At 49.2% G+C, this 115,343-nt stretch carries 105 protein-coding genes, 2 tRNA genes and 6 pseudogenes (1 of these 113 running past the window's edge); 68 read left to right on the top strand and 45 right to left on the bottom strand.

The window, feature by feature from the left end; translation table 11 throughout:
* Nucleotides 1–1,952: the 3' portion of a M16 family metallopeptidase gene (locus BSZ32_RS14815; RefSeq protein ID WP_105044136.1), read on the top strand. It extends 559 nt beyond the left edge of the window; only the last 1,952 of its 2,511 coding nucleotides appear in the window; the start codon falls outside the window, past its left edge; it ends in the stop codon at nucleotides 1,950–1,952.
* A 272-nt stretch (nucleotides 1,953–2,224) separates the two neighbouring features.
* On the opposite strand, the gene BSZ32_RS14810 is transcribed toward BSZ32_RS14815, so the two are convergent.
* The 6 genes from BSZ32_RS14810 to BSZ32_RS14785 form a co-directional block, all read right to left on the bottom strand.
* On the bottom strand, nucleotides 2,225–2,752 hold the full coding sequence (locus BSZ32_RS14810) for an ATP:cob(I)alamin adenosyltransferase (RefSeq protein WP_105044135.1): 528 nt from the start codon (nucleotides 2,750–2,752) through the stop codon (nucleotides 2,225–2,227).
* 94 nt (nucleotides 2,753–2,846) lie between these two features.
* Nucleotides 2,847–3,146, bottom strand: coding sequence for a Dabb family protein (locus BSZ32_RS14805; RefSeq protein ID WP_105044134.1), 300 nt, complete (start codon nucleotides 3,144–3,146; stop codon nucleotides 2,847–2,849).
* A 71-nt stretch (nucleotides 3,147–3,217) separates the two neighbouring features.
* Nucleotides 3,218–3,856: a rhomboid family intramembrane serine protease gene (locus BSZ32_RS14800; protein ID WP_105044133.1), complete on the bottom strand. Its 639-nt coding sequence runs from the start codon at nucleotides 3,854–3,856 to the stop codon at nucleotides 3,218–3,220.
* 63 nt (nucleotides 3,857–3,919) lie between these two features.
* The gene (locus tag BSZ32_RS14795) at nucleotides 3,920–4,483 is read right to left on the bottom strand and encodes an NADH-quinone oxidoreductase subunit C (RefSeq protein ID WP_105044132.1); all 564 of its coding nucleotides are present in this window, start codon (nucleotides 4,481–4,483) and stop codon (nucleotides 3,920–3,922) included.
* Nucleotides 4,484–4,486: 3 nt separating this feature from the next.
* Nucleotides 4,487–5,023 carry an NADH-quinone oxidoreductase subunit NuoB gene (gene nuoB, locus BSZ32_RS14790; protein WP_105044131.1) on the bottom strand — a complete coding sequence of 179 codons (537 nt, stop codon included), beginning with the start codon at nucleotides 5,021–5,023 and terminating at the stop codon, nucleotides 4,487–4,489.
* A 60-nt stretch (nucleotides 5,024–5,083) separates the two neighbouring features.
* A complete protein-coding gene (locus tag BSZ32_RS14785; protein ID WP_105044130.1) occupies nucleotides 5,084–5,578 on the bottom strand; it encodes an arsenate reductase/protein-tyrosine-phosphatase family protein in 495 nt (164 codons plus the stop codon).
* 194 nt (nucleotides 5,579–5,772) lie between these two features.
* Here BSZ32_RS14785 and BSZ32_RS14780 point away from each other — a divergent pair, with 194 nt between their 5' ends.
* Both BSZ32_RS14780 and ald read left to right on the top strand, forming a co-directional pair.
* Nucleotides 5,773–7,992: a hypothetical protein gene (locus BSZ32_RS14780; RefSeq protein ID WP_165788877.1), complete on the top strand. Its 2,220-nt coding sequence runs from the start codon at nucleotides 5,773–5,775 to the stop codon at nucleotides 7,990–7,992.
* A 312-nt stretch (nucleotides 7,993–8,304) separates the two neighbouring features.
* Nucleotides 8,305–9,417: an alanine dehydrogenase gene (gene ald / locus BSZ32_RS14775; protein ID WP_105044128.1), complete on the top strand. Its 1,113-nt coding sequence runs from the start codon at nucleotides 8,305–8,307 to the stop codon at nucleotides 9,415–9,417.
* 161 nt (nucleotides 9,418–9,578) lie between these two features.
* Here the strand turns inward: ald and BSZ32_RS14770 are convergent.
* The 5 genes from BSZ32_RS14770 to BSZ32_RS14750 all read right to left on the bottom strand — a co-directional run bounded on the left by BSZ32_RS14770 (nucleotide 9,579) and on the right by BSZ32_RS14750 (nucleotide 13,195).
* Nucleotides 9,579–9,654: transfer RNA gene (locus BSZ32_RS14770), tRNA-Thr, on the bottom strand.
* A 76-nt stretch (nucleotides 9,655–9,730) separates the two neighbouring features.
* A tRNA-Thr gene (locus tag BSZ32_RS14765) sits at nucleotides 9,731–9,806 on the bottom strand.
* Nucleotides 9,807–10,002: 196 nt separating this feature from the next.
* Nucleotides 10,003–11,928, bottom strand: coding sequence for a sensor histidine kinase (locus tag BSZ32_RS14760; protein ID WP_105044127.1), 1,926 nt, complete (start codon nucleotides 11,926–11,928; stop codon nucleotides 10,003–10,005).
* Between the two features lie 11 nt (nucleotides 11,929–11,939).
* On the bottom strand, nucleotides 11,940–12,596 hold the full coding sequence (locus BSZ32_RS14755; RefSeq protein ID WP_206018871.1) for a response regulator transcription factor: 657 nt from the start codon (nucleotides 12,594–12,596) through the stop codon (nucleotides 11,940–11,942).
* 161 nt (nucleotides 12,597–12,757) lie between these two features.
* Nucleotides 12,758–13,195 carry a GRP family sugar transporter gene (locus BSZ32_RS14750; RefSeq protein ID WP_105044126.1) on the bottom strand — a complete coding sequence of 146 codons (438 nt, stop codon included), beginning with the start codon at nucleotides 13,193–13,195 and terminating at the stop codon, nucleotides 12,758–12,760.
* Between the two features lie 140 nt (nucleotides 13,196–13,335).
* Between BSZ32_RS14750 and BSZ32_RS14745 the strand changes: the two genes are divergently transcribed.
* A complete protein-coding gene (locus BSZ32_RS14745) occupies nucleotides 13,336–13,890 on the top strand; it encodes an HdeD family acid-resistance protein (RefSeq protein WP_105044125.1) in 555 nt (184 codons plus the stop codon).
* 71 nt (nucleotides 13,891–13,961) lie between these two features.
* On the opposite strand, the gene BSZ32_RS14740 is transcribed toward BSZ32_RS14745, so the two are convergent.
* Entirely contained in the window at nucleotides 13,962–14,576 is a 615-nt protein-coding gene (locus tag BSZ32_RS14740; protein ID WP_105044124.1) for a TetR/AcrR family transcriptional regulator, read from the bottom strand.
* Between the two features lie 215 nt (nucleotides 14,577–14,791).
* Here BSZ32_RS14740 and BSZ32_RS14735 point away from each other — a divergent pair, with 215 nt between their 5' ends.
* The 5 genes from BSZ32_RS14735 to BSZ32_RS14715 all read left to right on the top strand — a co-directional run bounded on the left by BSZ32_RS14735 (nucleotide 14,792) and on the right by BSZ32_RS14715 (nucleotide 17,956).
* Nucleotides 14,792–15,577, top strand: coding sequence for a DUF3108 domain-containing protein (locus tag BSZ32_RS14735; protein WP_105044123.1), 786 nt, complete (start codon nucleotides 14,792–14,794; stop codon nucleotides 15,575–15,577).
* A gap of 42 nt (nucleotides 15,578–15,619) precedes the next feature.
* Nucleotides 15,620–16,216, top strand: coding sequence for a guanylate kinase (gene gmk / locus BSZ32_RS14730; RefSeq protein WP_105044122.1), 597 nt, complete (start codon nucleotides 15,620–15,622; stop codon nucleotides 16,214–16,216).
* Nucleotides 16,217–16,320: 104 nt separating this feature from the next.
* On the top strand, nucleotides 16,321–16,983 hold the full coding sequence (locus BSZ32_RS14725; RefSeq protein ID WP_105044121.1) for a L,D-transpeptidase: 663 nt from the start codon (nucleotides 16,321–16,323) through the stop codon (nucleotides 16,981–16,983).
* A 63-nt stretch (nucleotides 16,984–17,046) separates the two neighbouring features.
* The gene (locus BSZ32_RS14720; protein WP_105044120.1) at nucleotides 17,047–17,586 is read left to right on the top strand and encodes a hypothetical protein; all 540 of its coding nucleotides are present in this window, start codon (nucleotides 17,047–17,049) and stop codon (nucleotides 17,584–17,586) included.
* Nucleotides 17,587–17,605: 19 nt separating this feature from the next.
* Nucleotides 17,606–17,956 carry a ribonuclease III domain-containing protein gene (locus BSZ32_RS14715; protein ID WP_105044119.1) on the top strand — a complete coding sequence of 117 codons (351 nt, stop codon included), beginning with the start codon at nucleotides 17,606–17,608 and terminating at the stop codon, nucleotides 17,954–17,956.
* 167 nt (nucleotides 17,957–18,123) lie between these two features.
* On the opposite strand, the gene hrpB is transcribed toward BSZ32_RS14715, so the two are convergent.
* Together hrpB and BSZ32_RS14705 are read right to left on the bottom strand one after the other, a co-directional pair.
* Nucleotides 18,124–20,664: an ATP-dependent helicase HrpB gene (hrpB, locus tag BSZ32_RS14710; protein ID WP_105044118.1), complete on the bottom strand. Its 2,541-nt coding sequence runs from the start codon at nucleotides 20,662–20,664 to the stop codon at nucleotides 18,124–18,126.
* Nucleotides 20,665–21,426: an AraC family transcriptional regulator gene (locus BSZ32_RS14705; RefSeq protein WP_105044117.1), complete on the bottom strand. Its 762-nt coding sequence runs from the start codon at nucleotides 21,424–21,426 to the stop codon at nucleotides 20,665–20,667. It lies immediately after the preceding gene.
* Between the two features lie 224 nt (nucleotides 21,427–21,650).
* On the opposite strand from BSZ32_RS14705, the gene BSZ32_RS14700 reads away from it, so the two are divergent.
* From BSZ32_RS14700 to BSZ32_RS14525, 35 genes and pseudogenes are all read left to right on the top strand, one after another.
* Nucleotides 21,651–23,237: an MFS transporter gene (locus BSZ32_RS14700; protein WP_105044116.1), complete on the top strand. Its 1,587-nt coding sequence runs from the start codon at nucleotides 21,651–21,653 to the stop codon at nucleotides 23,235–23,237.
* 24 nt (nucleotides 23,238–23,261) lie between these two features.
* On the top strand, nucleotides 23,262–24,779 hold the full coding sequence (locus BSZ32_RS14695; RefSeq protein ID WP_105044115.1) for a xylulokinase: 1,518 nt from the start codon (nucleotides 23,262–23,264) through the stop codon (nucleotides 24,777–24,779).
* Nucleotides 24,780–24,857: 78 nt separating this feature from the next.
* The gene (locus BSZ32_RS14690) at nucleotides 24,858–25,892 is read left to right on the top strand and encodes a sugar phosphate isomerase/epimerase family protein (RefSeq protein WP_105044114.1); all 1,035 of its coding nucleotides are present in this window, start codon (nucleotides 24,858–24,860) and stop codon (nucleotides 25,890–25,892) included.
* A 45-nt stretch (nucleotides 25,893–25,937) separates the two neighbouring features.
* Nucleotides 25,938–27,092, top strand: coding sequence for a Gfo/Idh/MocA family protein (locus BSZ32_RS14685; RefSeq protein WP_105044113.1), 1,155 nt, complete (start codon nucleotides 25,938–25,940; stop codon nucleotides 27,090–27,092).
* 181 nt (nucleotides 27,093–27,273) lie between these two features.
* Nucleotides 27,274–28,407 carry a saccharopine dehydrogenase family protein gene (locus BSZ32_RS14680; RefSeq protein WP_105044112.1) on the top strand — a complete coding sequence of 378 codons (1,134 nt, stop codon included), beginning with the start codon at nucleotides 27,274–27,276 and terminating at the stop codon, nucleotides 28,405–28,407.
* A gap of 104 nt (nucleotides 28,408–28,511) precedes the next feature.
* Nucleotides 28,512–29,948 (top strand): L-piperidine-6-carboxylate dehydrogenase, encoded by a 1,437-nt coding sequence (gene amaB / locus BSZ32_RS14675; RefSeq protein ID WP_343125954.1) that lies wholly within the window; start codon nucleotides 28,512–28,514, stop codon nucleotides 29,946–29,948.
* A 156-nt stretch (nucleotides 29,949–30,104) separates the two neighbouring features.
* Complete coding sequence (gene hisG / locus BSZ32_RS14670) at nucleotides 30,105–30,980, top strand: ATP phosphoribosyltransferase (protein WP_105044867.1); 876 nt, start codon at nucleotides 30,105–30,107, stop codon at nucleotides 30,978–30,980.
* Between the two features lie 652 nt (nucleotides 30,981–31,632).
* A complete protein-coding gene (trpC, locus tag BSZ32_RS14660; RefSeq protein WP_240610650.1) occupies nucleotides 31,633–32,439 on the top strand; it encodes an indole-3-glycerol phosphate synthase TrpC in 807 nt (268 codons plus the stop codon).
* Nucleotides 32,440–32,462: 23 nt separating this feature from the next.
* Entirely contained in the window at nucleotides 32,463–33,596 is a 1,134-nt protein-coding gene (gene thiH, locus BSZ32_RS14655; RefSeq protein WP_105044109.1) for a 2-iminoacetate synthase ThiH, read from the top strand.
* Between the two features lie 67 nt (nucleotides 33,597–33,663).
* On the top strand, nucleotides 33,664–33,864 hold the full coding sequence (gene thiS / locus BSZ32_RS14650) for a sulfur carrier protein ThiS (protein WP_105044108.1): 201 nt from the start codon (nucleotides 33,664–33,666) through the stop codon (nucleotides 33,862–33,864).
* Nucleotides 33,865–33,968: 104 nt separating this feature from the next.
* Nucleotides 33,969–35,216, top strand: a complete 1,248-nt coding sequence (gene rsmB, locus BSZ32_RS14645; protein ID WP_105044107.1) for a 16S rRNA (cytosine(967)-C(5))-methyltransferase RsmB — start codon at nucleotides 33,969–33,971, stop codon at nucleotides 35,214–35,216.
* Between the two features lie 147 nt (nucleotides 35,217–35,363).
* Nucleotides 35,364–37,031: a SurA N-terminal domain-containing protein gene (locus tag BSZ32_RS14640; RefSeq protein ID WP_165788876.1), complete on the top strand. Its 1,668-nt coding sequence runs from the start codon at nucleotides 35,364–35,366 to the stop codon at nucleotides 37,029–37,031.
* A gap of 78 nt (nucleotides 37,032–37,109) precedes the next feature.
* Nucleotides 37,110–37,451 carry a hypothetical protein gene (locus BSZ32_RS14635; RefSeq protein ID WP_105044105.1) on the top strand — a complete coding sequence of 114 codons (342 nt, stop codon included), beginning with the start codon at nucleotides 37,110–37,112 and terminating at the stop codon, nucleotides 37,449–37,451.
* Between the two features lie 32 nt (nucleotides 37,452–37,483).
* Complete coding sequence (metG, locus tag BSZ32_RS14630) at nucleotides 37,484–39,058, top strand: methionine--tRNA ligase (RefSeq protein ID WP_105044104.1); 1,575 nt, start codon at nucleotides 37,484–37,486, stop codon at nucleotides 39,056–39,058.
* Nucleotides 39,059–39,094: 36 nt separating this feature from the next.
* Nucleotides 39,095–39,844 carry an inositol monophosphatase family protein gene (locus BSZ32_RS14625; protein WP_105044103.1) on the top strand — a complete coding sequence of 250 codons (750 nt, stop codon included), beginning with the start codon at nucleotides 39,095–39,097 and terminating at the stop codon, nucleotides 39,842–39,844.
* A gap of 12 nt (nucleotides 39,845–39,856) precedes the next feature.
* Nucleotides 39,857–40,324, top strand: coding sequence for a hypothetical protein (locus tag BSZ32_RS14620; RefSeq protein ID WP_105044102.1), 468 nt, complete (start codon nucleotides 39,857–39,859; stop codon nucleotides 40,322–40,324).
* Complete coding sequence (locus tag BSZ32_RS14615; RefSeq protein ID WP_105044101.1) at nucleotides 40,308–40,631, top strand: DUF3817 domain-containing protein; 324 nt, start codon at nucleotides 40,308–40,310, stop codon at nucleotides 40,629–40,631. The genes BSZ32_RS14620 and BSZ32_RS14615 overlap by 17 nt, the downstream gene beginning before the upstream one ends.
* A gap of 55 nt (nucleotides 40,632–40,686) precedes the next feature.
* A complete protein-coding gene (locus BSZ32_RS14610; protein ID WP_105044100.1) occupies nucleotides 40,687–40,953 on the top strand; it encodes a DUF1844 domain-containing protein in 267 nt (88 codons plus the stop codon).
* A 109-nt stretch (nucleotides 40,954–41,062) separates the two neighbouring features.
* Nucleotides 41,063–41,778: pseudogene (gene kdsA, locus BSZ32_RS20415) on the top strand (3-deoxy-8-phosphooctulonate synthase).
* 20 nt (nucleotides 41,779–41,798) lie between these two features.
* The gene (locus BSZ32_RS14600) at nucleotides 41,799–43,178 is read left to right on the top strand and encodes a hypothetical protein (protein ID WP_105044099.1); all 1,380 of its coding nucleotides are present in this window, start codon (nucleotides 41,799–41,801) and stop codon (nucleotides 43,176–43,178) included.
* A gap of 19 nt (nucleotides 43,179–43,197) precedes the next feature.
* Nucleotides 43,198–43,998, top strand: a complete 801-nt coding sequence (lptB, locus tag BSZ32_RS14595) for an LPS export ABC transporter ATP-binding protein (RefSeq protein ID WP_105044098.1) — start codon at nucleotides 43,198–43,200, stop codon at nucleotides 43,996–43,998.
* 64 nt (nucleotides 43,999–44,062) lie between these two features.
* Nucleotides 44,063–44,647: a ribosome hibernation-promoting factor, HPF/YfiA family gene (gene hpf / locus BSZ32_RS14590; RefSeq protein WP_105044097.1), complete on the top strand. Its 585-nt coding sequence runs from the start codon at nucleotides 44,063–44,065 to the stop codon at nucleotides 44,645–44,647.
* A 237-nt stretch (nucleotides 44,648–44,884) separates the two neighbouring features.
* The gene (locus BSZ32_RS14585) at nucleotides 44,885–45,181 is read left to right on the top strand and encodes a hypothetical protein (protein ID WP_105044096.1); all 297 of its coding nucleotides are present in this window, start codon (nucleotides 44,885–44,887) and stop codon (nucleotides 45,179–45,181) included.
* 232 nt (nucleotides 45,182–45,413) lie between these two features.
* Complete coding sequence (nuoD, locus tag BSZ32_RS14580) at nucleotides 45,414–46,676, top strand: NADH dehydrogenase (quinone) subunit D (protein WP_105044865.1); 1,263 nt, start codon at nucleotides 45,414–45,416, stop codon at nucleotides 46,674–46,676.
* Between the two features lie 29 nt (nucleotides 46,677–46,705).
* Nucleotides 46,706–47,272, top strand: a complete 567-nt coding sequence (locus tag BSZ32_RS14575) for an NADH-quinone oxidoreductase subunit NuoE family protein (RefSeq protein WP_105044095.1) — start codon at nucleotides 46,706–46,708, stop codon at nucleotides 47,270–47,272.
* Between the two features lie 44 nt (nucleotides 47,273–47,316).
* Complete coding sequence (gene nuoF, locus BSZ32_RS14570) at nucleotides 47,317–48,711, top strand: NADH-quinone oxidoreductase subunit NuoF (RefSeq protein ID WP_105044094.1); 1,395 nt, start codon at nucleotides 47,317–47,319, stop codon at nucleotides 48,709–48,711.
* Between the two features lie 37 nt (nucleotides 48,712–48,748).
* The gene (locus tag BSZ32_RS14565) at nucleotides 48,749–50,497 is read left to right on the top strand and encodes an NADH-quinone oxidoreductase subunit G (RefSeq protein WP_105044093.1); all 1,749 of its coding nucleotides are present in this window, start codon (nucleotides 48,749–48,751) and stop codon (nucleotides 50,495–50,497) included.
* Nucleotides 50,498–50,546: 49 nt separating this feature from the next.
* Nucleotides 50,547–50,981, top strand: a complete 435-nt coding sequence (locus BSZ32_RS14560) for a GxxExxY protein (RefSeq protein ID WP_105044092.1) — start codon at nucleotides 50,547–50,549, stop codon at nucleotides 50,979–50,981.
* Nucleotides 50,982–51,008: 27 nt separating this feature from the next.
* Nucleotides 51,009–52,286, top strand: coding sequence for a complex I subunit 1/NuoH family protein (locus BSZ32_RS14555; protein WP_105044091.1), 1,278 nt, complete (start codon nucleotides 51,009–51,011; stop codon nucleotides 52,284–52,286).
* Nucleotides 52,287–52,328: 42 nt separating this feature from the next.
* Entirely contained in the window at nucleotides 52,329–52,898 is a 570-nt protein-coding gene (locus BSZ32_RS14550; protein WP_105044090.1) for a NuoI/complex I 23 kDa subunit family protein, read from the top strand.
* A gap of 32 nt (nucleotides 52,899–52,930) precedes the next feature.
* A complete protein-coding gene (locus tag BSZ32_RS14545) occupies nucleotides 52,931–53,512 on the top strand; it encodes an NADH-quinone oxidoreductase subunit J family protein (protein WP_105044089.1) in 582 nt (193 codons plus the stop codon).
* A 60-nt stretch (nucleotides 53,513–53,572) separates the two neighbouring features.
* Complete coding sequence (nuoK, locus tag BSZ32_RS14540) at nucleotides 53,573–53,896, top strand: NADH-quinone oxidoreductase subunit NuoK (RefSeq protein ID WP_105044088.1); 324 nt, start codon at nucleotides 53,573–53,575, stop codon at nucleotides 53,894–53,896.
* Nucleotides 53,897–53,915: 19 nt separating this feature from the next.
* Nucleotides 53,916–55,715: an NADH-quinone oxidoreductase subunit L gene (nuoL, locus tag BSZ32_RS14535; RefSeq protein WP_105044087.1), complete on the top strand. Its 1,800-nt coding sequence runs from the start codon at nucleotides 53,916–53,918 to the stop codon at nucleotides 55,713–55,715.
* A gap of 28 nt (nucleotides 55,716–55,743) precedes the next feature.
* The gene (locus tag BSZ32_RS14530) at nucleotides 55,744–57,189 is read left to right on the top strand and encodes a complex I subunit 4 family protein (protein ID WP_105044086.1); all 1,446 of its coding nucleotides are present in this window, start codon (nucleotides 55,744–55,746) and stop codon (nucleotides 57,187–57,189) included.
* A gap of 22 nt (nucleotides 57,190–57,211) precedes the next feature.
* Nucleotides 57,212–58,639 carry an NADH-quinone oxidoreductase subunit N gene (locus tag BSZ32_RS14525; protein ID WP_105044085.1) on the top strand — a complete coding sequence of 476 codons (1,428 nt, stop codon included), beginning with the start codon at nucleotides 57,212–57,214 and terminating at the stop codon, nucleotides 58,637–58,639.
* A gap of 14 nt (nucleotides 58,640–58,653) precedes the next feature.
* On the opposite strand, the gene BSZ32_RS14520 is transcribed toward BSZ32_RS14525, so the two are convergent.
* The 3 genes from BSZ32_RS14520 to BSZ32_RS14510 form a co-directional block, all read right to left on the bottom strand.
* Nucleotides 58,654–60,573, bottom strand: a complete 1,920-nt coding sequence (locus tag BSZ32_RS14520) for a protein kinase domain-containing protein (RefSeq protein ID WP_240610729.1) — start codon at nucleotides 60,571–60,573, stop codon at nucleotides 58,654–58,656.
* A 182-nt stretch (nucleotides 60,574–60,755) separates the two neighbouring features.
* Complete coding sequence (locus BSZ32_RS14515; protein ID WP_105044083.1) at nucleotides 60,756–62,417, bottom strand: protein kinase domain-containing protein; 1,662 nt, start codon at nucleotides 62,415–62,417, stop codon at nucleotides 60,756–60,758.
* A 136-nt stretch (nucleotides 62,418–62,553) separates the two neighbouring features.
* Nucleotides 62,554–62,967, bottom strand: coding sequence for a hypothetical protein (locus tag BSZ32_RS14510; RefSeq protein WP_105044082.1), 414 nt, complete (start codon nucleotides 62,965–62,967; stop codon nucleotides 62,554–62,556).
* A 191-nt stretch (nucleotides 62,968–63,158) separates the two neighbouring features.
* Here BSZ32_RS14510 and BSZ32_RS14505 point away from each other — a divergent pair, with 191 nt between their 5' ends.
* Together BSZ32_RS14505 and BSZ32_RS14500 are read left to right on the top strand one after the other, a co-directional pair.
* Nucleotides 63,159–63,842: a succinate dehydrogenase cytochrome b subunit gene (locus tag BSZ32_RS14505; RefSeq protein WP_165788875.1), complete on the top strand. Its 684-nt coding sequence runs from the start codon at nucleotides 63,159–63,161 to the stop codon at nucleotides 63,840–63,842.
* Between the two features lie 36 nt (nucleotides 63,843–63,878).
* Nucleotides 63,879–65,849, top strand: a complete 1,971-nt coding sequence (locus BSZ32_RS14500) for a fumarate reductase/succinate dehydrogenase flavoprotein subunit (RefSeq protein ID WP_105044080.1) — start codon at nucleotides 63,879–63,881, stop codon at nucleotides 65,847–65,849.
* Nucleotides 65,850–67,028: 1,179 nt separating this feature from the next.
* Here the strand turns inward: BSZ32_RS14500 and BSZ32_RS14495 are convergent.
* Entirely contained in the window at nucleotides 67,029–67,469 is a 441-nt protein-coding gene (locus BSZ32_RS14495) for a sulfatase-like hydrolase/transferase (RefSeq protein ID WP_165788874.1), read from the bottom strand.
* Nucleotides 67,470–67,891: 422 nt separating this feature from the next.
* Here BSZ32_RS14495 and BSZ32_RS14490 point away from each other — a divergent pair, with 422 nt between their 5' ends.
* The 5 genes from BSZ32_RS14490 (at nucleotide 67,892) to BSZ32_RS14470 (ending at nucleotide 70,349) form a co-directional block, all read left to right on the top strand.
* Nucleotides 67,892–68,290 (top strand): hypothetical protein, encoded by a 399-nt coding sequence (locus tag BSZ32_RS14490; protein WP_129589779.1) that lies wholly within the window; start codon nucleotides 67,892–67,894, stop codon nucleotides 68,288–68,290.
* A 78-nt stretch (nucleotides 68,291–68,368) separates the two neighbouring features.
* The gene (locus BSZ32_RS14485) at nucleotides 68,369–68,893 is read left to right on the top strand and encodes a hypothetical protein (protein ID WP_129589778.1); all 525 of its coding nucleotides are present in this window, start codon (nucleotides 68,369–68,371) and stop codon (nucleotides 68,891–68,893) included.
* 74 nt (nucleotides 68,894–68,967) lie between these two features.
* The gene (locus BSZ32_RS14480) at nucleotides 68,968–69,420 is read left to right on the top strand and encodes a sulfatase-like hydrolase/transferase (protein ID WP_105044076.1); all 453 of its coding nucleotides are present in this window, start codon (nucleotides 68,968–68,970) and stop codon (nucleotides 69,418–69,420) included.
* On the top strand, nucleotides 69,405–69,689 hold the full coding sequence (locus tag BSZ32_RS14475; protein WP_105044075.1) for a hypothetical protein: 285 nt from the start codon (nucleotides 69,405–69,407) through the stop codon (nucleotides 69,687–69,689). Before BSZ32_RS14480 ends, BSZ32_RS14475 begins: the two co-directional genes overlap by 16 nt.
* Nucleotides 69,690–70,349, top strand: a complete 660-nt coding sequence (locus BSZ32_RS14470) for a sulfatase-like hydrolase/transferase (RefSeq protein ID WP_105044074.1) — start codon at nucleotides 69,690–69,692, stop codon at nucleotides 70,347–70,349.
* A gap of 501 nt (nucleotides 70,350–70,850) precedes the next feature.
* Here the strand turns inward: BSZ32_RS14470 and BSZ32_RS14460 are convergent.
* The 6 genes and pseudogenes from BSZ32_RS14460 to BSZ32_RS14435 all read right to left on the bottom strand — a co-directional run bounded on the left by BSZ32_RS14460 (nucleotide 70,851) and on the right by BSZ32_RS14435 (nucleotide 75,119).
* A complete protein-coding gene (locus tag BSZ32_RS14460; protein ID WP_105044073.1) occupies nucleotides 70,851–71,717 on the bottom strand; it encodes a ThuA domain-containing protein in 867 nt (288 codons plus the stop codon).
* Between the two features lie 108 nt (nucleotides 71,718–71,825).
* Nucleotides 71,826–72,041, bottom strand: coding sequence for a hypothetical protein (locus BSZ32_RS14455; protein WP_105044072.1), 216 nt, complete (start codon nucleotides 72,039–72,041; stop codon nucleotides 71,826–71,828).
* Nucleotides 72,042–72,053: 12 nt separating this feature from the next.
* On the bottom strand, nucleotides 72,054–72,512 hold the full coding sequence (locus tag BSZ32_RS14450) for a sulfatase-like hydrolase/transferase (protein WP_105044071.1): 459 nt from the start codon (nucleotides 72,510–72,512) through the stop codon (nucleotides 72,054–72,056).
* A gap of 15 nt (nucleotides 72,513–72,527) precedes the next feature.
* Nucleotides 72,528–72,878, bottom strand: a complete 351-nt coding sequence (locus tag BSZ32_RS14445) for a sulfatase-like hydrolase/transferase (protein WP_165788873.1) — start codon at nucleotides 72,876–72,878, stop codon at nucleotides 72,528–72,530.
* 46 nt (nucleotides 72,879–72,924) lie between these two features.
* Nucleotides 72,925–73,374 carry a sulfatase-like hydrolase/transferase gene (locus BSZ32_RS14440; RefSeq protein ID WP_105044069.1) on the bottom strand — a complete coding sequence of 150 codons (450 nt, stop codon included), beginning with the start codon at nucleotides 73,372–73,374 and terminating at the stop codon, nucleotides 72,925–72,927.
* A gap of 161 nt (nucleotides 73,375–73,535) precedes the next feature.
* Nucleotides 73,536–75,119 (bottom strand): annotated as a pseudogene (locus BSZ32_RS14435) (arylsulfatase).
* A 430-nt stretch (nucleotides 75,120–75,549) separates the two neighbouring features.
* Between BSZ32_RS14435 and BSZ32_RS14430 the strand changes: the two are divergent.
* The gene (locus BSZ32_RS14430) at nucleotides 75,550–76,155 is read left to right on the top strand and encodes a 3-keto-disaccharide hydrolase (protein WP_165788872.1); all 606 of its coding nucleotides are present in this window, start codon (nucleotides 75,550–75,552) and stop codon (nucleotides 76,153–76,155) included.
* A gap of 178 nt (nucleotides 76,156–76,333) precedes the next feature.
* On the opposite strand, the gene BSZ32_RS14425 is transcribed toward BSZ32_RS14430, so the two are convergent.
* The 11 genes from BSZ32_RS14425 to cysS form a co-directional block, all read right to left on the bottom strand.
* Nucleotides 76,334–76,600 carry a hypothetical protein gene (locus BSZ32_RS14425; protein ID WP_165788871.1) on the bottom strand — a complete coding sequence of 89 codons (267 nt, stop codon included), beginning with the start codon at nucleotides 76,598–76,600 and terminating at the stop codon, nucleotides 76,334–76,336.
* A gap of 60 nt (nucleotides 76,601–76,660) precedes the next feature.
* Complete coding sequence (locus BSZ32_RS18995) at nucleotides 76,661–76,804, bottom strand: hypothetical protein (protein ID WP_165788870.1); 144 nt, start codon at nucleotides 76,802–76,804, stop codon at nucleotides 76,661–76,663.
* 395 nt (nucleotides 76,805–77,199) lie between these two features.
* Nucleotides 77,200–77,610 carry a sulfatase-like hydrolase/transferase gene (locus tag BSZ32_RS14420; RefSeq protein WP_276308441.1) on the bottom strand — a complete coding sequence of 137 codons (411 nt, stop codon included), beginning with the start codon at nucleotides 77,608–77,610 and terminating at the stop codon, nucleotides 77,200–77,202.
* 174 nt (nucleotides 77,611–77,784) lie between these two features.
* Nucleotides 77,785–78,378: a c-type cytochrome gene (locus tag BSZ32_RS14415; RefSeq protein WP_105044065.1), complete on the bottom strand. Its 594-nt coding sequence runs from the start codon at nucleotides 78,376–78,378 to the stop codon at nucleotides 77,785–77,787.
* A 253-nt stretch (nucleotides 78,379–78,631) separates the two neighbouring features.
* A complete protein-coding gene (locus BSZ32_RS14410) occupies nucleotides 78,632–79,405 on the bottom strand; it encodes a glycosyl hydrolase (RefSeq protein ID WP_105044064.1) in 774 nt (257 codons plus the stop codon).
* A gap of 226 nt (nucleotides 79,406–79,631) precedes the next feature.
* Nucleotides 79,632–80,141: an amidohydrolase family protein gene (locus tag BSZ32_RS14405; protein ID WP_338066259.1), complete on the bottom strand. Its 510-nt coding sequence runs from the start codon at nucleotides 80,139–80,141 to the stop codon at nucleotides 79,632–79,634.
* A gap of 241 nt (nucleotides 80,142–80,382) precedes the next feature.
* Nucleotides 80,383–80,838 (bottom strand): sialate O-acetylesterase, encoded by a 456-nt coding sequence (locus BSZ32_RS20250; RefSeq protein ID WP_105044062.1) that lies wholly within the window; start codon nucleotides 80,836–80,838, stop codon nucleotides 80,383–80,385.
* Nucleotides 80,839–81,129: a sialate O-acetylesterase gene (locus BSZ32_RS20245; protein ID WP_165788869.1), complete on the bottom strand. Its 291-nt coding sequence runs from the start codon at nucleotides 81,127–81,129 to the stop codon at nucleotides 80,839–80,841.
* A 285-nt stretch (nucleotides 81,130–81,414) separates the two neighbouring features.
* On the bottom strand, nucleotides 81,415–81,555 hold the full coding sequence (locus BSZ32_RS14390; RefSeq protein WP_129589777.1) for a PEP-CTERM sorting domain-containing protein: 141 nt from the start codon (nucleotides 81,553–81,555) through the stop codon (nucleotides 81,415–81,417).
* A gap of 588 nt (nucleotides 81,556–82,143) precedes the next feature.
* Nucleotides 82,144–83,133, bottom strand: a complete 990-nt coding sequence (gene hemB / locus BSZ32_RS14385; RefSeq protein WP_105044059.1) for a porphobilinogen synthase — start codon at nucleotides 83,131–83,133, stop codon at nucleotides 82,144–82,146.
* Nucleotides 83,134–83,145: 12 nt separating this feature from the next.
* Nucleotides 83,146–84,555, bottom strand: a complete 1,410-nt coding sequence (cysS, locus tag BSZ32_RS14380; RefSeq protein WP_105044863.1) for a cysteine--tRNA ligase — start codon at nucleotides 84,553–84,555, stop codon at nucleotides 83,146–83,148.
* 78 nt (nucleotides 84,556–84,633) lie between these two features.
* Between cysS and BSZ32_RS18990 the strand changes: the two genes are divergently transcribed.
* The 3 genes from BSZ32_RS18990 to BSZ32_RS14370 are packed head-to-tail and all read left to right on the top strand — an operon-like array spanning nucleotide 84,634 to nucleotide 88,907.
* Complete coding sequence (locus BSZ32_RS18990; RefSeq protein WP_165788868.1) at nucleotides 84,634–84,783, top strand: hypothetical protein; 150 nt, start codon at nucleotides 84,634–84,636, stop codon at nucleotides 84,781–84,783.
* Between the two features lie 55 nt (nucleotides 84,784–84,838).
* Entirely contained in the window at nucleotides 84,839–87,025 is a 2,187-nt protein-coding gene (locus BSZ32_RS14375; RefSeq protein ID WP_105044058.1) for a bifunctional alpha,alpha-trehalose-phosphate synthase (UDP-forming)/trehalose-phosphatase, read from the top strand.
* Nucleotides 87,026–87,062: 37 nt separating this feature from the next.
* Nucleotides 87,063–88,907, top strand: a complete 1,845-nt coding sequence (locus tag BSZ32_RS14370) for a glycoside hydrolase family 15 protein (protein WP_105044057.1) — start codon at nucleotides 87,063–87,065, stop codon at nucleotides 88,905–88,907.
* Nucleotides 88,908–89,140: 233 nt separating this feature from the next.
* Here the strand turns inward: BSZ32_RS14370 and BSZ32_RS14365 are convergent, their stop codons facing one another.
* The 10 genes and pseudogenes from BSZ32_RS14365 to BSZ32_RS14320 all read right to left on the bottom strand — a co-directional run bounded on the left by BSZ32_RS14365 (nucleotide 89,141) and on the right by BSZ32_RS14320 (nucleotide 99,977).
* Nucleotides 89,141–89,449 (bottom strand): FtsB/FtsL family cell division protein, encoded by a 309-nt coding sequence (locus tag BSZ32_RS14365; protein ID WP_165788867.1) that lies wholly within the window; start codon nucleotides 89,447–89,449, stop codon nucleotides 89,141–89,143.
* A gap of 165 nt (nucleotides 89,450–89,614) precedes the next feature.
* A complete protein-coding gene (gene eno, locus BSZ32_RS14360) occupies nucleotides 89,615–90,898 on the bottom strand; it encodes a phosphopyruvate hydratase (protein WP_105044055.1) in 1,284 nt (427 codons plus the stop codon).
* 123 nt (nucleotides 90,899–91,021) lie between these two features.
* Nucleotides 91,022–92,833, bottom strand: a complete 1,812-nt coding sequence (locus BSZ32_RS14355) for a GreA/GreB family elongation factor (RefSeq protein ID WP_105044054.1) — start codon at nucleotides 92,831–92,833, stop codon at nucleotides 91,022–91,024.
* A gap of 284 nt (nucleotides 92,834–93,117) precedes the next feature.
* The gene (def, locus tag BSZ32_RS14350) at nucleotides 93,118–93,696 is read right to left on the bottom strand and encodes a peptide deformylase (RefSeq protein ID WP_240610647.1); all 579 of its coding nucleotides are present in this window, start codon (nucleotides 93,694–93,696) and stop codon (nucleotides 93,118–93,120) included.
* A complete protein-coding gene (locus BSZ32_RS14345) occupies nucleotides 93,693–94,115 on the bottom strand; it encodes a biopolymer transporter ExbD (RefSeq protein WP_105044053.1) in 423 nt (140 codons plus the stop codon). The genes def and BSZ32_RS14345 overlap by 4 nt, the downstream gene beginning before the upstream one ends.
* Before the next feature lie 17 nt (nucleotides 94,116–94,132).
* Nucleotides 94,133–94,804 (bottom strand): MotA/TolQ/ExbB proton channel family protein, encoded by a 672-nt coding sequence (locus BSZ32_RS14340; protein WP_105044052.1) that lies wholly within the window; start codon nucleotides 94,802–94,804, stop codon nucleotides 94,133–94,135.
* A 17-nt stretch (nucleotides 94,805–94,821) separates the two neighbouring features.
* Nucleotides 94,822–96,030 carry a hypothetical protein gene (locus BSZ32_RS14335; RefSeq protein ID WP_105044051.1) on the bottom strand — a complete coding sequence of 403 codons (1,209 nt, stop codon included), beginning with the start codon at nucleotides 96,028–96,030 and terminating at the stop codon, nucleotides 94,822–94,824.
* 81 nt (nucleotides 96,031–96,111) lie between these two features.
* Entirely contained in the window at nucleotides 96,112–96,738 is a 627-nt protein-coding gene (locus tag BSZ32_RS14330; protein ID WP_105044050.1) for a LysE family translocator, read from the bottom strand.
* Between the two features lie 26 nt (nucleotides 96,739–96,764).
* Nucleotides 96,765–97,107: pseudogene (locus BSZ32_RS20410) on the bottom strand (tRNA-binding protein).
* Between the two features lie 155 nt (nucleotides 97,108–97,262).
* On the bottom strand, nucleotides 97,263–99,977 hold the full coding sequence (locus tag BSZ32_RS14320; protein WP_276308469.1) for a helicase-related protein: 2,715 nt from the start codon (nucleotides 99,975–99,977) through the stop codon (nucleotides 97,263–97,265).
* A 604-nt stretch (nucleotides 99,978–100,581) separates the two neighbouring features.
* Here BSZ32_RS14320 and BSZ32_RS14315 point away from each other — a divergent pair.
* From BSZ32_RS14315 to BSZ32_RS14260, 13 genes and pseudogenes are all read left to right on the top strand, one after another.
* Nucleotides 100,582–101,157, top strand: coding sequence for a hypothetical protein (locus tag BSZ32_RS14315; RefSeq protein ID WP_105044048.1), 576 nt, complete (start codon nucleotides 100,582–100,584; stop codon nucleotides 101,155–101,157).
* A 77-nt stretch (nucleotides 101,158–101,234) separates the two neighbouring features.
* Entirely contained in the window at nucleotides 101,235–102,908 is a 1,674-nt protein-coding gene (locus BSZ32_RS14310) for a type I restriction-modification system subunit M (RefSeq protein WP_105044047.1), read from the top strand.
* On the top strand, nucleotides 102,898–103,953 hold the full coding sequence (locus BSZ32_RS14305) for a virulence RhuM family protein (protein WP_105044046.1): 1,056 nt from the start codon (nucleotides 102,898–102,900) through the stop codon (nucleotides 103,951–103,953). Before BSZ32_RS14310 ends, BSZ32_RS14305 begins: the two co-directional genes overlap by 11 nt.
* 70 nt (nucleotides 103,954–104,023) lie before the next feature.
* Nucleotides 104,024–104,146 (top strand): annotated as a pseudogene (locus BSZ32_RS20405) (SAM-dependent DNA methyltransferase); the annotation flags it as partial.
* 185 nt (nucleotides 104,147–104,331) lie between these two features.
* Nucleotides 104,332–104,627: pseudogene (locus BSZ32_RS20400) on the top strand (restriction endonuclease subunit S); the annotation flags it as partial.
* Nucleotides 104,628–104,669: 42 nt separating this feature from the next.
* Nucleotides 104,670–105,377 carry a restriction endonuclease subunit S gene (locus BSZ32_RS19455; RefSeq protein WP_105044044.1) on the top strand — a complete coding sequence of 236 codons (708 nt, stop codon included), beginning with the start codon at nucleotides 104,670–104,672 and terminating at the stop codon, nucleotides 105,375–105,377.
* 53 nt (nucleotides 105,378–105,430) lie between these two features.
* On the top strand, nucleotides 105,431–105,580 hold the full coding sequence (locus tag BSZ32_RS18980) for a restriction endonuclease subunit S (protein ID WP_165788866.1): 150 nt from the start codon (nucleotides 105,431–105,433) through the stop codon (nucleotides 105,578–105,580).
* The gene (locus tag BSZ32_RS14285) at nucleotides 105,577–106,392 is read left to right on the top strand and encodes an abortive infection family protein (protein WP_105044043.1); all 816 of its coding nucleotides are present in this window, start codon (nucleotides 105,577–105,579) and stop codon (nucleotides 106,390–106,392) included. The genes BSZ32_RS18980 and BSZ32_RS14285 overlap by 4 nt, the downstream gene beginning before the upstream one ends.
* The gene (locus BSZ32_RS14280; RefSeq protein WP_105044042.1) at nucleotides 106,379–107,359 is read left to right on the top strand and encodes a DUF3644 domain-containing protein; all 981 of its coding nucleotides are present in this window, start codon (nucleotides 106,379–106,381) and stop codon (nucleotides 107,357–107,359) included. The genes BSZ32_RS14285 and BSZ32_RS14280 overlap by 14 nt, the downstream gene beginning before the upstream one ends.
* Nucleotides 107,356–107,658, top strand: a pseudogene (locus BSZ32_RS20635) (hypothetical protein); the annotation flags it as partial. The gene BSZ32_RS14280 and the pseudogene BSZ32_RS20635, both read left to right, overlap by 4 nt.
* Before the next feature lie 443 nt (nucleotides 107,659–108,101).
* Nucleotides 108,102–109,202: a protein adenylyltransferase Fic gene (gene fic / locus BSZ32_RS14270; RefSeq protein WP_105044040.1), complete on the top strand. Its 1,101-nt coding sequence runs from the start codon at nucleotides 108,102–108,104 to the stop codon at nucleotides 109,200–109,202.
* Nucleotides 109,203–109,217: 15 nt separating this feature from the next.
* Nucleotides 109,218–113,219 (top strand): type I restriction enzyme endonuclease domain-containing protein, encoded by a 4,002-nt coding sequence (locus BSZ32_RS19450; protein WP_105044039.1) that lies wholly within the window; start codon nucleotides 109,218–109,220, stop codon nucleotides 113,217–113,219.
* A gap of 115 nt (nucleotides 113,220–113,334) precedes the next feature.
* Nucleotides 113,335–114,513, top strand: coding sequence for a linear amide C-N hydrolase (locus tag BSZ32_RS14260; RefSeq protein WP_206018866.1), 1,179 nt, complete (start codon nucleotides 113,335–113,337; stop codon nucleotides 114,511–114,513).
* Nucleotides 114,514–115,343 lie beyond the last annotated feature (830 nt).

Here is a 115,343-nt window from a genome sequence, read left to right as displayed (position 1 = left end):
CTGAAAATTGTTTCCTTTCGATCTCAGGCGACTTTGATCCGGAAGAAATGTTAGAGACTCTCAATACTCTCGTCGGTGACATCCCCCGCAGCTTCACCCAGCAAGCAACTCCAGAAGTAGAGCCTCCACAATTAGGTAAACGAGTCGAACGAAACAACTTCGCAGTCCCTGCCAGTAAGCTCACACTAGCTTGGCAAGTACCGGGCCTCACTCACCCAGATGCCGCAGCTCTCGAACTACTTTCTACTATCCTTGGTGGTGGCCATTCATCCCGCCTCTACCAAAGCATTCGGGAGCAAAAAGGCCTTTGTCTTCACATCGCCTCATGGGCATGGATCACCCAGCAGCCCGTCGGTCTATTCAGCGTCAGTGCTGAAGTTCCCACTGAGCAAAGAGACGCGTTAGAGGTCGCCATCATCAAAGAAATAGAGACCCTCTGCACTTCTCAGTTAGTCGAAGAATTAGAGAAGGCTAAACGCATGTGTCTGGTTTCCCAGTTCAAGACGCTAACCTCAGCATCTGGCAGAGCATCCGACCTCGCAAGTAATTGGCATGAAGCCAACAACCTCAACTTCACCAAAGACTTCATCACTGCTGTCGACTCCGTCAGCGTAGCCGACATCCGTCGCGTCTGTGAAAAATACTTGCTCGATCATTCTAAGCTCACCGTCACCTCACTGGACCCAGAGGAAACAAAAGCAAAGCAATCTACTCAAAAGAAACAGCAAAGCAAAAATGAGATTGTTAGCCACACCCTGAGCAATGGATTGGAGCTTCACCTTAGAGCCTCGCCTCGCCTACCAATGGTCTCCATCCAAGGAGCAACCCTAGCTGGTCTAACAAGTGAAACGCCCGCTACAGCTGGCATTTCCACTCTGCTTTCCACTCTCCTCACCAAAGGAACCACCTCACGCACTGGCGCAGAAATAGCAAACCAGTTAGAATGCCTCGGTGCTGGTTTAGCTGCCAGTTCTGGAAACAACACTGCGGCCATCTCAGCCAGTTGTCTTAGTCAAGACCTCGGCACAGTCCTGGAACTACTTGGTGACTGCTATGCTAATCCATCATTCAACAGCGACATTATTGAATTCGAGAAAAAGACCCAGATCAACGACTTGTTAGAGCAAGATGAAGACCCAGTCTCTCTCGCATTCCGTAGCATGCGTTCCTCACTGTTTGCTGGTGAAGGCTATGGCATCAACCGACTGGGCTCACAGGAATCGCTCGCCGGACTCGACCGACTCAGCCTCAGTTCCCATCATTCCCTCTACTACACTGCGCAGAACACAAAACTTGCCATCTTCGGCGATATTGACATCGATCAAACCATCGAACTCGCAGAGAAACACCTCTCACAGATTCGTCGTGGTGAAGGTCTAGCCACGCCTACTCAAACGCTCGGAAGCCCAGAGGAAATCAACCTCAAGCTCGATAAGCAACAGGCTATTCTCACCCTCGGCTACGCAGCTGCGTCCATCCACTCAGATGACATCCACGCTCTCGATCTACTCCACGCGTGGTGCTCGGACATGGCTGGTCCCCTCTTCACCCGTATCCGCGAAGAATTAGGACTCGCCTACTACTGCAGTGCCACCCAGTTCCACGGCCACGACACCGGACTCTTTGGGTTCTATCTAGGAACTTCACCAGACCAGTTAGAGCTAGCACGCACCGAACTCCTCAAAACCATCGCCGACATTTCTAACAATGGAATTGATGCCAAGACGCTAGACTCGGTCAAGAACTCATGGCTCTCCAGTCAGGCCCTCGCCAATCAATCAAACAGCAGCATGGCCCGTCTCTGCGCTATCGACACAGCTCTAGGATTCAGCCCAACACACCACCGCACCATCGCCGCTAAAATCAAAGCAGTCACCCCCGAAGACATCCTCGCAGCAGCGCAGAAATATTTCGGTAAACAGACACCAACCATCGTTACAGTCACCCCGTAATGAAAAAAGCGACTGTGCGGCTGGATCATTAGCCGTGCAGCCAGTCGTTCATTTTTGCTCAGAATTTCAGTGAGAAATTTTCTGAACGGTAGTGCTGGAGTGCTGAGTATTCTCCTCTCGCATTTTATGTGATGCCACCAAACAGCCAATTCCTAGAATCGCTACGAAGCTAACAATAATCCAATCTGTTGGTAATTTAATCACAAGTTATATACTGCAAACTTCCTGCGATCTTTCAAGAAATCGACCTCGATGTTAGGTGCCCCTAATTCCTACTCAGCCTCACGCTCACGTGCGAGCAGCCAGAGTACATCGGATAAGCGATTGAGAAATTTTCGAGCTATGCCAAGCCCTTCATCCTCGATCTCCCAGCTGGTGAGTTCGGAGCGTCGGCTGGTAGTACGCGCCACATCGAGGTAGGCACCTGAGAGTGCCCCCGCTTTCCCTGGCCGTGACCAACCTCGGAAACGATGACCCTTCTTAGTCTCTAACTCATGGACGATTTCGTCTAACCACTCGACATCATCGAGCTCGATTCCTTGGTACCCCTTTTCGGTATATTTCTGGTGGTCGTCTTCACGGGTAGCCACGACTCCCATCAGGCCGACAAGCCTCTTTTGAATACCATCGATGCACTCAGACATGTCATCGGATATTTCAGAAGCACGAACCACACCGAGCTGGGCATTGAGTTCATCGACAGCGCCGCAGCAACGGACGCGAGGATGGGTCTTTGGTACACGTTTACCAAATAACAGGTCGGTTGTTCCCTCGTCGCCGCGTCTGGTGCTGATGCTCATGCCGACACACTAACAAGCAATCCGAAGAATGCAAAAAAAATGGCGCAGCTGAGTTAACAACCACGCCAAAAAGTAAAAGTGATACTTACGCCCCTTACTCGACATCCATGATGCGGACGCTTTCCCAGAGGTGCTTATAACCATCGACGAAGACATCGTGTTCTGGGTGCACTTGGTAGGCATCGTGCTTTTCTACGGAATCAAATGTCAGATAAATCGAGTAATCGAAACTCTTGTCAGTGGCAGGTCGCACAGGAGTGGCTGCTGATTTACCCCAACCGCCAGAGGCGATGTTAGGGACTAGACAAACAGCACCGAGTGCTTTCTCAAACGCGGCGAGAGTTTCAGCATTCTTATGCTCTTCTTTAAGCCAAAAATAGACGTGGTGTTGCATAGCTCACTTTTCGAACGGATCTAGACTTTAGCCAAGAAGAAAATCAGACATAACTATTCAAGCGGTAGCTTTTAGCAATTTTCATATTTTTCGCGGTATGTTCTTCCTAAGTACATCCCAGCAATGCCTCCACCAAGATGGCAGGCATGCGCTACGTGGAAAATGGACTCCCCCATCATGCTCGCAGCATGAATTCCAAGCCCAGAAAGCACGGGGATTCCCAGAGCTGGATCGGTCAGCGTCAGAATGGCTTCACTGAGGAGGAAGCCGAGTCCAAGATGTTTGGCGCGTATCCTCAGTGGCCGCATGACTCGATAAGGTTCGATAGTTGTTAGACACAATAACATTCCCATTATCCCACCAGAAACACCGACCAGCAAACTCGACGGATCGCTCTCCACTCGGCAACTCAAAGCGAGCTGAAAGACTCCTCCGGTAAGCACTCCTATGGCTAAAACGAGCATCGCCTTCTTAGCTCCTACAATGCTCTGTAGCTTCCCACCTAACACCCACAATAAAACAGCATTGACGATGAGGTGGTAGGCATTGCCGTGGAGCAAGGCGTAGCTGAGGAACTGCCATATTTTTCCAGCTTCGACACCCTCCGGACTCAATCCGAATTGGTCGTACCACCAGCTATTAGCAATGACTCCCCCCGTGGCTGCGACCAGCACATAGATTAATACAAGTAGATAACTGAGGGACTTCATCACAAAAAAATCCGAGTTCCCATTTGCTGGAGAACTCGGACTCTAAATTCTTTTTAAGGAGTCCTAGCTCTCCCCTTTAGCCCTTGGCTCGCGGGCTACTGTATCGGTAGCGGTGGAACTGGTGACGAATGGACCACCTTCCATTGGAGCTACGCCAGTGAATGCCACATCAGGCATCTCAGTCGGCTTACCCGCTAGAGGGAATTCCTTGCGCAATGGGTGGTAAGGATAACCTTCCCACATGAGAATGCGTTTGAGGTTTGGGTGATCGGTAAACTTGATACCCATCATGTCGTACACTTCACGTTCGTGCCAATCGGCAGTTTTCCAAATATCAACAACACTTTGGACATCTTCGTCTTCAGCCACGGGTGCTTTCACACGGAGGTGTTGGGAGTCATCGACAGATGCCAGTTCGTACACCATCTCAAATCGAGGGTGGACCGACTCGTGGTCTACACTGCAGATATCGAGAAGGAAGTCGAATCCAAGTTGCTCTTTGCAGTGCAGCATCACATCGTGCAGAGCACTGAGCTCTACTAGGACTGTGTGCTCACCGCGAAATTCTTTCTTGCCTAGAATCTTCTCACCAAAGGCGGACTCTAATTTTGTTACAAATGGACTCATCTCTTAAACTTGTTCAGGTTCAGGCATTCTCTTGAGATCCATAGTGGATTCTTCTTTATCGATCTTATCCTGCAGCTTCATCAATCCTTCGATCAAAGCTTCTGGACGTGGTGGGCAACCTGAAATGTAGACATCCACTGGGATCAATTTATCAATACCTTGGAGAGTTGCGTAGCTACGGTACATGCCACCTGAAGAGGCACATGCGCCCATCGCTATACACCATTTTGGCTCAGGCATCTGGTCCCAGATACGTTTGACAGCCAAGGCCATTTTATAAGTCACTGTGCCTGCCACAATCATGACGTCTGCCTGACGTGGGGAAAAGCGCATCACCTCTGCACCGAAGCGAGAAATGTCATAGCGAGACGAGGCCGTCGCCATCAACTCGATCGCGCAGCATGCTAAGCCCATTGGCATAGGCCAAAGTGAGTTTTTTCGCATCCAGTTGATCGCTGCGTCAAGCTGGGTGAATGTAACATTGCCTTCGATCTTTGAATCGTAGGCGTAATTTGTGCTGTTAGGATCTGGAGAAGCCATAGGAACTATTTGATTCGAGCGCCACTCTAGTATTCGGTACTACAGCGACAAGATAAATGTTTAGGAATTGGTCGATTCTGTAGATTCTTCGTTTTCAATGAAATCTATTAGGGAGGGAATTGCGTGTTCAAACACCTCGCCAACTTGTTGGTAGGCTTTCACTCCCATACCAATAGGATCGGGCACGTCCATTCCCCCTTCTCCATTGATTTCTAGGAAGTCACAAACTAGGTAGCACCGATCTGCAAAGTCTGGGAAACTGCGAGTCAAGGTGTAGAGGTGAGACTCCGTCATCGCGAAAACATGGGTCGCCCCCTCCAGCATTTCCTTTGTCACAGAACGACTTCTGAAATCATTTAGCGTGGCCTCCCGCCGCTTTAGCTCATCTGCAGTTTCAGGGCTGATCCGATCCCCATCATAGGCTGCCACTCCAGCAGAGCCGAGCGACATCAATAAGGCATTATCTTTAGTAGCCTTACGAAAAATCCCTTCAGCCATAGGGCTGCGGCAAGTATTGCCGGTGCAGACGAAGAGAACGCGTTTTTCTGAATCCATGGGCAGAAACTCACAGCTCACCGCCAACAATTCAAGCTGGAATTTCGCCGTAGTTCAGCCCCTCACTCTGATAATTATCATACGACACCGGCTAGCTGCCTCATTCAGCAAATCAATCCCCTTTGTATTAGCACGAGTCAGAGTGACTCAGTTAGCACTTGCCTCTAGGCAAGGACTACAGAATGTTCCTTAGTATGAATCAAAGCTTCCGACCGAAACTCGTCAATCTCACCATGAGAGACGGGCAACAATCCACGCTCGATGCCGCTGACTGGCTGTTCGAGTCGTACAACTACGCCAAGCTCATAGCGGCCTCTCGCAAGGCGGGCTTCCACGGCGCGGAAGTCTCAGGTGGTCAAAGCTTTCAGATCGCGATCAATCGCGGTTATAATCCCTTTATTGTTCTCGGAGCTCTAAGCCACGGCTTAGTAAAGGCTGAGGAAAATGAAGGCTTCGAACTGCAAATGCTTTTCCGCGGCGCCAACGCACTTGGATTTCGCCACTATGATAAGGACATCATCGAAATCACGCTCAAAGAATTCATCAAGCACGGGATTACAAAGATCCGATTTTTTGATGCCCTCAACGACATTAAGAATCTAGCACTCCCAAATTCCATTAAGAACTCTAAAGGAGTGACCTTAGAGGGAGCCATTTGTTTCACGCATTATCCTGAATCACCAGAGCGCTACACCGATGGCTATTTCTGCTGCTACGCTGAAGCCCTGATCGATGCCGGATACAATGCTATAGCGATCAAAGACATGTCTGGTCAGCTCACAGCCGAGCGGGTTTCCACTTTGATCCCCGCCTTGCTTGCTATACTTAATGCCAAGGGTATTCCGCTCAGTCTACACTGCCACTCTACCAATGAGGAAAGCTCTAAGAACACCATTCAAAAAGCTATCAGCTACGGCATTCACGCTATCGAGACTGTAGAGGGTGTACTCTCAGGTGGCTCAGCCCACCACGCGCTTTCTACTATCGCACCAGAGCTCATTGCTGACCGAGCAGCCTACAACCATCTCACTCAAAAAACTGCTCAACTATGGGGAAATAAACCCGTTCGTAGAGACCAAGACATTCAGCAGGATCTCAAAGAACAACTCTGCGCCGCGGGTGTCCCAGGAGGAGCGATGCCTTTTGTGATACGCGACCTCAAGCAACAAGAAGCAGCGATCCGAGCCAAATATTTAGCCTCTCGTAAAAGCTCTGCGTCCTCGAACACGGCTGAGAATGTTGACCAATTTTCTGACATCGTGAGCGTCTTCATCCAAGAGCTAAAACGCGTCTGTACAGATGCGGGCTTACCTCTCCTCGTCACCCCCACCGCTGATATTTGCTGCAAACAGGCCATCATGAACTTAGCAATGGGGAGTTCTCCCTACTCAGACTCATTAGCAGACCGCTACCTCAACCGTAGTGGCCAGCCAAACCCCGATTCACGTTTCGCCAAGCTCATTCTCGGCTACTACGGTGAGCTTAAGAGCTACGATGAGCAGGGCAGCGTCTACCGAGCGACAGAGGAGGTGACTAAATTCTTCGAAGCGAACAATACTCTCCAGCTCAAAGCAATCGAAACCCATCCATCCCAGAGCCCTGGTGGAGACGACCTCCAGGTCGCTCAACATGCAGCTTGGCAGCTCATTCAAAAGATGGGGGCCAATGCTCTGTCATTTGCCAGTTTTGACCAACTGACTATTCTCTATGCGCAGAAGCCCACGACTGGACTTCAGACCGATGACCCAATTGCAAGGGCTGTAGAATCCTATTCTAGGCGCTCAGAAAATGCTAAAATCGACGGCCGTGGTCGCACCTTCCCCGACTACGAGACGCTGATGGGCCCGATTCTGAACTGCCTCGGAGCTATGTTCGCTCTCAATCCCAAGCTCGAACCCAGTGAAATCCCAAACTTCCAGCTGCAAGAGCTCGGAACGAACCTCTGCAACAGGCTCTTTGACATCTATGTGGACCTCCCGATCTGGGCAAATGTCACAGTCCTCACCAACCACCTTTCCAAACTTTTGTCTTCATCTCACACCTCAGAGGAATTGAAAATTGCTGTGCGCCACGTGAGTGACACGCTAACTGCTCTTGACCTCCGCCCACGTAGGCAAGAAAAGGAAAACCTTGGCGAAGCTCTCAAAGCATTCAAAGACCTAACGATCACAGAGCTTTTCAACAGTCTCGCCCTCATCAACAGCTTCATCAACGACGTTGCTAAATATGCTACCAACCCGAAAGCATACGCCGAGCGACGCCTCAGCATGTCTGACATCAGCAAGCTCTCTAAGCCGGCTGGACCTACTCAGCAGCTGAGTGCCTGGGAAGCTCACATTCAGCAAAGTCTCACTGGTAAATACCTCCGTCTTGAAGCGGACTTCGCTCGCCGCTCCGAAATCTGGAAGGTATAAATATTTCGCCGCGCATTCCTCTTTAGGACTGCCCCAGTAACTCACTTTGTTGGTGCCCTAAACTCTCAAAACCTGCCAACTGGCAGGTTTTTTCGTTAATATTCTCGCCGCTATCATCCATTGTTTTTTCTAACCTCAGATGGCTCATTGTTGCCAAATCATGATTCCGTATTCAATCGCCTATGAGCGGATAAATGACTAAATCAATAGCTTTTGACGGCTTTTATCTATAGCATTATAATTTCAACTAACACCCCCGTCTTAAGCTTGCCTAAATTGAAGGGTCAACAACTAACATGCTATGACAAACCTATGAACATCGGCATCCCTAAAGAAATAAAAAACCAAGAGCATCGCGTTTCCATGATCCCAGCATCTGTAAAGGACCTAGTGAAGCGCGGCCATACTGTTTACGTTCAACAAGGTGCTGGTGCCGGTGCTAGCTACACTGACGAGCAATACATCGCCTGTGGAGCCATCATTCTCGATACAACTGAAGAGGTTTTTGCCCAATCAACTCTGATCGTGAAAGTGAAAGAACCTCAGGCATCAGAGGTAGCAATGCTCACTGATCAACACATCCTTTTCACCTATCTTCATCTGGCAGCAGACAAGTCTCTCACAGAGTCGCTGGTGGCCTCAGGTTGCACTGCTATTGCCTATGAAACTATCGAAGTAAATGGACATCTACCCCTGTTAGAACCGATGTCTGAGATCGCTGGACGCATGTCAGCTATTGTGGGTAGCTACCACTTAGCTAGGCATAAAAACGGCCGGGGCACCCTACTCGGCGGTGTTCCTGGTGTTGCTCCAGGACGCGTGGTTGTCATTGGCGGGGGCACTGCAGGTGTCAATGCTGCGCGTGTGGCTAAGGGCATTGGAGCCGATGTAACGATTCTAGAAGTAGATTTTAACCGTATGCGCTTCCTCGACATCACGATGGAAGGCACACACACCATTTACTCGACAGAGGCAAACCTCAGCGAGCTACTACCAAGGGTAGATCTCGTCATCGGCGCGGTACTCGTTCCCGGAGCCGCGGCACCGAAGCTCATTACTAGAGAGATGCTCAAGCTCATGCAACCTGGCAGCGTGTTTGTCGACATTGCTGTAGATCAAGGCGGCTGTGCCGAAACCACACGCGCCACCACCCATGAAAACCCAACATACATCGATGAAGGAGTAGTCCACTACTGTGTGGCAAACATGCCTGGAGCTTACTCACGTACCGCAACCCAAGCACTCAATAACGTCACACACAACTGGACCGCTCTCATAGCCGAGAACGGTGTTGCTAACGCAGTTAGCAAACGCCCAGAGCTCATCAATGGCATCAACTGCACTAATGGCCAGCTCACTTATGAAGCTGTAGCTAGCGCTCATGGACTCCCCCTATCATCAGCTACTGACAACTTAACAACTTAACGTCGCACATGATTAATAGCTAGGTATAAAAAACGACAGCTGCCTCTTTTGATGCACTCAGTGGTATTACCATTGGTGTCGAGTTCGGCTACGTCATCTCGATTACCGACACTCCCTAGACACAACAAATCCCTGATTCCTAGAGGAATTCAGGGACTGAATGGAGCCGGATATCAGACTCGAACTGATGACCTGATGATTACAAATCAACTGCTCTACCAACTGAGCTAATCCGGCTTTTTTTAAACCTTGCGGTTCAATTATTCATACTGTTTTACGATTTGGTCTCCTCTTTCTCTTGGCAAAGAAAGGATGGAGCCGAATATCAGACTCGAACTGATGACCTGATGATTACAAATCAACTGCTCTACCAACTGAGCTAATTCGGCTTGTGACCTTATCGTATGCTGCCTTGCGGCTGCGGGCGGAGTATGTTTAAAAATTGATTGGGCGCAAGTTCTTTTTTAGCGAAAATTTTTCTTTTTTATTCTGCGATCAAGATAGACGGTTCGCGCCTAAAACTAAGCTAGATCACTCGATCCAGTAAGTCGTTTAAACAGAGAATAAGGATAGCCGATACTCTGGCTATTTCAGCTCTGCTGGAACTTTGAGTACAAAACAGGCACCTTGCTCTACTTTCTCGTAAAAGAGGTCCCCTTTCATGGCTCGGGCAAGCCTACGGCAGAGAGCTAGTCCTAGACCCACACCAGGCTTGGTGCTGGCGGCTTGCTCTGCGGTTTTATGGAATGGCTTGAAAAGCCTACCGCGCTCCCGTCTAGAGACGCCACATCCTTGATCGCACACCGCGATTCGTAGATTGTTTTTCTGAAACTCAGCGATCAGGAGAATGACCTTGCCACCGTCGCAGGCATACTTTGCTGCATTATCGACGAGATTGAATAGGATTTGCTCGATGGCTGTGGTGTTGAGTTTGAGCTTCCTTTCAGAATCAAACTCCGTCACCTGCACTTGTAATTCCATATCAGCTTCCTTTGCGCGTATTTCCAATCTTTCAGAAACTCTCTCGAGCAAGGCTCCCAAACTGAGGTCCTCAGATTTCTTGACCGCCGCTCCGCCGCGCTCGATACGGGAATACGCCAGCACGTTTTCAACCAGGTGAGTCAACCGCTCAGACTCGGTTCTTAATGTCTCTAAATATTTTTGCTTGGTGGCGGGCTCCTTGACTAGCCCTGAACTCAGCATGTCACTATACAAACGGAACGTAGTGAGAGGTGTGCGTAGTTCGTGGGTAACTGAGGAGACAAATGCCGTACGTCTTTCGCTCATTTTAATCACCCCACGGAGCGTGAAGAAGCCAGCTGCCAAGGCGAAACCAACACCTAACCATGCTAGGCCGATAGGACCGTCGATGACATCGCGTAAATTCACAGCAACCGAGCTCAAAGTGCTTTCTTGGGGAATCAGAATGAAGGGAAGTTTGAGCATCACATTCTCAGCAGTGTTTTCACTCACTTGATCCAAGTAAGGTTCCAGCTTCGCCGTCGGGAAAAGGTCTGAGACTTCATCGAGTAATTGTTTGGTGATTTCTTGCTTCTTTAGCCAAATCCCTTGAAGCTTCTCACTGCCGAGAACTCTCACACGACGCACTAACACAAGCTCATCATCGAGCCAAACAGGAGTGAAGGCTGTCATCTCAGGGGTCGAATCTCGCGCGTTGAGAGTTTTGGCGTCTTTTACCTCGAGTGGGTTCGCATTCCATTGGCTATAGTTCGATACATTATCGGCATATCGCGCTACCGCCTTTTGGCGCTTATTCTTTTCAGCCTTCGAGATCTTCTGCTGAACCTCTGGGTCATTCTTGTAACCCACGACCTTGCTATTCTTTTTCTTACTCGGGGCCTGTTTATTCAAAGAAGACAAGGAGAAGTCGTTGTCGTCCTTTTGAGCCAGCACCTCAACCTGAACCAAGGAATCTTTGGCTAAAGCAGCTGGGAATGACAGAACGTGGCTGCTCATGCAGGCCAAATCTAAGTTTGATACAGACCCGCTCTTAGCATTACCGACTGGTGCAGCTAGGATCTCGTTGAGTTTTTCTAGCTTCTTCGAGTAGAGCTTATTAGCGGACGGGTCCACGCTATTCCCTAGCAGAAATTCTTCTTGGTAGACTTGGGGTGACTGGACCTGTGGTTCCTTTTGCTGGAGGTTCACACCCCAATAGACATTCGTGTAGGAAGGAGCATTGGAATATATCCCAGTCACAGGTACGGTCGTAACCGACTGACTTTGCACCACATCTCTGTAGTCTTTAGTAAAGAGCTCTTCAGCGGGGCGAGCGTCTTCCGCTCCTACAATTGAAGCGGCCAATGAATCGAGCCGCCACATGGCCAATCGTACCCTTTCCTCTAGATATGCATCTGCCCCTTGCTGCACATCTTCGTTGCTTTGCTCAACCAAGCGTAAGGTCACTACTGACATCGCCGAGAGAACAACAGCTGCACATACAAATGCCACAAGCCAAATAAGCCAAATAAGCCATATTCTATTTCCCATAATAGTTCTCTCTAATCAATCCTATACCCTTGGCCTCGAACCGTCTGTACCACAGTCTGATCCACATCTCCTAACTTTCCTCGTAGATGTGCCACATGCATATCTATCGTCCTGGTCGAGAGCCCCTTGGGATCGAGTTCCCACACTTGCCGCAAAATTTCCTCTCTTGAGATCGCACGGCCTTTATTCGCCACTAAGTAGGCCATCAGACTAGTCTCTCGTTCAGAGAGTTCTTGGAGTGTTCCTGAGTTCTCTAGCTTCACTTCACGTCGATCGAAATCCACCACTTCATGACAATAGCAATACTTATCAATGCTGGCAGCTCGTTCGGTTGACCTCCTCAGCACGGCATCCACCCGAGCCAATAGCTCGCGAAGACTGAAAGGTTTCACCACATAATCATCTGCACCCATCGTGAGACCTTTGACGCGATCAGCTTCTTCTCCACGTGCTGAGAGTATGATCACTGGCTGCCCAGGAAGCTTTTTTTTGAGTGCCTCTAGGACTTCAAAACCACTGTGATGTGGCATCACTAAGTCGAGCAATAAGAGTTGGTATTGCCGCTCTAGAGCACACTGCATCACCTCGCGTCCATCACGCGCAGCTATCCACCTGGTATCCAGACAGAGTAAGAGCGTCCACCACCCCTTGCCGCACGGCATTGTCATCTTCTGCTACGAGTATTGTTGGAATCATATCTACTATTTAGTGTAGGACATTCCACAGGATGCTGTGTAAATTGCATGTAAAGTGAGCCGAACCATCAACAGATGAAATGTGCAGCACAGATACCTTTAACTGATTCTTAGGATTCCTTCAACAGTTCAAATTACGAGGACACTAGTACTCCGCCCAGAATGATCATGATTGTTCCAAAGCCCAATTTGACGAGATCAGCATCTTTCCATTCTGAAAAAATAAATAAGGCACCCACCACGGCAACCAGCGTGTTCATATTGTACAGTGGCGCCAGTACTGACAAGCGGGCCCCATACTTACTAATGGCAATAGCCACTAACAGTATTCCTAAGCCCCAGAACGCACCTAAAGCGATCGCCGGCGCAACCGATGCCGTAGAAAATTGCTGCTCGGAATTATACATACAGAGCACCACTCCCACGCACAGCACACCGATTCCTATACTCACCAAGTATGCGCCAGTGCTAATGCCATGCTGATTACTCCACTTTTGGCAGATACCTGAAATACCAAATAAAAGGGCTGGGACGATACCACCAATGAGAACGCCTAGTTGTGCCTGAGTCATACTCGCTGCAATAGCGTTGATGCACAGTTTCTACAAGACCTAGTAATGATATCCAACCTAGGCGAGATAAAAGGAATCTTGACCGCGGATAGCTACCAGACCATTCTACATCGTCTAACAATAGTTACTACTTATTACTTATGCATACTCCAATTGTCGATTTACTCTCCAAGGGCTGGTGGCTCTTGTTCCTCCGCGGTCTAGCAGCTCTCATTTTTGCAATTCTCGCTTTTACTGCGCCAGGAATGACCATTGCTTTCCTCATTATGTACTGGGCTATCTATATCTTGTTTGATGGAGTTTTCTCTCTCGCTGCATCCTTCAAGGGTGGCTCGCCATCTCCACGCTGGTGGATGATTCTTTCTGGGCTGCTAAGCGTGGCTGCTGGAGCCTACTGTATTATTTTTCCAAACATCGTTGCCGCCACCTTCATCCTCATTCTTGGCTGGATGTGTATTTTCAAAGGAGCTTTTGAATTGATTGGTGGACTCACCGCAAAAAGCGGCTGGTTCATCATCGCCGGCATTCTTTCCATCCTGTTCGGAGCTTGGTGCCTCAGTGATCCAGCCACAGTCGCAAAGTTGATCGTCAAGCTCGTTGCCGCATTCGCATTCATAGCTGGCAGTGTACTCATCATACTCTCACTCAAACTCCGCAAACACAGCAAGAGCCCCCCTAAGACAATCGACGTCTAATACACTCATTCATCTCCAGTAAAAAGCGTTCACCTCACAGTGAACGCCTTTTTTAAACTTTAAAAACTCGGCTAACTGCTGAAGCCGCAGAGAACAAATTGTACGAGTTCGCGGAAGTCTTTTTCTCTATCTGGAATTGGATTCTTGCCAGCAATTTTATTAGCGAGTACTGCGAATGATTGGAAATGCAGAGCCGCTCCAATACAGAAAAGTAAACGTTGGAGAATCTCTTCATGGCTAAGGTGACTAATCTTGGTCGAGATAATCAACACGTACTTCTGAAAAACTTCTCCGAACAATGCTAACACTGAGTTTGGAACATCGTAGTCTCGCTCAATAAGGTAACGCGCTGCTAGACGAGCCAAAATATCTACGTTACTTCCGTGTTCCTCAGGAAACATCACAGGCCGTATATAACTCTCTAAAATTTGCTTCAAGGTCACTTCATTGACTCCTCCAGAATCCGTCACAACCCCCTCAAGTAGGTCAACTCTTTGCTGGTTTGCTGGATTCAGCACCTTTTTCACCACCTCCTGAATCAATCCGTCTTTGCTGCCAAAGTGATAGCTCACTGATGCTAAATTCACCCCAGCCTCATTAGTTACATCACGAACCGAAACATCTTCAAAACCTCTTTCGCTGAAAAGTTTCCATGCCGATGCTAGTATTTGATCTCTGGTGCTCATATTTAGTTAGAAGATTAGCGTTCTCTCCCTAATTTGCAACATCTTAAACAAACGCTTAACAACAAACACCATTAATGTTAGTAATCAGCTCTATTTCTTGTGTTGTGTTGCCATAGAGAGGTAATTTCTTTAGTCAAAATTAGTACAACATGTTTTGAATCTCGCAATCGATTTCCTTGAAATTTAAAATTATGATTTTAGACTAACCTATTCCGATGATCCAGTTTCTCACATTCTTCTTTATGATTTCAGTGGTGCATGCAAGTTGGCATACTGACATCAGCCCCTATCTAGCAGGTAAAAGTAGCCCATTCACCCCCGAAAAACTTGAATATAAAATGAGCTGGAATGGGGCGATCAAGTCGGGGAAACTCACCATTGAATTTGGCAAGAAAGACAAACGCTACCCGAAGGTCTTCCTTAGCCACGCCTATGGCCGATCAACTGGACCGGCCTACGCTCTCTTCCCCTACACTTTCACCTTTACCTCATTTGCCAAACTAAGTGACCACCGTCCGCTAGTGTTTGTTGCCACTGAAAAGGACAACAAGGAAGAGGTTGCCACCAAAAGCAGCTATAAACGACCAGGTATCCACTACAACTCCACCACCACACTTCATAAATCCAAGAAAGTCATCCCCCGTAGCCATCAATTTGCAGCCAAAGCGATTCACGATCCGCTCACTGCGATGCTAGCAATCCGTAGGCAGCCACTCACTAAGGGCTCTATAGTACAGCTCTGCTGTCATCCTTTTGCAAGCCCCTACCTCATCAAAGTCACAGTTCTAGGACGAGAAAAGCACCTTGGCCACGATTGCATCAAACTAGATATTCAAATCCAAAAAATCGACAAAAAGACAGGCAAACTACTGACGTACAAAAAACTAAAGCAAGCAACCATGTGGATCACAGATGATGGTCAGCGGATTCCAGTGGAGTTGCGCTCCAAGGTCTTCATTGGTGACGTGCGGGCAACCTTGACAAAGCGCAGCCCACTCTAAATAACACTTGAAGAATGAGCCATCCTCCTATGATCTAACCACATGTCAGCTCGTACAGGCATCCTCTACTTAGTTTCTGGCCCATCAGGGTCCGGAAAAACCACCCTCTGTCGCCGCCTTTCTAACGAAGACGAGGCTAGCTATGCTATATCCTGCACCACGCGCAAGCCGCGACCTGGTGAAGAGAATGGCAAAGACTACTTCTTTCTCAGCATACCTGAGTTCCAGAACAAAATTGCCACAGGCGAGTTACTCGAGCACGCTGAGGTGCATGGCAACTTTTACGGCACCCTACTTTCGGAAGTTCTCAACAAACTAGAAGCCGGCGTCGATGTCGTCATGGACATTGATGTCCAAGGCGCGGCTCTCGTTAGAGAGAGTAAACACCCCATCATCCAGCACTCATTGGTCGACATTTTCATTATGCCACCTAATGCTGAAGAACTCAGGAAACGTCTCACGGGACGCGGCACGGATAGCCAAGAGATCATCGAAACTCGCATGAGGAATTCCCTCGATGAAATGGAACACTGGCCGAAGTATTCTTTCCGCATTGTATCAGGATCTCACGAAGAGGATTACATATTCTTTAAGGCCTTGCTCCACGGTGAACGTCTACGTATTAGCCGCCACATATAAAATGATACTCGCACTCGCCTCTGGTACTTGATCCGATCACACTTGATTTTTCTTCCCTCAATACCTTAAATAATTAATAACTCTCTCCACAATTACTCAACGTAATGAAAAAAAACCTCTATATTCTCCAAGTTTTAGCACTACTTCTAGTCCCCGTGCTATTCTCCAGCTGTAGTTCAGGTATAGCTCCTAAGCCCAATCCTAAGCAGACCGCGTCGATCAAAGGCGTGCACGTGAATCCATACAAAGAAGGAACCTACGCTCACTTCACGGCTTCATCTAGCTATCCAAAAACCTATGGTATCTACCGTAATGAGGCGTTGATCTCATCTACTAATGGTAGCAATGCCAAAGTCATTGTTGACCGTGGTTTACAGCGTGGGCTTTTACTCAATAATGGCCAAGTCGCCATGGACTACCCAGTTTCTACTGGCAACAGAAACTTCCCAACTCCTGCAGGAAAGTACGAAGTTCTTAAGAAAAAGAGATCCGAGAAACGTTCTAACCTTTATGGGAAAATTTATGATATCGACGGAAATGTTGTAAAAACAAATGCTGATTCATCCAAAGACGCCATACCTGAAGGAGGACGATTTGAAGGTGCACTAATGTCTTACTGGATGAGGATCAGTTGGGATGGCGTCGGCATGCACAAAGGTAAAGTCCCTCGCTACCCGGCATCTCACGGATGTATCCGGACTTACTATAAAGCTGTCGACACAGTGTACTCGAAGGTCGCTGTAGGAACTCCAGTGGTCGTACGCTAGTCGGCTTCACCGCGATAATTTCACACAGAAGCCACAGTCACCCGCTGTGGCTTTTTCCGATAAATGATCAAGCACTTCCTCCTACTTACCTTTGCTCTATTGAGTTGCTGTGCGCCGATCCATCCACGAAAGCAACAAGCATGGACGCAGCAGCTCGAATCTGAGATAGCAGAGTTAGGCGCCTACAACTGGATTCTTGTCACTGAATCAGCCTACCCAGCACCCGGCCGGCCAGAAGCCCACACCGTCACCTCCCCCTACAAACTTCCGCAAACACTCGACTATGTACTTCAGACAATCGAGAGTTCAGGCCACATTCGGCCACGCATTTATCTCACCCTAGAATTCGATGAGCTCAGTGATTCCTACGCTCCGGGCATTGAAAACCACCGCGTCCAACTCACTAAGTCTCTCAACGAACGTGCGACTCAAAGCCTCTCAGCTCGCTCGCTAGAATCTACATTGCGCTGCTCAAAAAATGGAAACCGCATACTGGTGGTGAAATCTCAGACAGCTCTGCCATACACGAGTATTTACATCGAGCTTGAAAGCGGCTACTGGGATGGCGAATCAGAAACCGCTCTTCGAAATAAAGAGCGCTAACACGCATATTACGACGACCATGGCAGCACCTAAAAAAAAAGATCCAGTAATCGCTAAAGAACGAGCAGAAGCATGGACTGGAGACGCAGTACTCGCGCTCTACGTCCGCGAGTGGATCCTTCGTGAATTTGCAGTCATGGACGGCGAGATGTTCGTTCGTTTCACCTCTAATGACTTCCTTAGCTGCGCTGGTAACCCGACATCTGTGGAAGCCAAAATCGGCAGAGTTTATGCCGAGGACGGACTGCAAGCAGGCTTTGATTGGATCGAGAGGGAACTCTACCCAAAGTTTCTTCTCGCAGAAAAGGAATACCAACGCCGCCAACAAACTCAGATCCCACGAAGATTGCGCAAGTACGGGAAGAAGTAGGGCAATTGCTGAATGCTGAATGCTGAATTTTTATTGGAGCACTCCCCAGTCAACCACAAAGCTCTGAGAACTCGGGGGCACTCCGAGGTTACCGATACACTACTTCACTAGGAATCAGGAAAGGCTCAGAAATTATTAATTGTTAATTATTAATTGGAGCGCAGCGACTACAACTCCCATTTATGTTTTGGATAGCGGCCAGCGAGATCTTTTTTCATCTGGGCAAAGCCAGACTCCCAGAATCCTGCGAGATCCTGAGTCATTTGCCAAGTCCGTTGGTTCGGAGCACACACATGCACCAGCACCTTCATCTTACCATCGGCAACGCTTGGGGTCTGCTTGACACCAAAGAGCCGCTGCACCTGTAAGGCCATCGTCGGTGGTTTTCCTAGCTCGTATTTGAGCTTTACCTCTCGCCCATTACTCAGCTTGATTCGTTCTGGAGCATAATGATCGAGCGCTGATTTTTGCGGCGCAGATAGCCACGACCTTAAAGCTGGCATCACTTCACGGTCTTTAATATCTTTATACCCCAGCGCGCCTTCGCAAATTTGCTCAAAAGCGATTGCTTTATCTTCTTCATCAAATCCTGGCAGTTCAAGTTCGGGCATCCATTCCTTTAAACTCAGCAGCCGGGCAATCCATTGCTCGACCCCTGCGTCCCATTTTTTCAGTTTAAGTTCCCCATTGGCCACACGTTCCGCAAGCAACTGAGCAGCCACCTCGGCATCTGGCTCGCCTCCATCTTTGCTGGTAATCACTAAATCACGGAACCTTTGCTCGCTACGGTTGACCACTCTGCGAATCGTTTCATCAAAATAGGCATGCGCACCATCGATAAAATCATTCGGAAAAAAGCTCCTCAAATCGTCGAGCGAAATACTGACGCAGCGATTGAGGTAGAGTTGGACATCTTTGCCGCCAACCTCGGTCATATCAGTCACGACAAATGCTCCAGCATTTCTGACAACGCTGGATTCATCTATCTTCCCCTTGCGTTTCCCCACTAATCTACATGCCAAATTCCCCTTACCAATGCGCACCGCGATCTGGTCACTAAAGGCTGCAAGCATTGCCTGGCTCACGGCTTGCGCATTTTTCTCAAAATCGATCTCCCCCAAATTCCAACCAGCCCTTTTGCATTGTTGTTGGATCTGCTTCATCGCCTGTGACACCTCCCGAGCACCTTTGGCTAACACTCCTATGTTTTGACACCTTCGAGGGTCAAATTGCATTTGTTGTGCCGATTGAAATGCCCGCCATTCACCCGCAAAATCCGAGAGGTCGTCCTCATACAAGAACGCTTTCTTCCCGTCGCCATTGCGCGCAAACACTCCCTCCCCTTGCACACAGGCAGCGATGAATACAGCCTCTGCCAAACAGCCTCCACTCTGGGCGGCAATCAAAAGTCGAGCGTAGCGTGGGTGCATCCGCATCCTCGCCATTTGCTGACCAATCGCAGAAAGCTCACCACCCGAATCCGCCGCAGAGAGTTCCTCAAGTAAAGTCTCTGCGTGCTCGATTAGCGACAACTTAGGACACTCTAACCAACGAAACTCCTGAACATTCAGTACTCCGCGGCCTTTCAACTGCAACACAGTCTCAGACAAATCTGTGCGCTGAACCTCGGGTAACTCAAAGGCAGCTCTGCGGCCATGGTCAGCCTCGCTCCAGAGCCTCACACAATGACCAGGTCCGGTACGACCAGCCCGGCCGGCGCGTTGCTCAGCTGCTGCCCGCGAAATTTTCTGCACCATCAAGGTGTCGAGGCCTCGGACGGGATCGTATTCAGAAATCCGAGCTACCCCAGAATCCACCACCGCGCGTACTCCATCGATCGTCAGCGAGGTTTCGGCCACATTGGTCGATACGATCACCCGCCGCCTATCACTATTTCCTAAAACTGCTAGATCCTGATTCTCTGGACTCAATGCCGAGTAAAGCGGACACACTTGTAGTGACCGGCTCCAACCTGAACGCTCGATCAACTCCACCGTGCGACGAATTTCGTACACGCCTGGTAAAAAAACTAAGATGTGGCCGGCGGTATCATTCTCAACCAGATCTTTGACTGCGCTAACACATTTATCCCAAATCATCGACTCACGACGCGCCCCGCCTCGGCTCTGCACCTGCGCTCCTTTATAAGAAATATCCACCGGATAACTGCGGCCTGAAGCTTCAATCTGCACACAGTTCTCGCCAAGATACTCAGCAAGTCCAGCCAACTCTAAGGTCGCAGACATCACGATTAACTTGAGGCTCTGGTTCTTTTGCTCCTGCCACTCTAGGCAAAGAGCTAAAGATAAATCGCTGGCCAAACGACGCTCGTGAAATTCATCAAAAATCACCGCACCCACGTCCTCCATCGATCCACTTTCTAACCAAGTTGCTAGAACTCCATCTGTGACATAAACAATTCGGGTGTCCCGCCCCATCTGTCGATCAAAGCGAACCACATGCCCCACTTCTCCACCCACTCGTCCATTGCGTAAACTCGCCACCCGACGAGCCAGCATCCGAGCCGCAATCCTGCGGGGCTGCACTACGACGATCAATCCATCAACCAGGCCGCTATCGAGCAACATCTGCGGCACGGCCGTCGATTTACCTGAGCCAGTCGGAGCTTTAAGCAAGGCCCTAGCCGTTGTAGCTCCCGCCATCGCACCGAGCAATTCCTGCTCGATTTTATAAACTGGTAAATTCATCTAACCTTTACGGTAATTGCGTCGGTAATCCGTTGGGCTCATCTTCATGACTTTACGGAAACCACGGGTGAAGTTGGCATGGTCAGAATACCCCACGCTCGCGCCCACTTCCTTCACACTCATATTAGTACCGACCAGTCGCTCACAAGCAGTCGAGATCTTGGCTTGGATAATAAATTGTTTCGGGGTGGTGTTCATGTTCGCTTTAAACAAACGCTCTAGACTTGAGACTGAGACCCCTGCTGCTTGAGCTACATCCACCACCTTGATCTCCTTATCCACGTTTTTATAGATAGTTCCCACAATTGTTGCCATGTCACGCTGCTGACTCGGCACTGGAAGTCCTTCGTCCATCCCCACTCGACGGCTAATGCCCGCAGTCCCGACCATTACTCCAGCTCTATTTCTCAATGGCACCTTGCTAGTAGCTCGCCATTCCACTCCACCATTGATCGCAACCACTAGTTCTACCTTATTCCACTGCGGTTCACCACTCGCCATCACTTGACGATCATCCTCCATGTAGACTCTCGCCAGTTCACTCGGCAACAAATCTGCATCAGTTTTTCCTAAAACATCGTCTGCGTTCTTTTCGCACAGGAAAGCATCGTTAAAGAAGAGAAACTCTCCATCCACGTTTTTTAACCAAAACATCACGTCCGGCATTGCTTGAAAGAGCACTGGTGAGATCTGCCCAGGTATCAGAGAATCAAGGAACTCTGCTACCTGATTTCCATCAAATGAGCTTTTTGTAGTATTCACTAACTGACGATTTATCACAATCCGACCTATGAGTCGAACGCTTTAAGATCCACATGACGTAGTTATTTCTCAATAAATTGAAAGAACTGTCATGAAAATCCCCTACAAATCATGACAGAAAAAAACAAGATGCTAGACACCCGTCTAACTTCCCACTATTAGCTTCATACGCTCGATTGAAACATCTACTCACTCGAGCAAAACAAAACATACTATCGTAAATAATGGACAAAACACTATCAAACAAGGAACGCTCGATTATCTTTTGGGGTAGCTTCCTCGCTCTTATGGCCGCCGGCGTAGGCTTTGGCATTCGCGTGATGAGCATCGGCATCTGGCAAACAGAATTCAACATCAGCGGTGCTGAAGCTGGTGGACTCTTTGGAGCTTCACTCTGGCCTATTGCTGTTGGCATGATTCTCTTCAGCCTCGTTGTAGATAAAATCGGCTACAAATCATCAATGATGATAGCTTTCGCTGCACTCGCTGGATCTAGTATCTGGTCTATTTATGCGAAGGACCTCGGCACACTTACTCTTGCTTTCCTACTTTGTGGCTTCGGTCATGGTGTGGTAGAAGCATGCATAAACCCTCTTTGTGCGACGATGTACAAGGATCAGAAATCAAAGATGCTCAACATCCTTCACGCTTCATGGCCTGCAGGTATTGCGGTAGGAGCAACCATCTTCCTCCTCTTAGGAACTGGCGAGGCGCCGGTCCTTGCATGGCGCCAAATGTTCTGGTTCATGATCATCCCAGTCATTGCATTTGGTGTGATGTTCCTCATCTCTCATCATTACCCGAAGGATGAGCGCGTCGAAGCTAACGTCAGCTACGTAGACATGTTCAAAGAATTCGGTGGTTTAGGAATTTTCCTCGCAACCACGTTCCTTTTTTATGAACTCGTTGGTCAGATGATCAACTACGGCCTCATCGAAACTAGTGACGCTCTCGGACCAAACCGCATTTACACCTCTGTTATTGTTGGTGCTGCAGCTGGCCTCATTTCAGGTTTCGCTCTCAAATCAGCAGGAAAGGTTCTATTCTTCATCCTCTGTCTCATCATGATCCCACTCGCAACGGCTGAGATCGCGACTGACGGCTGGATTCAAAAACTTATGAAGCCAGTACTCGCTGAAGAATACGGCTTTGACTCAGGTTGGGCGATTGTTATGTCCTCACTCATCATGATGACATTGCGCTTTTTCGCCGGTGTTCCACTTCGTTTCATGTCACCACCTGCGCTACTTCTTCTCAGCTCGGTCTTCTCAATTGCGGGTCTACTCCTACTCTCAGAAGTTTCCGGCATCATGATCTTCATCGCATTCATCTTTTACGGAGTCGGCCAGACATTCTACTGGCCAACCGTTCTCGGTTTCACCGCCGAGCAATTCCCTAAAGGCGGAGCCATGACGCTCAACACAGTATCAGCCATGGGTCTACTCACAGTGGGAATTTTCGGTATGCCATTCCTCGGTGCCGTTGCCGATAACTTCAATGCTGAAATCGTGAAGCAGGAGAAGCCTCAAGTCTATGAGGTCCAGAAATCTCCAGCAAACTTCTTCTTCTGGAAGTACGAAAAAGTCGACATAGCTGGTGTTCAGAAAGATCTTAACTTCCCAGAGAAAGCTGCTGACCAAACTGCTGATCAACAAGCCTTCACTAAGAAAGTGGATCAAAACGGACGTAAAGTTCTCAAGGTTGCAGCTTATCTCCCAGCGATTATGGGAGTTGCATTCTTAATCATGATCTTCTTCTACAAGTCACGTGGTGGTTACAAGCCAGTCGTGCTTGAATCCTCTTGGGAATAATCCCAGCATGGTGTAAACCCCTCTATGCATCTAGGTCTCGATTGCTCAACGCAAAGTCTCTCCGCCATCATTATTGATGTGAGTAGTGGAGAGGCTCTTTACGAGACATCTATCAACTTCGAGGCTGACTTGCCTCACTATCAAACGAGTCACGGCTTTGTCCGCGGGACAAAGCCTGACGAGTTTTTCTCTAACCCCATCATGTGGGTTGAGGCGCTCGACCTCCTCTTCACACGCATGCAGCAAGACGGCGCACCGCTGAGTTCGGTTGCCACCATTTGCGGTTCAGCCCAACAGCATGCCACAGTTTATCTCAACGAGCACTTTGAGAGAACCCTTGAAACACTCTCGCCTAACATCCCGCTAGCCGAGCAACTCTCTGACGTATTCACCCGTCCAGTTTGCCCTGTTTGGTTAGATTCTTCCACCCACCAGGACAGCAAGGAAATCACCGCAGCTATCGGCAGCGCACGCAAGGTGACTAAACGCACAGGCTCAGCAGTGATTGAGCGATTCTCAGCGGCGCAAATCCGCAAGCACGCCAAGCAATTTCCTTACCACTGGCAAGAGACTGACACCGTCCACCTCGCCTCCTCATTCTTATGCTCGATCCTTATAGGCAAGTCCGCAGCCATCGACTTTGCCGATGGCGCAGGGATGAACCTGATGCACATCAACAAGCTAAAGTGGGATAAGAAAATGGCAGAAGCCACGGCCCCTGGAACCCTAGAACGGCTCCCCGAACTTCGCCGCACAACCCAGATTGCTGGCACCATAGCACCCTACTTCAGCAGTAAATTCGGCATGAATTCAACAACACGCTGCACCCACTGGACTGGAGACAATCCAGCCAGTCTCATAGGCATGGGCGTGATCCGCAAAGGGACTTGGGTCATTTCCTTAGGAACCTCCTACACACTTTTTTCTGCCGTCGACACTCCCTTCCTCGACCCACAAGGCTACGGCCACATTTTTGGAAATCCGGTGGGCGGGTACATGTCACTTTCATGTTTCAAAAATGGCGCGCTCGCCTGTGTCGCACTCAAAAACAAACTAGGCATTTCCTGGGAAGAATTTGACGCTGAGCTCCTAACTAAACGCAGCGTAAAGAGCCCAGTATCTCTGCCATTTTTTGACACCGAGATCACCCCCCACGCATCCGCGGTAGATCAGTCTCAGTCAACCCCCTCCTCGCTGATCGATGGCCAGTTTCTCAACATGCGCCTCCACAGTCTCTGGCACGGAGAATTCCCCGAAACCATCCTTGCCACAGGTGGCATTTCTCAAAGTGATGGCGTCTGCCAGACGATTGCTAACATTTTCCAACGCCCAGTCCAAAGACTCGCTTCTCACGGATCCGCCTCACTGGGGTCTGCATTGATAGCGGCTACCGCCGATGGCTATGATATTGACACGCTGATCGAGCAATTTTGCCAACCGATCGAGGGCTCCACCATCGAGCCTGACCCAGCCTCTGAAGTGATATACCAAGCACTTGGGGAAAAGTTCACAGACAAACTCTGCCAACACACCAGAAAGTAGATATCTGTGCTGATTTTCCTCGATTCCCCGCGAGTATCTCTCTAATTATATCGATCAGAATTTCACAAAAAAATCACTATGCGTAACGTTACATTATTCACTGGCCAGTGGGCTGACATCCCCTCTGAAGAACTCTTCCCGAAAGTTAAAGAAATGGGCTACGACGGCGTCGAGCTCGGCTGCTGGGGCGACCATTTCGATGTCCAAAAAGCACTCAACGAAGAGGGCTACTGCGAAGCTAAATGGGCTCAGATAGAAAAAGCTGGCCTCACCTGCTTCGCCATCTCAGCCCACCTTGTAGGTCAGGCAGTCTGCGACCTCATCGACGAGCGCCACAAAGCCATCCTCCCACCCCATGTTTGGGGCGACGGAGAGCCAGAAGGCGTACGCCAACGCGCGGCTCAGGAAATGATCGACACAGCTAAGGCAGCACGCAAATTTTTCGACCTCAAGCCAGGTGGCTCACCGGAGAAAGTAGTCGTCAACGGCTTCACTGGTTCCTCTATCTGGCACGCACTCTACGCATTCCCGCCGACATCTCAGGAATACCTGCAAAAAGGCTTCGATGACTTCGGAACACGCTTCAAAGCCATCATGGATGCATTCGCCGAAGTGGATGTCTACTTCGCCCTTGAGGTCCACCCAACGGAGATTGCATTCGACATCGCCTCCGCTGAGCGCGCGCTCGAAGCACTCGATCACCACCCACGTTTCGGCTTCAACTACGATCCATCCCACCTCGCCTACCAAGGTGTCGACTACGTAAAATTCATCTACAACTTCTCTGATCGCATCTTCCATTGCCACATGAAAGACGTGTGGTTCAACCACGGAGACGGCACAGTGGGTGTATTCGGCGGTCACACAGACTTCCTCGACCCTCGCCGCCAGTGGGACTTCCGCTCAGTCGGCCGTGGCGACGTCAACTTTGAGGAAATCATCGTTGCCCTCAATGACATCCAATACCAAGGACCGCTTTCCGTAGAATGGGAAGACGGCCGTATGGATCGCTTCCACGGAGCGACCGAATCCTGCGAGTACGTTCGCAAGTTAGACTTCCCACGGAACACCAACCTCAACTTCGACGGAGCATTCGACAACGACGCTCAGTAGCAGTCAACTTCGCACTTTTCACTTCACACTTATCACTCAAATAATATGGCTAAAGTAAGAATGGGCATGATCGGCGGAGGTCAAGGGGCCTTCATCGGCGCAGTCCACCGCATCGCAGCTGCGATCGACCAGCAAATTGAACTCGTCTGCGGAGCATTCTCTTCGGACCCACAACGCTCCAAGGACTCAGGTGCTGACTTCTATCTTCCAGCGGATCGCTGCTACGGCACATTTGCTGAAATGATGGATAAGGAAGCGGCACTCCCCGCTGACCAACGGATGCAGTTCGTCGCAATCGTCACACCTAACCACGTCCACTTCCCCGCTGCTAAGGCAGCACTCGAAGCTGGCTTCCACGTTCTCTGCGACAAGCCAGCTACTCTTGATCTCGCTGAGTCAAAGGAACTCAAAACCATCATCGAAAAGTCAGGCAAACTCTTCGGCCTCACCCACACCTACACTGGCTACCCAATGGTCAAGCAGGCGCGCCACATGGTCGCCAATGGTGACCTCGGTGAGATCCGCAAAGTTGTAGTGGAATACCCACAAGGCTGGCTGGCTGATGCGATCGACTCCGAAGGCCAAAAGCAAGCAGCATGGCGCACCGACCCGAAGAAGTCTGGCGCAGCCGGCTGCATGGGCGACATCGGAACCCACGCTGAAAACCTCGCTGAGGAAATCACAGGGCTACACGTTGACGAACTCGCTGCAGATCTCACAGCATTCGTCCCTGGGCGCAGACTCGACGACGACGGCAATGTGCTCCTTCGTTTCGTAGGCGGAGCCAAAGGCGTCCTCACCGCATCTCAGATTGCAGTTGGTGAAGAAAATAACCTCGCGATCAAGGTCTGGGGATCAGAAGGTGGACTCGAGTGGCACCAGAACGAGCCAAACACGCTGCTAATTAAATCAAAGACTGCTCCAATGCAAGTCTACCGCACTGGCAACGATTACAACTGCGACGCCGCAAAAGCTGCCACACGCACACCGGCAGCCCATCCAGAAGGCTACCTCGAAGCATTCGCTAACCTCTACCTCAACTTCGCCAACCACATCCGTGCGGTTGAAGCGGGTGAGACACCTAGTGAATTTGCTACAGACTACCCCAAGATTGACGATGGAATCCGCGGCATGGCATTTATCGAAGCCGTCGTAGAATCCAGCGCCAACAACGCTGCCTGGACCAAGTTCGACCTCTAAACGTCAATTTAGACCTCCTTTTCCAATGGTGTGGCTCAAACGAGTCACACCATTTTTTTGATCTACTCCACCGATTTCTTGCGGCAGAGACTGCGACAATTCAATCGACCAACCAATCAACAAAAGACGGTCTTTTACAGAAGGTTACACCATGCTACCATGAGGGTTCACCTTCATTTATATGCACAAGATTCTATTATTGGGCTGTGGAAAAATCGGCGGAGCAATCGCTAGAATACTAGCGGGCTCAGGTGATTATGCCTTAACACTAGCCGACCAGAGCAATGCTCGGCTCGAAGCTCTAGACTCGCTCGCCAACATTACGCGTTGCGTCAGCATTGATACCAACAACCAAGAATCCCTCCACTCCGCCATGCTAGGCTGTGATGCAGTCATCTGCGCTCTCAGCTATACCCATTGCCTTCAGGTTGCCCAATCTGCAATGGCCTGCGGTTTGAGTTACTTCGATCTCACTGAAGACATATCAGTGAGCCGAAAAATAAAACAACTCGCCGAATCGGCACAACAGGGTCAGGCCGTAATGCCCCAATGTGGACTCGCTCCTGGCTTCACAGCTATCATCGCGAATCACCTAGCCCAGCAAGTTGACCGAGTAGAAAACATCAACATCCGAGTGGGCGCCTTGCCAGTCTACCCGACTAACTCGCTCAGGTACAACCTCACATGGTCGACCGATGGACTCATCAATGAGTACTGCCAGCCCTGCCAGGCTTTACGTGACGGCGAATTAGTGGAGGACCGACCACTCACTGGCTTAGAGACGCTCTCGATTGACGGCACGCGCTACGAGGCATTCCACACCTCAGGCGGCATAGGAACTCTCTGCTCATCTCTTCAAGGAGCTGCCCGAAACATCAACTACAAAACCATCCGCTACCCAGGCCACCGTGACCTCGTTCGTTTCTTACTAGAAGAACTACAGCTAGCAAACCGTAGAGACTTGCTGCGTGAGATTTTAGAAAATGCCATTCCAACCACCCAGCAAGACCTCGTGCTCACCTTCTGCAACATCACTGGCTGGCGGGGTGACCAGTTCGTTCAAATCAGTGATGCCAGAAAAATCTATCACACGGAGTTAGACGGCTCTGCAGTTTCCGCCATCCAACTCACCACTGCCGCGAGCATCTGTGCTGCAGTCGATCTATTTTTTAGCAACCAGCTACCAAGCTCAGGCTTCATTCGCCAAGAAGACATCTTGTTAGACGACTTCCTCCACAACAGGTTTGGCTGCCATTTTGCCCTTGGTAACACCAAGGGAACCAAAGTCACCCAACCTACCTCAATCATAGAATAACCATCACCATGAGCAAGCTACTCCCCCCACAACTACAGGATCTAGGTCTGCGAACCATAAACCCAAGCGTTTTCGTCTCCAGCATCGAATCAAAAGATCTAGGAATGATCCATTCGGTGAATAGCCCGATTGATAACAAACCCGTAGCCCAGGTCCACCACGCCCCCACCGAATCCACCGAAGACACGATCGAGGCATCATGCAAGGCATTCAAACATTGGAGAAATGTCCCAGCCCCCATTCGCGGCCACCTTATCCAGGACTTCTCCCACCAACTCCGAGTGCACAAAAAAGCACTCGCTCAGTTGATCACCTTGGAAGTCGGAAAACTCCCCTCAGAAGCGGAAGGTGAAGTTCAAGAAATGATCGACATCTGCGAGTTTGCCGTCGGCCTAAGCCGTCAACTCCACGGGCTAACCATCGCTAGCGAGCGACCTGACCACCGATTGATGGAGCAATGGCACCCGCTTGGCCCAACAGCCATCATCACAGCCTTCAACTTCCCCGTCGCCGTCTGGGCGTGGAATGCAGCTCTCGCCCTCGTCTGTGGAAATTCCATCATCTGGAAACCATCGTGCAAAGCTCCACTCTGCGCTATCGCCTGCCAACACATACTCCAGTTGAGCATCAACAAATTCCCCGAAACTCCAGCAGCACTCAGTTCACTCATAATTGGCGACAGAGGGGTCGGCCACGCATTAGCGAGTTCTCCCCATATTCCACTGGTAAGCGCCACTGGCAGTGTCCCGATGGGTCGCTCAGTCGGCACAGTAGTGGCCCAAAGATTAGGCCGAAGCATACTAGAACTCGGCGGGAACAATGCAATGATTGTGACAGCCAACGCAAACATCGATTTGGCGGCCCGAGCCATTCTCTTCTCGGCGGTAGGAACCGCTGGCCAACGCTGCACTAGCTTGAGACGGCTCATCGTCCAGGACTCCGTAGCCTTTCGCCTACTCTCAATACTCAAGTCGGCCTATGCCACCCTCAACATAGGTGACCCGCGCGAACTCGATGTCCTCGTCGGCCCATTGATTGATGAAGCTGCAGTAGCAAACCACCACCAAGCGATTGACTCAGCCCTGCAACAAGGAGGGAAACTCATTACTCCCCTATCGCACACAGAAGCATTCCCAGATGGCCACTATGTCCAGCCAGTCATCATGGAAATGCCAGCAACAGCGCCTCTTCTCCAAGACGAGACATTTTCCCCCATTCTATATGTCCTCCGCTACACATCCTTAGACGATGCTATTCAACTGCATAATGCCGTACCCCAAGGCCTCGCCAGCAGCATTTTCACCGACAAACTCCAAGAAGCCGAGGTTTTCCTAAGCGCAACAGGATCGGACTGTGGGATTGCCAATGTAAACATCGGCACCAGTGGCGCGGAAATTGGTGGTGCTTTCGGCGGTGAAAAAGACACTGGGGGTGGCAGAGAGTCCGGCTCCGATTCATGGAAAAACTATATGCGCCGTGCGACAAACACCATCAACTTCGGTAATGATCTACCACTCGCACAGGGAGTTGAATTCTCCTAATTCCCTCCATTTTTAGGGACCGACAATCCCAATTTTAGACCACCAACTGAAATCACAAATCTCCGAGCGTCCGAGATTGTGAGAAAATTGAATAAAAATGCCTTGATTCTTACAGCCATGACGTTCATACAGCGCGTCCACAGCGTTTCTAAAGCCATGGCTAACAAACTTAAAATCGCACTACCTAAAGGATCTTTGCAAGGTCCAACACTAAAACTACTCGAGAAGGCAGGCTACAATGTCTACCTCTCTGATCGTGGTTTGCGCCCATCTTCTGACGACTCAGACATGGATATCTACATGATCCGTGCTCAAGAAATAGCTGGTTATATCGACTCAGGCTTCCTTGACTGTGGCATCACAGGTCTCGACTGGGCCTACGAAAACCGCGCCGACCTCGTCGACATGGCTGAACTCCCCTACTCACGCGCCACTACTCGCCCTACTAAATGGGTGCTCGCTGTCCCTGAAAACTCTCCAATCAAGACTGTCCAAGACCTCGAAGGTAAGCGCATCGCTACCGAAGGCGTAGGCATCACTGAGCGCTACCTCGAAGAAAAAGGTGTCACAGCTAACATCGAGTTCTCATGGGGAGCAACAGAAGTGAAAGTTCCTGATCTCGTAGACGCCATTGTCGACGTGACAGAAACTGGCAACTCTATTCGCGCTAACAACCTTCGCATCATAGACACACTCCTCACCTCATTCCCACACTTCTACTCCAGCAAAGGAGCATTCGAAGATGACTGGAAGCGCGGTAAGATGGAGCGGCTCGTTCTCATGCTCAAAGGTGCACTCGATGCACGCGACAAAGTAGGTCTCAAAATGAACCTGCCAGAAAAATTCTTGCAACAAGTCCTCGATACACTACCTTCGCTTCGCCGTCCTACCGTTTCTCAGCTTTCTGAAGATGGATGGGTAGCTGTGGAAACCGTGATTGAGGAGGCTGTGTCTCGCAAGATCATTCCAACACTTAAGGAATTGGGTGCAGAGGGCATCATTGAATATCCTCTCAACAAACTCATTCGTTAATCCAACTAACCATAAACACATATCATCATGGGCTGTCTAAAAAAACGCCGTAAGGCCAAAATCAACAAGCATAAGCGCTCCAAGCGCTCGAAGGCAAATCGTCACAAGAAGCGTCTTCGTTATAAGTCATAAGTGACCTATACGCTGGAAGAATTCCTTCCCAATAAAAAGCTCGTGAGTTCATTCTCACGAGCTTTTTTTTATGACCTCTGATGGCGACTCGACCACAACTCTGCTGAATTTCTCAACCGCGAAAAATGCGAAATTTGCGAAAGTGGTGTACGATGGTGCCTGCTGATTTAGGTGTTAAGATTTCCAGCACGGCGAAACCTGGGACGATGAAGCTTTTTTCACCACGAATCTCGCGAATGGGGACTCGACTTATGAAGCTGGTATAAGCTTATTTTACTGTCGGCCTAACTTGACCTCCCCTACTTTTCGTCACTTTCACGCCTTTGGTGGTCGCCCCGTTTCATAAGCCCAGCAACTATTAGTGCAATTCGTGAGATTCGTGGTGAAAACCGTTTCATCGTACACCACTTTCGTTCATTTCGCGTTTTTCGCGGCAGAGTGATTCCACCAGCTTCCATAAGGACGAGAATTTGTTGAAAATTGGATTTCCAATTCGCCTGCCCTCCTCTACATTCCGCGCGTGGACAAACTGACTGAAATCATAAATCACAAGCGGATCGAAATCGAGGCTGTGATCCCGCGTATGCAAAAGCTCAAAGCAGCGGCTCTAGAGCGCAACGAATTCCGTGGATTCCGCTCAGCTTTGGACCTAGGACCGGACAAGCTCAGCGTCATTGCTGAAGTAAAAAAAGCTTCGCCATCCGCTGGCATCATCGACCCGAATTTCGACCCCATCCGCCAGGCGCGGATGTACATCGATGGCGGAGCCAACTGCATGTCGATTCTGACAGATGAGAAATATTTCCAAGGCCATCTTTCTTACCTTGCTCGCATTTCGAAAGAATCTCCAATTCCCTGCCTCCGCAAAGACTTCATGGTACATGAAGTCCAGATCTACGAAGCCGTCGTTTCAGGTGCTGATGCCATCCTGCTGATTGTAGCAGGCCTCACCGATGAAGAACTAAAGAAGCTCTACGATATAGCCCGCACATTCCAGCTTGATGTCTTAGTCGAAGTCCACAACCTCTCAGAAATGGAGCGCGCGCTCGACCTCGGAGCCGACCTCATCGGTATCAATAACCGCAACCTCAAGACCTTCACCACCGACCTCGGAACCACCGAGAAGCTGATCGAGGAAGTCCCAGAAAATATCATTCTCGTTTCCGAGTCTGGCATCAAAACCCCAGCCGACGGCCAACGCGTCCTCAATGCTGGAGCCAATGCCATCCTCGTCGGCGAATCGCTCATGCGCGCCAACAACCCAGCCGAAGGCATCGAAGCCTACCTCGGACTTGTGGCCTCTGGCGAAGACGTGATCGAAGCTTAATTCATACTTCAAAAATAACTAAATTGTCCTTCGTCGATACATTCAACAAGCTCCCTGAGCAAAAGTCCGCACTTCTTCAAAAGTTCGAGCGCCTTATCGCGCCCACCTCGAACGAGCAACTCGAGGCCATGGCGGCTGAATCACAAATGCTCACACGCCGGAATTTTGGCAAGACGATGCGGCTATTCGCGCCTCTCTATGTCTCTAATGAATGCGTCAACAATTGTACCTATTGTGGATTTTCACGGGACAATCCGATTCTGCGTACCACCCTCACTATAGAGCAAGTAGTCACCGAGGCTCGCCACCTGCATGGACTCGGCTTCCGCAACATTTTGCTGGTCGCAGGCGAGCACCCGAAGTTCGTTTCCGACGGCTACCTGCAAGACTGTATCGATGCTATCAAGTCATTCATCCCGACAGTCGCGATTGAAGTCGGCCCAATGGAAGACCACCAGTACGCAGAAATAGTCGACCATGGCGGTGAAGGCCTCATCGTTTACCAAGAATCCTACGTCCGAGACGTCTACAGTAAACTCCACACAGCTGGACCAAAGAAGAATTTCGATTGGCGCCTAGAATGCCCCGAGCGCGCCTACGCTGGCGGCTTCCGCAGGATTGGCATCGGCGCACTTTTCGGCCTCGCCCCATGGCGCCAAGAGGCCGTCGCACTAGCAGCCCACCTCGAGTACCTTTATAGGCATTGCTGGAAGGCATCCTTCAGCGTCGCCTTCCCACGCATGCGTCCCTATGCTGGAAACTACCAATACGCACCAGATCCAGACCTCTTTCTAGACGATCGCGCATTCGTTCAGCTTACTGCAGCCTTCCGCATCTGCTTCCCACACGTCAACATCGTGCTCTCGACCCGCGAGCCAGCTAAGTTTCGCGACTCCATGTTAGGGCTCGGAGTCACGCACATGTCAGCTGGCTCACAAACCGAGCCCGGTGGCTATACTGGAGCCGGCCACGATGACCTCCACCTCACAATCAAGGGCCGTCGCGTAGAAATTAAAGAGCCAAAACCCTGCCAGAAGGCCACCGAGCAATTCACGATCGACGACAAGCGCAGCCCAGCCGAAATCGCCAAACACCTCCAAAGCAAAGGATACGAAACCGTCTGGAAAGACTGGGACGAAGCTATCCTCAATGCGTAAAAATTTACATTTTTCGCATTGAGGAATGAATAATTAACAATGAATAATTAACAATGAATAATTAACAATGAGAGTAATACTCAACGGAAATAGCCACCCGATGCCTGCGGACATCACTGTCACGGGCTTACTTATCTCACTAGGTTTAACTGACAAACCCGTTGTTGTGGAGCATAACAAGGTGGCACTCTTTCCTCGCGATTACGATTCCACAGTCCTTAAGGATGATGATTCCCTCGAAATCATCACCATCGCAGCCGGCGGCTAACACACCGAGTACGCACGTGCTCATTGGCAAAACCAAGCGAAAATCACCCTCCAAAACGAAATCGACCAACTCGAGTCTCATTCATATTTCACACACTTATATCCATGATCACCAATATCCGCCGCATGGCCGCAGAGGCCCTAGAAGAATGGGAAGACGGCTACATGTACGCCGAAACACTCGTCGATAACTCCGCCCGCGCCTACGAAATCTCCCGTGAAGACCGCAATCTCCTCAACGCCCTCATCATAGGTGTCGTACGTAATCAAAGACTACTAGATCACTGGATTGGTCAACTACGAGATGGCGAGATCGACATCCAGGTCCGCTGTCATCTCAGAGTGGGTCTCTTCCAGCTTCTCATCATGGGTCTACCCGACCATGCCGCGGTGAACGAGACTGTCAACTCTGCCCGCAAAGGCATCCGCGGACTAATCAATGCTTTACTCCGCCGCACCATCCGTGAACGCGACGAGATGTTAGCTGCTGTAGAGACCCTTGCCCCAGCTATCCGCTACTCTCATCCAGACTGGCTCGTCGATAGATGGAATGCGCAACACGGTGAAGAAAACACCCTCAAACTCCTCCAGTGGAACCAAGAGCCCTCACTCACCACCTTCAGACTCAACTCGCTCAAACCTGAGTCAGCAGACATCGTTGGCCCGACAGAAAGAGTCAAGGAACTCGAAGGTCACGATGGATTTTTCGTCTCTAACGGGCTACCTCCTAAAGACTGGATTGATGATGGCCTCATTTACATTCAAGATCCGGCAACTACTCGCTCAGTCACATTGTTAGACCCAAAAGCTGATGAGCTAGTGCTCGATGCCTGTGCAGCACCCGGCGGCAAAGCCACCCAGATCGCAGCTCTGATGGAAAATCGCGGCACCCTACTCTGCACGGACTCGAACGCCAAGCGCCTACCGCGCCTCCACCGCAACCTCACCCGCCTCGGTATCGATATAGCTGAAACCGAAGAGTTCGATTGGACGCAACCGGCTCCAGCAAAATGGCATAACCATTTCGATGCAATTCTCCTCGATGTGCCATGCTCTAACACCGGCGTACTGCGCAAGCGTGTCGACGCCCGCTGGCGCATGACTCCTGAGAGCATCACCGAGGTGAGCGCACTCCAGAAACTCATTCTCAGCAATGCCATTGCTTGCCTCAAACCTGGTGGCCGCATCGTCTATTCTACTTGTTCTATCGACAAGGAAGAAAACTCCGAGCTCATCGCAGCATTCGTAGCCGAGCACCCGAATATCAAGCTTGAGAAAGAAGAGGTCATCCACCCAGCCATTGACAATATCGACGGAGCTTACGCTGCCCTTTTAGTGAACACAGCTTCATAAAATAGCTCTCACTCGGCTCTATCACCCCCATCGCAATAAAAACCTCATTTCACAGTTGATGCTTGGGGTATCTCCCCCTAAAACCCCAACCGGCTTACTGTGCCCGATGAGGCACACAGCAACCTAACTGACAAAACGCCACAGATCATGATCGAAAACATGCGTAAATACACCGGCCTTATGGTCGTCGTCCTCGTCCTCCTCGCAGCTGGACTAATCCTCACCATGAAACCTGGCGGCTCCGGCGGTGGTGGAGCTGGTAATGAATTCATGCAAGTCAACGATGTTTCGCTTGACCAAAATGACTTCAGTAAAGCTGGCAAGAATACGATAAGCGCCGTCCAACGGCTCGCTCAGATGCAGAACTACAATGACTTTTTTAAGTTTAGAGAGTTCGTTGGCACACTGACGGGCAATGCTGCGTCAGAGACTCAAAGCCAGCTCAACTTCGTCACCAACCGCATTCTCCTCAAACAAGCGGCTGAAGAACTTGGTCTATACTCAGCTCCTGAGGTGGCTGAAAAGTACATCCAGGACAATATGTTCCAAGGACGTGATGGCTCCCATGATGCTAAACTCTACAGCAGCTATATCGAAAGCCTAGGCAGCCTTGGACTCAAACAGAAAGACTTTCAACAGCTTGTTGCCGAATACATGGTATTCGTTAAGACTCGCGACCTTATTGGCGGAGGTCTCACTCCTTCCAAGGTGAACACAATCGCTGAAGATAAACTCAACCGCCAAGACATTGGCATCAGCGTTGTCAGTTTCAAACTAGCTGACTTCGAGAAAGAGATCACTCCAACAGAAGACGAAATCAAAAGCTACTGGGAGACACACAAAGACAAATACAAAACCGAGCGCACACTCAAGCTAACGTACGTCCTAACCAACCTCGACACATCTGACGAGCCAAAGCGCCCGACTCCAGCGGCTGATGCAGATCCAGCTGCAGTCTCCAAGCAAAACCTTGAGTACCAAGAAAAGCTCGTTACATGGACGGAACAACGCAAGGGCCACACTAAGATCCTCACCAAAATATTCTCTGACTTCGTAGACCTAGTTCAAGACTCTGAAGGTAAAGATTTCGATAAAGCAGCAGCAGCGGCGAAAGAACAAGCCGGCGAAGATTTTTCCATCGTCAACACTGAAGCATTTACTATCACTAGCGTTCCAGAGCAACTCAAGAGCCTCACCCTGAAGAACTATCAAGCTGGCACACAGCTGATCGACCTCATTTTTGCAAAGAAGTTCAACGCTGAAGACGTTTATCACAACTTTGACAACTTCACAGTGGGACGCGACGGCAATGTTGCGATCCGCCTCGATGAAGACATCCAGCCACAGGTTAAGTCCTACGATGACGCTAAGGATCTGGCAAGCGCGGACCTCATCAGTAAGCTTGCTGGTGAAGCCATGACCAAAGCTGCTGAGGATGCTAAAGCGAAACTCACTGCGGCAGTTGCCGATTCAAAGTCATTTTCTGATGCGGCTAAAGAAGCTGAACTAACAGCAACTGAGATGGCTCCATTTAACGCAAGCACACCTCCAACTGAAGTAACAAACGCAGCGGACTTCTTCCGTATCGCCCAAATCACCGCCCCTAAAACAGTGGCAACTAAACTCTCTACTTCGGATGACTCAGCCACTATCATCTATGTTGCTACACGCACATTGACTTTGGAAGGTGACGAGGCACTCAAGGAAACTCAACTCGTCGAGCAAGCTGCCAACAGTCAAAAATACTGGACATTCAATGCATGGATCAATGGTCTCACCGAAAAGGCTGAGCTCAAGCTTCCTAACGTACAGTAGCCTCCACAAATTCACATTATCATTCTAACTCAGTCAGCCCGCCACACCAGCGGGCTGACTTGCTGAATACCACTAACAATGAGCGATACTCTCCAAGACACCTTCGACGATGCGACTGGCGACCTCGCTATCGGTGAGTTCGAAGCAGCTATCGTAGGCTACCGAAAGTGTGTGGCGCTAGATCCAGCATTCTTCAATGGCTGGCAAGCTCTCGGCATGGCGCTCATGAAAACCGGCGAGATCAAAGAAGCTATTGGCTGCGGCATCCAAGCCACCATCCTTCAGCCAAATGACCTGCTCGCCTGGACTGCGCTTTCACAGATGTACGTCCAAGACGAACAGATCGCTGAAGCTGAGCACGCCAAACAGAATGCCACCATCCTAGGCATCGGTGGCAGAGTCGACAAAACCCGCGACTAACAAATTTTCAATTTAAAATTACACATTTAGACATGTACTACATCACCACTGCTATCGACTACACCAATGGCACTCCACACATCGGACACGCCTACGAAAAAGTGTTAGCTGACGTCCTCAATCGCTACCGCAAGCAAAAGGGTGAAGAGTCCTACTTCCTAACAGGTGTCGATCAGCACGGCCAAAAAGTCCAACAGACCGCCGAGAAAGAAGGAGTCAATCCGAACACCTACGTCAAGCGTGTCACCAAAGGTTTCACCACAGCCTGGGACAAACTAGGTCTCGAGTTCGATGGCTGGGCTGAAACGACGAACCCACTCCACAAAGAGTGTGTCCAGCAGATCCTCCAAAAACTCTACGACGAAGGTCAGATTTATAAGAAACAATACAAAGGCTTCTATTCAATCCGCCAGGAACAATTCCTTACCGACAAAGAACGCAACGATGCCGGTGAGTTTGGACAAGAATGGGGACAGGTAGAAGAGCGCGACGAAGAGAACTATTACTTCCGCCTCACTGACCACGTCGAGTGGCTACGCCAGTTCGTAGAAACCAACGACGACTTCATCATCCCAGCATTCCGCAAAGCTGACGTGCTCAACGCGATCGAGCGAGCTGAAGACACCGACCTCTGTATTTCCCGGCCGAAAGAACGTCTCCGCTGGGGCATCGAACTCCCCTTCGATTCTGAGTTCGTCACCTTCGTTTGGTTCGACGCACTCATCAACTACATCTCCTTTGCTGGTTACAACAAATCAGAAGGCTCTGAACTACCTGAGTTCAATTCCCTTTGGCCAGCGAACCTACACATCATAGGCAAAGATATCCTCGTCCCCTCGCACTCCATCTACTGGCCATGTATGCTCAAGGCGATGGGATTCAGTGATGACGAAATGCCTACTCTCCTCGTCCACGGTTGGTGGAATATCAAATCTACCAGCGGTAGCGAAAAAATGTCCAAGTCCATCGGCAACGTCGTGGATCCAGTCAACCTCGTCGAACAATTCGGTCAAGACGCAGTGCGCTACTACTTAGTGCGCGACATCCACACTGGACGCGACTCCGACTACGACATCGAGCGCCTCCTCATGCTCTTCAACACCGAGCTGGCCAACAACCTCGGAAACCTCTGCAACCGCGCGCTCAATATGACCAAGCGCTACAGCGAGGGAGTCACCAAGGAATCTAGCTTCGACGATGAGTCGTGCAAGCAACTACGTGAATCACTCGACGGAGCGTTAGCAAGCTACAGCGAGCACATGGACAAGCATAACATCTCGTTTGCACTAGAAGCAGTCATCGGTTTCATCTCCGGCGCCAATGTCTTCGCTGAGCTTCATCAGCCGTGGACAATAGCTAAGGACCCAGCAAATGCTGAGCAAGTCCACGCAGTACTCAACCACATGCTAGAAGTGGTTGCAATAGCCTCCGTCCTGCTCAAGCCGATCATTCCAGAGGCCTGCGAGCGTATTCAAGCGCAGCTGAAAGCGCCATTCCTATCCGAGCTCAAATTTGGCGAACTCGAATGGGGCATCATCCCCCTCGGGCACGAGGTTGCAAAGCCAAAGCCAGTATTCCCACGCATTCAGCTGGAAAAAGCAGAATAATACGTTTACTACTCAAACTCCAACAACCACATCTTTATGAATTTCCTAGAAACCGCAGTCAAAGCAGCCAAAGCATCGGGTGTACTCCTAATGCAACACTTTGGCAGCGAACTCGATGTCGATGAAGCCAAGCACCACGATATCAAGTTAGCACTCGACCGTGAATCCCAAGATCTCATCACCAGTATTTTACTAGAGCAATTTCCTGACCATGCGATCTACGGAGAAGAAGGCTTAGCTGGCAACCAAGAGTCAGACTACCAGTGGATTGTTGACCCGATCGACGGCACCGTAAATTTCTTCTACGGCATCCCCCATTTCTGTATCTCCATCGCGCTTCGCCACAAGGGCGAGCTTATAGTTGGTGTCATCCTTGACCCACCAATGAATGATCTATGGACTGTAGAAAAAGGTGGGCCAGCATTACTCAACGGCAAGCCAATCAAGGCCTCACCGCGCACCAAGCTAGAAGAATCCATCCTCTTCGTCGGCTGCGGAAAAACTGAAGACTCGTTGGAAACTGGTCTCGCCCGATTCAAACGCGCTTCACTCCGCGCCCGGAAAATGCGCATGATGGGATCTGCGGCACTCGGCATGGCCTACATCGCTACTGGCAGGCTCGACGCCTACGTCGAGTCACGTATCTCGCTTTGGGATATTGCAGCCGGTCAACTTTTACTCGAAGCAGCTGGCGGCAAAACCACTCTCACTCAAGTAGAAGGCGAACCAGACGTCTGGAGCATCGTCGCTACAAACGGAAAAATCCCAATCGAAGAAATCCTCTAATCCTCAATCAATATGGCTAACAATAACTTCTTAGCATTTGGCTCACTGGCGCTCATCGGCATCTGCTCGTGCTCGTGCTCGTCCTTACTCGGCAAAGCCAACCTTGGAGAGGTGAAAGAAATCACATATTCTGTCGATCACCTCGCCACAGTCATCTCTGCTAGCTACGGTAAGACCTATCTACTCGAAGGCAATGTCTTGGCTCGCTATTCCGACTTTGATGTCGCGCGGATCCACTCCAGAGTCGTCAAAGATGACCACCTAGAAATGACACCTGCTAGCTATGACACCTTTGAAGTGAGAGACCGTACTGGCCGTGTCCACAGCACTCTCCAACTAACACCTGAGAACCAAGGAGACCTACTTCGTTTTAGAGTCAATGACCGCAACTACTTTATCAGTGGCGACACCCCTTCCAGCTCCATTCGCATCAACCTGCCTGCACACCACGTAGCCGAACACCATGTCACTCCTCACTAATTCCATCGGCAGGCTCCGCCTGATCAGCATCCTTGAGGCCTGCTCATTCCTTTATCTACTCTTCTGCTCAATCTACCTGAAGCGTATGCTGGGAGATGCCGAGGCAATCCGAACTCCCGGCATGATTCACGGCATCCTTTTTTGTATATATTGCGTCACACTCTATCAAGCAATGGGAACAGCAAAGTGGAGCATCACAAAAGCATTCCTCATTTTCCTAACATCCCTCATCCCCATCGTTCCCTTTTTTATAGAAGGATGGCTTAAGCGTGAACAAGTTCGCGCAAAAGGCACGCCAGCCACATAGATTTAGGTGGCAAGCCCTACATTTCTCTGTATTAATATTCAGCAATCGACCAATCATGTCAGACACTCAACAAGCAGACAGTCGCTTTAGCGACTTCATCCTTTTCCAGGCTCAAAATGCAGGCCTATTCTTAGGTCAGTTACCTCATCCAACTACTGGACAGCGCAGCGTAAACCTCAAAGCTGCAGGCTCTGTAATGAACTGCCTTGAAATGCTCGTCAACAAAACGGCAGGTAACCTCACCGACGTAGAATCTCAACTTCTCGATAAAGCTCTGGTAAACCTCCGCGCTCTTTACAAAGAAGCTGAAGACCTAGGCTAGGCTCTATCAACCTATTCTCTACATAAACACTTAACTAAACACACACGTGCAACAACCATTTTACATCCTCGGCCCCTGTGGACTCGAAAGCGAAGAATTCGCTTGGGACATGGCTCGCTCCCTTAAAGAAATTGCTGACCGACTTGGCATCAATTGGTATTTCAAGGCATCCTACGACAAAGCAAACCGTACATCTGGTGACGCATTCCGCGGCCCTGGTGTTAAAGAAGGCACACGCATACTAGGCGAAATCTCAAAAGAGCTCGGAGTTCCAGTCACCACTGACATCCACACTCCTGAACACGCCGTAATCGCAGCTGAGACTATTGATTTACTTCAAATCCCGGCATTCCTCTGCCGCCAGACCGACCTGCTAGAAGCATGCGCCAAGACTGGTCGCACCGTGAACATCAAGAAAGGACAGTTCCTCGCCCCTTGGGACACGGTAAACATTGCCAAAAAGATGCAAGGCTTTGGCTGCGATGACTTCTACCTAACAGAAAGAGGCGTCTCATTCGGCTACAACAACCTAGTAGCGACATGCGATCACTCTACTGGATGAAAGAAGAAGGCATCCGAGTAATTTTTGATGCCACTCACTCTGTCCAGCGCCCCGGTGGCCTAGGCGGCTCTACTGGTGGCGATGGCATCCTCGCTCCAGTTCTCGCACGTGCCGCAGTAGCTACAGGTGTTGATGGAGTCTTCATGGAAGTCCACTCCAATCCAGCAGAAGCTCTATCTGATGGCCCTAACCAGATCCCCCTCACAGAGATTGAAGGAGTACTCAAACGTCTCATAGCAGTGCACGAAGCGGCTCACGGCTAGGACCACAAAATTCTCTCGAAATGCGCAGCAGCCTTGTCAGCTTAACTTTACCCTTCGCCTTCATCGGAACAATCCCCGCTGCTATGGCTGAGAAAGAAGCACCGCGTACCCTGCCTGCCATGAAGATCCTTCCAGTGGGGAGTACCCTGCACGACCTACGTATCCCGCGATTTAATAAAGATTACGAAACAACCTCCGTACTCATTGCTAAACAAATGGATATCCTCGCTGCACACGAAGTGAAGGGCACCAATGTGGACATAACCGTCTATAAAGACAACCAGCCCCAAGCGACAACTCACCTCGACACTGCATTCTTTCAAGATGATTCAGGGATTATCCATTCTTTGGAGAATCTTACAATTTCTGGTGAGAGCTTTGATATTGCAGCACAAGGACTTATTCTCCACTGGGGAAATCGTACAGGTTTTTTACTAGGAAAAACCCAAACCTTGTTCTACCCTGATAGAGATAAAAAGATGATTTCTCCTGTTAGCAAACCTCTGAATAAAAAGTCACTCGCGGCAGTGAAACCTAAGCTAAAGCCTAAAGCATCACTCCCGTCAGTGAAACCTAAAGCATTAGCTACCGCCGTAGTTACCTTCCCGACCCTTCTCTCAGCAGAGGAACTCACGAACATTGATTCACTCGCTGCCAGCTCCACGCCTCAGATCCAACAAGTCGATCTCCAGGCGCGAAAGGATATCCAAAAAATGGAGCATGTGGCTGACTCTATCACGCAGAGCAAGAAAATCCTCCACTCACAACTTGTGACCACGATTGGAGTCGAGCTGACTCCTGCGTCCGCCGCTGTGCCTCTCATACCTAAACCTGAGAAAGTTCCAGTCACAGTCAATTGTGAAAAGGGAATGTACTTCGATGCGATATCAGGCACGATAGTGTATCAAAAAGACGTCGTCGTCATCCACCCAAAGTACAAGCTCACTTGTTCAGACGAACTCAAGATAATCCTCAAGGAAAAACCTAAATCTGACAAATCTGACAAATCTGACAAATCTGACAAATCTGCAAAACCTGACAAAAATGAAAAGTCAAAGGAGAAAAACTCAGAGCAGAAATCTGGTAACACAGTGACCCCTAACACTAAAAGCCTTGCTCGTTTTAGTGGATTAAGTAAAGCAATAGCTACAGGAAACGTCGTTATTAGATCAAAGGATAAAGACGGAAAACTCATCATCACCCATTCTGATATAGCCACCTACGATGGTGAAACTGGAATCATGATCCTCAGAGGCGACAAACCAACCGTACAACAAGGTGACACTATTGCTCGCATTCTCTCAGATACAGGCTATATTAAAATACTCCCTAACATGAGCGTTCGAATCGAAGGACGGCACGAGATTAAAGCAAATCTCAATGAGCTGCAAAACAACTAGCAGCAACTTTTCACAACCAATGCTAAGCGCAATCACTACTCCCCCTATCAACCAAGCTGGATGTAATCATCCCAGCCAACGCACAGGAAGAAGACTCCTACTCTGTGTAAAAGACCTGAAGAAAGTCTATGGCGGAAGAGCCGTAGTGGATGGTGTTAGCATGACTGTTGGAGACGGTGAAATTGTTGGACTCCTTGGTCCTAACGGCGCTGGCAAGACTACCACTTTCTACATGATCGCGGGACTTGTCCCACCCAACGCAGGGAGCGTCATCTTTAGCGGCAAAGACATCACCAGCCTCCCTATGCACAAACGAGCACGCATTGGCATGGGCTACCTCCCTCAGGAAGAGTCAATCTTCCGCAAGATGACAGTTCAGGAAAACCTCCTCGCGGTTCTTGAAACCCGCAAGAACCTCAACAGAAACGAGCGGAAGGAAAAAGCAGAACAACTCATGGAGCGCTTCCGCATCACCAAGCTACGCGACTCCTTGGCCCTTACTCTTTCCGGCGGTGAAAAACGACGTCTCACTATCGCCCGGTGCCTATGCACCAACCCCAAACTACTCATGCTGGATGAACCTTTTGCCGGTGTTGACCCAAAAGCCGTGGAAGCGATCCACACCATAGTCCGTGAACTTCGTGATAATGATGGACTATCCATTCTCATCACTGACCACCACGTCCGAGAAACTCTTAAAATCGTCGATCACGCCTATGTGATGGACGATGGTAAAGCCATTATCGAAGGAACTGCTGAACAAATAGCTAACGACCCATTAGCTAGGAAGCACTACCTCGGTGAAGACTTCACTCTCTAACCCGCCGAGACATGAGTCTCATCTTTCTAACAATTAGAACCCAAACGAAAGGAATAAAACAACGATGCAAATAAAGAACGTAAATCCACCTATCAATATCGTAGTACGTCACGAAACCATTACAGATGCCATTCGCGAATTCGTGAATAAGAAGATCGGCACTCTGCATCTCGACTACCCAAAGATCATGGAAGCACGTGTTGTGCTAGACGTCCAAAAGAATCGACACGTAGCTGAGATCATCCTCTTCTGCTCGAACCACATCACTATCGATGCCTCCACTGAAGGTCCCGATATGTACGCGGCAATCGATCAGACCATCTCAAAAATCGCACGTCGCATGCGCAAGCATAAGACAAGACTCCTCAAGAAGTATCGCATCAAACCTGAAGACACGATCAAGCACCTTGATGAAAAAGTCTTCGCCCATGACATCCTCGATACGCACCCAACTGAGGCAGAAATCGACCCAGAGCCAATGATCATCCACCGTGAAGGCATCAAGCTCAAAACTCTCTTCAAAGAAGAGGCTATTATGGAACTCGAACTCTCCGATAGACCGTTCTTGGTCTTCAACAATGCGCGTCGCAGCGCACTTCAAATTGTTTACCGTCGTGGAGATGGCGATTACGCAATCATTGAACCGTAAGCGACACTTGCGACCCAGACATTATCAAAGCCCACCTCATAATGATTTGGGCTTTTTCATCAAACGAGCCTTCTCTCACCGATAACTGAGAGAGTACAAACTAACAGATAACTTGACATACGTTTACTGGCAAAGTATTCACCCACAAATAGTTGACTATTGTCAGATTTGGCACTTTTTCTGCTGTTACTAGATTTAGCTCTAGTGAAGCTATCAACAACCTAAAACACACCCTCTATGGCTACTAAGAAGACTACCGTTACCACTAAAAAACTCGCAACAAAAACCGCGAAAAAAGCAGTTAAGAAGGCAACTAAAAAAGCTGGCGCTAAAAAGCTCACTAAAAAAGCAGCTAAAAAGACTGTCAAAAAGGTGAGCAAGGTCACACTGAAGCTCAATCTCAAAACCAAAACTGCGCCTACAGCTGAAGAGATTCAGCAAGCAGCTTACTTCAACTATGTTGAGCGCATTCAATCAGGTCTCTCTGGTTCACCTGAGCATGACTGGGCTAAGGCTGAGCAAGACCTCACATAAGAGCGGTTAGCACAAACTAACCTCTTCATTTCAAAAAGAGCTCCAATCGGAGCTCTTTTTTCTGCGTTATCCATTAACAATAAACACTTAAGCAAATATTGGGCAGCGATAAATATATACGATTCAATCCAGAATTTATCGCTCAACTATGTAAGCTTGTGAAATTTTTCACAATCGTCTTGAAAGACTGTCGATTTTCCTCCTTTTTATGAGTGGCGAAATACCATTCACGATGAGCAATACAAAGACCACAGATTTCGAAGCACCGGACAACGCAAGCAAGACAGCAGAGGCTGTCGCTAATTACAATGCGGAGACCGATGATATGATGGGTGAGAAGATGGTTCTCAACATGGGTCCATCCCACCCAGCCACTCACGGAGTGCTCAGGCTCATTTTAGAATTAGATGGTGAAGTCATCACCAATGCCATTCCAGACGTGGGCTTCCTCCACCGCGGTGATGAAAAGATTGCTGAGAACATGCAATACAACCAATTCATCCCCTACACTGACCGTCTCGACTACCTCGCGCCACTGGCAAACAATGTTGCATACGCCTGCGCTGTTGAGAAGCTCATGGGATGGGAACTCCCCCCACGGGGCCAGGCTATTCGTGTACTCTCATGTGAACTTGCCCGCATCTCCTCCCACATGCTGGGTGTTGGGGTCTGTGCGATGGACGTGGGAGCCATGACGGTCTTCCTCTACACTTTCACCGAGCGTGAAAAACTCTACAACCTCTTTGAGCAACTCACAGGTGCGCGCTTCACTACTTCCTACACTCGCGTAGGTGGTCAGATCCGTGACTTGCCAGAAGGCTTTGATAAAAGTGTGATCACCTTCCTCGATGAATGCGAAGAACAGATTGCGGAGATCGCAACATTGCTCGACAAGAATAAGATCTTCATGAAACGCATGTGCGATGTCGGAGTCATTTCCAAGCAAGACGCCATCGACTACGGCATCACTGGACCTAACCTACGTGCATCCGGTGTGGCTCGTGACCTACGTAAGGATAGCCCTTACCTTGGCTACGAAAAGTACGACTTTGATGTTCCAGTAGCGGAAGAAGGCGATTGTTATGCTCGCTACCAGATTCGTATGGAAGAGATGCGCCAGTCCATCAGAATCATCCGCCAGGTACTGGAGACTATGCCTGAAGGCCCAATCAACATCATTGACCCAAAGAGCACACTTCCAGATAAGGAGCGCGTGCTCATGTCTATGGAGGAACTCATCCACCACTTTATCGTCACCACTCAGGGCATCGATGCCCCGAAAGGCGAAGTTTACTTTGGCCACGAGAACCCGAAAGGCGAACTCGGATTTTACATTCACTCGAAAGGCGGCGGTGTCCCCCATCGTCTCAAGATTCGCTCCCCGTCATTCATCAATCTCTCGATCTGTTCTGAACTGCTAAAAGGAACGACGGTCTCCGACGTACCAGCCATCCTCGGCTCACTTGACTTCGTCATGGGTGAGTGTGACAGATAACCAATCTTAAATTTTTAGATCTTAAATCCATGTCCCAAGACATTCTCGAAAATTCCGTTACCTCACAGCCATCGTCTGGTGACAAAAACTTCAAGCCATTCGAAGCTAGTGCTGAGATCGAAGCACTGGCAGACGAGCGTATCGCCCACTACCCAGTGAGCAAACTCTCAGCTGTTTTACCTCTGCTGCATATTGTGCAACACCACTTTGGCTTCATTTCTAAGGAATCCATCACCTGGGTTGCTGAGAAGTTAGAGATTGAAAAAATCAAAGTTCTCTCAGTTGTTACATTCTATCCAGCATTTCGCCAGAGTGCTCCAGGGAAATTTCACTACCGAGTCTGCCGCACACTATCCTGTGCCATGGCAGGCTCCCACGAGCTAATGGATAAGATTTGTGAAATCACTAATATCGACCGCAGCAAACTTTCCCACCACCACCCGATCGTAGTTTCTCCCTGTGGTAATTACTCTGTAGAATTTGCAGAATGTCTTGCATCCTGTGGTAGTGCGCCAGCCTGCCTAGTCAACGACGACTTCCACGACAATGTCGGCCCAGAAAAAGCCCAAGCACTGATTGACCAATACTCAGTCTAGTAGACGATCCACTTCCTTTGACTCACTTTTCGCTGCACAACACCATGTCAGACATCAAATACCTTCCGGGCAAAGAGCCTCATCCATCCGAGCATCGCTTGATCTTTAAAAATATCGATCGCGAAGGCTGGGACACCAGCATCGACACCTACATCGCCGATGGTGGATATGAGCAGCTCAAAAAAGCAATCACGATGGAACCATCTGCCATCACCAACGAAGTGAAGGCATCAGGCCTACGCGGCCGTGGTGGAGCAGGCTTCCCGACTGGTGTGAAGTGGGGATTCATTCCACCTAACAACACAAAGCCAGTCTACCTCATCTGTAACGCTGACGAGTCCGAGCCTGGTACGTTCAAGGACCGCTACATCCTCCACCAAGATCCACACCAGTTGATCGAAGGCATGGTAATCTCAGCATTCGCTGTTGGAGCCAAGGTTGCATTCATCTACATCCGTGAGGAATTCCCAGAAGCCGCTCTCACTATCGAACGCGCTATTGAAGAAGCTCGAGCGAAGAGTTTAGTAGGAAAAGACATTTTAGGTTCAGGCTTCGACCTCGAAATCTGGGTACACCGTGGTGCTGCGGCCTATATTTGTGGAGAAGAAACTGGCCTCATCGAGTCACTCGAAGGCAAGCGTCCTTACCCTCGCATCAAGCCACCGTACTTCCCAGCGGCCCTTGGCCTCTACATGGCTCCGACCATCGTCAACAACGTCGAGTCACTTTGCCACGTCAAACACATCATCGAGATGGGTGGTGCGGAATACGCCAAACTCGGAGTCGAGCGCAACACAGGAACACGCATTCTTTGCGTTTCAGGCGATGTAAAAAACCCAGGTTACTACGAAGTCCAGGTCGGCAAGGTCACCATGGGCGAATTGCTCAATGACATTTGTGGTGGCCCCAAAGATGGACGCAGCTTCAAAGCGGTCATACCTGGCGGCTCATCTTCAAAAATTCTCCGCTGCGAAGAAGTATTTAAAATCGGCAAAGGCGAAGACGCTAAGGACCTAGCCTTCTGGGACATCCAGATGGACTTTGACACCCTCGCAGCCTGCGGAACCATGGCTGGTTCTGGTGGCGTAATAGTTCTTGATGACTCACGCAAGATGTCATGGGTGCTTAACAACATCAACCACTTCTACGCACACGAATCTTGTGGCCAGTGCACTCCTTGCCGTGAAGGCAATGGCTGGATGAAAAAAATCTCTGACCGCATCGTCAATGGACTCGCCGCCCCTGAAGACATTCAGACACTGGAAGATGTCGCTTACCAAATCGATGGGAAAACCATTTGCGCATTTGGCGAAGCGTCCTCATGGCCAGTCGAAGCCATCATCTCCAAATTCCGAGATGAACTAACCGCCGAGACATCCGAGGACAACCAACGCCTTTCAAAAGAACAGCTCCAACGCGAAGCTTATTTAACTAAGTAGAGATCTCCACTCTGCTAACTACTACCTATTTTCTGCCATGTCCGACACAGTAGACACACCAAAACTTCCTAAAGATCTCGCCGCTGAAAAAGGCCTCGTGAACGTCCAAATTGACGGCCACTGGATTCAGGTGCCTCGTGGCACCCGTATGATCGAAGCCTGTAGAATGGCTGAAGCACAAGTTCCTCATTATTGCTACCACCCGAAGCTTTCCTCACCAGGAAATTGCCGTATGTGTTTGGTGCAAATGGGTATGCCACCGAGACTCGCTCCTGGCGCTGAGCCTACTTTCAACGATGAAGGCTTCCAAGATATTGGTTGGATGCCTCGCCCAGTGATTGCTTGCGCCAATACTGTGGGAGAAAACATGGGTATCCGCACCCAAGGTGATCTAGTCAAAAAGACCCGTGAAGGTGTGATGGAGTTTCTCCTCATCAACCACCCACTCGATTGCCCAATCTGTGACCAAGCTGGTGAATGCTCCCTTCAGGAATTCTCAGTAGAACACGGACGTGGCCAGTCACGCTTTATCGATGACAAGGTAAAGAAGCCTAAGAATGTAGATATCGGACCACGCGTCAACCTCGACGACGAACGCTGCATTATGTGTTCTCGTTGTGTTCGCTTCATGGAGGAGGTCGCAGATGATCCTGTTCTAGGCTTCACTGAGCGCGGCACACACACCACACTCAGCTGTCATCCAGACCGTAAGTTAGATTCTAACTACGGAATGAACACCATCGATCTCTGCCCAGTCGGAGCTCTTACCTCTAAAGATTTCCGCTTCCAGATGCGTGTGTGGTTCCTCAAGGAAACCAATTCCATCGACACCAATTGCGCCACTGGCTGCAACACAACAATCTGGACTAGAGGCAACGAAATCTACCGAGTCACCCCACGTCTCAACAATGACGTAAACTCCGAGTGGATGCCAGACTCACACCGACTTGCTTTCCACGAAGTGCAAGGTGATGACCGTCTCACTGATCCGATGATCAAAGCTGACGGCACTCACGAGGTCACTAACTGGCAAATTGCCATCGAAGCAACCTCTGACGCGCTGAAGCAATTCGAAGGTTCTGAGATAGCCATCGTCGCATCTGCTCGTCAGACAAACGAAGAGCTCTTTCTCACTAAGACTCTTGCTGGCATAGTTGGCTCAAAAAGCATCAGCACAGTTCCCCGCATGGGTGAAGCAGATGGCAAACTCATCTCTGCCGACCGCAACCCTAACAGCAATGGAGCTAAACTCATCTTTGCACAAGACGACCCATCTTCAGGATTAGACACTATCAAAGTAGGCCTCAGCAACGGGTCGATCAAAGCAATCATCGCACTCGGCGAAGACCTCATTGATGATGCTGGATTTAGCCACGATGAACTCGCAGCTGCTGAACTCATAGTAAGCACTAACATCAAGGCCAATGCCACAGCTCAAGCCAGTGACATCGTCCTCCCTAGCTCAAGCTTCGCTGAGAAGCGCGGCACGATGGTCAACGTCACAGGCAGATTGCAGCGACTCAACCAAGCAGTCCAAGCTCCTGGCAATGCTCATGACGATTGGGAAATCCTCCGCGACATCATTCTCAACTACACTGGCGAAGCCAACGACATGTACATGCTCGAAGACATCGTCAAAGTAATCGCACAAACTATTCCAGCCTTTGAAGGTGTGACTTTATCCAAGATTGGCGACCAAGGAATCCAACTCCTCGAAACTGGCGTCACTATCCCTCTGCTAGAGAAAGAAAAGCAGCGCGTAGAAAACCGCGAGATCGTCGGATAACTTGCTTTTTTTTGACAGAATTAACAAAATTTACAGAATTTCCTTACTAATGGAACAAAACTCACAGAAACAAATATATGATCTAGCGGGTCAAGTCATCGGCTGCGCGATGGAAGTGCACCGTGAACTTGGCCACGGTTTCTGTGAATCTCTATACCATAAAGCGCTCATGATTGAACTAGAGGCGATGGGCTTCGAAGTACAATCAGAGCATAAAATTAAAGTTTTTTATAAAGATCATACTGTCGGTGACTTTTCAGCTGATCTATTCGTCAACAATACACTCATCCTTGAGCTAAAAGCAACAAGGGCACTAGACGATACCCATGAGGTCCAATTAGTAAACTACCTCACAGCTACGAATCAGCCTGAAGGGTTACTCATCAATTTCGGAGCTAACAGCCTACAATTTAAAAAGAAATTTAAGAACTACAAACCAAAGAAATCCTCCTTGGTTCGTCATACAGACATAGAATCAACATAATTTTGTAAATTCTGTCAAGAAATCATAATGGACATTCTCATACTCATACTCATCACCATGGTGAAAATCGTAGGTTTCACCTTCGTGCTCACCCTGCCTATCATTGCCTATTCGGTCTATGCTGAGCGTCGTTTTTCGGCGATCCTTCAAGACCGTGTTGGACCTAACCGCACAGGAATCCCTCTTACTCTCTTCGGGTTTAAAAAGGACATTCCGCTTCAAGGTCTTCTGCAGCCACTTGCCGATGGTTTGAAATTTATCCTTAAAGAAGATTTTACTCCGTCACACGTAAATAAGTTCTTCTTCTGGCTAGCCCCGGCACTGACAATGGTTCCGGCTTTGCTCACACTTGCAGTGATTCCATTTGGCTCAGAACTATTTGGTGAAAAGCTCGTTATCGCCGACGTCTCAGTCGGTCCACTTTTCATCTTCGCTATCGCATCGCTCTCCGTCTACGGCATCACCTTTGCTGGATGGGCATCGAACAATAAGTACTCCTTCTTCGGCGGTGTGCGATCTTGTGCGCAGATGATTTCCTACGAAATCGCTCTTGGCCTTTCCGTGATTCCAGTGCTGATGATCTTTGGTCAACTCAACCTCACTAATATCGTTGAATGGCAAGCCCAACACGGCTGGCTACTCTGCCCGATCACCTTCGGCGGCGAGAATGGCTTCGACTTCGGTTTCTATGAATTCGGCGGTCCACTAGGCATCCTCCTGTTGCTGCCTATTTTCCTCTCATTCTTCATCTTTACAGTCTCTATTTTTGCTGAGACAAACCGCATGCCCTTCGACCTTCCAGAGTGTGAAACTGAGCTCGTTGGTGGTTACCATACTGAGTATTCCTCCATGAAGTTCGCACTCTTCTTCCTAGGCGAATATGCAGCAATGATTGTGGGCTCAGCGCTCATCGTCACACTCTTCTTCGGTGGTTGGTCACTTGGCTTCGGTCTTGATGCTCTTCTCAAAGACGACACGGACAACTGGGTCGCCTATGCTGGACTCATTCACCTTGGTGCATTCCTTACTAAGGTGATAGCCTTCATCCTGTTCTTCATTCTCGTTCGCTGGACCGTTCCACGTTTCCGTTACGATCAGCTGATGAAGCTCGGTTGGGTTGTTTTCTTCGAACTCGCACTCATCAATATCCTCGTAGCAGCAGTCATCATGGCAGCACCTAACATGGTCGAACGTGGCGAAATAGGCGCTCTTATAGTTCTCATCATAGGCGTGATCGCCTTCTCCATAGCAATGTTCGTCATTGCTAAGTCACTCGACAAAAAGAAGGCTCCCCAGAGCCTCTAACTCCCTTTCAAAAATAACTTTCAACGATTAACAACCACCACAATGGCTGAAGTCAAAAAACTCAAACGTCCAGAACTTAACACTGGTGAAAAGCTCTACCTCATTGCTCTCGCCAAGGGAGCAATGGTAACTCTCAAGCACGCGGTCAAATCTGTGACTGGCAAATCACGCGGTGCTACCGGGCTCAATTCCTCAGGTCTCGGCATCACGATGCAGTTCCCTGAACAAAGGTGGGACGACTTCCTCCCTGAGTACTATCGCGGTGCACCAGCCCTCGTCACCGACGAGCAAGATCGCGAGCGCTGTGTTTCCTGCCAGCTTTGTGAATTTATCTGTCCACCTAAAGCCATCAAAATCATTCCCGCTGAGATCCCTGCTGATGATGAGTGGGCAAAAGTTGAGAAGCGTCCGAAGGAATTTGATATCGACATGACTCGCTGCATCTATTGCGGCATGTGTGAAGAAGTCTGCCCTGAGCAGGCAATCTACCTCCGCAAAGAATACCTTATCACAGGCACATCCCGAGAAGACATGGTACACAACAAAGCCAAACTTTACGAAATCGGCGGCAAGCGCGTCGGCCTCGTCAACAAATGGAATGAGCTTAAGTAACTGCATTCCTAATTTTTAACTCTTAATTAATCATGCCTACTCCACTCTTTTACCTCTTCGCCGTTATCATGCTCGCTGGCGGCATCGGCATTGTTGCAATGAGGAACCCAGTCGCTAGCGCTTTTTCGATGATTGTTTCATTCATCGGGCTCGCGGCACTCTTCGTCGGACTCAATGCTTACTTCGTCGGGATCCTCCAAATCCTCGTCTACACAGGCGCGGTGATGGTGCTCTTCCTGTTTATCATCATGCTTCTTGATCTAAAAAAAGAAGAAGATCGTGAGACTAAGACCCCAACTCTCCTAGCGGGTATAATCATCCCACTCTTGCTCGTGCTTCAACTCGTTGCAGTCTTCCAGACAAGCGACCTCGGTGACTTCAAACCGATTACCAAGGACTCACTCATCGCTGCTGAGGCACAGCTACCTAACGACATTCCTGCTGATAGCCAGATTCGCAAAGAGCTGAAACAAGGATCACTTCCTGATGTGAACCTGATCGGTCAGAAACTCTTCACGGAATACAACTTCCCGCTTCAGGTCATTGGTATTCTCCTACTCGTTGCCACGGTCGGCTGCGTCTCACTCTCCAAGAAGCTCATCCCAAAAGCGTAATCGGTTCGCCTGAACCGCACTTTTCCTAATAACGGATAACCAATAACCGCTAACGATTTTATGCCCACCGCATCACTCACCGAATACCTCTTCATTTCTGGCATCCTATTTTCTATAGGTCTCGCTGGTGTGATCATTCGCCGCAATATCATCGTCATCTTTATGTGTCTCGAGCTGATGCTCGCTGCCGCATCGCTGACACTCGTCGCATTCTCACGCGCCAACGAAGTTAAAGGTCTACCTGACTACGACGGCCAAATGTTTGTCTTCTTTGTCATCACCGTAGCCGCAGCCGAAGTCGCTGTGGGTCTCGCCATCATCGTCGCTCTCTACAGAGCACGCCAAACAGTCAACACAAAGGATCTCACCTCACTTCAGGGATAATTTCAAAGTAGTTTCTCGTATGCACCCATCACTCTTACTCATACTTCCGCTGGTCTCAGCCGTAGTGATCCACTTTTTTCTCCAGCAGAAAAGGGCATCCATTGCAGCTCTTGTAGGAACACTCGTTACAGCCGCAACTCTAGGTCTATCCTTGATGCTGCTTGGTAGCGAAAACTCCACCACTCTGTTCAACTGGATTCAAGTAGGCGACTTCAAGATCGATATCGGTCTCAAGCTCGACCAACTTTCTACAGGAATGATGATTGTCGTCTCGGGCATTGGCCTGTTAGTCCACGTGTTCTCGCTGGGCTATATGAAAGACGACGAAGCTAAAGCGCGCTACTTCGGAAACCTGTCGCTCTTCATGTTCTCCATGACTGGCATCGTCCTCGCCAGCAACTTCATCATGATGTTCATCTTCTGGGAGCTTGTGGGACTTTCCTCCTACTTACTCATTGGCCATTGGTATCAGAAGGACAGCGCAGCAGATGCGGCAAAGAAAGCCTTCCTCTCCAACCGTGTTGGTGACTTTGGTTTCCTCATTGGTATCCTCATGATCTGGGGCATCTCGGGCTCTGTGGTATTCGACGAAATGTCACTCACAGCAGGAACTCCATTTCTAGCAGCGGCAGTGCTCTTGGTATTCTGTGGAGCTATTGGTAAATCCGCCCAGCTTCCACTCCACGTCTGGCTTCCTGATGCGATGGAAGGACCAACTCCAGTGTCCGCCCTGATCCATGCCGCGACAATGGTGGCAGCGGGTGTCTACATGATGGCACGCTTCTTCTATTCCGTCGGTATCGACGTGATCCCAGAGTGTTCCGCAATGACGATCGCTTGGATAGGTGGCATCACTTCATTATTTGCCGCACTGATGGCAACTCAGCAGGACGACATCAAGAAGATCCTAGCCTACTCCACTCTTTCTCAACTTGGCTACATGGTCATGGCTGTTGGACTAGTTGACCCGAATGCTGGCATGTTCCACCTCTACACTCACGCTTGGTTCAAGGCTCTTCTCTTCCTCGGTTCTGGTGCAGTCATCTACGCTTGCCACCACGAGCAAAACATCTGGAAAATGGGTGGCCTGCTGAAGAAGATGCCAGTCACTGGCTGGACATTCATCATCGGTACCCTCTGCCTCACCGCCGTCCCAGGAACTTCTGGTTTCTTCTCGAAGGAAGGCATCCTCCATGCTGCCCATGATAAAAGCCACTTCCTCTTCGGTATCGCTGTCGTCGTTGCAGCTTTGACTACGTTCTACATGTTCCGCCTCATCTTCATTGCCTTCCTAGGTAAGGCTAAAAACAAGCACGCTGAGCACGCGAAAGAAGTACCACTCATCATGGGTGTCCCACTTATTCTACTGGCGGTGATGGCCCTTTTCTCACCATTTCTTGGGTCACTTATTCCAGCAGTCGATGGCTTCCACCCGCACATTGGTATTGAAATGAACCTTGTGACCGGTTGCTCAATTGGCGCATTCATCCTCGGACTAGCCGGAGCGATCGTTCTCTATAAAGAAAAGGAATCTGACCCACTTGCTGGCAATGCGGTGATGAAGGTCTTCCGCAACAAGTTCTACTTCGATGAATTCTACGCCAAGCTCATCAAGGTTTTCCAAGACCTCGTCGCAGCAGTCGTTCACTTCCTCGATGAATTTGTTATCAATGGCCTAGTCGTAGGCGGACTCACTCGACTCGCTCAGGGAACTGGCAACATCTTCCGTGCCAAAATGCAGACTGGTAGCCTACAAAACTACGCGTTCCTCTTTGGCGCAGGAATCATCCTCGTCATCTACCTCACAGTTTTTCTCTAATTCCTTCTAACTTCACCATTCTATCACCATGCTTTTAGCATTACTTCTCATCATCCCGCTTGCCGCGTCGATTGCGATACTCGCAGGAGCGCCCGCACGACTCACCACTCTCGGTGCTGCAGCTCTCAATCTTATCCTCGGATTGTTTGCCGCATGTTGCCCCGACTGTGCAGGCACTATCAGCTGGCTTGTTCTTGAATCACCAGCCATTCACTTCAGCCTCGGCCTCGATGGCATGAGCGCAGTGATGCTCGTGCTCTCAGTCATAGTCACACTCGCTGCTGCACTCAGTGGCTCATGCCCAGAAGGCAGAGAGAAACTTTGGTACTCTAGCATCTTGCTTATCGCAGCAGGAGCAATTGGAGCATTCATCTCCACTGACCTGTTCTTCTTCTACGCATTCCACGAGCTCGCACTCATCCCGACCTTCTTGATGATCGGCATCCTTGGCCGTGGCGGTAACGAGCGTAAAGCTGTCGCTTGGAAAACCACGGTTTACCTAGCCTTTGGATCCATCGTTCTTCTCGCTGGAATCATACTTGCTGGCACTCAACTAGAAAGTTTCTCGTTTGAACACCTCGCAGCTGTTGAGAACCACCAAAATGCTATCGCCCTTCTCTTGATCATCGGCTTTGGCACACTGGTCTCACTCTTCCCCTTCCATTCATGGGCAGCCCCAGCCTACGCCTCGGCTCCAGCTCCAATCGCCATGCTCCACGCCGGTGTGCTAAAAAAGTTTGGCCTCTACGGTTTACTCCGTGTCGGTCTCGCCGTTGCTCCAGAAGGAATGCAACACTGGCTCAACCTTCTTCTTGTACTACTCCTTTGTAACATTATCTGGGTTGGTTTCGTGACTATCAACCAGAAGAACCTCGCGAGTATGCTTGGTAATTCCTCAGTAATGCACATGGGTTACATCTTCCTCGCAATTGCGGCTGCGATTGCCTCTGGCGGAAATATTTTCACAGCCGACGGCGGACTCACTCTCGCAGCCTCTGCTGCAGTTCTTCTGATGTTTGCTCACGGTATCTCTATCGCCCTTTCCTTCTCACTTGCGGATAGAATCGAAGCGAAGACTGGCACGCTCGAGATGAACAAGCTCGGTGGTCTTGCTAAGACCGCTCCGAAACTCTGTTTCCTCTTCGGTCTTGTAGCGATGGCCTCCATCGGTCTTCCTGGCCTCGCTAACTTCGCCGGTGAAATCATGGTCTTCCTCTCTGGATTTGAAGGATGGACCAGCGACCAGGAACTCGGCCCCGTCCAGATAGCTACCATCATAGCTATCTGGGGAGTCGTGATGAGCGCCGTCTACATGCTCCGCGCTTTCCGTAACACCTTCCAAGGACCGCTCGAAGCAAAGTGTGAAAACGTCACCGACCTCAGTCTCCTAGAAAAAGCCCCAGCCATCCTACTCAGCCTCGTGCTACTCGCTGTCGGCCTCTACCCAAATGTCCTGCTCAACCTTCTCAAGTAGTTTTTAAAACCACACCACTTTCATGCAATACTACCTAGAATTCATCGTCGCGGGACTTGGTCTCGTACTCTTACTTTGGGAAGCCTTCGCGGCTCCTAAAAAGAAAGCCACACTTGCGATAGCTGGTGCAGCAGGACTCACAGTCGTTCTCTTAGCTCTGATCGGCACCTCATGCAGTTCATGTGCCAGCGAAACTCCCCAATGGATGGCTCGTTTTGTCAACAACGACAGCTACGCTCTTTTCTTCAAGGGATTTGCTCTTATTAGCACCATATTGGTCTTACTCATGAGCTTTGACTTCCAAAAGATCATCAACAAGTTCACCAGCCCAGATGGGTCCGACACCAATGCTGGCGAATTCTATTGCCTGCCAATCTTTGCCTGTGCCGGCCTGATGTGGATGGCATCTGCAACTGACCTCGTATCCATTTTCGTAGCTCTCGAGCTAGTCACCATCACCTTCTACGTGATGGTTGCCTTCATGCGACGCAATGTCGGCTCACTCGAAGCAGGTGTTAAATACCTCATCCTCGGCGCGCTCTCCACAGGCTTCCTAGTTTATGGTATTGCTTGGGTTTATGGAGCAACGGGAACTACTGAAATCGCCAAATTCGTCGATCTCGAATCCTCATCTGCTCTCCTCTTCGGTCTCGCGCTGATCATCATCTCACTAGGTTTCAAGGTCGGTGCTGCGCCGATGCAACTCTGGATTCCAGATGTTTACCAAGGTGCTCCGACTCCGATCACAGCATTCCTTTCTGTCGCCTCAAAAGCCGCTGGCTTTGGTGTAGCGATCACCATCTTGCGACCATTCCTCGCCTCCCCTGCGACTCAAGGATCAGTCGTCACTATTCTCGTAGTGATGGCTGCGGCAACCTTACTTTTCGGTAACCTCGCAGCACTATCGCAGACAAACTTCAAGCGACTCCTCGCCTATTCCTCCATCGCCCACGCGGGCTTCTTGCTCTTAGGTTTAGCGACTAGCGCGTTTGATTCAGTCCTCTTCTACCTTGCTACGTACCTGGTCATGACATTTGCAGCCTTCTTCGTACTCGCGCTCATCCGCAGTGAAGAAGACTCCGAAGAAATCAGCGCCCTCAATGGACTTGCAAAACGCAATCCTCTACTTGCTGGAGCACTAACCATCATCATGGCTTCCATGGCCGGTGTCCCACTCACTGCTGGATTCGTCGGTAAATTTAAAATCTTCGAAGCGGCTCTTAGTAACCTCGATAAAGTAAGCTGGCTTGTCATCGTCATCGCCTTCATCGGTGCTGCAGCAGGTTTTTACTACTACTTCAAAATCATCCGTGCAATCTACTGGAACACTAACGAAAACCAATCAGCCATCCAGCTCCCACTGATTACTAAAGTGTCAGTGATCGTGCTCACCATTGCGCTCTTGGTATTTGGAGTATTCCCACTACCAATCTTCAACCTGATAGGCTAACCCAGCCTAGTGGATCACAGATCTTTGAGGGTTTTCACTTTGCCTGAAAACGCTCTGAGACCAGTACCAGTCTCAGCCGAGAACTCTCGGATCTGAGACTTCTTTTTTACATCAATTACTGCTTCCTCAGGCTCCGCTAATTTTTCTACAACTGGAGTCGTCTCGACAACTAATACTGGAATAGGTGCTTCAGCTTCAACAAGCTTCTCAGCCTGTTTTTGTGTATTAAGATAAGCGTAACTGAGCCCATCGCTATTAGCTTGAGCCATGGAATGACGAAACTCTAAAGCCTTAGCCTCGCCATAGCCCATAATAACCATGCCCGTACAGCCAGCTATAACCATTATAGTACAGAGTGTAATACGTGTGTTTGGTCGGGTGACAGCATGATAGAGGTCACCAACCACCGGGATAACACTGAACCATTTTGCACCTTGCCGCATTTGATAGACTCTGGCTGCGGACAATCCGACTGCCAGGACTACAAACAGATAGAGGCCGACAATATAATGGCGAATATCTGAGTAAATAACACTGAGGATAATTGTGAGAATCATCGCAGCAAAAATTACCCACACCTCAGGGCCCAACCAAGCAATAGCCTCCTTCTTTAAAGTCTGCTCTACTTCTTCCTTTTCTGATTCATCTTCGAGTTTCGCAGCTTCCAACTTGGCAATTTCTTCTTGAGCTTGCTGCTTATTTGTCAGAAATGCAGCTTTGGTTTCAGCACAACTTGCTGCGGTGACCCAATCACCGAGTAAGGCATGCCATACCAAAGTCGCTTCAGTCACCTTCTCTTGATGACAAAGTTTATTAAGCTGATCTAGACTGACTGGCCCCTTGATCTTGTCACCGATCGTAAAGTACCACTCAGCATCTTCAGGCAGTATCTGATCCTCACCTTTATCTATGGCTGATTTGGTATTCTTTGTTCCTGTATTTGGTACAGCAGGCCTCTCGCCAACTGGGGAGGAATGCGAAAAACTATTACTTAAGAATATTGATGCTTTTTTTGGGAGATCTAGATCTTTGCCGACAGCGAGTGACTCCACAGAGATATTGCGTATAAGACGGCTGTTCATTCCTTCCAATATCAATGTCGTGGGTAAGGTCATCTCTACTTCCTCCTGTTGTGACAACTCAATCGCCACAAGCTCCGACAATGCCTTCTTACAGCTCTCAACCCGTTCAGATAAGTCTTTACCTAGTAATGAATCTAACCAGAAACACAGAGCTGGACTAATATCTGGGCGATACTGCGCTACTGAAACATAATTTCCTGTGATATGTGAAGCCATCACCTGGACTGAAGAGTCCCCTTGAAATGGATATACCCCAACTAGCAAATAATAGAGCACACAGCCTAAAGCATACAGATCAGTCTGGGGGGTAGGTTGACCACCATCAAACAACTCTGGGGCCATCACGTAGATCGAGCCCAGCAGCTTGGTCGTCGTTCCTTTCTCCCCGGGTGGCGGCGACATCCCAAAATCATAAATTTTGGCTTCGTAATGGTCCTCAGAGGCGAGACAAAGCATGATATTCTCAGGCTTAATGTCACAATGCAGCACCCCTGCCGCATGGGCTGATGCTAATGCCTGCAATATCTGACCAGCAACATTTTTAAAGTCACTCATCTGGAGCAAATGCCGCTTCACTAATTTGTCTAATGAAACCCCCTGTAGAAGCTCCATCACGATATCATCGCAATCAGTCTTCGAGCTGATGTCATAAATCGATACAATATTTGGATGCTGCATCGCAGCAAGCACACGAGCCTCCCTTAGAAGTTGTTCCCGCAGTTCATCCTCGCCTAATGATTTATCGAGTCGCTTGAGCGCGACTTCACGGTGCAGCATTGTATCATGGGCCTTATAAACGGACCCAAAGCCACCAGAACCTAAAGCTTCTAATATTGTATATCTCTCCTCCATGCTTATACGTGTTGCCATCTTGGTATTCTACCAGTGCGGGGGAATGGAGGGGAAATCAGCAGAATAATTGGAGGATACCCTACATTATGTCAAACTTCAAATCACCACAAAAACTTAAAAGATCGTTTAAAATACAAACCTCAGAGACCAAACCTAACAGATATAAGCAACTAGAAAATGTCTTATTGTTTATCGAGACCGAACCTAGCCAAACTAAATTGACTACCCTCACCGAAAAAGTCGATAGCACCGATCACAGAAGATGTAACAGCTCCTATCAATAGCATGCTGACACAAATGGTCACACGATGAGATTTCTTCTTAAATGCGTAAATAATGTCGCCAATGAATGGCAATACTAAGCATAAAACAAACCAACCAATACTCGCTTTAAACTGATGCACGCGAGCGTAGACCAGGCCAGTCAAAAAGAGAATGATACCATAGACTGCAAGAGCCTCCATTATCATACTTGGGCTAAAATAAATCCAAGCACCCACCGCTATTGCGCCAATCAATGCGATCACGAGATCGAGCCCAAACCATGCTTCAGGTGCGCTCGGCAGAATTCCTTCATCTTCCGTAGAAGCCTCATCGCCTGCATTCTCAGGGAAGAATGGCTTAAGTTCAGCGACACTAAATGCATGCACCCATTCTCCATAATGTGGGTGCCAGACCATACTACCAGCCTCGATTTTATCGTCTTCAACTAAACGGTAGAGTTGATCTAGAGAAACTGGCCCCTTCGCCGCATCACCCTTGGTGAAATACCATTCTGCTTTCTCTGGTAGCAATTTAGCTCTGGGTGAAAATGGATCTTCTAGATCCTCACCTGACTCCTCTAAAACTTGTTTCGCACTCTTAGATATACCAAGGCTATTAGTGATAGTATTGGTGAGAAAACGCGAGCCTCGCTGCGAGTCACTTTCACTTTCGAGAGCGAGCGAACGGCGAGTGAGCGTCCTGACAACACGACTATTTACCGACTCAAATTCCAAGTCGGTAGGAAGAGTGAACACTCCTAGTTTCTCGCTGAATTCAAACTTCAAAAGTTGCTCCAAAGCAGCCGTGCAACTATCAACACGCTGAGCTGGATCCACCTTAAGGAAACTCTCAATCCAGTCGCAAAATTCTATATCTAAGTCCGCCCGAATCTCTGAAATCGGCCTAAATTTCCCTTTCAAATGTGCCGCCATCACTTGCAAAGAACCAGCACCGACAAATGGGTAAGCCCCGGTAAGTAAGTAATAGAACAGACAACCTAAAGCATAGATGTCACTTTGTTCGGTTGGTTTCTTGCGGTCAAAAAGTTCGGGCGCCATCACATTGACAGATCCTACTAAAGTGAGATTATCACTAGGATCAGCATTGTCCATGGACTCTGAGATACCGAAATCAAAGATTTTTAGGTCATATTGATCCTCAGGGCTGAGACACAACATGACGTTTTCAGGCTTAATATCGCAGTGGAGAACCCCGGCCTTGTGCGATGCTGCTAGGCCGTGCAGTATCTGAGCTGCTATATGTTTGAAATCATTAGGCTGGAGCAAATGCCTTTTGACAAAGGTGCGAAGGGTGACGCCTACGATCAACTCCATCACAATTTCATCAAATTCCTTGTGGCTACTCACATCGTAAATGGCAACGATGTTCGGGTGCTGAAGCGTGGCAAGCACTCTAGCCTCATCCATCAATTTCGCTCGAACGGACTCCTGGCTCGCTCCTTTATTGAGTCGCTTGAGTGCAACATCTCGGTTGAGCTTTGAATCGTATGCTTTGTAAACGGATCCAAATCCTCCTGTGCCCAGTGTGCTCTTTAGCCTATATCGTTGCCCCGTCTTCATCCTAATCTATTCTTTAAACTACTATCGGAGTGGGCATCTATGCAAACAGGCATTCAAGACCAACAGAAGTCTATAAATTCTCACCCAGTCGACTGAGACTCTGTACTCCATTCACTCTGAAGGCATCAGGACTATTCTATTTCATAAGATCCTCTGGAGAATCCTTCCACATCAACAGGGCCTTTAAGATGTCTGTAATTCCTTTATTTCTATGAGCATCGCGCTGAACATCGATGGCAGCTTTGATCTCATTGCTCTCATTGCTCTCAGTTCCGATGGATTGATGCATCGCATCCAACTTGGCAGTCAGTTCATCATCTCCGAAAAGTAAACGCATTTTAGCGACCTGAGCGTACTCACGTAAATTATCGATTTTTTCCTTCAGAGCATTCCATTCGTCCCCTTGATCAACAGTCATTTTTTCTTCAAACTTCATGATACTGTCAGAGAGAGACTCATCCAGATCAATAAGCTGCTGAGCCCTAAGATCAGGACAGAGAGCAAGGTCATCACGTAACTCATCAGCGACAGACTTCAATTTAGTTTTCATAAGTCATAAACCTAACACAGCCGGTCCAATCTTCCATAAAAAAGCACTCTTATTAGACAATCATGAAGCATAATTGAATCCTTTGTGAGCAAGACTCATCAATAATTGTGCCTTTTTTCGTAAGCACTACTTGAAATATGTGCAATTTTCGACTACTACGCGTCAAGTTCTCTCACACAGACACTAATAAAATGAGCGCATCATCCTGTTCCTTATGCCACTTTTGGAGTTCCTCCATCGGCAAAAAATTCGTAGTGGCCGTCACAGGTCTCATTCTTGTCGGCTTCCTTGCAGGCCACCTTGGCGGTAACCTTCTCATCTACGTAGGCGCTGAGGCCTTCAACGAGTACGCTAAATTCCTTCACCACATGCTTCACGGTGCAGGTGTTTGGATCGCACGTATTGTGCTTCTCACATCACTCGTTCTACATGTAGTTGCGACTATCCAACTTACTATTGCGAACCGTGCATCTAAAGAGAAGCGCTATGAGTGCGACACCACAGTCAAGGCATCTAAAGCGTCCCGCATCATGATCTGGTCCGGCCTCACTATTCTTGCATTCGTCATTTTCCACATCCTCCACTACACAGTACGTATTGATTCAAAGCTTGCTGAATTAGGTAATAATGGTGACGCGTACTTAATGGTCATCGAAGGATTCAAGAGCATCCCTGTTAGCGCTTTCTACATCATAGCAATTTCGCTTCTTTGTAACCACCTCAGCCACGGTTTCTCCGCAATCTTCCAGACTCTCGGTCTCCGCACCAAGAAGAATGCTGGTATGATCGATTGCATAGCAAAAGCCTACACTCTCTTTATCTGGGTTGGCTTCGTTTCAATCCCAGTTGCAGTTCTCGCAGGCTGGATTTACTAGTACTCAACGCACCTCAACCTTTACAAATTTAAGATTATGTCATTAGACGCAAAAATTCCTGCAGGTCCGCTTGAGCAAAAGTGGTCCAAGCACAAGATGGACTCCAAGCTTATCAACCCAGCTAACAAGCGTAAATTCACCGTCATTGTGGTGGGTACTGGTCTTGCCGGTGGTGCAGCAGCTGCGACTCTTTCTGAGCTCGGTTATAAAGTAAAATCCTTCTGCTACCAAGATTCACCACGTCGTGCGCACTCAATTGCCGCACAGGGTGGTATCAACGCAGCTAAGAACTACCAGAACGACGGCGACTCAGTGTACCGTCTGTTCTACGATACTCTCAAAGGTGGTGACTTCCGTGCACGTGAAGCTAACGTTTATCGTCTCGCTGAAGTTTCTGATAACATCATCGACCAAGCGACTGCTCAAGGTGTTCCTTTCGCACGTGAATACGGTGGCCTTCTCGACAATCGTTCATTCGGTGGCGCGCAGGTTTCCCGCACATTCTATGCTCGTGGTCAGACTGGCCAGCAGCTCCTCATTGGTTGCTACCAAGCTCTCCAGAAAGAAGTCGCTAAAGGTGGTGTGGAAGTATTCTCACGTACTGAAATGATGGATCTCGTCATGGTTGACGGCCACGCCAAGGGCATCGTTGTACGTGACATGGTCACTGGCGAAGTCACCACTCACGCAGCGGACGCAGTTTGTCTCGCTACTGGCGGTTACGGCAACGTCTTCTTCCTCTCAACCAACGCAATGGGGTGTAACGTCATGGCTGCCTTCAAGGCACACAAGAAGGGCGCTTACTTCGCAAACCCGTGTTACACACAGATTCACCCAACATGCATCCCAGTAAGTGGCGACTACCAGTCCAAACTCACTCTCATGTCCGAGTCACTGCGTAACGACGGACGAATCTGGGTTCCTAAATCTAAAGAAGTCGCTAAAGCGCTGCGTGAAGGAAAGAAGCAAGCGAGTGACATCGCTGAAGAAGATCGTGATTACTACCTCGAGCGTAAGTACCCATCCTTTGGTAACTTATGTCCACGAGACATCGCATCGCGGGCCGCGAAAGAAGTATGTGACGACGGCTTAGGAGTTGCTCCTACAGGTCTTGGTGTTTACCTCGACTTCAAGGATGCGATAGCACGCCTCGGTGAAGATCTTGTTCGTGCTCGTTACGGCAATCTATTCCAGATGTATGAAAAGATCTCTGGTCAGAACCCATACAAGCAACCTATGCAGATTTTCCCTGCTGTTCACTACACAATGGGCGGCCTATGGGTGGATTACAACCTCATGTCTAACATCAAAGGACTCCACGTTCTTGGTGAGGCTAACTTCTCAGATCACGGAGCCAACCGCCTCGGAGCATCCGCTCTGATGCAGGGTCTAGCTGACGGCTACTTCGTACTTCCAACAACTATCGCTAACTACCTCGCCACTCAGAAGCCTGGCGCAGTCACTACTGACGCACCAGAGTTCGCAGAAGCACAAAAGGAAGTTACCAATCGCCTCGATAAACTCATGAACATCAAGGGCGACCGTACAGTGGATTCATTCCACCGTGAGCTTGGCCAAATCATGTGGGACTACTGCGGCATGGAGCGCACGAAAAAAGGCCTTGAGACAGCGCTCAAGCGCATCCCTGAAATCCGTGACGAATTCTACGCAAGTGTCCGGATCCCGGGTGGCACTAATGAAGTCAACCGTGAGCTTGAAAAGGCTGCACGTCTCGCTGACTACTTCGAGTTTGCTGAGCTTACTTGTTGTGATGCTCTCAACCGTGAAGAATCCTGTGGTGGTCACTTCCGTGGCGAGCACCAATTCACTGCTGAATCTCCAGAAGTTATCGCAGGCGTCACTCAAGCAGGTGAAGCACTCCGACACGACGACGAGTTCTCCTACGTTGCGGCCTGGGAATACAAGGGCTTCGGCAACCTCCCTGAGCTTCACAAAGAAGAGCTCAACTTCGAGTTCATCAAGCAGTCCGTCCGTTCTTACCAATAGAACGTAGAAGTGGCGTCCCGCCGCTTTATAGAAAGCTTTAAAAAGCTCAAAGAGGCTAGAAGCACGCTTCTACGAAAATTTCAAACCCCGCTCCGTTCATTCGGTGCGGGCTTTTTTGTCTTTGCTGTTGTTTCAGTCATCATCAACTGTTAGGAAATCCGTAAGTAGAACTTACCGATTCTCCCAACTGTCCACAAAACTAGTTTTACCACTACTTGTCCTATTCCTGAATGCTTGCGATAAAAACACCAATTCTCCAACTCGCTCTTCAAGCAAACGAGTTTTTGGCAAGTCTATAAAGGTTGGACTCTCTATCTTAAATCTGATGACGACTCTAAAGAGAACGACTATAGTCCGATTCTTCACGATGTTAGTCGTGCTAAATTCTCAAAGTTCGATGACTTTGTAGATCGTTTTAAAGAAACCTACTCGGACGCTACCACTGTAAGAGAAAACTTCTATGCCATCTTTAGCGACTACTCCGACATCAACCAAGTAGACCCGCAAAAGTGGTATCCTAAATACCTTAAGAACTTAGAGAAGTGGAGAGACACAGGAAAACACCCTGCCGCAGCCGAAATTGCAATTGCATTATTGCACAAAGACATCGCATGGTACCATTGCGGTGGCAGCTATGCTGAGACAGTGACAGATGAGGAATGGTAGAAATTTAGATCGAATATTAAACTGGCCCCAATGGCACTTAATTAAGCGGCTCTGCGAAATGCCCCCTTTAAGCGAAAGACGTATGGTTTGTTGGCAGAGATCTCCTGAAGGAAAGCTGCAGGTAAAAGAGAATTGAAAAGCAAAGCGAGAGCACTGAGGCCTTAAGCCTTAAGCAGTTCTCTTTCTTTTGATATTTGCTCTTGCAAGGAACGCTTCCTTGAACCAAAAAATGTCGTAGGAAGGCTGGGTAGAAAGTTTGTTTTGTTCACATATTTCAATACATTTCTACCCCGGTTTCCCTAACACTCAATTTCACGATTACGTGCCTTATTTAAGTGCCATTGGAATCGGAGAGTTAGTTAGATCACAGAAGGTCGGGAAGATATCAATCGTTTCTGTGATGGTGTTCGTTTGGTTTCAGGTTGGGTAACCTCGAGCATGGACGATCAGAGGGATGTGCCGCGATGATTCATACATGGTGTACTTGCACCAGTAGGTGTGGTCGCCTAGATTTCAGCCGTGATCGCCCCATAGGACAATGATGGTGTTTTCTTTAAGGCCTAGTCTATCGAGTTCGTTGAGAACCTTACCTACTTTAGCGTCGGTGTAACCAACACAGGCGTAATCGCAGCAGATCAAACGGCGTACTTTGTCGTCTGTGATCGGCCCTTTTTTAGGAATGTCTGAATAATTCCGCAGTTCACCCCAACCATAGTTGGCCTCTTTAGATGCATTTTTTGAGATCAAGCAGTTGCCAGGTAACTTCACCGACTCCTTAGGGTAGAGGTCCCAGTATTTTTTGGGGGCCGTGAATGGGAGATGAGGTTTAATAAATTTTACCGCGAGGAAATATGGATCATCGGCGGTTTTTGCGAGTACTTGCAGTTCCTCAATGGCTTGGGCGGTGATTTGGGTCGAACGCTGGTGAAGAGGCTGGCGCGTGATGCCCTGCAAGTCGGCACGGATGTGTATGCTTTGGAGAATAATACACTCTGCTCGGCCTAGTTTATCGATGTTTGGCTACTTGATGTGTGTGGCTCCATAGACGCCTAGCTCGGGCCTCAAATCATCGATTGCTATGAATAGGATGTTAGGTTTGCCTTTGGCTGAGGTGTTGCCGACGGTGATTGCCAGAAAAATACTGGTGATAAGAGCTCAGATCATGCAAAATAAATGATTTAGTAAACCAAAAGGGTCAATGACCATCTTATAGTCAATTGACTATCCTACATCGATGCCCATTCGGCTTGATCGTTCGTGCCACAATTTTCGGACATGTTGTTGAGGCTCATCCACGGTGATATTATTTCACCCTTTATTTCACACACAACTAAGTTTACAATGTTGAGTTGTTTCGTAGCGCTCTCAATTTCGTTTTGATCGGTATTACACTGTCGCCTCTGGCGCATTGCGCACCCGATTGGCGAGTCGACTTACTCCACTCGCAGGGAATCCCCACCACCCACGCTTCGTTGGAAAAAACCGCTTCGGAGGCCGTTACTGATGAAACAAAGTTGAATGAAGCTTATCAACAACTTGGATCGGCGAGTTACCAAGAGAGGGGGCACGCATACGAGTATTTCAAATCCAAAGGCAACTCCATCCTGGGATTTCTTAAATCAAAAGAACCGGCCGAAGACCCTGAGATCAGAATGCGGGCAAGTGAAATTCAGAAGCATCTAGAATCCAATGTTGCCAACCAACAAGACCTGATGGTTATCAACGCCGCAAAATCACTTCTCAAGTCGCCAAAAGACAAAAGCACAGGAGGATAATTTTACGAATGGTTCGGAACGAAATCTGCCGACTGCACCAAAGGCTACCGCCAGTTAGTGTATGAAGGCGCCAAGGATGTGAAACCCTTCATTGAGAATGGCCAATTGGTCATTCCGGGTAATCGGCAGGGTGATGCGGATCAGCGAATGATCCTCCATGCCAACACCTGGCCAGCCGCCAAGGAACTGCCCAAGCAAATCAGCGTCAGCTGCCTAGTGGGAAGCACCGGCGAAAGAGCGGGCACCTATCATCTGGGAATCACGATCGGTAAGATCAAAACCTTAATCCACCCGGGGTATCGAGGAGGAGGCTTCCGATTTGAACAAATCGGCACTCACATGAAATTCACTGAAAACATCAATATGGGCTACACTCCAGCGCCAAATAAGCTTCACTGCATCAAAGTGACGGCTCAGCACATGAAAAACAGTAAGGTGCAGCTCAAAGCCGTTGTGAGTTCACCAAACAACAAACCGTTTGAAACTTCCATTGAGCTCGACCAGGAGGACACCGGCGAATTCAATCAAATCAGCCTCGACCGCAGCGGCCGGTCTGGAGGCAATGTCTATTTCGACGACTTTCGGGTCCAACTCAACCCCTAGGTTTCAGATGGAACTCAAGGGGTGGATTAAAGAAACGACACCTAGTAAATAATATAAAACCTAACCATTAGGCTATGACACAAAAACCATCGATCACTCTGTTAACTGGTCTCGCTTGTTTGACCTTTTCGATCGCTGCGCAAGCCACACCCAAGCCTAACATTATTTTTATTCTCGCCGATGACATGGGGGTGGGGGATGTCTCTCACACCACGGGTAAAGCGGCGACGCCGAACCTGGATCGCTTAGCCAAAGAAGGCATGCGCTTTACCGATGCGCATACTTCCTCCTCGGTCTGTTCACCTACGCGTTATGGCATTATGACGGGGCGTTACAATTGGAGGTCATGGCTTAAAAGTGCCGTAATTTGGTCACCTGATGAACGTGGACCTATGATTACGCCTGATCGTGTGACAGTGCCTTCGTTTCTCAAAAAAAATGGCTACCATATACCACAGTCGTGGGAAAATGGCATATGGGGCTTGGATGGAATTATCTGGATCAAGCTCGGGTGCCAGAAGAAATAGGAAAACATAAAAAAGCGGGTTCAGGATGGAATCTTGATTACACCCAAAAAGTCAAAGGTGGTCCTACCGCCCTAGGATTTAACCAGTCATTTTTTATTGCTGGATCGCTCGACATGGCACCCTATGTTTATCTTCGTAACGACAAGGCAGTAACAGTCCCTACGCATGTAAAGGCTTTAAACCTTGCTGGCGCTGGGGCTTCTGACTTTGAAGCGTCAGAGTGCCTTAAGGATTTTGCCCGCGAATCAGTGGCTTATATCAATGAGTAAGTGAAAGATCCCGAGCGCCCCTTTTTTCTCTACTTGCCTCTCACTAGTCCGCATACGCCAACAGTGCCTTCTAAAGATTGGCAAGGGAAGTCGCCAATTGGGAAATACGGGGATTTTCTCATGGAGACGGATTGGGTTGTGGGGGAGGTACTTGCCGCTCTTGATAAGAATAACATAGGCAATGACACCTTAGTCATCTTTACGACGGATAATGGTTGTTCTCCTGCGGCTAAGATCAAAGATCTCATCAAACAGGGGCACAAACCTAACGGTGAGTTGCGCGGGCATAAAGCCGATATCTTTGAAGGAGGCCATAACGTTCCCTTTATTGTGCGCTGGCCTGGAATTGTTAAGGCGGGAAGTTTATCAGACAGAACGATTTGCATGACCGATTTTTTTTTGCAACATCGGCAGACGTCATTGGTAAACTGGATACCGTCCCAGCATCGGCAGCTGAAGATTCATTTTCGTTTCTCCCCACGCTTAGCAGGAAAGATCAAAAAGCGCGGCCCTTTACCATTCACCATTCGATCAATGGCTCCTTCGCTATCCGCCAAGGAAAATGGAAGCTGTGCCTATGCCCTGGATCAGGGGGATGGTCAGCGCCCCGACCGGGTAAAGCATCCAAAAACCTGCCCCCTATTCAGCTTTATGATTTAGAGCATGATCCCGCTGAAAAGACCAACCTTCAGGACAAACACCCGGAAGTGGTGAAAACGATGGTGATGGCTCTCAGCATAGCGATTAAAGAAGGGCGGACGACAGCTGGATCAACGCAGAAAAATAACACACCTGTGCCTGATTTTAAGCCAATTCTAACGGATCAATTTCCAGTTTTGAAGAGGTAGTCCGAGTTAAGACATCTTCTTTTTTCTGAGACTTCATGATCTTGATGTCTTACTGGCTCATTCTGTGATGGGCTGTTTCATAGGCCATTCTATCCCACTGATTTGGGGGTAATCATGATTACCCTATTTTCTATTGGTGGTGATAGTGTTCAGCATTTTTTATGATAGGCATTATAATCAATAGCTAACGGTGATTGGTAGTCGGAGGACTACATTCGAGACTAATACCATTCTCCCAGTTATTTTAGCGGAATAACCTATTTTTGAGAGCTTGGGTTCGACCTTTCCCGCCGTTGTCTCTGATGCGGATGATTTAATGCTGATTGATCATCGATTTAGGCGCGACCTCTTTGAGGTTGGCTGGGATTTCAACGTCGACATCACCACTTGTCCAATGGACAGCACCGATGATCATATTTTGGAATAGCTCGCTGCTCCAGACATCTTCGCGGTGGCCCATGGCATTGTAGTAGACGCGACCTTTGCCTTCGTTGCGTGCCCAGCTGACTGGGTAGTCAGGACGGATGTAGTCCTTACCCTGCATACCCTTGGTCTCAAGCACGGTGAGCACATGCATATCTAGTTGCAGGTGCTTCAATGCGTACCATTCTTCAGTGATAGTGAAGGACTTTCCGATCTTTTCGAAACCGGGGAACTTCGGGTTGATCACACGGCTGGTCGCTTTTTGTTGTTTGCCGTGGCCGAGGAACTCACCACCAACCATGCAGGTGAAGTCGCCGCACTTTTCGTGATCGTTGGCGTATTTGCCGACGCCTTTAGTTTTGAAAGTATCGGTCGCGCAATGGAGGCCTATGAAGCCGCCACCGTCTCGGATGTAATCGAACAGGGCTTGTTCGCCATCTTTGCTCATCGGTGGCTGCTTGTCTTTGCCTGCGATGGTGAGGTCACCGGTAGTATAGAAAATTAAGGAGTCAAACCCAGCAAGGTATTCTTTGGAAAAATTGGATCCATCTTTGGAGAACACGAACTCCCAGTTTTGTTTCTTACCCATCACGGTCAGCACTTTTTCGGCATGGCTTGGCTTACCCTTTTTCCATGAGATCACCGGATGCTCAAAACCACTCGACTTCGAAAAAAAGAGGAGCCGGTGTTTGGGTTCTGCTTGGGCGAAAGCCAGGCAACAGAGTGAGATCAGTGAGCAAAAAGTAATGAGTTTCATAACTTCTTTAAGATAGTGGGAGTTGTTTTCGGAGCAAGTCCAATTGCTAGGGATTTACTTTTCGGGTGGGGACGTTGAGACGGGCGAAAGGAGGAGTGGTTCCTATCGTTACGGGGTTGTTGAGGCGCGCCAGTCTTGCCAATTTTTCTTCATCGACTCGAGCATCTCGGGCTTGGATTGCGCGAGATTGTTGCTCTCGTTATTGTCTTTGGAAATATCGTAGAGCTCCCACTGGGGATTTTTGCCCCAGAAGACCGCCTTCATTTTTCCGACACGGATGGCGCCGCCTGCCGACCACTGCCAGTAAATGGTTTTTTTGCGCATCAGCGGTTTTGCTTAGAGCGAGGGTAGTAGGTTGATGCCCTGCATTGGGGTGATCGGTTTACCCTCATAGGTTTCGGGATAGTTCGCCGCGGTGAGTCCAACCAGGGTCGGCATGATATCGATCAGGTGCCCTGCCCCGTGGTAATAACCACCTGGGTTGTTGATTTTCCCAAGCCAACTGACGATCAGCGGCGAGCGGATACCTCCCTCGTGGCTGTAGTTTTTCCAATTGCGCAGTGGCGTGTTCTGCACCGTCGCCCAGTTTTTTCCAACAGTTTCAAAGCTTGCCACCGTGCCAAAGTCCTCGAGCTTGGTAGATCTGTTCTTTGCTCCAGCACCCTCGGCACAGGCATCGTTGTCGGAGGCGAACATGATCAAGGTGTTTTCGAGCTGCCCGTGCTGCTTGAGTTTCGCCAGCACCTTTCCGATGTTCTGGTCGACCCGGTCGAGCATCGCTGCGTAGATCTCCATGCGGCGTTTTTCCTTTTAGAGTTCAATGCCTGTTAGTTCACTCCAGGCTCGTCCTTTCCACCTCTGCATCGGTGACTTTGCTGGGTCGATCAGGCCCATCTTGACCATCCGTTGGTAGCGAGCTTTGCGGATCGATTCATAACCGCTGTCGTACTTGCCTTTATACTTGGCAATATCCTCCGGCCACGCGTGGAGCGGGTAGTGCGGGGCTGTGAAGGCGAGGTAGAGGTAAAATGGTTTATCTTCAGCCGGCTCCTCATCGAGCCATCCGAGTGCTTTGTTGGTGATGGCGTCGGTGAAGTAGAACTTTTTATCCTCTGGGGTGAACGGGTGGTAGATATTGGCGTCGTCGCACCAGTAGCGCACTCTGCTCCTGCTCCCCGGCTCCCCGGCTCCGGTTCGCCCAATCGTTTCACCCCGGGGTTCCAGAGGTTACAACAGCCGTCGCGTAGTCCGTAGTAGTGATCGAATCCACGATCGTATAAGTTTTCCGTGCCGTGGTGTTTGCCCGCCGCCCAGGTCCGGTATCCGGCAGTGCGCAGCACCTCGCGAGGGTCACCGCATTGATCAATTTATCTGGACGTCTCGACATCCCACATTGCTGGGCATAGAGGCCAGTTAGGAGGCACCCGCGTGATGACATACACTTCGCCGTGTTATAGAACTGAGTGAACCGGACACCCTGCTTGGACAAGGAATCGATGTGAGGTGTTTCGATTTCACCGCCGTAACAGCCGATATCCGACCACCCCATGTCATCGACTAGAATAAAAAGGATGTTCGGTTTCTCAGATGCATTCACGCGCAGCAATAGCACGCCGAGTACCAGCGCATGCAGCCATGTTCTGGTGGTTGTTTTCATGGGTTGTTAGTAGTTATTTTCAATTTTCAATTTTCAAACAAGCACGCGAGCCATCATTCCACCAACTTCATCGAAGACGAAGCGATCTCTACCCGCATCTGCAAACTTAAACCCAAGCGTGCGTCGATGCGCTGGATTAGCTGCGAAGTGGCTAATCTACTCTATCGCTTTCTTTTTGTAGGCCTTGGGAGAATACGCGTCCTATGAGCATGCTTTTCCCACAGCGCCCCAAGCTCTTTGGCTTTCTCGGTTTGCTCCTTGGCTAGATTATTGAGCTCACTACGGTCTTTCTCGATATCGTAGAGTTCCCAATCCTTCCGACCCAGTCTGACTAGTTTCCACTTCCCTTTCCGGATAGCGGCATTGCCAAAGTGTTCCCACATCAGCACGCGATCCTCACTGCGATCCTTGGCGAAACTTGGCGCGAGACTGCGCCCCTCCATCGGCTGAATCATCTTCCCTTTATATTCCTTCGGGTAAGTTGCTCCAGAGAGATCTACACAAGTCGCCATAATGTCGATTAGGTGATTACTCTCATATCTCAGCTCCTTGTGTGCGCTAATACCTTTTGGCCAATGCGCGATAAGAGGCGTGGCAATGCCTCCCTCATGATTTTGTGATTTATATAAGCGGAATGGTGTGTTTGAGACATTCGCCCAGTTTCGTCCATAGGCAATATAGGTTTCAGACGGCCCCGGCATAACCCCCGGACCAGTAAGAACCGGATGCCCAGCACGACTGCGTTCAGGTACCATCAGAGTCTGCAATTCATCTTTACCCATCGGCTTCACGCCAGTAGCAGGATTCGCCAGCTGTTTGCGACCCCGGCCTTCAGCACAGCCGCCATTGTCCTGCAAAAACAGAATCAAGGTATTTTCCAGCTGACCGGTTTTTTCCAATGATTTGACCAACCTCCCAATGCCCTGATCCATACTATCGACCATTGCGGCGTAAACCTCCATACACCTCAGCTCCCAAGCTCGATCCTTTTCCGGGAAATCTTTCCACTCCTGAGGAGCCGGGCTCAACTTCCAGTCCTTGATCACACCCAGCTTCTTCATCTTCTCGTAACGAGCTTTGCGGATCACTTCATAACCCGCATCATATTTACCTTTATATTTAGCGATGTCCTTTTCCAGCGCATGCATCGGCCAATGAGCCGCCGTGTAGGAAACATACATAAAGAAGGGTTCCTCCTTTGGCTTCTTCACATGCTCCCGCACAAAACGCACCGCATGATCGCTAATGGCATCCGTATAGTAGTACTGCTCGGGCTTGTATTCTTCATCGTTGTCAGGAATGATCGCCTTGTTGCCTCGGGTCAGCGTCCATGGGTCGAACAGGCTGCCGGCACCGATGATTGTGCCATAAAATTTGTCGAAACCTCTCTGCATTGGCCAGTTCGACTTGTCACCGTCAGGCTTGAGTTACTTAGTCACATGCCACTTGCCCGCCATGTAGGTGCTGTAACCAGCCGTCTTGAGAACTTCAGCCATCGTCATCACATCGCGACCGAGATCTCCCTTGTAACCCGGTCGACCTGCATCGTTGGTCATCTGGCCGATTCCAGCCTGATGCGCGTAGAGACCCGTGAGAAGGGACGCACGAGTGGGACAGCATCTGCCGGTATTATAAAACTGGGTATAGCGAAGACCACTTTTGGCAAGCGAGTCAAGATTCGGAGTGTCGATTTCACCTCCATAGCAACCTATATCGGAGTAGCCCATATCGTCGGACATGATCACGATGATATTAGGCCTAGGTGCCTGATCGTTCACAGAGCTGCCACCAAAAGAGAAAATTACTGAGGAGAAAAAAGCCACAGGTCACTGCCATGATTTTCTTCCACTGGAACCCCATTCCACACCTGATATTTTGTACTCTTATCAGAGACGTCATCGCATTTCATACCTAACCCGTCCAGATACTTTGATGAAAAAGCACGATGAAGATGAGCTCTCCCCTTCCTCCCCTCTCAATTGCACCCTTAAGCACGCCACCCAAAAAGCAAACCACTAGCAATAATCCGGAATTCGTCGACATCTAGAAAAAAGCACTCAAACTGGCCGTACTCTCCATAGATCCAACAGAAAAACGACACCCACGTGCCAGATTTCAACCTCAAGTTCATTAAACAGTATCCAAACTCAGCCCCCTAAATTAAAGAATATGACCATGCGACTCCTCATACTCATCACTATACTCCTCCCTCTCAGCCTTCTTGCTGATCCATCCAGCTGGACTCCGCTCTTCAATGGCAAAGATCTCACCGGATGGCACACCATGCCGGGTGGCAAGTGGGAGATCGTCAATGGAGTCATCACAGGAACGTCTAAAAAAGAGGAAAAACGCCACGGTTTGTTAGTGTCCGATAAGACATACAATAACATCATTCTCCGCGCGAAGTTTAAAGTCACCTCAGGCGACTCCGGACTTTACTTTCGAGCCCTAAAAACCAACACCCAAGTCGCGATCAAATGCTTCCAGGCAGAAGTCGACAAGTCGCCGAAAGTTGGAGGTCTCTACGAAACATCAGGTCGTTCCTGGGTTAAAAACCCCGATCCCCAACGGATCGCCGAGATCGTTAAACATGGCGACTGGAATCAAATCACCGTCAGCGCCATCGGAGATGACATCACTGTGTCACTCAATGGCCTCACGGTCACTGAGCTGCTAGCCGACACCCAATGCCAGAAGGAAGGCCGCATCGCCCTCCAACTTCATGGGGGTGAAGACATGCATGTCGAATTCAAAGACCTCGCCTTGCTGGAGATCAAGTAGGACGACTTTGCAAGTTGTCGGCACCCCGAGCAGCCAGTTATCCAGCTTGCTGCAATAAATAGTAAAAACACGCTGAGGTATATCGGCCGATTTTTGGAGTGGGGAATTGTCACGGACCCCGGCACGCATACGCAATGACATTAGTTGAGCGTGCTTAGGTTGCCGACAAGTTGAAAACTTAGCCTACTTCCCTGGATGCACCGCCAGGCTTAGAATCGACTAACTGATTAATCTCAGCGAGACACATGTGAAAATTCGCGGATTTTTTCGCCTTACCAGCAAGACTCGCTTTGGTTTGCATCAGAGCTTCGCCAGTGGTGAGTTTTTGCCCAATTCCTTTTTCCCTGAATACGGTCATGGTGGTGGTCGTGCCATCCATCGGCAGCTGGATGTTGTGGGCTTTACCAGCCACGACCGGAAGGTGGGGTGCGTGCAGCCAAATCACGGCGATGAAGGGCTTTTTATTTTTTGCGCTTTCCGTGATGAAGGGGCACTTTTTGCGACCTTAGAGATCGGCCACCAGCTTTTTTTTGTCAGCTTTACTGAGGTCTCCCTCGGTTTTTCCATTAGGTTTTTCCATCGGATCATCAGTAGGAACTTTTGCCTCGGTGGCAAAAACGACATCAACTCCATTGTCCCACGGTGGCATGTAGTCCTTAACTCCCTTAGGACCACCACGATTCGATTCCTTGACGGTTTTCGTCAGTGTGCTTCACACTACACACAATCAGCAACAGGCTTCATCCTATCGGTCGGAACACGGAAAGCCAAAAAAACCTCCTACCCCATGTGTCAAGCCACAGCCTCACCAGAGCTGCGTCAAGCCTCAGCACCCCAAGGTTTTGTCACACTGAGCGATCACATTGATTGTAGAATCCAGTGCTTATACCATCTCGACAGTTATCTTGAAGGAATGGGTGTTATTCGGTATTTGAGTCAGTCAGCTGAGCTGAAAAGTGTGAGGGTGCAGGAGATCGTTGATTCTAGCTGCGTTAGTCGTCGGTCAGGTAGCCCGCTACGTTTCCTCCTCCCGCCTTGCTACAATCAACGATCTCCAGTACCATTCCACCAATCTAACTGTCGAAATGGTATTAAATTTTTGTCGTGTAGTGTGAGTGTGCCTAGATGCCATTTTCTAAAATGACCAGTGCGACAACCTTGAGTCTTGAGTGCTTCATAAATAATGAATTCCTCCGGCTTCATGTGGCCCTTATTCCCGGTAACAATTCCGTAGCGATACGGAATTCTCCCCGTCACCACACTCCCCCGCGTGGGTGAACAAACGGCGCTGGCGGAATAGAATCGATCAAACACAAGCGACTGCTTAGCCATGGTATCGAGGTGGGGAGTCTTAATCCTTTTCCCGCCATTGAAGCCGACGTCTCCCCAGCCCATGTCATCGCACATTACCGTGATAATGTTAGACTGATCTACGAATGAAGAACTAAGACACAAGAGAAAATAGATAAGAGAAAGAAGGGCTTGATGGAGAGGGTTATTTGGTTGTTGGATGTTTCGCTTTTAGGTTTTTGGAGCTTTTGACGACGGGATACTTTTTCGCTAAATTGGAAAGTAGAGCTAGGATGTCGATTTTGTCCTGATTAGTACTGACGTAACTGACGGCTTCTCTCATCTTAGCGCCGCTATCATCATCGGGATGATAGCCACGGATACCTTTTTCAAATTTCTCGAGCTGCTCAAGCAGATACCAGTCTTGCAGACCATTGAGTGATGCGCTTCGGAAGAAGCAACTTCACCATGGCCGTTAAATCGGTGGCAGGCCATGCAGTTATCGTAATAAAGTTGATACCCTCTCTCTGCATCACCCAGTAGAGTCGAGGCATGGCTGAGTACAGGCAAGATTTTGATATAATCGAGCGCCTCGTTAATCTCATCTGCCGAGAGAGCCGAAATGGCAGCGCGCATTTTCTGGCCATTAAGATCCTTCGGATGATTGCCTCGCTGGCCGTTCCTAAATTTTTGAATTTGTTCTTCGAGATACCATCGTGGCAGCGAGGCGATCGATGGCGTCATCAGCTCCTGAATCCCCTCACCTTTTTCACCATGACAGGTAGCGCAAGTGGTTTGGAAAACATTCTTTGTCTGTAACGTCCCCAGCCCTTGCCGAGTGGTCGGTATTTCTTGCCACTGGAAAAAGAATCCCAGCACCGTAAGTATCAAGAATCCTAACCCAAGAGAGATGAGTAGGGTATGACTTTTCATCCAAGAATTAATCGTTTTCACCAACTGCTAGGGGTTTTCTTTTTGGGTGAGGTGTTCGGATGGATTGGCATGGACGGGTATTACATCATACTAGAATCACACATTACAACCAGATTGACATCTAAGCACGACCATAGCGTGGAATTTATCAGAAATCACCCGTCGATAATTCAAAAATCGGGCTGGCGCAGAGCTAATTCACACGAATAATGGGATCTATTACTTGATGGCACCTCTCTAGTAAGACGGGGGCTCAGTTCTGGTGGCCGGCGTAGAATTCTCCGAGTTTTGTGGCCTTGCCCTCTTTGTCGAACAAGGCGGAGGGGCCGAGGTTGGCATGATCAGGTGCGCTGCTGAACCAAGCGTAACGTTCGACGAAGTCGAGTTGTTCGAGCTTGGGCAGGAGTTCTTTCATGAAGCTCAATACGTCCTCCGGGCTGTGTTTGTTATCCTTGATGCTTTTGGCGGACCAATCTGCGATGGCGAATTCGGTAATCCAGATCGGCTTCCCATAGAGTGTGTGAATGCTCTTGAGGTGTTCGATGAAATTGTCGGCATTCCTGCCGCCGTCCCAATGGACACAGATGAAATCCACCCGGAGATTCTTTGCCTTAGCCTGCTTCATGAATGATTGCATCCACTCATTCTTCGGGTTGACGGTAGCGGGGCTGCCGAGACGGCGGTTTGTTTTCTCCAGTATCGGCCAGAGCGCAAGGGCCTCTTCGACGCTCATGTTCGCTTGTTTCTTGCCGTCGGGTTCATTGAAGCCGAGCAAGGGGCTGGTGGCCATTTTTGACTTGGAGACTTTGAGTTTCTTGATGGGATCCGTCGACCACTTGGCCTTGCCCCAGACCATGGGAACAAAGAGGGCATTCTTGATTTCTGTTTCCTTCCAGAGGCCGGTCCAATTGTAGTGCCAACCAACCTGCATCGAGCTAATCTCCTCTTTCAATTTCCGCGAACTGTCGGATTTTTTTGGCCAGGCAAATTCCTTTTTTAGAGGGCTGAGCTTGTGCCACGAAGGCATTGCTGAGGGATAGAGCGAGTACTAGGCTTAGATGGATGAGTTTCATGGTCGGTGAGGAGGTGTGGAAGATAAGGGGTGAGAGAGATGCAGTAACTGGCAAAGGGGGCAGCTTGAGAAGTCATTGAAACCAATGAGGGTAACATAGAAGAACTTTTCTAACTCTACATTCCATGTTGTTAAAGAGGTTGGACACCTCTTCTAGGTGGAAAAGCAATCAATTCTTGGCTTATTGTTTCCAGCCGAAGAGTTTTTCTGCGTTTCCTCGGTAGATTTTGTAGCGGACGTCATCGGGTAAGTTAAGTTCTTCGAAGAAGGTGTAGTGCAGTTTCATCTGCTTGTTGCTGTCTTTGAATGACCACCAACCCTCATCGGTTCCGAAGAGGAGTCTGTCGGCATTTCGTATGATGAATTCGCGCGCGTATTTCCGATCACGATTAAGCACGTTGATGACGACATGGCCGGAGGTGTCGGCATAAAGATTCGGGTTTTGCTGGAGCTGGCGGTCGCAGCTTCCATTGCCGAGTTGCCGCCACCAGTAGGCGTGCGCGATGACCTTGCACTTCGGATACTTCTTCAGCACGCGGTCGACCCGCTTCAAGCCGGGCTCAACCATGTTCTTGTTCTGGTCGATGTGGAACATCACCGGCAGGCCGACTTTTTCGCAGGCCTCGTAGAGTAGGAGGTTCTTGGGGTCGTCAAACATGAGACCCTTGCCGTAGTGCTCGCCGAAGGGGATGGCACCCTCCTGCTTCTCGCGTTTGAGGATATTGACCGCCTATTCCACGGTTTCAACCTCGCCCGGATCGATGATGCACATCCGATCGATTTTGCCTTTGTACTTGGCGTAATTCGCTTGTCTGACCTTACGTTCCCCCTCGGTCCATGCCCGCGATCCTTTGTGATTGGGGGGCTGACGATACAGCGATCTACATTTCTATCGTCCATCCACTTTGCCACGTCGTCCAAGCCTCCCTCTTTCAAAACCATGGCATGGACGTGGGTATCGATGAACTTGATGTCGGACGGGGCCACAGCGGGCTTGCGGCATATCGTTTTTGCTGAAGCTGAATCATCTGCTCGGCATAACGCTCGCCGAGTAGCAGCTGGCTTCGGCTGTCGAAATGTGTGCAGTCCGCCGTGGTGAGCCCCTGCGAGCTGGCATAAGCTGTGCCGTGGATGGTCTGCGGGAGTTTCACAATCTCCGCATTGATCTTTGGGCTGTCATGGAGCTGGCCGGTGACAAAAGGGAGGGAGGTATCGGCAAAGTCGCTGCGCAGCTTGACGACGAAGTTCGTGAGGGTTTCAAGGTGAGTCTCGGGAGTTTGGCTGACTCCATTATCCTGTTGCCATAGGACACCTTTCAAGCTGCCTTGGGCAAGGGTGAGCTTAGTGCGTTTTCGGGTATTCCAATACGACTTTGGCTTTTTGGCGATCTATGGCGCAATGTCAGATCCGCCACCTGCGTTGACGATGAGTCCGATGGAGAGGTCCTTGTTTTGCTCCAGCATTTTCATGGCGAAGCTGTAACCAGGCCCGAGCTTCTGAAGGTCTACTCCCTGACCTATGCCTGAATGGCGGTTCAGAGGCACCTTCGCAGGCTCCCACTCGTTCTTATCATTGAGTAAGTAACAACGTTCGAGAATACGGCCCGCGGCCTTTGGGATTTCCGCGCGTCCAGCCATGTCGGACTGACCAATCAGCAAGTAAATCTGCAGGTTTTTCATTTCTCCAAAGCAATGCGTCTTATCGGCAAAAGCCTCACAATTGAGAAAAAGGAACGCAAACAAGCAAGAGCAAACTTGGCGAAAGCTAGAGAGTGACGAGGGTTTCATAGGATACACTTAGAGGACAACAAACTAAGGTGTCAGTTCTTGAATTCAATTAATAAACGCGATTTTTCGAATGGTGCAGGCTGCCCGAAAGAACGTGCAAAAAAGGCCGGAGCGATCTGATGAACAGAACGCCCCGGCACAACCAACTAAAGGATGTTTGTCTTATCCGCGCCGTGTTTACCTATGACGACGGAGGATCAGGGCGAGTCCACCGAGTCCGAGAAGGGCGGTGGTGGTGGGCTCTGGGACGGCTGATCCGGTGAAGCGTATTTCGCCAATTCCTACGTAGTCACTTGTATTTTGAGTAAATTGGGTCATCTGATCGATCAGCACATACCTTGCGGTGATAGGCCTAAGGCTTGTATGAATTTCTCCGTTGGAGAACGTGGTAAATCGCCTTAACTAATACCACTTGGCGTTCCAAAAGAGACAATAGAATGTTTTAGAGTGTTGAGTGATTTGCGCTTCGCGTTTTGTAAAAAGGCCAGGCGTATCCTTGGGAAATCAGCGTTTTTCTTCAGTCATGATGCCTGCATCATTCCCTCATCACGCCTCGATTTCCCAAGGATTCACTCTGGCTATTGTCTCATTTGAAACACCGCATGGTATAAGTGGCATTGGAGTTAGGGGAGTAGCCATACTCCGGCTGGTCCTGCCGCCGCAAGCGTCAAGCCGCCCCAGCCACAGAGCTGTATCAAGCCCCAGCACTCCAAGGGAGAGAGTGGTTATTGACTCTGGTATGATGAGCTTTGATGCATCAGATACCCATTTTGAGAGATTCTGCTAATTCTGTATGAAAAATTGTCGTGTAGTGTGACTGCCGATGGTGGCTTAACACATCGGCATCACCCCCCATTCTCCCCTCTCAACGACAAGCTCAAACGGCCCACTCCCAAAAGCAACTTCCTAGCAATCGTCTCGTTCCCACTGGGCTACTTGCTTGGCAAAGTAGCTAAGAATGAGATCTGCCCCTGCGCGTTTGATCGCCGTGAGGCTCTCTAACACAACGGCTTTTTCATCTAACCACCCAGCATCGGCAGCAGACTTGATCATGAGGTACTCCCCGCTCACTTGGTAGGCAGCAATGGGAAGAGTGGTGTTTTCACGTAATTTTACGATGATATCGAGGTAAGCTCCAGCAGGCTTCACCATCACCATGTCAGCGCCTTCATCCTCATCGAGAATCACTTCACGAATTGCTTCGCGCACATTGGCGTAATCCATCTGGTAGGTCTTCTTATCGCCCGCCTTAGGGGACGAATCAAGAGCGCCACGGAATGGTCCGTAATAGGCTGATGCGTATTTAGCAGTGTAGGAAAGAATAGAAACATCAGTGAAGCCGGCAGTATCTAGCGCCGCCCGCAATGCTCCAACACGGCCATCCATCATGTCACTTGGTGAAATGATATCCGCTCCCGCCACAGCATGACTCACCGCTTGCTTGCAAAGCACCTCGACAGTCTCGTCATTGAGAATCTCTAACTCACCATCGGGACGTACTTGGACAATTCCATCGTGCCCGTCAGAATTATAAGGATCTAGAGCGACATCTGTAATCAGACAGAGTGTCGGGTGAGCTGCCTTCAAAGCTTTGAGAGCTCTTGGGATCAGACCATCCGGATTGTAGCTTTCGTCGCCAGTCGAGTTCTTTTTCTCCTCAGGCACCGCTGGAAAAATCACCACAGCAGGCACACCAAGCGCGTGGGCCTCACCAGCCTCTTTGACCAATCCTTCGATCGACCAGCGGGTGCAGCTAGGCATCGAAGCAATCGCTACATTTTTAGCACCTTCATGAACAAAAAGTGGGTAGATAAGATCTTTGGCACTCAGTGACACCTCGCGTACGAGGTTACGGATTGCAGGTGACTTTCGGTTACGGCGTGGTCGTTGGAGCATAATCGGTGGTGGTTAAATCTTTTCTAAGCTATAGCCATCAGAACCATCTTTGACAAGCCATCCCAAATCCTTGAGTTGGTCGCGAAGTTCATCTGACTTTGCCCATTGTTTATTGCTACGGGCATCCCAGCGTTGGGCTGCTAGAGCTTTCATCTCAGCAGGAACATCCTCCTGCACCTCTTCTACAATTTCAGGCAACTTGATACCTAGAGCCTGAAGCATAAAGTGTAAACCCTTCCATTGGGTCTGTGGTTCTGGTTCATTCTGAGAACGACGTAAAGCGCCGAACACCGCGCCAATAGCCCGTTGGGTATTGAGATCATCATTGAGACCAATCCAAGCATTTTCAAATAGCCCTTTGTCCTCAAGACCAATGAGATCTTCGTAACTAGGAGCCACATCAGCACCAGCAAGCATAGCCAGTGCGCGCTCGGCTTTGAGAAGTTTATCTAGGGCCTCGCTGGCGGCGTGCAAGCTATCGAGAGTAAAGTTGAGTTGCTTTCTATAGTGCCCACCAATCAAAGCTAAGCGTAGCTCATTTGGCTTTGCTCCCTTTTCTATAAGATCATCGAGCCGGAAGAAATTTCCAAGCGATTTCGACATCTTTTTCCCCTCAACTAACAAGTGAGTGATGTGGAACCAATGCGCAGCAAAATCACCACCGCAGGAACACTTGCTCTGAGCAATTTCATTCTCATGGTGGGGAAAGACTAGATCCTCGCCACCAGAGTGGAGATCAAAACTCTCACCGAGATATTCACGAATCATGGCCGAACACTCGAGGTGCCAGCCCGGACGACCTTCCCCCCATGGGCTCTGCCAGAAATTATCACCATCTTCATCACGGCGGCTCTTCCAGAGGACAAAATCAGCAACGCTATCTTTCTCGTATTCGTCTGAGTCATTTGCGCGTTGGTTCTGCGTCTTCCCTAGATCGAGCTCACGCTCATCGAGGTGTGAAAGCTTGCCGTAATCTGGGTACGAACTAATTCGAAAATAAACCGAGCCATCAGCGGCGGCATAAGCGTGCTCCTTCTCGATCAATTCCTCGATCATGACAACCTGCTGAGGAATGTGATCTACGGCGCTTGGTTCAATGGCCGGCAGGAGACAATTGAGAGCTTCGCAGTCGAGGTGGAACTTTTCAGTCCAATGGCTGGTGAACTGCTTGAGTGTCTGCCCTACAGCTTGCGAATCACGGATCGTCTTATCATCCACATCGGTAAGGTTGCGAACATGCTTGGTCGGTGTGCCGCCGAGTTCCAAGGCTCTTCGAAATACGTCTTGAACCACGAAGGTTCGGAAATTTCCAATGTGCGCAGGACCGTAGACTGTGGGGCCACAGCAATAAAACCCGTAGGTTTCGCCATTGATTGGTGTTATTTCCTTCGTTTCTCGTGCAAGCGTATCGTAAAGGCGCATGCATAAGGCCATAGCCTTTGAGAGGACTATTGGAAAGTCTTTTGCGGACATTCTCCCACATCCAGTAAACTCTACCTCATGCTCTACCTCATGCTCTACCTCATGCTCTACCTCATGCTCTACCTCATGCTCTACCTCATGCTCTACATCATGCTCTACATCAGATACTCCAACTTCACACATTCACCTTCTCTTAAAGCTAACAGAATCCTAGACAATCAATTCTAAACCTGTAACATATAAAGTCTTCTACCCCTCACATATCGAAACACCACCCTCAACAATGGCTTCACTCATCCTAGCATCTAACAGGTTACCAATTCGAATTCTCACCGATGGCTCATTCGAACGCACAACAGGCGGGCTGGCATCGGCCATTGAAGGCAGCGGCCTAGATGGGAAATACACATGGGTTGGCTGGGGTGGTTCTTGCTCAGAAATCGGACGGAGCAAGAGCGAACTCAAGAGCAGCCTACGTGAATTAGGAGTCGAACCAGTTTTACTTTCAGAGGAAAACATCAGCGGCTACTACGATGGATACTCAAACTCCACGCTTTGGCCATTATTGCATTACATGCAAGATCGGGCACGCTTTAAGCCAGAGTGGATAGAATGCTACCGCTCTGTGAATGCTCAGTTTGCTGATACGATAGCCGAGATAGCCTCGCCCAATGCCCATGTCTGGATCCACGACTACCATCTCATGCTCTTACCGCAGCTCTTACGAGAGATTCGTCCTGATATTAAGATAGGATTTTTCCTGCATACGCCCTTTCCTTCGAGCGAAATATTCCGAGCTCTCCCCGAGCGAGATGAACTACTAAAAGGCTTGTTAGGCTGCGATCTGATTGGCTTCCACACGTACAACTACCTACGCCACTTTATCTCCTCACTCATTCGCATCTTAGGGGTTGAGGCGGACATGGACGGACTTTGGCAAAAAAAACGGCACATTCAGTTAGGCGTCTACCCCATTGGCCACAATAGTGATGGGTTTCAAACCGCCGCAAAATCCGAAAATTTCGTCAAAATGCACAGTGAACACGCAAAGCACCTCGGCGCTGGAAAGCTGATTCTAAGCGTTGAAAGGTTAGATTACACCAAAGGTTTACCTCAAAAGCTCACAGCTATTCGGCAGTTTCTCCATGAGCACCCAGAGCAACGTGGGCTCGTTCACTTTGTCTTAGTTGCAGTCCCTTCACGCCGCGGTGTGGAAGAATACGATTCCCTCACAGCTCAAGTCCAATGCGAGGTTGGAGCCATCAATGGTGACTACGGAGATGTCGGCCACTCACCAGTACAATTTCTCCACCGCAGTTTCCAAGTGGATGAACTCGCAGCGCTCTACTCACTCGCTGATATTTGTATGGTTACCCCTATCGTTGATGGCATGAACCTAGTGGCTAAAGAATTTATCGATTGTAAAAGAGCATCTCACCGGGCTCGTCCGGGAGTTCTCATTCTCAGTGAATTTGCGGGTGCTGCAAATGAAATGTCCCACGCGCTGCTAGTCAATCCACACGATACCGCAGGAGTAGTGAAAGCAATCAACGAAGCCCTGCAAATGGACGAAGTGGACATGTGGAAGCGAGTACACGCCATGCAGAATAGACTCAAACTCAATGATGCTGGAGCTTGGGCAAAACGCTACCTCTCAGACCTTCAAAAAAATACCTCATGTAACCATAAAGGAACGATTCACGCTGAGCTCGAACCTCTCCGCAACGAACTGCAACAACACATCGATCAAGGCAAAAAAGTCGCCCTCTTTCTCGACTACGATGGGACCCTGAGAGAATTCACTACGCACCCAGAGTACGCTACTCCAGATGCCTCATTGAAGAAGTTGTTAGGAGACTTAGCTACGCATCCTAACATCGATCTCACGATTGTCAGTGGACGCACCAAGGAATTCCTTCAAAAGCATCTCGGAGACCTCCCCCTCCACTTTGTGGCAGAGCATGGATACTACTGGAAAATGCAGTCGATGCCCGAGTGGGAGCTCCTCAATCCACATGTCGACACATCTTGGAAGGAGCTAATTCTACCGCAGTTAGAAGCTACAATGACACTCACACCTGGATCCGAGATTGAAATAAAACATTCCTCCGTGGTTTGGCATTACCGCCAAGCGGATCCGGAATTTGGGTCATGGCGAGCTAAGGGTTTATTGTCGGAACTCACGTCCACTACCGCCAGTCTTCCTGTCTCAGTCCACCACGGGCAGAAGATTATAGAGGTCGCTAGCCAACTCGTGAACAAGGGGGTGGCTATAGAAAGAATGCTCAGCCAATGGCAACCTGATATAGCCCTAGCTGCTGGAGACGATGTTACTGACGAATCCATGTTTGCCGCGCAGATACCCTCGTGCACGAGCTTCCACACAGTTAAAATTGGCGGGGGTGACACCCGAGCCAACCAGCGCAGTTCAATCAGAGCCTTGCGAAATTTACTAGAATCGCTCGCTTAAAAATAATTACCACTGAGCTCTAACTCATTTATCCAATATGGACAATCAATCTAACTACAACCACGGTATTATTGGAAATGGCCGGACATGCGCAATTATTGATTTCGATGCCTCTATTGTATTTTCCTGCATGCCGGATTTTGATTCTGGTACAGTCTTTGCTGCGATGCTTGATATCGACAAGGGTGGACACTTTGGCATCAGCATGGTCAATGGAGAACCGGTCAGTCAAGCTTACGAAAAGAACACTGGGATACTTGTCACTACATTTGAAGGAAAGGATGGTTCCTTTGAAGTCATCGATTTTATGGCCCGCTGCAGCTGGGATGGAAAATCACGCTCGAGGGGGGATGTGTCTAGCGATATCATTCGCATACTCAAGCCATGCTCAGGCACCCCGTCTATCATTGTCGACTACACCCCAAAACTCTACTACGCCAAGTACCCAACTGAGTCATTCACCTTTGGTGAGGGACGACTTAAGAGCACAACAACAGGTAAACTCAAAGACGGCTCCACAGTCTACGAGTCATGCTATCTTTATACCGACCTCGATTCTGAATCTATTCTAGAAAAGAAATGTATACTACTCACGGATCAGCGATATCTATTGCTCAGTTACCACGATAAGGTCATTCCTCCGGACCGTGAAAAAATTGAGCTTAAACTCCAGTGGACTCGTGCGTACTGGCTGCTTTGGGCTTCCCGTACTCACAGATGTGATAGCTATGCCAAAGAAATCATTCGCAGTGCGATCACACTAAAAATGCTCCAGTTCACTCCGACTGGTGCAGTTCTAGCTGCCGCTACCACATCATTACCCGAGACGATCGGTGAAGCCCGAAACTGGGACTACAGGTTTTGTTGGATTCGAGATGGTTCAATGACCGTGGATATTTTACACCGTATCGGCCACCACAACATGGCCGAAAGCTTCATCAACTGGATGATGCACACTGTTCCTACCAAGGATGACTCACTCCAAATAATGTATGGTATACGCGGTGAGAAAAAACTCACAGAGGAAATTCTCACGCACCTTAGTGGCTACCAAGGGTCATCTCCTGTTAGGATAGGTAATGCTGCCTACCATCAACAACAGCATGACATCTACGGTATTCTAATGGATTTGATCTACAAGGATCTGATGCACCACGATATTCCAGCACGCCACCCCGCCCCTGAAGCCCTCGACCGTCGATGGACTCGAGTCCGCTCCATCATCAAAACTGTCGAAGAATATTGGCAACAACCTGACCGCGGCATTTGGGAGATTCGTGGTGAAGAAAGGCACTTCGTCTTCTCCAAAGTCCTTTGCTGGGTAGCCGTTGATAGAGCGATCAAAATTGCCGAGCGGCTAGGAAAACAATATTGGGCTGACGCTCACCGCACATTGAGAGAGGAAATTCATCACGATGTCTGTTTGAAAGGTTGGAATAATGAAATCAAAGCATTCACCCAAACCTACGGCAGTAAAGATCTCGACTCGGCTAACCTGTTGATGGCCGAATATGGCTTCATCGCCCCTATGGACACACGCTTCATCTCTACCGTTGAGCTAAGTGATAAAGAACTCTGCCGAGACGGCCTAATGTATCGTTATCGTAATCACGATGACTTTGGTGAACCCTCAAGCGCATTCACTGTGTGTTCATTTTGGATGGTCAAAGCTCTTGCTCGCTCAGGTAAACGAAAAGAGGCAAAAGAACGATTCCACACCTTGTTAGGATATGCCAACCCCAATGGACTCTACGGCGAAGACCTAGACTTCGACACCAAACGCCACCTGGGAAACTTTCCTCAAGCGTACAGCCACCTAGCACTCATTGATTGCGCCCTAGAACTAGCTGAGGATTGCCATGACTACTTGATAGAGGAATAAAGTAAATGATGGTGACGGGCAATCGGTATCAATTCTTCCAACTCTCATATGGCACACTCTTTAAGGAATCTCAGGTAACTATCGTCGCTGCCGTTCTTGTATCAATTTTTGTGATTCCCGAGTAGAAATCGGTTGAACTGAGAAGCCCCGCTGCGGGATGAAAAGACTTCCTACGCAGGACTTTGTTGCTACTCAATCACGGATATCTATTAGCTCATAGTATAGCTTGTGAGCTACAAATTTTGTGCGCGAGAAAATCGAAAAACTCGCTCGCCTTTTTTGTAGAGGTCAAGTCGATCGCGTCCATAGATTTCTAAGAAGTTCGGATCTTGTTCTAATGCTCGGTATTCCCGGAGCTTTTGGTCGACGCGAGCATTCATAGCTAACTCATCGCCCTGAATCTTGGATAACTCTCCTTCAGACACCTGTAAGCTTCTAAACTCAGGAAGGCAGGTCGCAATTACCCCGAAACAAGCAAAAATAACAAGCGCATAAAAGCTTACAACATTGAGCTTACGCAACACTTGAGTACGCGCACACATGCGACTGTCGCATGACGTCGGCTGCGGGTTCTAACTGAGGATACTCTTGCCATTCTGTGGAATTGGAGCGCTGATTGTTTGCGCATTACCTAGATACAAAAAATTCCTCATGATCCTTTCAGACCATGAGGAATAATAGGGATCTAAATTCCTTAACAGAAATAATTAGAGAGTGCCAGCATAGATTGCATTAGCGCCTAACTTTTCTTCAATACGAAGAAGTTGGTTGTATTTTGCAATCCTGTCTGAGCGACTCATTGAGCCAGTTTTGATCTGTCCTGCGTTCGTCGCAACAGCGATATCAGCGATGGTGTTGTCTTCTGTTTCACCAGAACGGTGGGAGATAACAGAGTTGTAACCATTGATCTTACCGAGCTCGATAGCATCGAAAGTCTCAGTGAGTGTGCCAATTTGGTTCACCTTGATAAGGATGGAGTTAGCAACACCGAGTTCGATACCCTTCTTGAGGAAGTCGACATTTGTAACGAAAAGGTCGTCACCAACGATCTGAACTTTATCGCCGATAGCATCAGTAAGAGCTTTCCAGCCATCCCAGTCGTTTTCGTCGCAACCATCTTCGATAGAATCAATTGGGTACTTCTCAACGAGCTCAGCAAGGAATGCTGCCTGCTGCTCAGAAGTAAGTTTTTGGCCACCTTCACCTTCGAACTTAGCGTAGTTGTAAACTCCATCTTCAAAGAACTCAGATGCAGCACAGTCGAGAGCGAATGTGATGTCTTTGCCAACAACGTAACCAGCTTTCTCTACTGCGAGAGAAACTGTGTCGAGCGCGTCAATAGTGCCGTCGAATGTTGGAGCGAATCCACCTTCGTCACCTACTGCAGTGCTAAGACCACGGTCGTGAAGAACCTTCTTGAGGCTGTGGAAAACTTCAGCACCCATGCGAACTGCTTCGCTGAATGTTGGAGCACCGATTGGACGGATCATGAACTCTTGGAATGCTATGGGCGCATCAGAGTGTGAACCACCATTGATGATATTCATCATTGGTACAGGAAGGACCTTTGCGTTAGGGCCGCCAAGATACTTGAATAGTGGTAGGTCACAAGAAGCTGCTGCTGCGTGTGCTACCGCTAGAGAAACTCCGAGGATCGCGTTTGCGCCTAGGTTGTTCTTGTTCTTAGTGCCGTCGAGCTCGATCATTGTGCGGTCGATGAGCGCTTGGTCTGTTGCGTCGAGTCCGATAAGTTCAGGTGTGATCTTTTCGTTAACGTTAGCAACTGCGTTTAGAACGCCTTTACCGAGGTAGCGTGACTTGTCGCCATCGCGAAGTTCGCAAGCTTCGTGCTCACCAGTGGACGCGCCACTAGGTACGGCTGCGCGGCCGAATGAACCGTCTGCTAGAGTAACGTCAACTTCGACAGTTGGGTTACCACGGGAGTCAATGATTTCGCGTGCGCGAATATCTTCAATTGCTGTGAATTCCATAATTTTGGTTAATGTGTTTGGGCTCAGATGTGGTGAAGAGCCATGTGTGGTAGTTTGGGCTCTCATCTGAGAGCTCAATCAAAAGGCAACACACTCTATGCATTGCTCTTATAAAAATGGGTGTTAGCCTTTATTGTAAGCTTCGATCTTGGCAATAGTCATTTCTTCTGACTGCACCTTGACTGAATCGCCAACTTTAAGACCGAGCATGCTGTCACCTAATTCAGAAAGGTAGGAAATAACATTGTTATCTGTGTCAGAATCCCATGCTCCAAGAACTGTGTATACTACAGAGCCTTCGAAGTGGACGATTGTGCCGATTTTGACAATGGCTGTATCGACATTTGAGAAATCAGTACCTTGAACGCTCGAGAGTGATATTTCCATGTCTGCCTGACGACGCATAAGCACCTTCTGATAGTCCTTGGCCATGTGATATTCTGCATTCTCACGGAGATCTCCGTAGGAACGGGCGACCTTGATTTCCTCTCGGTTATGAGGGATTTGATTAGTAACAAGGTCTTCGAGATCAGACTTACGTTTAGTAATGCTATCCCATGATGAGATAACACCATCGTCCTTCTTCTCTGCACCGTCACTATTCACAAGCTCCTGAGTCGCAGGGCAGGCCTTGATCACGCGAGCCATCAAAGACTTGCGGTCGAGTTCAGCAAAGATTTGTGATTGATGTAACTTACGCGCAAAACTGCGAGCTTCATTGACATCTGATTTTTCTAGCAAGTCTGGAATGAGTGTGCGGTCTTCCATGAAGTAGGATTGGAGACGACTGCTCTTGCGTGGTCCATCATCCATCACATCGCGCTCAAGTAGGCTAAGAATAGCGTTGCCGACTTCTACGTCGAACACTGGCTCAGCGAACTTCTTGCGCTCACGGCAAACCCAAAGAAGCGAATCTGCTCCAAGAATACGACCGCCGATATGTCTACGTAGGAAAGTATAGAGATCCGCCTCTTCATCAGCTTCGATGAGAAGCTTGGCAATCTCCGCAAGACCACGTGGTCCGACGATATCAAAAATGGCGAGTAACTCTTTCACCCAGGAATCACCAAATGCGGCTGGGTAAGCTTCGAAAACCATGCGCTGACGTGCCGCTGGAAGTGATCCCAGCTCGGCACCAATTCTGGCACCTTCGTTAGCAATGACATCTGAAACACGCAACGCAGAGGCGTCGAGTTCCATCACATCAGAAACAGCCATAAGCTCGTCACGACCGACCAATAGATCGAGCGCTTGTCCAAGGTGAAGCTTCATTCCCTTACGCACAGAATCATCGATGCTTTGGTTGATTGCTTCTTGGGCTTCAGTGTTTCCCTTAAAATGCTTAAAATCTTTAATGATGGCTTCGAGAGCGCGGGCTTTCGCTTTAAAATCGCGAGCTGCGTCGAAGTCCTGTAACAATGAATCAGCTGGTGATACATTCTCATCGCGGAGCACTAATGGCTCAGTGCGCTTTGTTGGAACGATTGCTGCACGGCTGGCACGAAGTAGCTTCTTTGCTCCATCCCACCACTTTTTGTAGTTCTCTTCAGGAACGACGGAACCAATCAGTTCACGTTCGAGTTGATCGATCTTCATTGTGCCACCATTACTCTGGAGAGTACGACGAACGAGCTCTACTGGATCACTAACAGACAACTCGCGGAGTTCCTCCATCGCTTCTAATTTCTGAGCTCTGAAGTGATCTGCGGCAAGTACTTCGGTCTTGGCGATAGCTAATTGAAGCCCCATAGTCTGATCTTCATTCTTCTCGAAATCAATCGTGACTTTGCCACTGCGGATATCCCAATCAGTGACTTTGCCGGCTCCCCAGCTTTTATGGAGACAATATTGCCCGGGGGCAAGTTGTGATAATCGTGTGCCGACTTCTTGAGAAATCCGCCCAGCTTCTACGAGTGGTGCTACATCAGGATGCATGAAGAGAACTTGGATCTACGACATACAAATAGCAATCCTATACCATAAAAAAATTCAAAGAGCCTCGTCGACTCTAATTTTCTAATTTTCTAATAAAATAACACAATTCCCATCAGATATGACCGAAAGTCACTTAAACTCAGGTTTCTGAAGAATCTTGCAGAGCACACTTATGCTCTGCAATTTTCTATCGACCTAGTAAATCAAGCTTCTCGACTAGACGAGAATGAACAATCTCATCGAAATGAGAAAACTCAGTCAACTTGGATTCCTAAGAAAACTGACTACTTATCTTCTTGCTGGGACGGGTATTCCCATTTTGTCTCAGCGAGGTTCTTGAGCTTTCTCTTGAGCCTCGACTTAGTGGAGGAACTGATGCGGTCTGTGAATAAAATACCATTGAGGTGATCGACCTCGTGCTGGATGGCACGGGAGCAAAGACCGTCGGTTTCGATCACAAGCACTGAACCATCTAACTGGGGTAAAGTAGCTTTCACAATGGCACGGCGTTTCACCTTAGCGCGAATTTCCTGGATGCTTAGACACCCCTCCATATCTGTTTCCTGTGGACCTGAAAACTCTAGCTGAGGATTGATGAAAACGAGTGGCATGAAATCCTCCATCTTAGCATCTTCGCCATTGACCTTAAAGAAGGTGACACACTCTGGATCGTGAGCCGTATCGACGATTGCCAAACGAATATCCGCCCCCACCTGTGGAGCAGCAAGCCCAACTCCTTCGGCATCAATCATAGTCTCGATCATTTGCTGAACGAAGGACTCAAGCTCAGCGTCAACTTTCTCAACTGGCTTACATTTCTTACGGAGAACGGGTTCTCCAAACTGCATAATATCTAAAATCATGAATCTGTGATTTGCTTAGTGTCGCGTACGCGGGTCGGCAAGTTAGCTTCGAACCCAGCCTTGGTCAATGCCTCGGATATCATAATCATTTGTTCAAGCCTAACCTGCTTATCCATCTCTAATTCAAGCTTTCGATTCTGTCTTTTTATCTCGATTAGATAATCAACAAGAAGGTCATGGTGGACCTTGACGCTATCCAAAGTGATTTCACCTTCTTTAGAAAGAGCTAAAACGGTACGCACATCCATCACTTGCTTGGTTGGCATATCCCCCACCACTGGCATCGAGATATCTAGGATTGTGCGCTTCTGCTTCGGCTGCATCGTTACAATGAAAAAGATCAAAAGAATCACCAAAATATCAATCAGTGAAACGATCGGTATCGCAGGAATTGGTTTTCTGGGGCGGTAAAACTGCATGAATTCTGGGAGTTATATTAAGCGACGTCCTTTTCATCTGAGACTGTGCTCACAAGATTTCCGACGACTACCTCAAGCTGCGATGCGTAGGTTTCTATTTTTCGATTGAAATAGCTATGTCCAATCACAGCAGGCACCGCAACGGCAAGACCTGCAATAGTGGTCGAAAGCGCTTCGGCCACACCAGCAGCCATGATGCTCATTTTGATATCCCCCAGTGAACTCATACCATCAAACACGGTCGTGATACCACTCGCTGTACCTAGAAGTCCTAGCATAGGAGCCACTACGATTACCACATCTAGCACACCGATTCCACCTTGGAGCTTTACGATCTCCTCATGCGCTTTCGCCTGTACTGCATCACGGATTTTAGGACCTGAGAGTTCGCGTCGCTGAACAACTACTTGAGTCAAGCGAGCCAGCACGGAATTTCCATCGTTGGATTGCTGAGCGACACGGCTGAATGCTTCGTCGTCACCCAGGTTCGCAGCCGCATCGACATCCTTCTTTAATCCTTCTGGAATCACACGCTTTTTGCCCAAGTCTAGAGCCTTAAAGATAACCACTGCGAGGGTCAAAATAGAACAGAACGTGAGCACATACATGATGATGCCGCCTTTGTCGTAGAAACCGGATATTTTGGAAAGCGCTGACGCTTTCTCTGCTGCTGCAAGGAGTGTGTGCATAGGTTGGATGGTGATTATTAGAATTGAAATGTGATCGTGATTTCAACGGGATCGCCGTTGAGATCCTGTCTCAAGGAAACTGGCATTTGAGGGATTTTTGCCGTCGAGATCGATTGAATGGTGATACCTTTTTGGATTTCTGATCCTTGTAGTTCGCGCAGAATATTGATCCCGCGGACCTTTCCTGTATCGTAAACGTACCAGCGCACCTGAAGAGCCCCGGGTTTGATGAGGTCTGGGTTCTGCCCAATTCTGCGATACCATTCTTTGGCGATAGAATTATGCACAGACTTTTTGTACTTTCCCAGTGGGGTCGCCTCAGTATCCAGCGAGGAAACTCTGCCACTTCGGGAAATGGAGCCCACCATCTGACTCGCCTCGGTATTAGGCCTAAAGCCCGGATCGCTACTCCGATTGACTGGGCTCGATGGGATTTTTGTCACCTTCATCTTTGGCTTTTGTTCAGCCTTTGCCGTTTCTTTTGGTCGTTCCTCTTTTTCGCTATCCGTGTCCGCTTTACCCTTATTATTCTCAGGAAGATCTGCGATCGGTTCGCTCGTCCTAATCTCGGATGGCAGCTTATTGATTGCTTCTAAATAGTCGGCCAGCGGCACGCTAGAGCCGGAAAGTGGTTTACCTGCATCCATTTGCTGAGCTACGTCAGGCCGCTTGACTGGATCTGGCAATTGCTCAGTGACAACCGTCTCAGTCGGCGGAGACGGAATCTCCCTGGGAACACTCTCTGATGGCTTCTTTGGTTGACCCACTGCCTCATGCTCTAAACTGCCATCTTGAAAATTCGACGCTGTACTAGGAAAGTCACGCGGGCGTTTACCGTCTACCGATGGTTGATTGGCGGCATTCGGATCCACACTCGCATTACTCTGAGTCACAGTATCACTGTTACCGTAGAATTGAGCATTCTTAGGCTTTCCCTGAGGCTGCTCATCGGTCGTCCGATTGTAACGTTGCTTCTCCACCATTTTTGGCGGCTCAGGTTTTGGTTCGGGTTTCGGCGCTAGTACAGGTTGCTTCTGTGGCACAGACTTCGCCATAAAACGGAAGCTCACCACGGGCTCAGGAGCTTCTGGCTCAACCAACTCTTTAGCGACGCGCTTTGGAAAAAGAAATTGAGTGATTGTCTCATGCGTCAGAGCCAAAGCCACAAGAAGGTGCAGCAGCAAAGCCACTGTCACACCTACCAATTTTATCTTTGAGTCACTCATCTGCCGAAAGTTTCACTAAACTGGAGGAATTCACGAAAAACGCAACCAGTTAGTTATTCTGTATACGTTTTCACCATTCCGTCATATAAGCGAATAGAGCAATAATCCAGCCATCCCCCAGAGGACTATTCCGAAACAACCATCAATCCAGTGCGCCACTCGCACATACCTACTTCGCACACCACCCAACTGCAGAACTGTGGCCCAAATCCCCCATAATAAAAAACCTTCCAGCCAAATCGTCACCCACAACAACCACGGCCAATCGGCTCCGTGAGGCATTCCTAGGAATGGCGTCACCACCCCTGCGAGGAACACAGCCACCTTTGGGTTGAGCACATTACAGAGGAATCCACGACGCCAACACCGAAATAGACTCAACGGCTGAACCTCAGCTCTCCCTCTACTCAGATGCAAATCAGTCCCACTTCGCGCCGATCGCAGCAACTGCCACCCCAGCCAAAGTAAATAGCCTGCCGCCAGAATGCTTAAAGCCACAGTCACAGTCGCGTTTCGATGAAACAAGGCTGCTAATCCAGCCACAGCCAGGGTCGAATGCAACATCAAGCCTGTAGCCACACCACCCGCAACAGCCCAGCCGGCAGCACGCCCACGAGACAAAGCCGTACGCGTCAACAACACCATGTCAGGCCCAGGAGAAAACTGCCCCAAGGCCATGATCAACACAAATGTCCACCACTCAATCATTCTATTGTTCTCCGTTGGTTTGCCAGCTACGACAACCGTGTCCCATTAGCCACATCACTATCCGGCACGGCCAAAACAACAGCACCATCCTCTCTGTGAAAGCCTGTCACTAGGCATTCGGACATTATACTTGGACCAATTTGTTTGGGCGGAAAATTCGTAACAGCCATCACCCGACGACCAAGCAAATTTTCCTTAGTGTAAAGATCTATGATTTGAGCGCTCGATTTTTTTAACTCCAATCACCTCACCAAAATCCACTTTCAGAATGAACGCTGGGTTTCGAGCCTCAGGAAAATCTTCCGCTTCAATAATTGCCCCCACTCTCAACTCTACTTTTTGGAAGTCATTCCACTCTAGATCATTCATAGTTCACTTGCCTTTCATTGATGAAATTTCGAGCAAGCTATGCTTTCACTAAAAAGCTGACTACCACAAATTTTCACTACTCTCCTAGGTAGTGATCAATAACCAACGGGCCCAAGCTCGCAATGGCCAAGCTGGGGCTTGGCGCTCCCAGCATGCTACATCGCGGTTTCTTTCCAGATCATCCGCACTGCATCTGGCCGTAGTCGCGCAGTCATTATGGAATCTTCCAGACCATCGCGGTGCTCTTCTAGCGCCGCAATTTCATGCTCACTGATATGAGAATTCTCTTTGGCTAAATCCTTCAGCCGGTTGATTTCAGCTTTGAGTTGCTTGCGCATTTCACGCTTCGCCTTACTCACCACAGTCTTCATTTCCGCTTTCGCCAGCTCTTCCAGTTGCTCTAGCATCTTCGGTAGTAGCGTCGTCTTCACCACGGGCTTATCCAGCAATTTGCGCACTCCCCCTTTACGGAGTTTAGCCTGAGCTAGCGCTTTATCATTCGATAAATCCTTACCATTATGGTCGCATGCTACTCGAATGGGAGTATTCGGCAGGAAACGATCAACATGGAGGTAGCTCGGAGCCAACGACTCCACAATAAAGTAGCTTTCTAGCAGAATCATTTTCTCGCCCGGAGTTTCCCATACGCCAAACGATGAATTTCCAATCTCAGATCCTAACATGAGATCAAAACAGGCCGTGGTAATCGGATGATCCATGGTAAGGAAGTCCATATCCTCGCGGCTCAGTGCCACTTTTCTATCAAAGGTCACGGTCATTCCACCTTCAGGAATGTTAGGGAATGCATCTGTCGTGATCTTGCCGGGCTTGAGAAGGTAGCTTCTCCCGTCCAGCTCTTCCACTTCGACACCGAACTGGTCTAGCATGCGCAGCAGGAAGTCCTCAAAATACTCGTCCTTATCCGCCTTCTTGATCTCTTTAATCACCTTATTCGCTTCTTCTGGTCGATGCGAGTTCAGCTCCAACAATCGGTCGTAGCCCTCAGAAAGTTTTTCGCCCACTTCAGCTTTGAGCTTTGTGGTGGATTCGATCAACTCAGTCAAAGCATCCGCATCATAGCACTCAGCTAGTCCTGTGATCTCTTCTTCTAGTTGCTGGAAAATCTCAGTGACGCCATGGACGTTACTCTCAAAAGCCCCGAGCCCTTCGTGGTACCATTTAGCCCAAACTTCTTCGCCATTTTCTACAAGGTAAGGCACGTGGATCTGAATCGTTTCAGTCTGACCGATCCGATCCAAGCGACCAATCCGCTGCTCCAGAAGCTCTGGGTCTTCTGGTAAGTCAAGCAACACCAAGTGATGCGCAAACTGGAAATTGCGTCCCTCACTACCGATCTCGGAACACAGCAATAATTGGGCACCGGCTGGATCCGCAAAATAGGCTGCATTTCTGTCGCGCTGAAGCAGGCTTAAATCTTCATGAAAATGCGCGATATTGATCTTCACTTTATCCAAAAGCTCAGCAGAAAGCTCTCCTACCAATTCCTTAGATTGACAAATAAGCAGGACCTTCGCCTTACCTATTTCACCAAGGAGCTTCACTAACCAATCAAGCTTGTCATGAACTTCTTCACCCTCGATCCCCACCAAATTTGCCTTTCGCTCTGGGAAGCCTGGCAGGTTTTGCCGGGTATTACGGAACATCACACGGCCAGTGCCGAATCCATCCACCAAGCTCTCAACCAAGCTTGCCTTGGCCGAACTATCTCCACCAATCCACTCATTTGCGTACGACTGTACTCGCTCAGAATAGTCAGAAAATGCTCCGATCTCTAATTTTTCATCAGCTTCAACCTGCGCCACCAAAGCAGCCACATCACCATAGTGATCCGATTCTTCGATAAAGGTCTTGAGGTCACAAAAACGCTCAGGGTCCAGCAAGCGCAAGCGCGCAAAGTGCCCGACCACACCAAGCTGCTGAGGAGTCGCCGTCAGCAAAAGTAAACTATCCACGATCCACGCAAAAGATTCGACCAGCGCGTACTCCCAGCTCATTTCTTCAGCATTCCACTCCAGGTGGTGCGCCTCATCGACAATGAGAAGGTCCCAGCCAGCTTCACGTGCTTGCTCAGCACGCTCTTCATTGTGAGCGAGGAAATCCACGCTCGCGATCACTAGTTGGCTATCCAAAAATGGATTTGCCTCTGGGTCATTCTCTTGAATCGAAGCACAGCGTTCTTCATCAAAGATGCTGTATAGCATATTGAAGCGGCGCAAAAGCTCGATGAACCATTGATTGATCAAAGGCTCAGGCAACAGGATCAGCACCCGATCCGCACGTCCAGTGAGGTGCAATCGGTGCATGATCATACACGCCTCAATCGTCTTACCTAGACCCACTTCATCGGCTAACAAAACCCTTGGAGTCAGCCGCTTCGCCACTTCATTGACGATGGAAAGCTGGTGCGGCAGCAGGTCAGTACGACCGCCGATGTATCCACGTAAGGATGACTTACGGATTTGATTCTGCCGATACAGCGCCTCGGCTCTCAGCCGGAAAACCGAGTTCTCATCCACCTGCGCACCGAACAAACGATCCTGAGGTTTATTGAACCCCGTGTTGTCGGAAAGCATTGCCTCTGGGATCTCAGCATCATCCGTCAGGTAAGTCACTAGACCATCAGATTCCTTTATCGAGTTAACCACATACTCCACCTCCTCGTGAGTCACAATGACCTCACCTTTCTTAAAAATAACTCGGCGCAATGGAGCCGACTCCAGCGCGTAACAACGCGTCTCTTCAGCTACGGGAAATAAAATTTCAACCGTCGCGAATTCCACCTTGAGAATCATTCCCAATCCCATTTCTGGTTCGGAATCACTCACCCATCTCTGCCCCGGTACAATCATTGCTCTATCCATAAATGCGGACGCGCAAACTACCTGCGAACCCCACCCATGCAATCATAATTTGGGAACTCCCTTGAAAACTCTCTCAGCGCCCTCGGGATTTGCGTTTTTTGACCGCAGATTAGACAGATTTTTTCTTGCGGTGTAGTCGAGGTTCCCCCGCTTGGAATGCCTGTCGGGGGGCGGAATACCTAAAGTCCAGTCACAAAGTCTGCTGACTTTACATTATCCAAACCTCGCACCAACGCACGAGTGAACCTAATGCGTGGCTCATGCCCGCGACGCACGCTCTCCCTTTGCTTAATCACACCCGCCCTCGTCACTGAAGGTGACTCCTCATACCAGCCTAGGGTAGAGCGCAGCGTCACCCTAGGTTCTAGTAAAAGCATAACCACCTGGCTGAAGGCCAAGATCATTCCTCAACACTAGAAGAAAAATTGAAACCGAACACGCAACACACAGGAAACCTAACACACTAACAAGTAATCCATTCCAAACCCTCTTCAAATCACACGCACTCTACATGCGTACTTCCCCCACCCCACAAGAACTTCCCCCTTCACACACCTGCTAGAACTTGCTACTACCCTGCATCGCTTCTCCCATGCCGTCACTCTCACTTCAAGATCAAGCTCTCCGAGAGCTAGGTCGCACCGTCTACAATTACCAGAAGTTCGAAGCCGTTCTCAAGGCTCTGATAGCTCAGACGAATGTGTACGGGTCTGGTGATGAGTTCCTTAGAAACTTTGAGAAGCTACAGAGCAGCACATCAGGCCAGACACTCGGAGCATTGGTCAATCGACTAGCTGACACTCTGTACGGCCCGTCCAAAGAAATCCCTGAGCCTGATGATATAAGTAAAGACCCCTACCTCCCCAGCGAGTGTCGCATAGTGTTCACCTCCAAGCTAGATCTGGAAGAACACATTGAGAAACTCAAGAGTGTCGTTCTCGCGAGAAACACACTGATCCATCATACCATCGGCCAGCTCAAGCTAGATTCAGATGATGCTTGCCAGTCCTTCATTGCCGATCTCAAGCAGCAGAACGACAACCTAAAACCCTTCTATGAAGAGTTCCAGCATACACTCACACATTCCAGCCCTATAAATGCCATCAGCATCTTCGAGCAGATTGAGAACCACAGGCGTACCAAGAAACAACAAACCTCTGAAAACTGAACTCTGAACACTCTCAGTCTCCGCCGCAGGCGACTCCCCTTTCCCCTTTATCCTCTACCCTTTTTCCTTAAATCACCATGCCACCCGTCAAAAAGACCGCACGTAAAGCGGCTAAGAAATCTACTGCTCCTGCGAAATCCTTTGAGGAATCGCTGTGGGACACCGCTAACAAGCTCCGAGGCTCAGTCGAGTCATCGGAGTACAAGCACGTTGTGCTGTCGCTGATCTTCCTCAAGTTCGTTTCGGACAAGTTCGAGGAACGTCGTGCTGAGTTGATCGCCACTGGCCAGCAGGACTACATCGACATGGTCGAGTTCTACACCATGCAGAACGTCTTCTACCTGCCAGAGAGCTCGCGCTGGAGCTACATCCAGACCCACGCCAAGCAGGACGACATCGCGCTCAAGATCGACACCGCGCTCAAGCAGGTCGAGAACAGTAACGCCTCGCTCAAGGGTGCGCTGCCAGACAACTACTTCTCCCGCCTCCAGCTGGATGCCTCCAAGCTCTCCGCCCTGCTCGATGCTGTCAGCAATATCGACACCGTCGCCGACAAGGAAGAGGACGTCGTGGGACGGGTCTACGAATACTTCCTCGGCAAGTTCGCCGCCTCTGAGGGCAAGCTCGGTGGCGAGTTCTACACGCCGAAGTGCGTGGTAAATCTCATCGCCGAAATGATCGAACCGTACAAGGGCAAGATCTACGATCCCTGTTGCGGATCGGGCGGCATGTTCGTCCAGTCGCTCAAGTTCGTCCAGAGCCACCACGGCAACACCCAGGACATCTCGGTCTACGGCCAGGAATACACCTCCACCACCTACAAGCTGGCGAAGATGAACCTCGCCGTCCGTGGCATCACCAGCAACCTCGGAGCCATCAATGGCGACACCTTTTTCAAGGACCAGCACAAGGACCTCAAGGCCGACTTCATCATGGCCAACCCACCGTTCAACCTCAAGGACTGGCGCGGCGAGAACGAACTCACCAATGACCCACGCTGGGCGGGCTACGACACCCCACCTACCGGCAATGCCAACTACGCATGGATCCTCCACATGGTCAGCAAGCTCTCAGTGACCGGCACCGCTGGCTTCGTCCTCGCCAATGGTGCCATGTCGACCAACACCAAAGGCGAAGGAGCGATCCGCCAGAAGATGATCGAGAACGACCTGGTCGACTGCATGATCGCCCTCCCCGGCCAACTCTTCTTCACCACCCAGATCCCCGTCTGCATCTGGATTCTAGCGAAGAATAAGTCTGGGAGCAATGGAGCTCCAGCTCCATTGAGCACTGCAAAGGGAAATGAAACCAACGCAGCAGGAGCTACGTTCTCCCACCGCGATAGACGCGGTGAAACCCTCTTCATCGACGCCCGCAAGATCGGTTCCATGATCTCCCGCACCCAAAAAGAACTCACCAGCGACGACATCCAGAAAATCGCAGAGACCTATCATTCATGGAGGTCCGCACCATCCGAGTCTGAACACTGCCAACTGAACACTGAAAACTCCTCAGCCTACCAGGATGAGGCAGGCTATTGTAAATCCGTTCAGCTAGAGGAAATCCAGAAACACGATTACGTTCTCACGCCAGGTAGATACGTCGGTGCTGCCCCACTCGAAGACGACGGAATCCCCTTCGAAACCAAGATGGCTGAGCTAAGCTCCACGCTCTTTTCTCAAATGAAAGAAGCGACTGCGTTAGACGAAACAATCCGCGAAAATCTCAAATCCCTCGGCTATGAAGAATAATTCAAACTCTCAACCTTCAAAAAGCTCAACAGCTGAGTATCTCACGTTCATCGCAGCTACTGGTGACTCTGAACAGTCTGTGGAAATGCGTTATGAAGACGAGAATATCTGGCTGACTCAAAAACTAATGGCCGAGCTCTACGGAGTCTCTGTCCCCGCCATCAATCAACACTTAAAACGCCTTCTTGCCGACCAAGAGATCCTGCCAGATTCAGCTATTAAGAAATACTTAATAACTGCCGCCGACGGAAAAAACTACCAGACCAATCACTACAACCTACAAGCAATCATCGCCGTTGGCTTCAAGGTCGAAAACGAACGTGCCGTCCAATTCCGTAAGTGGGCGAACCACATTGTCAAAGACTACACCATCCAAGGCTGGGTCATGGACGCTGAGAGACTCAAAAAGGGAGGGAATCTCACCGATGAGTTCTTCGAACGCCAGCTCGCCAAAGTCCGCGAGATCCGACTCTCAGAGCGTAAGTTCTACCAAAAGATTACCGACATCTACGCCACTGCTTTGGATTACGACTCCTCAGCCACCGCTACCCAGCGCTTCTTCGCCGCCGTGCAGAATAAACTCCACTACGCAATCCATGGCAACACTGCCGCCGAGGTCATCGTCGACCGTGCAGACCATCAAAAGGAAAAAATGGGACTCACCAACTGGGACGGAGCACCCAGCGGGAAAATCCATAAATACGATGTCTCTATCGCTAAAAACTACCTATCTGACAATGAGCTAGAGCAGCTCCAGCGCATCGTCTCAGCCTACCTCGACATGGCAGAATTGCAGGCAATGCGCAAAATCCCCATGACCATGGAAGACTGGGAAAAACGCCTCAGCGGATTCCTCACACTCTGGGACAGAGAAATCCTCAACGACTCCGGCAAGGTCACTGCCGAGTTAGCTAAAACCCACGCAGAAACCGAATTCGAAAAATACCGTATCACCCAAGACCGACTTTTCTCTAGCGATTTCGACCAGTTTCTCAACCTAGAAGAAAACATCTCCAAACATCAACAAGGAGGCGATCATGAATAATTCAACATTCATCATTCACAATTCAGCATTCGCCTGTCTGCGTGCAACACACAGGCTGGCCACAGGCGTCGGTATTCCTTTCGAGACCAAAATGACTGAGATGAGCCAGACGCTCTATCAGCAGATGGAGCAGGCTAGCAAGCTTGATATAGCGATCCGTAAAAACTTGGAGGGACTGGGTTATGGAAAGTGAGTGGCAAAATCAGAATCTAGATGATCTCATCACGAAGCGTAATCAGGGCGTAAATACTACAACTGAAAAAGTGACATATTCAGAGAGTGGCACCACTGTTGTTAGAGCTAATAATATAACGGCTGGGGTTATCGATTACGATAAGGTTACTTTTGTTGATACCGAAACGTATTCTAGGATCAAAGATGCATGTAAACCCAAACAAGGAGATATTTTATACACTAAACATTGGTAGTAGCTTCGGCAATGCGGCTGTTGTAACTACAAACGAAGAATTTACTATTGCCTGGAATGTCCTTCGATTACAGCCCAGAAATCATATCTCCTCATCATTCCTAGCTTACTTACTTAACGAGCCAACAAACAAAGCCAGAATCAAAGGTCTAAATTCATCCTCCACTATGCCTTTTGTTAGTGGCAAGGAATTAGGTAAGGTAGACTTCAACATCCCCCCCTCGCCGAGCAGAAACGCATTGCCCACATCCTTGGCTCACTCGATGACAAGATCGAGCTGAACCGTAAGATGAATGCCACGCTCGAAGCGATGGCACAGGCTCTCTTCAAGAGCTGGTTCGTCGACTTCGACCCCGTCATCGACAACGCCCTCCGAGCCGGCAACCCCATCCCCGCCCCCCTCCAACAACGCGCCGAAACCCGCCGCAAAGCCCTGGGAGAACGTAGCTCCAGCTGCGTTACTACTTCAAAGGACGGAGCAGGAGCTCCATCCCTCCCAGATCCCCATTCCCACCTCTTCCCCGCCACCTTCACCCACTCCGAAGACCTAGGCTTGATCCCCGAAGGCTGGGTAGTTGTTGAACTGGCTGACCTTGCAACAGTCAAAGGAGGGAAACGTCTCCCAAAGGGAAGCACTTTGACTGACGAGACCACAAACCATCCGTATCTTAGAACTAAAGACATCACAGGAACTGAAATAGATATTAAAAATCTGTTATATGTGCCGGACGAAGTATTCTCGTCAATTTCGAGATACATCGTAGAGAAAGATGACGTCGTAATTTCAATCGTCGGGACAATTGGTCTATGTTGCCAAATCACTGAGGAATTGCACTTAGCAAGCTTGACTGAGAACTGTGCCAAAATAACAAGCATCGATACGTCAAAAATCAGCCAAAACTACCTGTTCAGTTTTCTGATTAGTTCGGAAGTGAAGGGCGAAGTTCAACGAAGAACGGTCGGATCAACACAGCCTAAGTTCCACTATATAATATAAAGTCCATTCCAGTCCAATTACCTCCACCAAGACTCATCGCTGAATTCGATAAAGTGACTATTCCGCTTCGAAACAAAATCAACAACAACCGCAAGCAAATCCGAAGCCTAACCAAACACCGTGACACCCTCCTCCCTAAACTCATCTCCGGCGAACTCCGCCTCCCCGAAGCCGAACACCTCACCACAGAAGCCCTTTCATGAGTAAGTTTCGACCAAGCGAACAAGCTAAGTTTGAAAGCCTGCTAAACATGAAGTCTGGCTATATATTAGAGTTCTCAGACCCCACCTTCGACGCCTTCTTTGCTGGTTTGGTCGGTGTTGATATACACTCCGAAAAGTACTGTAGGTTTGGCTCCTCGAAAGCAAATAAGCTCCGCAGTTTCTGGACGCAAGAGGATGACCATACTGTTGGCAAAGTACTCCAAGAACTGGTTGAAATGTCAGCATTAGACGAGGATAATCTACCCTCAGAAGCGCTTTATAATGAGTGCTGCGCTATTGCAGAAAGGCTTCAAGAGAACGAAGGAGCCAGCTTACTACACCCTCTACGAAAAGCTTCAGCACCATTCGACTCTAACTACATCACTAAACAAATCGAGCGAATGGAAAGCTCCATCGAATCCGACCCTTCCCTGGCAATAGGGACAGCTAAAGAGCTGATCGAAACCTGCTGTAAGTCGATCCTCAATGAACTAGGTAAAGAAATCAGCGATAGCATCGACATCTCTTCATTGACAAAGCAGACGCTAAAAGAACTCCACCTTGTACCAGATGCCGTAGACGACGCTTCACGCGGCAAGAAGGCTGTCACACGCATTCTCCAGAACCTAGGACAGATCGGTAACAACATTGCCGAGCTACGAAATCTCTACGGCACAGGCCACGGCAAATCACACACAGCAAAAGGCCTCCAACCACGCCACGCAAAACTAGCCATAGGCTCAGCAGCGACTCTCGTCACTTTCCTCTTCGAAACTCACCAATCTAGAAAACAGCTAAATGGCCCCACGTAACAGAAGAATCGGTTCGGTCAAAAATGAGCTTCTCCACAAATCCAGGGAAGGTGCTCTTGCAGCTGTCCAAATATTCAACAACCCGAATATTACCTTCAAAGCTGAGTCCTACGTAGTGCTAATGAACATTGCATGGACCTATATGCTCCATGCACACTATCGCGGACAAGGAATCGAATATCGCTATTTCAGCATGGCTGGCAGTCGCCGTCGCTTCGATAAAACCAAACATGGTGCTCATAAATATTGGGAACTAGAACGCTGCTTGAACGAAGATCAATGCCCTATCGATAAGAACGCTGCCAACAACCTGCGGTTCTTGATTGGTCTACGCCATGAAATTGAGCACCAGATGACCAGTCGTATTGACGACCTATTAAGCGCTCGATTCCAAGCGTGCTGTTTAAACTATAACGAATACATAAAAAAACTATTTGGCGACAGTCACGGGATCGAAAAACACCTCTCATTCAGTCTACAATTTTCCACTATTTCAATGGATCAAAAAGACATGCTTGCGGAACACCCAGAATTACCAGCCAATATCCAATCCTATATCAAGGACTTTGATGAAAGGCTGACGGATGCTGAATTTTCAAATCCGCAATACGCTTATCGTATCCTATTCGTCCCGAAGACTGCCAACTCGAAAGGACAAGCGGACCGCGTCATCGAGTTTGTTAAGAGTGACTCGCCTCTCGCTGACTCTATTAACAAAGAATATGCAGTCATTAAAGAAACTGAACGTACTAAGTATCTACCTAAGCAAATAGTAGAGCTCATCAAGCAAGATGGATATTCAGCTTTCAAGATGCACCATCACACTCAACTGTGGCAGGCTCACGATGCTAAAAATTCTAGTAAAGGGTATGGCACAATGGTTGCAGGAAAATATTGGCATTGGTATTCAAAGTGGTTAGACATCGTTAGAAAACATTGTGCAGAAAACATAGGTCTATACTCATGAAATTCACCGAAGCGATACTCGAACAAGCGATCATCTCCCTACTCGGCGAGCAAGGTTTCCCGCATGTAACGGGCGGCACGCTCACGCGCTCTGGGAGCAATGGAGCTCCTGCTCCGTTGAACGATTCGCATAAGGACGCAGCTGGAGCTACGTCACTCCCAGGAGTTCTTATCAAGGAAGACCTTCGTAAATACCTCTCGAAACAATACGCAGCTGACGGCATCACCGAGGGTGAAATCACCGCTATAATCTCACAGTTAGAAAGTTATCCTGCGGCTGACCTATACGGCAGCAACAAGGCGATCATGAAGCTGGTGTGCGATGGATTCCAACTGAAGCGCGAAGACCACACCAAGAAGGACCTCTGGGAGAACGTAGCTCCAGCTGTGTTATTAACGATCAGAACAAGAACGGAGCTGGAGCTCCATCCTCCCAGAACTCTTCACAAAAAGACCCTGCAACTTGTGAAAAAATACGCTAACAAATAGTCATGCAATCCATTGAAAACAAAACACCTGCGCGAATATATGGCAACCATAGGGGGTGGTCATTTTCCAAGATTGATTTTTTAGACATTGGAAGAGGCAAATGCAATGATGCTCGATTTGTCGCCAAAAACGCTTTTTAGAGACATATTCATGAGATGTGTCGACATTACACAAAAATATCGACACGTCTCATTGACATGCTTACGCCATCGACCTATTGATTAAATCTGTCGATAAAATCAACTTTCATCATCATGACCTGGAACCCCGCACAAGCTTACAACGATCTCCCCCCTCTACCTCCCGCAAAGGAGCTAGAAACTGTGCGCGTGCTGAAACAGTGTATTAAGTCAAGAACCGCACTGGCAAACCTCAATCAAGCTGCAGGTTTTTTACCGAATCGATCACTACTAATCAACATTCTCCCCCTGCTGGAAGCCAAGGCTAGTTCTGAGATTGAGAACATCGTCACCACCACGGACAGCCTATTCAAGAGTTCGCTGACCGGCACCACCTTTGACCCAGCGACCAAAGAGGCGATGAACTATCGTCACGCGCTCTACGCAGGATATCGCAGCCTAGAGACGACACCTCTCTGCACCAACACCGCCGAACAAATCTGCAGTGAAATCAAGCACTGTGAAATGAAGATTCGTCAAGTGCCTGGCACAACGCTGCGAAACGACCTTACTGGGGAGACTATCTACACACCACCAGTTGGCGAAGATCTACTCCGCGAGAAGTTGGCAAACTGGGAGAGATTTATTCATGACACTGACAGCGATCTCGACCCATTGGTAGTCATGGCCGTCTCACATTATCAATTTGAAGCCATTCACCCGTTCACCGATGGCAATGGTAGAACGGGAAGAATCATCAATCTACTTTATCTCATTTCAGCAGGCTTACTCGATACACCCATCCTCTATCACAGCCGTAGTATCATCAAACGAAAGGCTGAATATTATAAAAACCTAAATCGTGTCACCAGCGCAGGCGATTGGCAAAGCTGGATTCTCTACATCCTAGAAACTGTCGAAGATGCAGCTCTGTGGACAAACCATAAGATCAGTGAAATCCGTAATCTTAAACGAAGCACCAAAGCATGGCTGAAAGAGAATGCCTCGAAAATCTATTCGGCAGAACTTCTCGATGTGCTCTTTAGTCAACCCTACTGCCGCATTCAGGACCTTGTCGATGCGGGTGTGGCTAAGCGGCAAGCAGCCTCGACTTACCTTCATTCTCTTATCGAACTAGGCATACTTGAAGAAGAGAAAGTAGGCAGAGAAAAACTATTCATTCACAAAAACTTTTTGGCGCTACTTCTTAATGAATCAGATGTCCCTACTCAGTAACCCTTCAGTTATCATATGACTCAGCATTCAAAATTCACCGAAGCGAAACTCGAACAAGCGATCATTGCGCTGCTTGGCGAACAAGGTTTCCCGCATGTGACGGGCGACACGCTCACGCGCTCTGGGAGCAATGGAGCTCCTGCTCCGTTGAACGATTCGCATAAGGACGCAGCTGGAGCTACGTCACTCCCAGGAGTACTCATCAAGGACGACCTGCGTAAATACCTCTCGAAACAATACGCCTCTGAAGGTATCAGCGAAGGTGAAGTCAACGCCATCATCTCACAGTTAGAAAGTTATCCTGCGGCTGACCTCTACGGCAGTAACAAGGCGATCATGAAGCTGGTTTGTGATGGATTCCAACTGAAGCGTGAGGACCACACCAAGAAGGATCTCTACATCCAGCTGCTCGATTACTCTGAGCTCTCAGCCCACAACCCACCGAAACCCGGCGAGGTTTCTTGTATCGTTGCTGAAGATGAGGCTATTTATAACGCAGCTGGAGCTACGTTCTCCCAGAACATCTTCAAACTAGTCAACCAGCTAGAGATTGTCGGTGAAGAGAAGCGCATCCCCGATGGCATCCTCTACATCAATGGCATTCCACTGGTGGTGTTTGAGTTCAAGAGCGCGATCCGCGAGGAGGCGACGATCCACGACGCCTACGTTCAACTCGCCACCCGCTACGCCAGAGACATCCCCGAGCTGATGAAGTACCATGCCTTCTGCGTGATCTCCGATGGGGTGAACTCGAAGATGGGATCGATCTTCTCCAAGTATGATTTCTTCTACCCGTGGCGCAAGGTCACTGGCGATGAGCAGATCGAGAAAGACGGGATCGACTCGCTGCACACCTTGATCGATGGGCTATTCGATAGACGCCGCTTGCTGGATGTGATTCGTAATTTCATCTACTTTCCAGACACCACGAAGGCAGAGGTAAAGATCGTCTGCCGCTACCCGCAATACTACGCGGCGAGGAAGCTGTTCGTAAACATCCTATTGCATAGAAAGACTCCTGGGAGCAATGGAGCTCCAGCTCCGTTGAATAATTCGAATAAGGACGCAGCAGGAGCTACGTCCATCCCAGATGGTAAGGGTGGCACGTATTTCGGTGCAACCGGCTGTGGTAAGAGCTACACCATGCTGTTCCTTTGCCGTCTGCTAATGAGAAGCATCGAGCTGGCCTCACCGACGATTGTGCTGATCACCGACCGCACCGACCTCGACACCCAGCTGTCGGATCAATTCACCAATGGTAAGGGCTACATCGGCGATGCGGACATCAGCAGCGTGGCCAGCCGTGATGATCTCAGAAAGAAGCTCAAAGGCCGCCAGAGTGGCGGTGTACTGCTCACTACCATTCACAAGTTCAACGAAGATGCCGAGCTGCTCACCGAGCGCAACAACGTGATCTGTATTTCAGACGAAGCCCACCGCAGCCAGGTCAATCTCGACCAAAAGCTCACTGTCACCGAGACGGAGGTGAAGAAGACCTACGGCTTTGCCTGGCACCTGCACAATTCATTGCCGAACGCCACCTACGTTGGCTTCACCGGCACCCCGATCGACGCTACTCTGGAAGTATTTGGTCAGGTAGTCGATTCCTACACCATGGCTGAATCCGTCAAAGACGAGATCACGGTGCGGATCGTCTACGAAGGCCGCGCCGCCAAGGTGCTGGCCGACAACTCCAAGCTCAAGGAGATAGAAGCCTACTACCAGCAATGCGAAGAGAACGGCTCTAGCGACTATGCTGTCGAGCAAAGCAAGAAGGCAATGGCGAGCATGAAGAGCATCCTTGGCGACAAGGACCGCCTCGAAGCGCTGGCGAAGGACTTCGTCGACCACTACGAGACGCGTGTGGCGGAGGGCTCAACGGTCATTGGCAAAGCGATGTTTGTCAGCTCCAGCCGCGAGATAGCCTACCACTTTTATAAAGAAATCATCCAGCTTCTGGGAGAACGTAGCTCCAGCTGCGTTACTATGCGCGAATTCATGGACGGAGCTGGAGCTCCATCCCTCCCAGAAGCCCTAACCAAATCATTCGGCGAATCAAAAGAATGGCACACGCGCAACCTCCCCCACCGAGACAAAGACGGACTGATACAATCCATCACTTTCCGGCTAGGTGACAGCATGCCTAAAGAGGTTCTCGATAAGATAAAATCCGATTTGCTAGCTTTCCCTGAAGACAAAAGGCCACTCGAACTTCGCAAAAGACAACAATACTACCTAGATCAAGGAGCAGGTTGCTGTGCTCTCTCAAATCCTGAGATGGCAGAGTGCATGATGGATGCCCTGCTACATCACAAAGGTGAAAAATATGACCTCCTCGCATGGAGTATCATGCCTAACCATGTGCATGTGTTGATCCATGCTAAGGATGAAATATCAAAAATCGTGCAGTCTTGGAAATCCTTCACTGGCAAGTGGGCACTACAGCACAATCGTAGATTGAAACTCGGAATTCCTGCCGCACAAAAATCATTCTGGCAAAATGAGTATTGGGATAGGTTTATTCGCAATGAGGAGCATTTTGATAATACGGTGAAGTATATTTTAGAGAACCCTTCAACCGCGGGGTTTGATTTAAAATCTACTGCGAGGCTTTATACGGGACACTCTGCAGGCGAAAGGACGAAGCTGGAGCTTCATCCCTCCCAGATCAAGATGGTAATGACCCGTGGCAAGGATGACCCTAAAGAGTTCTACGATATTCTGGGTAACTCCGACCACCGCAAGATGCTCGACGGTCAGTTCAAAAATGCGAAGAGTAACTTCAAGGTCGCCATCGTGGTGGACATGTGGCTGACCGGCTTCGATGTCCCCTTCCTCGATACCATCTACATCGACAAGCCACTGCAGAAGCACAACCTGATCCAGACGATCTCCCGGGTGAACCGGAAGTTCGAAGGTAAGGACAAGGGGCTGGTGGTGGATTACTTCGGCATCAAGTCGGCGATGAACCAGGCGCTGGCGATGTATTCCAAGACCGATGCTACTAACTTCGAGGACGTGCAGCTCTCGATCACCGAGGTGCGCAACCACCTGGACCTACTCGCGAAGTTGTTTCATACCTTCGACAGCTCCCCGTATTTCACGGGTGACTCGGTGATGCAGTTAGAGTGCCTCAACAAGGCCTCTGAGTTCGCTCAGATCACCGACAAGATCGAACACCGATTCATGCAGATCATGAAGCGCCTCAAAGCCGCCTACGATGTCTGCTGTGGCGCTGAGGAGATCACTGAACTCGAACGCGACAAGATCCACTTCTACCTCGCTGTGCGCACCATCATAGCCAAGCTCACCAAAGGCGACGCACCAGACACGGCGCAGATGAACAGCAAGGTGCGCGAGATGATAGAGGAAGCAATCAAGAGCGATGGAGTCGAAGAGATCTTCAAGCTCGGTGACGAGCAAGCCAGCGAGATCGACATATTCGATGAAGACTACCTCACCAAGCTCTCAAACATTAAGCTCCCCAACACCAAGGCCAAGCTACTGCAGCAGATGCTGAAGAAGGCGATCTCGGAGCTGAAGAAGGTGAACAAGATGAAGGGAGTCGATTTCTCCCAGAAGTTCAACCAACTGGTCGAGAAGTACAACGAGCGCAAAGAGAACGAAGCCTGGACCGCTGATGGCATCGACGACCTCACCGAAGAGATGCTCAAGATGTTCCAAGACCTTGCTAATGAGTGCAATCAGGATGACATGCCAGACGGCATCGACTTCGAAGAAAAGGCGTTCTACGACATTCTCAAAGCCCTCGCGATCAAGTACAAGTTCCAGTACCCAGAAGACAAACTCATCGACCTAGCTAAAAAGGTAAAAGCCATCGTAGACGATCAAGCCAAGTTCCCCGACTGGAACAACCGAGCCGACATCAAAGCCGCCCTCAAGGTGAACCTCATCATCGCCCTAGCCGAAAACGGCTATCCCCCCGTCGACCGCAACGAAGTCTACCAAGAGATCTTCGAACAGGCAGAAAACTTTAAGAAGTACCAGAGTTCCTAAAAGATGTCAGCGTCGCAGAACGAGTATTGAAATGTGGATCTTTGTAGCAAGAAGAGAATGCTGAAACTGCGGGACTCTCCGCCCGGCAACGGGATTTCGCATCTACCGGCCAAGATTGTGGCCGGTAGGAAGATTTGGAAAAAAACTTGCCCTATTCATATCACTCAGGTATTCAAAAGAGCATATGGTTAAATTATCTTCCTTCCTTCCAGCACCACCATTGGCTGGCCTTTTAGTAGCCCTCCTAGCGAATACCAGCCCAACACAAGCCTGCACCGGGATCATCCTTAGATGTCTGGATGGCGTTGTGCTTGCCGCGCGCACGATGGAGTTCGGCTTCGACATCAAATCCAACATTTTGGTCGTGCCGCCTGGAACTAAGATGACCACCTTGGGTCTCGACCCCGAACACGAGGGTTTCACCTACGAGGCGAAGTATGGATTTCTTGGCGCCAACGGGCTGGACATGCCGATTGTGTTCGATGGTCTCAACGAGGCAGGGCTCTATTACGGAGCTTTCTACTTTGCGGGGCACGCCGTCTTCGGTGAGGCTTCCGACGCAAACCGAGGCAAAGCCGTGTCGAGTGAGGAACTAGGTAACTGGATGCTCGGGCAGTTTGCTACGGTCGAGGAAGTGGTGGCCGGATTGAAGAAAATTGAGGTCGTCGGGTCTTACGTGAAGGAAATCGATGGCTTCGCCCCCTTCCATTACGCGGTTAGCGACGCCACCGGAGCCTCGGTGGTCATTGAGTATACCGCCGAGGGCCTCACGGTACACAAAAACACGGTCAACGCAGTGACCAACACGCCGACTTACGACTGGCACCTGACAAATTTGCGCAACTACGTCGGTCTGACCCCCTTCAACAAGGAAACGATTGAGGTCGGATCCCTGAAGCTGACTCCGTTCGGTGAAGGCACTGGAATGGTAGGCCTTCCCGGAGATCTCTCCTCGCCGACCCGGTTCGTGCGCGCCGTGGCCTTCGCCAATACCGCTCTGCCCTCAAAGACAGCAAAGGATGGCGTCTTCCAGGCCTTCCACATCTTGAATGTGTTTGACATTCCGAAAGGAGCCATACGCAATCCCGCCCACAAGGACCTCACTGACTACACTCTCTGGACCTCAGTCGGTGACACGGCCAACAAGGTCTACTACTACAAGACCTACCAGACCCAAGGGGTGGAGTCGGTCGACGTCCGTAAGGCTGTCGCAGGACTGAAGGCTCCGAAGATCATCAAGATGGAGAGCGGTTTCTCCGTCAAGGACCGCACCAGCGAGTTGAATGGCAAGTGAGGCTAGGGAGAGGCACGGCCCTTGCATATTGGAATCTATTGGTCATATGAATCTATTGGTCAGACAATATAAACTCAACCATGGAAAAAACTATTATCCATAAGAGATCTTAAAAACTGTACTTGGGTCTATTATAGCACTCAGAATTGTCTGGAGTGATAGGCATGAATGGCAGACAATAGTTCACTGGTGAGGTCTTAGCGCTGTGAGGCAGTGGCTTGGCTGGGAGAATTTTGAGCGATCGAGACGGTCGCGTTACGTGGAGAGACTGTCGCATTGCGCAAATATTGTGTACTCCCCCACTTGCGCAGGTCATCTAGCGGCACAAATCCTCACGCCTAACTATCAGAATGTTAATCAATAGCCATTCTAGAACCATTATTTAGATAGATACAACGCGGCAGAATTAGATACAGAACATCTGAGATAAAAGCTCCTCATCAGCATCGTAATGACACCATGTGACAGTCTATATGAGTCTGAATGGTAGGTGGATGTTCTCTTGTGAGGTCTGAGTGCTGTGAGTCAGCAGCTATGCTGGGATTTTTCTGGAGCGACCGAGACGGTCGCGCTACTCCCATTAAGAATTCCTGAACCTTGGGACCGATCATTCCAGTCTTGCGACTCAAGAAATTCGCATGGATCTATTAGACAGACAAACTATTAGATCTATTAGACAGACTAACTGAGTTAAAACCGACCGCAACGAAGTCTACCAAGACATCTTCGAACAGGCTGAGACTTTAAGAAGTACCAGAAGGTTTAACCCATCATGAGTTCATCACTATGCTTTTATCCTTACGTCTATTAGACAGACTAACTCAGTTAAT

This window comes from Rubritalea profundi, assembly GCF_002954445.1.
Lineage (GTDB): Bacteria > Verrucomicrobiota > Verrucomicrobiia > Verrucomicrobiales > Akkermansiaceae > Rubritalea > Rubritalea profundi.
This window is presented reverse-complemented; position numbering and strand designations above follow the sequence as displayed.

Bases quoted from the DNA above. Each gene is read 5' to 3' on its own strand.
- BSZ32_RS14575 (WP_105044095.1), top strand. From the start codon at position 46,706: ATGTCCCAAGACATTCTCGAAAATTCCGTTACCTCACAGCCATCGTCT.
- BSZ32_RS14315 (WP_105044048.1), top strand. From the start codon at position 100,582: ATGCCGTCACTCTCACTTCAAGATCAAGCTCTCCGAGAGCTAGGTCGC.
- lptB (WP_105044098.1), top strand. From the start codon at position 43,198: ATGCTAAGCGCAATCACTACTCCCCCTATCAACCAAGCTGGATGTAAT.
- gmk (WP_105044122.1), top strand. From the start codon at position 15,620: ATGTCAGCTCGTACAGGCATCCTCTACTTAGTTTCTGGCCCATCAGGG.
- BSZ32_RS14505 (WP_165788875.1), top strand. From the start codon at position 63,159: ATGAGCGCATCATCCTGTTCCTTATGCCACTTTTGGAGTTCCTCCATC.
- BSZ32_RS19450 (WP_105044039.1), top strand. From the start codon at position 109,218: ATGACTCAGCATTCAAAATTCACCGAAGCGAAACTCGAACAAGCGATC.
- BSZ32_RS14530 (WP_105044086.1), top strand. From the start codon at position 55,744: ATGCTTTTAGCATTACTTCTCATCATCCCGCTTGCCGCGTCGATTGCG.
- BSZ32_RS14780 (WP_165788877.1), top strand. From the start codon at position 5,773: ATGAATCAAAGCTTCCGACCGAAACTCGTCAATCTCACCATGAGAGAC.
- BSZ32_RS14785 (WP_105044130.1), bottom strand. From the start codon at position 5,578: ATGGATTCAGAAAAACGCGTTCTCTTCGTCTGCACCGGCAATACTTGC.
- BSZ32_RS14625 (WP_105044103.1), top strand. From the start codon at position 39,095: ATGAATTTCCTAGAAACCGCAGTCAAAGCAGCCAAAGCATCGGGTGTA.
- hpf (WP_105044097.1), top strand. From the start codon at position 44,063: ATGCAAATAAAGAACGTAAATCCACCTATCAATATCGTAGTACGTCAC.
- BSZ32_RS14545 (WP_105044089.1), top strand. From the start codon at position 52,931: ATGCCTACTCCACTCTTTTACCTCTTCGCCGTTATCATGCTCGCTGGC.
- BSZ32_RS14750 (WP_105044126.1), bottom strand. From the start codon at position 13,195: ATGACTCAGGCACAACTAGGCGTTCTCATTGGTGGTATCGTCCCAGCC.
- BSZ32_RS14310 (WP_105044047.1), top strand. From the start codon at position 101,235: ATGCCACCCGTCAAAAAGACCGCACGTAAAGCGGCTAAGAAATCTACT.
- BSZ32_RS14525 (WP_105044085.1), top strand. From the start codon at position 57,212: ATGCAATACTACCTAGAATTCATCGTCGCGGGACTTGGTCTCGTACTC.
- BSZ32_RS14755 (WP_206018871.1), bottom strand. From the start codon at position 12,596: ATGACAATGCCGTGCGGCAAGGGGTGGTGGACGCTCTTACTCTGTCTG.
- nuoF (WP_105044094.1), top strand. From the start codon at position 47,317: ATGTCAGACATCAAATACCTTCCGGGCAAAGAGCCTCATCCATCCGAG.
- BSZ32_RS14640 (WP_165788876.1), top strand. From the start codon at position 35,364: ATGATCGAAAACATGCGTAAATACACCGGCCTTATGGTCGTCGTCCTC.
- BSZ32_RS14365 (WP_165788867.1), bottom strand. From the start codon at position 89,449: ATGTGTGCGCGTACTCAAGTGTTGCGTAAGCTCAATGTTGTAAGCTTT.
- ald (WP_105044128.1), top strand. From the start codon at position 8,305: ATGAACATCGGCATCCCTAAAGAAATAAAAAACCAAGAGCATCGCGTT.
- BSZ32_RS14440 (WP_105044069.1), bottom strand. From the start codon at position 73,374: ATGAAAACAACCACCAGAACATGGCTGCATGCGCTGGTACTCGGCGTG.
- BSZ32_RS14725 (WP_105044121.1), top strand. From the start codon at position 16,321: ATGAAAAAAAACCTCTATATTCTCCAAGTTTTAGCACTACTTCTAGTC.
- BSZ32_RS14805 (WP_105044134.1), bottom strand. From the start codon at position 3,146: ATGCAACACCACGTCTATTTTTGGCTTAAAGAAGAGCATAAGAATGCT.
- BSZ32_RS14565 (WP_105044093.1), top strand. From the start codon at position 48,749: ATGTCCGACACAGTAGACACACCAAAACTTCCTAAAGATCTCGCCGCT.
- BSZ32_RS14340 (WP_105044052.1), bottom strand. From the start codon at position 94,804: ATGCACACACTCCTTGCAGCAGCAGAGAAAGCGTCAGCGCTTTCCAAA.
- BSZ32_RS14550 (WP_105044090.1), top strand. From the start codon at position 52,329: ATGGCTGAAGTCAAAAAACTCAAACGTCCAGAACTTAACACTGGTGAA.
- hrpB (WP_105044118.1), bottom strand. From the start codon at position 20,664: ATGAATTTACCAGTTTATAAAATCGAGCAGGAATTGCTCGGTGCGATG.
- BSZ32_RS14795 (WP_105044132.1), bottom strand. From the start codon at position 4,483: ATGAGTCCATTTGTAACAAAATTAGAGTCCGCCTTTGGTGAGAAGATT.
- BSZ32_RS14800 (WP_105044133.1), bottom strand. From the start codon at position 3,856: ATGAAGTCCCTCAGTTATCTACTTGTATTAATCTATGTGCTGGTCGCA.
- fic (WP_105044040.1), top strand. From the start codon at position 108,102: ATGACCTGGAACCCCGCACAAGCTTACAACGATCTCCCCCCTCTACCT.
- BSZ32_RS14610 (WP_105044100.1), top strand. From the start codon at position 40,687: ATGTCAGACACTCAACAAGCAGACAGTCGCTTTAGCGACTTCATCCTT.
- BSZ32_RS14510 (WP_105044082.1), bottom strand. From the start codon at position 62,967: ATGAAAACTAAATTGAAGTCTGTCGCTGATGAGTTACGTGATGACCTT.
- BSZ32_RS19455 (WP_105044044.1), top strand. From the start codon at position 104,670: ATGAATGCCACGCTCGAAGCGATGGCACAGGCTCTCTTCAAGAGCTGG.
- BSZ32_RS18990 (WP_165788868.1), top strand. From the start codon at position 84,634: ATGCTCTACCTCATGCTCTACCTCATGCTCTACCTCATGCTCTACCTC.
- cysS (WP_105044863.1), bottom strand. From the start codon at position 84,555: ATGCGCCTTTACGATACGCTTGCACGAGAAACGAAGGAAATAACACCA.
- BSZ32_RS14515 (WP_105044083.1), bottom strand. From the start codon at position 62,417: ATGAAGACGGGGCAACGATATAGGCTAAAGAGCACACTGGGCACAGGA.
- BSZ32_RS20245 (WP_165788869.1), bottom strand. From the start codon at position 81,129: ATGAAAAACCTGCAGATTTACTTGCTGATTGGTCAGTCCGACATGGCT.
- BSZ32_RS14695 (WP_105044115.1), top strand. From the start codon at position 23,262: ATGCATCTAGGTCTCGATTGCTCAACGCAAAGTCTCTCCGCCATCATT.
- BSZ32_RS14370 (WP_105044057.1), top strand. From the start codon at position 87,063: ATGGACAATCAATCTAACTACAACCACGGTATTATTGGAAATGGCCGG.
- BSZ32_RS18995 (WP_165788870.1), bottom strand. From the start codon at position 76,804: ATGCCACCGTGGGACAATGGAGTTGATGTCGTTTTTGCCACCGAGGCA.
- def (WP_240610647.1), bottom strand. From the start codon at position 93,696: ATGATTTTAGATATTATGCAGTTTGGAGAACCCGTTCTCCGTAAGAAA.
- BSZ32_RS14620 (WP_105044102.1), top strand. From the start codon at position 39,857: ATGGCTAACAATAACTTCTTAGCATTTGGCTCACTGGCGCTCATCGGC.
- nuoD (WP_105044865.1), top strand. From the start codon at position 45,414: ATGAGCAATACAAAGACCACAGATTTCGAAGCACCGGACAACGCAAGC.
- BSZ32_RS14500 (WP_105044080.1), top strand. From the start codon at position 63,879: ATGTCATTAGACGCAAAAATTCCTGCAGGTCCGCTTGAGCAAAAGTGG.
- BSZ32_RS14355 (WP_105044054.1), bottom strand. From the start codon at position 92,833: ATGCATCCTGATGTAGCACCACTCGTAGAAGCTGGGCGGATTTCTCAA.
- BSZ32_RS14715 (WP_105044119.1), top strand. From the start codon at position 17,606: ATGGCAGCACCTAAAAAAAAAGATCCAGTAATCGCTAAAGAACGAGCA.
- thiS (WP_105044108.1), top strand. From the start codon at position 33,664: ATGAGAGTAATACTCAACGGAAATAGCCACCCGATGCCTGCGGACATC.
- BSZ32_RS14335 (WP_105044051.1), bottom strand. From the start codon at position 96,030: ATGAGTGACTCAAAGATAAAATTGGTAGGTGTGACAGTGGCTTTGCTG.
- BSZ32_RS14740 (WP_105044124.1), bottom strand. From the start codon at position 14,576: ATGAGCACCAGAGATCAAATACTAGCATCGGCATGGAAACTTTTCAGC.
- BSZ32_RS14345 (WP_105044053.1), bottom strand. From the start codon at position 94,115: ATGCAGTTTTACCGCCCCAGAAAACCAATTCCTGCGATACCGATCGTT.
- BSZ32_RS14635 (WP_105044105.1), top strand. From the start codon at position 37,110: ATGAGCGATACTCTCCAAGACACCTTCGACGATGCGACTGGCGACCTC.
- eno (WP_105044055.1), bottom strand. From the start codon at position 90,898: ATGGAATTCACAGCAATTGAAGATATTCGCGCACGCGAAATCATTGAC.
- BSZ32_RS14305 (WP_105044046.1), top strand. From the start codon at position 102,898: ATGAAGAATAATTCAAACTCTCAACCTTCAAAAAGCTCAACAGCTGAG.
- nuoK (WP_105044088.1), top strand. From the start codon at position 53,573: ATGCCCACCGCATCACTCACCGAATACCTCTTCATTTCTGGCATCCTA.
- BSZ32_RS14680 (WP_105044112.1), top strand. From the start codon at position 27,274: ATGCACAAGATTCTATTATTGGGCTGTGGAAAAATCGGCGGAGCAATC.
- BSZ32_RS14685 (WP_105044113.1), top strand. From the start codon at position 25,938: ATGGCTAAAGTAAGAATGGGCATGATCGGCGGAGGTCAAGGGGCCTTC.
- BSZ32_RS14555 (WP_105044091.1), top strand. From the start codon at position 51,009: ATGGACATTCTCATACTCATACTCATCACCATGGTGAAAATCGTAGGT.
- BSZ32_RS14375 (WP_105044058.1), top strand. From the start codon at position 84,839: ATGGCTTCACTCATCCTAGCATCTAACAGGTTACCAATTCGAATTCTC.
- BSZ32_RS14615 (WP_105044101.1), top strand. From the start codon at position 40,308: ATGTCACTCCTCACTAATTCCATCGGCAGGCTCCGCCTGATCAGCATC.
- BSZ32_RS14320 (WP_276308469.1), bottom strand. From the start codon at position 99,977: ATGATTGTACCGGGGCAGAGATGGGTGAGTGATTCCGAACCAGAAATG.
- BSZ32_RS14460 (WP_105044073.1), bottom strand. From the start codon at position 71,717: ATGAAACTCATTACTTTTTGCTCACTGATCTCACTCTGTTGCCTGGCT.
- BSZ32_RS14390 (WP_129589777.1), bottom strand. From the start codon at position 81,555: ATGACCCAATTTACTCAAAATACAAGTGACTACGTAGGAATTGGCGAA.
- BSZ32_RS14480 (WP_105044076.1), top strand. From the start codon at position 68,968: ATGACACAAAAACCATCGATCACTCTGTTAACTGGTCTCGCTTGTTTG.
- BSZ32_RS14700 (WP_105044116.1), top strand. From the start codon at position 21,651: ATGGACAAAACACTATCAAACAAGGAACGCTCGATTATCTTTTGGGGT.
- BSZ32_RS14410 (WP_105044064.1), bottom strand. From the start codon at position 79,405: ATGCCTTCGTGGCACAAGCTCAGCCCTCTAAAAAAGGAATTTGCCTGG.
- BSZ32_RS14415 (WP_105044065.1), bottom strand. From the start codon at position 78,378: ATGAAAAGTCATACCCTACTCATCTCTCTTGGGTTAGGATTCTTGATA.
- BSZ32_RS14745 (WP_105044125.1), top strand. From the start codon at position 13,336: ATGCATACTCCAATTGTCGATTTACTCTCCAAGGGCTGGTGGCTCTTG.
- BSZ32_RS14735 (WP_105044123.1), top strand. From the start codon at position 14,792: ATGATCCAGTTTCTCACATTCTTCTTTATGATTTCAGTGGTGCATGCA.
- nuoB (WP_105044131.1), bottom strand. From the start codon at position 5,023: ATGGCTTCTCCAGATCCTAACAGCACAAATTACGCCTACGATTCAAAG.
- hisG (WP_105044867.1), top strand. From the start codon at position 30,105: ATGGCTAACAAACTTAAAATCGCACTACCTAAAGGATCTTTGCAAGGT.
- BSZ32_RS14330 (WP_105044050.1), bottom strand. From the start codon at position 96,738: ATGATTGAGTGGTGGACATTTGTGTTGATCATGGCCTTGGGGCAGTTT.
- BSZ32_RS14810 (WP_105044135.1), bottom strand. From the start codon at position 2,752: ATGAGCATCAGCACCAGACGCGGCGACGAGGGAACAACCGACCTGTTA.
- rsmB (WP_105044107.1), top strand. From the start codon at position 33,969: ATGATCACCAATATCCGCCGCATGGCCGCAGAGGCCCTAGAAGAATGG.
- amaB (WP_343125954.1), top strand. From the start codon at position 28,512: ATGATCCATTCGGTGAATAGCCCGATTGATAACAAACCCGTAGCCCAG.
- BSZ32_RS14690 (WP_105044114.1), top strand. From the start codon at position 24,858: ATGCGTAACGTTACATTATTCACTGGCCAGTGGGCTGACATCCCCTCT.
- hemB (WP_105044059.1), bottom strand. From the start codon at position 83,133: ATGCTCCAACGACCACGCCGTAACCGAAAGTCACCTGCAATCCGTAAC.
- BSZ32_RS14450 (WP_105044071.1), bottom strand. From the start codon at position 72,512: ATGGAGATCTACGCAGCGATGCTCGACCGGGTCGACCAGAACATCGGA.
- BSZ32_RS14430 (WP_165788872.1), top strand. From the start codon at position 75,550: ATGCGACTCCTCATACTCATCACTATACTCCTCCCTCTCAGCCTTCTT.
- BSZ32_RS14760 (WP_105044127.1), bottom strand. From the start codon at position 11,928: ATGGGAAATAGAATATGGCTTATTTGGCTTATTTGGCTTGTGGCATTT.
- BSZ32_RS14280 (WP_105044042.1), top strand. From the start codon at position 106,379: ATGGCCCCACGTAACAGAAGAATCGGTTCGGTCAAAAATGAGCTTCTC.
- BSZ32_RS14455 (WP_105044072.1), bottom strand. From the start codon at position 72,041: ATGCGCAAAAAAACCATTTACTGGCAGTGGTCGGCAGGCGGCGCCATC.
- BSZ32_RS14520 (WP_240610729.1), bottom strand. From the start codon at position 60,573: ATGGAGGAGAGATATACAATATTAGAAGCTTTAGGTTCTGGTGGCTTT.
- BSZ32_RS14720 (WP_105044120.1), top strand. From the start codon at position 17,047: ATGATCAAGCACTTCCTCCTACTTACCTTTGCTCTATTGAGTTGCTGT.
- BSZ32_RS14285 (WP_105044043.1), top strand. From the start codon at position 105,577: ATGAGTAAGTTTCGACCAAGCGAACAAGCTAAGTTTGAAAGCCTGCTA.
- nuoL (WP_105044087.1), top strand. From the start codon at position 53,916: ATGCACCCATCACTCTTACTCATACTTCCGCTGGTCTCAGCCGTAGTG.
- BSZ32_RS14600 (WP_105044099.1), top strand. From the start codon at position 41,799: ATGCGCAGCAGCCTTGTCAGCTTAACTTTACCCTTCGCCTTCATCGGA.
- metG (WP_105044104.1), top strand. From the start codon at position 37,484: ATGTACTACATCACCACTGCTATCGACTACACCAATGGCACTCCACAC.
- BSZ32_RS14560 (WP_105044092.1), top strand. From the start codon at position 50,547: ATGGAACAAAACTCACAGAAACAAATATATGATCTAGCGGGTCAAGTC.
- BSZ32_RS14585 (WP_105044096.1), top strand. From the start codon at position 44,885: ATGGCTACTAAGAAGACTACCGTTACCACTAAAAAACTCGCAACAAAA.